Origin of the sequence: Marinomonas rhizomae (genome assembly GCF_003315485.1) — a bacterium.
Lineage (GTDB): Bacteria > Pseudomonadota > Gammaproteobacteria > Pseudomonadales > Marinomonadaceae > Marinomonas > Marinomonas rhizomae.
Window position 1 is genome coordinate 1 of sequence record NZ_QNSE01000013.1, and the last position, 115,343, is coordinate 115,343.

99 protein-coding genes and 2 pseudogenes (1 of these 101 running past the window's edge) are annotated in these 115,343 nt (G+C 41.8%); 48 read left to right on the top strand and 53 right to left on the bottom strand.

Annotation, left to right across the window (positions count from 1 at the left end; all coding sequences use genetic code 11):
• Nucleotides 1-126: 126 nt before the first annotated feature.
• The gene (locus tag DFP80_RS20915) at nucleotides 127-294 is read right to left on the bottom strand and encodes a type II toxin-antitoxin system prevent-host-death family antitoxin (RefSeq protein WP_241560295.1); all 168 of its coding nucleotides are present in this window, start codon (nucleotides 292-294) and stop codon (nucleotides 127-129) included.
• Nucleotides 295-468: 174 nt separating this feature from the next.
• Between DFP80_RS20915 and DFP80_RS16380 the strand changes: the two genes are divergently transcribed.
• Nucleotides 469-1,332, top strand: a complete 864-nt coding sequence (locus tag DFP80_RS16380) for a hypothetical protein (protein WP_113917892.1) — start codon at nucleotides 469-471, stop codon at nucleotides 1,330-1,332.
• 51 nt (nucleotides 1,333-1,383) lie between these two features.
• Nucleotides 1,384-1,986: a LysE family translocator gene (locus DFP80_RS16385; RefSeq protein ID WP_113917893.1), complete on the top strand. Its 603-nt coding sequence runs from the start codon at nucleotides 1,384-1,386 to the stop codon at nucleotides 1,984-1,986.
• 73 nt (nucleotides 1,987-2,059) lie between these two features.
• Here DFP80_RS16385 and DFP80_RS16390 read toward each other — a convergent pair whose 3' ends face one another.
• From DFP80_RS16390 to DFP80_RS16415, 6 genes are all read right to left on the bottom strand, one after another.
• Nucleotides 2,060-3,769, bottom strand: coding sequence for an L-rhamnose mutarotase (locus DFP80_RS16390; protein WP_113917894.1), 1,710 nt, complete (start codon nucleotides 3,767-3,769; stop codon nucleotides 2,060-2,062).
• A complete protein-coding gene (locus DFP80_RS16395; protein WP_113917895.1) occupies nucleotides 3,766-4,785 on the bottom strand; it encodes an ABC transporter permease in 1,020 nt (339 codons plus the stop codon). Before DFP80_RS16395 ends, DFP80_RS16390 begins: the two co-directional genes overlap by 4 nt.
• 8 nt (nucleotides 4,786-4,793) lie before the next feature.
• Nucleotides 4,794-5,792: an ABC transporter permease gene (locus DFP80_RS16400; protein WP_113917896.1), complete on the bottom strand. Its 999-nt coding sequence runs from the start codon at nucleotides 5,790-5,792 to the stop codon at nucleotides 4,794-4,796.
• Nucleotides 5,786-7,300 carry a sugar ABC transporter ATP-binding protein gene (locus DFP80_RS16405; RefSeq protein ID WP_113917897.1) on the bottom strand — a complete coding sequence of 505 codons (1,515 nt, stop codon included), beginning with the start codon at nucleotides 7,298-7,300 and terminating at the stop codon, nucleotides 5,786-5,788. Before DFP80_RS16405 ends, DFP80_RS16400 begins: the two co-directional genes overlap by 7 nt.
• Nucleotides 7,301-7,442: 142 nt before the next feature.
• Complete coding sequence (rhaS, locus tag DFP80_RS16410) at nucleotides 7,443-8,438, bottom strand: rhamnose ABC transporter substrate-binding protein (protein ID WP_113917898.1); 996 nt, start codon at nucleotides 8,436-8,438, stop codon at nucleotides 7,443-7,445.
• Nucleotides 8,439-8,500: 62 nt separating this feature from the next.
• Nucleotides 8,501-9,259, bottom strand: coding sequence for a DeoR/GlpR family DNA-binding transcription regulator (locus tag DFP80_RS16415; protein WP_241560296.1), 759 nt, complete (start codon nucleotides 9,257-9,259; stop codon nucleotides 8,501-8,503).
• A 259-nt stretch (nucleotides 9,260-9,518) separates the two neighbouring features.
• Between DFP80_RS16415 and DFP80_RS16420 the strand changes: the two genes are divergently transcribed.
• Both DFP80_RS16420 and rhaI read left to right on the top strand, forming a co-directional pair.
• Complete coding sequence (locus DFP80_RS16420; protein ID WP_113917900.1) at nucleotides 9,519-11,609, top strand: bifunctional rhamnulose-1-phosphate aldolase/short-chain dehydrogenase; 2,091 nt, start codon at nucleotides 9,519-9,521, stop codon at nucleotides 11,607-11,609.
• 35 nt (nucleotides 11,610-11,644) lie between these two features.
• Nucleotides 11,645-12,937: an L-rhamnose catabolism isomerase gene (gene rhaI / locus DFP80_RS16425; RefSeq protein WP_113917901.1), complete on the top strand. Its 1,293-nt coding sequence runs from the start codon at nucleotides 11,645-11,647 to the stop codon at nucleotides 12,935-12,937.
• Nucleotides 12,938-13,184: 247 nt separating this feature from the next.
• Here rhaI and DFP80_RS16430 read toward each other — a convergent pair whose 3' ends face one another.
• The 6 genes from DFP80_RS16430 to DFP80_RS16450 all read right to left on the bottom strand — a co-directional run bounded on the left by DFP80_RS16430 (nucleotide 13,185) and on the right by DFP80_RS16450 (nucleotide 19,798).
• Nucleotides 13,185-14,540 carry a dihydroorotase gene (locus tag DFP80_RS16430; protein WP_113917902.1) on the bottom strand — a complete coding sequence of 452 codons (1,356 nt, stop codon included), beginning with the start codon at nucleotides 14,538-14,540 and terminating at the stop codon, nucleotides 13,185-13,187.
• The gene (gene thrS / locus DFP80_RS16435; protein ID WP_113917903.1) at nucleotides 14,537-16,564 is read right to left on the bottom strand and encodes a threonine--tRNA ligase; all 2,028 of its coding nucleotides are present in this window, start codon (nucleotides 16,562-16,564) and stop codon (nucleotides 14,537-14,539) included. The genes DFP80_RS16430 and thrS overlap by 4 nt, the downstream gene beginning before the upstream one ends.
• A complete protein-coding gene (locus DFP80_RS16440; RefSeq protein ID WP_113917904.1) occupies nucleotides 16,561-17,292 on the bottom strand; it encodes a PIG-L deacetylase family protein in 732 nt (243 codons plus the stop codon). Before DFP80_RS16440 ends, thrS begins: the two co-directional genes overlap by 4 nt.
• A gap of 206 nt (nucleotides 17,293-17,498) precedes the next feature.
• Nucleotides 17,499-18,473 (bottom strand): GTP cyclohydrolase FolE2, encoded by a 975-nt coding sequence (folE2, locus tag DFP80_RS16445; protein WP_113917905.1) that lies wholly within the window; start codon nucleotides 18,471-18,473, stop codon nucleotides 17,499-17,501.
• 27 nt (nucleotides 18,474-18,500) lie between these two features.
• Nucleotides 18,501-18,644, bottom strand: a complete 144-nt coding sequence (locus DFP80_RS20710; RefSeq protein WP_158601372.1) for a hypothetical protein — start codon at nucleotides 18,642-18,644, stop codon at nucleotides 18,501-18,503.
• 494 nt (nucleotides 18,645-19,138) lie between these two features.
• Nucleotides 19,139-19,798 carry an FMN-dependent NADH-azoreductase gene (locus tag DFP80_RS16450; RefSeq protein WP_113917906.1) on the bottom strand — a complete coding sequence of 220 codons (660 nt, stop codon included), beginning with the start codon at nucleotides 19,796-19,798 and terminating at the stop codon, nucleotides 19,139-19,141.
• 115 nt (nucleotides 19,799-19,913) lie between these two features.
• On the opposite strand from DFP80_RS16450, the gene DFP80_RS16455 reads away from it, so the two are divergent.
• Nucleotides 19,914-20,819 carry a LysR substrate-binding domain-containing protein gene (locus DFP80_RS16455; protein ID WP_113917907.1) on the top strand — a complete coding sequence of 302 codons (906 nt, stop codon included), beginning with the start codon at nucleotides 19,914-19,916 and terminating at the stop codon, nucleotides 20,817-20,819.
• A gap of 8 nt (nucleotides 20,820-20,827) precedes the next feature.
• Here DFP80_RS16455 and DFP80_RS16460 read toward each other — a convergent pair whose 3' ends face one another.
• Entirely contained in the window at nucleotides 20,828-21,805 is a 978-nt protein-coding gene (locus DFP80_RS16460; protein WP_113918008.1) for a hypothetical protein, read from the bottom strand.
• A 147-nt stretch (nucleotides 21,806-21,952) separates the two neighbouring features.
• Here DFP80_RS16460 and DFP80_RS16465 point away from each other — a divergent pair, with 147 nt between their 5' ends.
• The gene (locus tag DFP80_RS16465) at nucleotides 21,953-22,417 is read left to right on the top strand and encodes an Lrp/AsnC family transcriptional regulator (RefSeq protein WP_113917908.1); all 465 of its coding nucleotides are present in this window, start codon (nucleotides 21,953-21,955) and stop codon (nucleotides 22,415-22,417) included.
• Here DFP80_RS16465 and DFP80_RS16470 read toward each other — a convergent pair.
• From DFP80_RS16470 to DFP80_RS16510, 9 genes are all read right to left on the bottom strand, one after another.
• Complete coding sequence (locus tag DFP80_RS16470) at nucleotides 22,391-23,626, bottom strand: winged helix-turn-helix domain-containing protein (RefSeq protein WP_113917909.1); 1,236 nt, start codon at nucleotides 23,624-23,626, stop codon at nucleotides 22,391-22,393. The genes DFP80_RS16465 and DFP80_RS16470 overlap by 27 nt on opposite strands.
• A 28-nt stretch (nucleotides 23,627-23,654) precedes the next feature.
• Complete coding sequence (locus DFP80_RS16475; RefSeq protein ID WP_113917910.1) at nucleotides 23,655-24,653, bottom strand: asparaginase; 999 nt, start codon at nucleotides 24,651-24,653, stop codon at nucleotides 23,655-23,657.
• 160 nt (nucleotides 24,654-24,813) lie between these two features.
• Nucleotides 24,814-26,583 (bottom strand): ABC transporter permease subunit, encoded by a 1,770-nt coding sequence (locus DFP80_RS16480; protein ID WP_113917911.1) that lies wholly within the window; start codon nucleotides 26,581-26,583, stop codon nucleotides 24,814-24,816.
• Nucleotides 26,584-26,598: 15 nt separating this feature from the next.
• On the bottom strand, nucleotides 26,599-28,131 hold the full coding sequence (locus DFP80_RS16485) for an ABC transporter substrate-binding protein (protein WP_206610611.1): 1,533 nt from the start codon (nucleotides 28,129-28,131) through the stop codon (nucleotides 26,599-26,601).
• 29 nt (nucleotides 28,132-28,160) lie between these two features.
• On the bottom strand, nucleotides 28,161-28,943 hold the full coding sequence (locus tag DFP80_RS16490; protein WP_113917912.1) for an ABC transporter ATP-binding protein: 783 nt from the start codon (nucleotides 28,941-28,943) through the stop codon (nucleotides 28,161-28,163).
• A complete protein-coding gene (locus DFP80_RS16495) occupies nucleotides 28,940-29,779 on the bottom strand; it encodes an ATP-binding cassette domain-containing protein (protein ID WP_113917913.1) in 840 nt (279 codons plus the stop codon). The genes DFP80_RS16490 and DFP80_RS16495 overlap by 4 nt, the downstream gene beginning before the upstream one ends.
• Before the next feature lie 283 nt (nucleotides 29,780-30,062).
• Nucleotides 30,063-31,421: a GGDEF domain-containing protein gene (locus DFP80_RS16500; RefSeq protein WP_113917914.1), complete on the bottom strand. Its 1,359-nt coding sequence runs from the start codon at nucleotides 31,419-31,421 to the stop codon at nucleotides 30,063-30,065.
• A 146-nt stretch (nucleotides 31,422-31,567) separates the two neighbouring features.
• Nucleotides 31,568-32,926 carry a GGDEF domain-containing protein gene (locus DFP80_RS16505; RefSeq protein ID WP_113917915.1) on the bottom strand — a complete coding sequence of 453 codons (1,359 nt, stop codon included), beginning with the start codon at nucleotides 32,924-32,926 and terminating at the stop codon, nucleotides 31,568-31,570.
• 142 nt (nucleotides 32,927-33,068) lie between these two features.
• Nucleotides 33,069-34,262 carry a sugar transporter gene (locus DFP80_RS16510; RefSeq protein WP_113917916.1) on the bottom strand — a complete coding sequence of 398 codons (1,194 nt, stop codon included), beginning with the start codon at nucleotides 34,260-34,262 and terminating at the stop codon, nucleotides 33,069-33,071.
• A 258-nt stretch (nucleotides 34,263-34,520) separates the two neighbouring features.
• Between DFP80_RS16510 and DFP80_RS16515 the strand changes: the two genes are divergently transcribed.
• The 4 genes from DFP80_RS16515 (at nucleotide 34,521) to DFP80_RS16530 (ending at nucleotide 40,216) form a co-directional block, all read left to right on the top strand.
• Complete coding sequence (locus tag DFP80_RS16515) at nucleotides 34,521-36,134, top strand: methyl-accepting chemotaxis protein (RefSeq protein WP_113917917.1); 1,614 nt, start codon at nucleotides 34,521-34,523, stop codon at nucleotides 36,132-36,134.
• Nucleotides 36,135-36,334: 200 nt separating this feature from the next.
• Nucleotides 36,335-37,558 (top strand): GGDEF domain-containing protein, encoded by a 1,224-nt coding sequence (locus DFP80_RS16520; RefSeq protein ID WP_113917918.1) that lies wholly within the window; start codon nucleotides 36,335-36,337, stop codon nucleotides 37,556-37,558.
• A 114-nt stretch (nucleotides 37,559-37,672) separates the two neighbouring features.
• Nucleotides 37,673-38,719: a Fe(3+) ABC transporter substrate-binding protein gene (locus DFP80_RS16525; RefSeq protein WP_113917919.1), complete on the top strand. Its 1,047-nt coding sequence runs from the start codon at nucleotides 37,673-37,675 to the stop codon at nucleotides 38,717-38,719.
• A gap of 381 nt (nucleotides 38,720-39,100) precedes the next feature.
• Nucleotides 39,101-40,216 (top strand): hypothetical protein, encoded by a 1,116-nt coding sequence (locus DFP80_RS16530; RefSeq protein WP_113917920.1) that lies wholly within the window; start codon nucleotides 39,101-39,103, stop codon nucleotides 40,214-40,216.
• A 94-nt stretch (nucleotides 40,217-40,310) separates the two neighbouring features.
• Here the strand turns inward: DFP80_RS16530 and ilvY are convergent, their stop codons facing one another.
• Entirely contained in the window at nucleotides 40,311-41,189 is an 879-nt protein-coding gene (ilvY, locus tag DFP80_RS16535) for an HTH-type transcriptional activator IlvY (RefSeq protein WP_113917921.1), read from the bottom strand.
• Nucleotides 41,190-41,414: 225 nt separating this feature from the next.
• On the opposite strand from ilvY, the gene ilvC reads away from it, so the two are divergent.
• The gene (ilvC, locus tag DFP80_RS16540) at nucleotides 41,415-42,887 is read left to right on the top strand and encodes a ketol-acid reductoisomerase (RefSeq protein ID WP_113917922.1); all 1,473 of its coding nucleotides are present in this window, start codon (nucleotides 41,415-41,417) and stop codon (nucleotides 42,885-42,887) included.
• A gap of 155 nt (nucleotides 42,888-43,042) precedes the next feature.
• On the top strand, nucleotides 43,043-44,527 hold the full coding sequence (gene modF, locus DFP80_RS16545) for a molybdate ABC transporter ATP-binding protein ModF (RefSeq protein WP_113917923.1): 1,485 nt from the start codon (nucleotides 43,043-43,045) through the stop codon (nucleotides 44,525-44,527).
• Nucleotides 44,528-44,631: 104 nt separating this feature from the next.
• Here modF and DFP80_RS16550 read toward each other — a convergent pair whose 3' ends face one another.
• Nucleotides 44,632-45,492, bottom strand: coding sequence for a DUF7946 domain-containing protein (locus tag DFP80_RS16550; RefSeq protein ID WP_113917924.1), 861 nt, complete (start codon nucleotides 45,490-45,492; stop codon nucleotides 44,632-44,634).
• 292 nt (nucleotides 45,493-45,784) lie between these two features.
• On the opposite strand from DFP80_RS16550, the gene aphA reads away from it, so the two are divergent.
• Nucleotides 45,785-46,495, top strand: coding sequence for an acid phosphatase AphA (aphA, locus tag DFP80_RS16555; RefSeq protein ID WP_113917925.1), 711 nt, complete (start codon nucleotides 45,785-45,787; stop codon nucleotides 46,493-46,495).
• A gap of 85 nt (nucleotides 46,496-46,580) precedes the next feature.
• Here the strand turns inward: aphA and DFP80_RS16560 are convergent, their stop codons facing one another.
• The 3 genes and pseudogenes from DFP80_RS16560 to DFP80_RS16570 all read right to left on the bottom strand — a co-directional run.
• Nucleotides 46,581-47,636, bottom strand: coding sequence for a stealth family protein (locus DFP80_RS16560; protein ID WP_113917926.1), 1,056 nt, complete (start codon nucleotides 47,634-47,636; stop codon nucleotides 46,581-46,583).
• 454 nt (nucleotides 47,637-48,090) lie between these two features.
• A complete protein-coding gene (locus DFP80_RS16565) occupies nucleotides 48,091-48,870 on the bottom strand; it encodes an SHOCT domain-containing protein (RefSeq protein ID WP_113917927.1) in 780 nt (259 codons plus the stop codon).
• A gap of 300 nt (nucleotides 48,871-49,170) precedes the next feature.
• Nucleotides 49,171-49,533, bottom strand: a pseudogene (locus DFP80_RS16570) (glutathione binding-like protein); the annotation flags it as partial.
• Nucleotides 49,534-49,583: 50 nt separating this feature from the next.
• Here DFP80_RS16570 and DFP80_RS16575 point away from each other — a divergent pair.
• The gene (locus tag DFP80_RS16575) at nucleotides 49,584-51,437 is read left to right on the top strand and encodes a recombinase family protein (protein ID WP_113917928.1); all 1,854 of its coding nucleotides are present in this window, start codon (nucleotides 49,584-49,586) and stop codon (nucleotides 51,435-51,437) included.
• A gap of 654 nt (nucleotides 51,438-52,091) precedes the next feature.
• Nucleotides 52,092-52,724 (top strand): hypothetical protein, encoded by a 633-nt coding sequence (locus tag DFP80_RS16580; RefSeq protein ID WP_113917929.1) that lies wholly within the window; start codon nucleotides 52,092-52,094, stop codon nucleotides 52,722-52,724.
• Here DFP80_RS16580 and DFP80_RS16585 read toward each other — a convergent pair.
• Complete coding sequence (locus DFP80_RS16585) at nucleotides 52,721-54,715, bottom strand: hypothetical protein (RefSeq protein ID WP_113917930.1); 1,995 nt, start codon at nucleotides 54,713-54,715, stop codon at nucleotides 52,721-52,723. The genes DFP80_RS16580 and DFP80_RS16585 overlap by 4 nt on opposite strands.
• Nucleotides 54,715-55,083 carry a plasmid mobilization relaxosome protein MobC gene (gene mobC / locus DFP80_RS16590; RefSeq protein WP_113917931.1) on the bottom strand — a complete coding sequence of 123 codons (369 nt, stop codon included), beginning with the start codon at nucleotides 55,081-55,083 and terminating at the stop codon, nucleotides 54,715-54,717. Before mobC ends, DFP80_RS16585 begins: the two co-directional genes overlap by 1 nt.
• Before the next feature lie 239 nt (nucleotides 55,084-55,322).
• Here mobC and DFP80_RS16595 point away from each other — a divergent pair, with 239 nt between their 5' ends.
• Nucleotides 55,323-56,276, top strand: a complete 954-nt coding sequence (locus tag DFP80_RS16595) for a bacteriophage abortive infection AbiH family protein (RefSeq protein ID WP_113917932.1) — start codon at nucleotides 55,323-55,325, stop codon at nucleotides 56,274-56,276.
• 11 nt (nucleotides 56,277-56,287) lie between these two features.
• Nucleotides 56,288-57,586 (top strand): hypothetical protein, encoded by a 1,299-nt coding sequence (locus DFP80_RS16600; RefSeq protein ID WP_113917933.1) that lies wholly within the window; start codon nucleotides 56,288-56,290, stop codon nucleotides 57,584-57,586.
• 122 nt (nucleotides 57,587-57,708) lie between these two features.
• Here the strand turns inward: DFP80_RS16600 and yghU are convergent, their stop codons facing one another.
• From yghU to DFP80_RS16615, 3 genes and pseudogenes are all read right to left on the bottom strand, one after another.
• Nucleotides 57,709-58,566 (bottom strand): glutathione-dependent disulfide-bond oxidoreductase, encoded by an 858-nt coding sequence (gene yghU / locus DFP80_RS16605; RefSeq protein WP_113917934.1) that lies wholly within the window; start codon nucleotides 58,564-58,566, stop codon nucleotides 57,709-57,711.
• Nucleotides 58,567-58,737: 171 nt separating this feature from the next.
• Nucleotides 58,738-59,241 (bottom strand): annotated as a pseudogene (locus DFP80_RS16610) (glutathione S-transferase N-terminal domain-containing protein); the annotation flags it as partial.
• A 45-nt stretch (nucleotides 59,242-59,286) separates the two neighbouring features.
• A complete protein-coding gene (locus DFP80_RS16615; RefSeq protein WP_113917935.1) occupies nucleotides 59,287-60,063 on the bottom strand; it encodes a ferredoxin--NADP reductase in 777 nt (258 codons plus the stop codon).
• Between the two features lie 436 nt (nucleotides 60,064-60,499).
• Here DFP80_RS16615 and DFP80_RS16620 point away from each other — a divergent pair, with 436 nt between their 5' ends.
• From DFP80_RS16620 to DFP80_RS16640, 5 genes are all read left to right on the top strand, one after another.
• On the top strand, nucleotides 60,500-61,711 hold the full coding sequence (locus DFP80_RS16620; RefSeq protein WP_113917936.1) for a sensor domain-containing phosphodiesterase: 1,212 nt from the start codon (nucleotides 60,500-60,502) through the stop codon (nucleotides 61,709-61,711).
• Nucleotides 61,712-61,940: 229 nt separating this feature from the next.
• The gene (msrA, locus tag DFP80_RS16625) at nucleotides 61,941-62,567 is read left to right on the top strand and encodes a peptide-methionine (S)-S-oxide reductase MsrA (protein ID WP_113917937.1); all 627 of its coding nucleotides are present in this window, start codon (nucleotides 61,941-61,943) and stop codon (nucleotides 62,565-62,567) included.
• Between the two features lie 292 nt (nucleotides 62,568-62,859).
• The gene (locus tag DFP80_RS16630; protein ID WP_113917938.1) at nucleotides 62,860-63,429 is read left to right on the top strand and encodes a porin family protein; all 570 of its coding nucleotides are present in this window, start codon (nucleotides 62,860-62,862) and stop codon (nucleotides 63,427-63,429) included.
• A 145-nt stretch (nucleotides 63,430-63,574) separates the two neighbouring features.
• On the top strand, nucleotides 63,575-64,312 hold the full coding sequence (nfsA, locus tag DFP80_RS16635) for an oxygen-insensitive NADPH nitroreductase (protein ID WP_175020627.1): 738 nt from the start codon (nucleotides 63,575-63,577) through the stop codon (nucleotides 64,310-64,312).
• Between the two features lie 44 nt (nucleotides 64,313-64,356).
• Complete coding sequence (locus DFP80_RS16640) at nucleotides 64,357-64,881, top strand: peroxiredoxin (RefSeq protein ID WP_113917940.1); 525 nt, start codon at nucleotides 64,357-64,359, stop codon at nucleotides 64,879-64,881.
• A gap of 90 nt (nucleotides 64,882-64,971) precedes the next feature.
• Here the strand turns inward: DFP80_RS16640 and DFP80_RS16645 are convergent, their stop codons facing one another.
• The 3 genes from DFP80_RS16645 to DFP80_RS16655 all read right to left on the bottom strand — a co-directional run bounded on the left by DFP80_RS16645 (nucleotide 64,972) and on the right by DFP80_RS16655 (nucleotide 67,972).
• Nucleotides 64,972-66,204, bottom strand: a complete 1,233-nt coding sequence (locus DFP80_RS16645) for an NAD(P)/FAD-dependent oxidoreductase (protein WP_113917941.1) — start codon at nucleotides 66,202-66,204, stop codon at nucleotides 64,972-64,974.
• Nucleotides 66,205-66,360: 156 nt separating this feature from the next.
• Nucleotides 66,361-66,843, bottom strand: coding sequence for an Hsp20 family protein (locus DFP80_RS16650; RefSeq protein ID WP_113917942.1), 483 nt, complete (start codon nucleotides 66,841-66,843; stop codon nucleotides 66,361-66,363).
• A gap of 190 nt (nucleotides 66,844-67,033) precedes the next feature.
• Nucleotides 67,034-67,972, bottom strand: a complete 939-nt coding sequence (locus DFP80_RS16655; RefSeq protein ID WP_113917943.1) for a LysR family transcriptional regulator — start codon at nucleotides 67,970-67,972, stop codon at nucleotides 67,034-67,036.
• A gap of 168 nt (nucleotides 67,973-68,140) precedes the next feature.
• Between DFP80_RS16655 and DFP80_RS16660 the strand changes: the two genes are divergently transcribed.
• The gene (locus DFP80_RS16660; protein ID WP_113917944.1) at nucleotides 68,141-68,794 is read left to right on the top strand and encodes a nitroreductase family protein; all 654 of its coding nucleotides are present in this window, start codon (nucleotides 68,141-68,143) and stop codon (nucleotides 68,792-68,794) included.
• 98 nt (nucleotides 68,795-68,892) lie between these two features.
• On the opposite strand, the gene DFP80_RS16665 is transcribed toward DFP80_RS16660, so the two are convergent.
• Nucleotides 68,893-69,900, bottom strand: a complete 1,008-nt coding sequence (locus DFP80_RS16665; RefSeq protein WP_113917945.1) for a LacI family DNA-binding transcriptional regulator — start codon at nucleotides 69,898-69,900, stop codon at nucleotides 68,893-68,895.
• 221 nt (nucleotides 69,901-70,121) lie between these two features.
• Here DFP80_RS16665 and DFP80_RS16670 point away from each other — a divergent pair, with 221 nt between their 5' ends.
• From DFP80_RS16670 to DFP80_RS16680, 3 genes are all read left to right on the top strand, one after another.
• Nucleotides 70,122-71,075 (top strand): sugar ABC transporter substrate-binding protein, encoded by a 954-nt coding sequence (locus tag DFP80_RS16670; protein ID WP_113917946.1) that lies wholly within the window; start codon nucleotides 70,122-70,124, stop codon nucleotides 71,073-71,075.
• Nucleotides 71,076-71,268: 193 nt separating this feature from the next.
• On the top strand, nucleotides 71,269-72,048 hold the full coding sequence (locus tag DFP80_RS16675) for a TIM barrel protein (RefSeq protein ID WP_175020628.1): 780 nt from the start codon (nucleotides 71,269-71,271) through the stop codon (nucleotides 72,046-72,048).
• A gap of 16 nt (nucleotides 72,049-72,064) precedes the next feature.
• Nucleotides 72,065-73,081 (top strand): Gfo/Idh/MocA family oxidoreductase, encoded by a 1,017-nt coding sequence (locus DFP80_RS16680; protein ID WP_206610612.1) that lies wholly within the window; start codon nucleotides 72,065-72,067, stop codon nucleotides 73,079-73,081.
• A gap of 69 nt (nucleotides 73,082-73,150) precedes the next feature.
• On the opposite strand, the gene DFP80_RS16685 is transcribed toward DFP80_RS16680, so the two are convergent.
• The gene (locus DFP80_RS16685; RefSeq protein WP_309472367.1) at nucleotides 73,151-73,672 is read right to left on the bottom strand and encodes a cysteine hydrolase family protein; all 522 of its coding nucleotides are present in this window, start codon (nucleotides 73,670-73,672) and stop codon (nucleotides 73,151-73,153) included.
• Nucleotides 73,673-73,761: 89 nt separating this feature from the next.
• Entirely contained in the window at nucleotides 73,762-74,298 is a 537-nt protein-coding gene (locus DFP80_RS16690; RefSeq protein ID WP_113917948.1) for a DUF924 family protein, read from the bottom strand.
• A gap of 199 nt (nucleotides 74,299-74,497) precedes the next feature.
• Here DFP80_RS16690 and DFP80_RS16695 point away from each other — a divergent pair, with 199 nt between their 5' ends.
• Nucleotides 74,498-78,217, top strand: a complete 3,720-nt coding sequence (locus tag DFP80_RS16695) for a YobI family P-loop NTPase (RefSeq protein WP_113917949.1) — start codon at nucleotides 74,498-74,500, stop codon at nucleotides 78,215-78,217.
• A 22-nt stretch (nucleotides 78,218-78,239) separates the two neighbouring features.
• Here DFP80_RS16695 and nadS read toward each other — a convergent pair whose 3' ends face one another.
• From nadS to hutU, 5 genes are all read right to left on the bottom strand, one after another.
• Complete coding sequence (gene nadS / locus DFP80_RS16700) at nucleotides 78,240-78,539, bottom strand: NadS family protein (RefSeq protein ID WP_309472365.1); 300 nt, start codon at nucleotides 78,537-78,539, stop codon at nucleotides 78,240-78,242.
• 199 nt (nucleotides 78,540-78,738) lie between these two features.
• Entirely contained in the window at nucleotides 78,739-79,554 is an 816-nt protein-coding gene (gene hutG / locus DFP80_RS16705) for an N-formylglutamate deformylase (RefSeq protein ID WP_113917950.1), read from the bottom strand.
• Nucleotides 79,554-80,804, bottom strand: coding sequence for an imidazolonepropionase (hutI, locus tag DFP80_RS16710; RefSeq protein WP_113917951.1), 1,251 nt, complete (start codon nucleotides 80,802-80,804; stop codon nucleotides 79,554-79,556). The genes hutG and hutI overlap by 1 nt, the downstream gene beginning before the upstream one ends.
• 56 nt (nucleotides 80,805-80,860) lie before the next feature.
• The gene (hutH, locus tag DFP80_RS16715) at nucleotides 80,861-82,396 is read right to left on the bottom strand and encodes a histidine ammonia-lyase (protein WP_113917952.1); all 1,536 of its coding nucleotides are present in this window, start codon (nucleotides 82,394-82,396) and stop codon (nucleotides 80,861-80,863) included.
• Nucleotides 82,397-82,487: 91 nt separating this feature from the next.
• Entirely contained in the window at nucleotides 82,488-84,185 is a 1,698-nt protein-coding gene (gene hutU / locus DFP80_RS16720; protein ID WP_113917953.1) for a urocanate hydratase, read from the bottom strand.
• Between the two features lie 301 nt (nucleotides 84,186-84,486).
• Here hutU and DFP80_RS16725 point away from each other — a divergent pair, with 301 nt between their 5' ends.
• Both DFP80_RS16725 and DFP80_RS16730 read left to right on the top strand, forming a co-directional pair.
• Nucleotides 84,487-85,887 carry a formimidoylglutamate deiminase gene (locus tag DFP80_RS16725; RefSeq protein WP_113917954.1) on the top strand — a complete coding sequence of 467 codons (1,401 nt, stop codon included), beginning with the start codon at nucleotides 84,487-84,489 and terminating at the stop codon, nucleotides 85,885-85,887.
• Nucleotides 85,880-86,485: a HutD/Ves family protein gene (locus tag DFP80_RS16730; RefSeq protein WP_113917955.1), complete on the top strand. Its 606-nt coding sequence runs from the start codon at nucleotides 85,880-85,882 to the stop codon at nucleotides 86,483-86,485. Before DFP80_RS16725 ends, DFP80_RS16730 begins: the two co-directional genes overlap by 8 nt.
• A 15-nt stretch (nucleotides 86,486-86,500) precedes the next feature.
• Here DFP80_RS16730 and DFP80_RS16735 read toward each other — a convergent pair whose 3' ends face one another.
• Nucleotides 86,501-87,151, bottom strand: a complete 651-nt coding sequence (locus DFP80_RS16735; protein ID WP_113917956.1) for a bifunctional 4-hydroxy-2-oxoglutarate aldolase/2-dehydro-3-deoxy-phosphogluconate aldolase — start codon at nucleotides 87,149-87,151, stop codon at nucleotides 86,501-86,503.
• Nucleotides 87,152-87,186: 35 nt separating this feature from the next.
• Nucleotides 87,187-87,975: an IclR family transcriptional regulator gene (locus DFP80_RS16740; protein WP_113917957.1), complete on the bottom strand. Its 789-nt coding sequence runs from the start codon at nucleotides 87,973-87,975 to the stop codon at nucleotides 87,187-87,189.
• A 217-nt stretch (nucleotides 87,976-88,192) separates the two neighbouring features.
• Here DFP80_RS16740 and DFP80_RS16745 point away from each other — a divergent pair, with 217 nt between their 5' ends.
• Genes DFP80_RS16745 through DFP80_RS16760 form a run of 4 tightly spaced genes read left to right on the top strand, consistent with a single transcriptional unit; the run spans nucleotide 88,193 to nucleotide 91,619 of the window.
• Entirely contained in the window at nucleotides 88,193-88,768 is a 576-nt protein-coding gene (locus DFP80_RS16745; protein WP_113917958.1) for a P-loop nucleotide/nucleoside kinase family protein, read from the top strand.
• 35 nt (nucleotides 88,769-88,803) lie between these two features.
• Complete coding sequence (locus tag DFP80_RS16750; protein ID WP_113917959.1) at nucleotides 88,804-89,817, top strand: sialic acid TRAP transporter substrate-binding protein SiaP; 1,014 nt, start codon at nucleotides 88,804-88,806, stop codon at nucleotides 89,815-89,817.
• A 6-nt stretch (nucleotides 89,818-89,823) separates the two neighbouring features.
• Nucleotides 89,824-90,327 (top strand): TRAP transporter small permease, encoded by a 504-nt coding sequence (locus DFP80_RS16755; protein WP_113917960.1) that lies wholly within the window; start codon nucleotides 89,824-89,826, stop codon nucleotides 90,325-90,327.
• Nucleotides 90,324-91,619: a TRAP transporter large permease gene (locus DFP80_RS16760; protein WP_113917961.1), complete on the top strand. Its 1,296-nt coding sequence runs from the start codon at nucleotides 90,324-90,326 to the stop codon at nucleotides 91,617-91,619. Before DFP80_RS16755 ends, DFP80_RS16760 begins: the two co-directional genes overlap by 4 nt.
• Nucleotides 91,620-91,715: 96 nt before the next feature.
• Here the strand turns inward: DFP80_RS16760 and hutC are convergent, their stop codons facing one another.
• Both hutC and DFP80_RS16770 read right to left on the bottom strand, forming a co-directional pair.
• On the bottom strand, nucleotides 91,716-92,471 hold the full coding sequence (hutC, locus tag DFP80_RS16765) for a histidine utilization transcriptional repressor HutC (protein WP_241560297.1): 756 nt from the start codon (nucleotides 92,469-92,471) through the stop codon (nucleotides 91,716-91,718).
• Nucleotides 92,472-92,564: 93 nt separating this feature from the next.
• Entirely contained in the window at nucleotides 92,565-93,224 is a 660-nt protein-coding gene (locus DFP80_RS16770; protein WP_113917963.1) for a cytochrome b/b6 domain-containing protein, read from the bottom strand.
• A 176-nt stretch (nucleotides 93,225-93,400) separates the two neighbouring features.
• Here DFP80_RS16770 and DFP80_RS16775 point away from each other — a divergent pair, with 176 nt between their 5' ends.
• Complete coding sequence (locus DFP80_RS16775) at nucleotides 93,401-94,432, top strand: AraC family transcriptional regulator (protein ID WP_113917964.1); 1,032 nt, start codon at nucleotides 93,401-93,403, stop codon at nucleotides 94,430-94,432.
• Nucleotides 94,433-94,821: 389 nt separating this feature from the next.
• On the top strand, nucleotides 94,822-96,105 hold the full coding sequence (gene pepQ / locus DFP80_RS16785) for a Xaa-Pro dipeptidase (RefSeq protein ID WP_241560298.1): 1,284 nt from the start codon (nucleotides 94,822-94,824) through the stop codon (nucleotides 96,103-96,105).
• A 132-nt stretch (nucleotides 96,106-96,237) separates the two neighbouring features.
• On the opposite strand, the gene DFP80_RS16790 is transcribed toward pepQ, so the two are convergent.
• Entirely contained in the window at nucleotides 96,238-97,293 is a 1,056-nt protein-coding gene (locus DFP80_RS16790) for a LacI family DNA-binding transcriptional regulator (protein WP_113917966.1), read from the bottom strand.
• A 384-nt stretch (nucleotides 97,294-97,677) separates the two neighbouring features.
• On the opposite strand from DFP80_RS16790, the gene DFP80_RS16795 reads away from it, so the two are divergent.
• From DFP80_RS16795 to arsC, 11 genes are all read left to right on the top strand, one after another.
• On the top strand, nucleotides 97,678-98,685 hold the full coding sequence (locus tag DFP80_RS16795; protein ID WP_113917967.1) for a Gfo/Idh/MocA family oxidoreductase: 1,008 nt from the start codon (nucleotides 97,678-97,680) through the stop codon (nucleotides 98,683-98,685).
• Between the two features lie 56 nt (nucleotides 98,686-98,741).
• Nucleotides 98,742-99,683: a sugar phosphate isomerase/epimerase family protein gene (locus DFP80_RS16800; RefSeq protein ID WP_113917968.1), complete on the top strand. Its 942-nt coding sequence runs from the start codon at nucleotides 98,742-98,744 to the stop codon at nucleotides 99,681-99,683.
• Nucleotides 99,684-99,757: 74 nt separating this feature from the next.
• Nucleotides 99,758-100,693, top strand: a complete 936-nt coding sequence (locus DFP80_RS16805; RefSeq protein WP_113917969.1) for a sugar ABC transporter substrate-binding protein — start codon at nucleotides 99,758-99,760, stop codon at nucleotides 100,691-100,693.
• Between the two features lie 304 nt (nucleotides 100,694-100,997).
• Nucleotides 100,998-101,990 carry a tripartite tricarboxylate transporter substrate binding protein gene (locus DFP80_RS16810; protein ID WP_113917970.1) on the top strand — a complete coding sequence of 331 codons (993 nt, stop codon included), beginning with the start codon at nucleotides 100,998-101,000 and terminating at the stop codon, nucleotides 101,988-101,990.
• Between the two features lie 83 nt (nucleotides 101,991-102,073).
• The gene (locus DFP80_RS16815) at nucleotides 102,074-102,589 is read left to right on the top strand and encodes a tripartite tricarboxylate transporter TctB family protein (RefSeq protein ID WP_113917971.1); all 516 of its coding nucleotides are present in this window, start codon (nucleotides 102,074-102,076) and stop codon (nucleotides 102,587-102,589) included.
• Nucleotides 102,590-102,596: 7 nt separating this feature from the next.
• Nucleotides 102,597-104,105 carry a tripartite tricarboxylate transporter permease gene (locus DFP80_RS16820; protein WP_113917972.1) on the top strand — a complete coding sequence of 503 codons (1,509 nt, stop codon included), beginning with the start codon at nucleotides 102,597-102,599 and terminating at the stop codon, nucleotides 104,103-104,105.
• Between the two features lie 409 nt (nucleotides 104,106-104,514).
• Nucleotides 104,515-106,659: a methyl-accepting chemotaxis protein gene (locus DFP80_RS16825; protein ID WP_113917973.1), complete on the top strand. Its 2,145-nt coding sequence runs from the start codon at nucleotides 104,515-104,517 to the stop codon at nucleotides 106,657-106,659.
• Nucleotides 106,660-106,831: 172 nt separating this feature from the next.
• The gene (locus DFP80_RS16830) at nucleotides 106,832-107,167 is read left to right on the top strand and encodes a metalloregulator ArsR/SmtB family transcription factor (protein WP_113917974.1); all 336 of its coding nucleotides are present in this window, start codon (nucleotides 106,832-106,834) and stop codon (nucleotides 107,165-107,167) included.
• Between the two features lie 84 nt (nucleotides 107,168-107,251).
• Nucleotides 107,252-107,971, top strand: coding sequence for an arsenical resistance protein ArsH (arsH, locus tag DFP80_RS16835; protein ID WP_113917975.1), 720 nt, complete (start codon nucleotides 107,252-107,254; stop codon nucleotides 107,969-107,971).
• Between the two features lie 24 nt (nucleotides 107,972-107,995).
• Nucleotides 107,996-109,012: an ACR3 family arsenite efflux transporter gene (gene arsB / locus DFP80_RS16840; protein WP_113917976.1), complete on the top strand. Its 1,017-nt coding sequence runs from the start codon at nucleotides 107,996-107,998 to the stop codon at nucleotides 109,010-109,012.
• A 23-nt stretch (nucleotides 109,013-109,035) separates the two neighbouring features.
• Nucleotides 109,036-109,455, top strand: a complete 420-nt coding sequence (gene arsC, locus DFP80_RS16845) for an arsenate reductase (glutaredoxin) (RefSeq protein ID WP_113917977.1) — start codon at nucleotides 109,036-109,038, stop codon at nucleotides 109,453-109,455.
• 93 nt (nucleotides 109,456-109,548) lie between these two features.
• Here the strand turns inward: arsC and DFP80_RS16850 are convergent, their stop codons facing one another.
• Complete coding sequence (locus DFP80_RS16850) at nucleotides 109,549-111,402, bottom strand: bifunctional sugar phosphate isomerase/epimerase/4-hydroxyphenylpyruvate dioxygenase family protein (RefSeq protein ID WP_113917978.1); 1,854 nt, start codon at nucleotides 111,400-111,402, stop codon at nucleotides 109,549-109,551.
• Nucleotides 111,403-111,733: 331 nt separating this feature from the next.
• Here DFP80_RS16850 and pcaQ point away from each other — a divergent pair, with 331 nt between their 5' ends.
• Nucleotides 111,734-112,696, top strand: a complete 963-nt coding sequence (pcaQ, locus tag DFP80_RS16855) for a pca operon transcription factor PcaQ (RefSeq protein WP_113917979.1) — start codon at nucleotides 111,734-111,736, stop codon at nucleotides 112,694-112,696.
• A gap of 34 nt (nucleotides 112,697-112,730) precedes the next feature.
• A complete protein-coding gene (locus DFP80_RS16860) occupies nucleotides 112,731-113,672 on the top strand; it encodes an AEC family transporter (RefSeq protein WP_113917980.1) in 942 nt (313 codons plus the stop codon).
• A gap of 23 nt (nucleotides 113,673-113,695) precedes the next feature.
• Here the strand turns inward: DFP80_RS16860 and aroQ are convergent, their stop codons facing one another.
• The 3 genes from aroQ to DFP80_RS16875 all read right to left on the bottom strand — a co-directional run.
• Complete coding sequence (aroQ, locus tag DFP80_RS16865; RefSeq protein ID WP_113918013.1) at nucleotides 113,696-114,148, bottom strand: type II 3-dehydroquinate dehydratase; 453 nt, start codon at nucleotides 114,146-114,148, stop codon at nucleotides 113,696-113,698.
• Between the two features lie 57 nt (nucleotides 114,149-114,205).
• Nucleotides 114,206-115,138: an AEC family transporter gene (locus DFP80_RS16870; RefSeq protein ID WP_113917981.1), complete on the bottom strand. Its 933-nt coding sequence runs from the start codon at nucleotides 115,136-115,138 to the stop codon at nucleotides 114,206-114,208.
• A 138-nt stretch (nucleotides 115,139-115,276) separates the two neighbouring features.
• On the bottom strand, nucleotides 115,277-115,343 hold the 3' end of the coding sequence (locus DFP80_RS16875; RefSeq protein ID WP_113917982.1) for a shikimate dehydrogenase family protein. It continues 806 nt past the right edge of the window; the window shows 67 of its 873 coding nt (coding positions 807-873); the start codon falls outside the window, past its right edge; the stop codon is at nucleotides 115,277-115,279.

Genomic DNA, 115,343 nt, shown 5'->3' on the forward strand with positions numbered 1-115,343 from the left:
TCTCCCCTACAGCATCAAAGTGCTTGGGCTAGGAACATACTTACCAGACTAGAGTGAATTACTAGCTAAGCAATTCACTTAGAAAGATACAAGGGTTAGGGAGGGGTCAATTTGTACTGATAACACCTAAATCCCTAAGCTTTTCTTCGCTTCCTCAAGTGAAACCGTATTACCGTCACGAGCTTCTTCCAAACCCTGATAAACAACACGAAGAAAACCAAGTTCTTCTGCGGCTTTTTCATACTCTTCTAGGCTCTGAACAACGGCAACGCCACGACCTCGGCTTGTTAACAAGATAGACCTGTGTGTGTTTCTTGCGTCCTGCTAACTACTTTCCCAGGATTTATCTTGAGATCAGAAAGAAGGACCACATCTTCGGAAAATTTCATTTGCATCGACACGCTTGAACATTGAAACTTATGGTAACGGAAGAAAGTACAAAATAAAGAATCCGCTAAAGGAATTTATATGTTGAGAAGACTTGCATCGTGGTGGAGAGAAGACACAGATAACAATAATCCAAACCTTAGCCAGCTGAAACTCTTTAAACTTGCTTACCTACTGCCTACTATTACATTCGCTATTTTTTCTGTACTGATTTTTCATGCTGAACAGCTCTGGACTTATGATATTTGCTTTAGATCAGCATGTATATTTAACACATATGAAATCTTTAAAATTCCCGTATGGCTACTTGCTTTGTCATTGCCTCTTACGGGGCTAGTAGCAGCTCATCATAGGTCTGTTCAGACATCAAAACAAATTGACCTAACGATGGAAAACAATACGTTTTCAAACTATTACAAACATATAGAGCATTTTGAAAATCGTTACAAAAATTTTGAAGTTGACCTCGACCTTTATAATCACAATATTGTTAAATTTGAGTTTTCTAGCATTGCTAATTTATATGTTGGAGTATTTCCCTTTAATTTTCCCCATGATTTCAAGTCAAATTACAGAGGAGACCATTTATCAGGTCTAGAAAATGCTCTAGCTAGATTGCAAATAATCTTTGAAAAACCTATAGATTTCAAAAATATCGAAAAAAACCAGCTAGATCCTATCAATTCACAAAACCTTTTCAGCTCACTTTACATTAGAGAAGCAATAGTAAACGGAGAAACTTACAATTTAAGACCAACGGACTTATTCAGCATAGAGTGGGATAGACCATCAATACACATAACTCTAATTATGGCTTGCTTAAAGCTGGTGATTTCTTTGAATAAATTTTCAAGTAGCAAAATACCAATGTCATACACTATATCCACAAGCTCTGGACTCGCTACTGTCGACTTTAAAGGAAAAGATTTTTCTAAGTCACTGTAAAAAAACTAGACATTCGTTTGATATAAGCCAAAACACCGGAAACTTAATTTAATGGATATACAAGGATTCGTAATAGCTATTTTGCCAATAGCTTTATCACCTGGAGCCAGTTTTACTCTTGCGCTGTCAAACGTTGCCATAAATGGCATGAAAGGTGCGTTTAAAGTCCTGATAGGAACTGGACTTGGAATTATTCTACATGGCTTACTTGTAGGCCTCGGCATTTCTAACGTTCTAAACAAAAGCCAAGTTGTCATGAATAGCTTGCAGATTATTGGTATTGCCTTCTTGCTTTGGCTAGGTCTAAAACTTGTTACTTCTGGCATGAAATTATTGCACCATAAAATGGAATTCACTGCTTCAGACGTCAGCGTAAAACAGGCTTTTCTATTAAATATTTTCAATGCCAAAGCGATTGTCTTGTATCTAACCGTTGTGCCTATTTTCGCTGGCTCCAGCTTATCAAGCTACCTTTTGCTCGCTACAACCCACGTTATAATTATGGCTCTTTGGATTTTAATTTTTAGCTTAATGTTTTGTTTTGCTAAAGAAAAACTAAAAGTAAATATCATTAGCGCGATCATAAATATTGTCGGCGGGGGATGCTTGCTCACTATGTCCTGTCATTCTGCTTTGAATTATTACTACCAATAACAACGCCTCATGAAGTGTTCGCGCCAGTGTCAAAGTGAGACATTGTTTGCAGACTTTTATCACACAGCTAAAACTACAACTCCCCCACCAGATCCCGCCATTGCTGACGGTACAGGTTAAGCAGTGGTTTTATTTGTGAATCACACAAGGCAAGGCTGAGGCGGCCTTTTAGCTTTAAGCTTTTGTTCGAAAGCAATGCCGCGCCGCCGGAGGTGCCGGTAACATCCCGAGAGGCGTAGATTTCGTTTTGACTGCGCATACAAGCCAATAAGGTGAGGAAGTTAATGTTATTACTGAAAGCGCCTTCAACAATCACGGTATCGCTACTGTCCATCAGATCAAGACAATAATCCGTCATCAAAGCCACATACACATCCGCCAAAGCAGACTGCTGAGCAGGCGTTAATTCCATGCCACGGTCGATAATACGCCCTTCGCAGTGGGCAAAGGGGCCACCACCTTTGGCAAAGGCAGGAACCGCCAAAATACCGTGTTCTAGGATGAAGCTAACGTCACCCAAGGTGGCTTTGCTGTCGCTACGCAGTTGCTCCCATTCACGTCCACCCATGAAGCGAACCGTCGGTGTCGCTCGGCCAAGAGCGTCCACATTGGCCAGCATGTCTTTGTCTTCTTGCAATGCATCCAGCTTGCCATTAATCGTGGCGATAACCGTCCAAGTGCCACTAGACACCACGGTGAGTTTCTCCATCGGTTGCCCGATATATGGTACCAGCGAGGCATTAGAATCGTGTATTCCATTGAAAATAACACAGCTCGACGGCAAGCCAGTTTCTTTGGCTAAGTCTGGTAAAATAGTGCCAAGCTTAGCGCCGGTTTCCATCACTTCAGGAAAGCGCGCCGCCCACTTTTGTTGTTCACAAAAATCAGAAAACTGACAACTGGTCGGATTCCACAAATCTGTGTGGCAACCTAACGAAGTAACTTCTGCCGCTTTGTTACCACTGAGCTTATAACCCCAGAATTGTGGATACAAAAGTAACGAATCGACTGTTGCGAACTGATCTGCAAAGTTTTTTTGCTGCCAAAATAATTGCGCTCCAAGATTCAAACCTTGAGGTAATCTCGGGCTAAAAGACTCACCAAAATCAGGTCGTGCAGCATCGTACTCTGCTTTTAGCTCGGACACGCCATCGTATTCATAATCCAATATCGGCAAGGCGAGTTCATCGCCTTTCATGCAAGCAATGGTTGCGCCATGAGTGGTGATAGCAATGCTGGAAATAAAATAGCGCTGAGCTAAATCAGCAAGGGCGTCTTTAATCCATTGCCAAATAGAATCCACATCCACATGAGGATATGGCGACGCGTCAACGACACCATTAACGCGTTTTTCAATATGCAATAACGCGCCAGTTTGCCCGTCCATCAGGCAGATCTTAATGTTGGTTTTACCAATGTCTAACACCGCTACCACGCGTATTTTATCAGGTTGCAACACATTAAAGCGAAATACTTCTTGCAGCGCATCAGCGACAGGTTCAAACGATGGGGTTTTGGTTTCCATGATGTCCGCCATGTATTCCCACCAACGTTGCATAACGGAATGATCGGCTAGCGCTTCAGAGTTTAGATCATCCGCATCAAAGGTGGCATACAATCGGTTTGTGTCTCGATCACTCTCATTAATATCCAAGTGAATATAATAATTGCGGATGCCATGTTGCTTTAAGTGCTCAGCAAGCTCTGGCCAGAGTTCATCATGACGTTTCTTGTATTCTTCTTCACAGCCTTTGTGTAAATACATCACGGAGGCATATCTCATAACGCTTTTGCCTCTTTTCGCTTAAGGGAAGTTTTATACATAGTAATCAGTACCGGTAAACTCACGACAGTGATTAACATCACGCCAACGATAATCGTCATGACGATGCCTGGAATATTCAACAGCCCCATACCAAAGGTAACCAAGCCCATTAGGATCACCGCCAACACCACTCCAGCAATGGTTCCGCTGCCGCCAAGAATACTCACGCCCCCTAGAACCACCATGGTGATAATGCTGAGTTCCCACCCCATGGCGATACTTGGACGCGTGCTACCCAAACGCGAAGTCAGTAGAATAGAAGCAACCCCAGACATCACACCGACCAAGGTAAACAGGATCAAGCGATGCTTATCCACCTTGATACCAGAGTAATAAGACGCCGTCGGATTATTACCAATCGCATAAGTGTAACGGCCAAAGGTAGTGCGATGCAGCAACCAATAAAACACCAAAGCAAAGAAGGCAAACAACACCAATTCAAACGAGAATACCCAATAAACATAACCTTGCCCAAAAAACTCAAAGCCATCAGGGTAATCTCGTACCACTTGGTCTCCCAACAAGATATAGCTGATACCACGAAATAAACTCATGGTACCGATTGTCACCACAATGGATGGAATCTTAAAACGCGTCACCAAGACGCCATTAAATAGACCACAAGCCGCACCCGCTAAAACACCAACAAACGCCACCGCATAAACGGGTGCGCCCATTTGGGCAACTAACCCCATCAAGGTACTAGAAAGCGAGATAATAGCCGCCACAGAAATATCAATTTCTTTGGCGATAATCAGCATTGCCATCGGCAAAGCGATTAAGGCTTTTTCGGTGAAGTTAAAAGTTGCATCCGATAAATTCCAAGGGTCTAAAAAGTAAGGGGATAAATAAGAATTCATCACGCAGACTAAAAAGACGATCAAAACCAAAAAGCTTTCCCAGCGCAACAAACCCTGTAGTTTGCTGGTAAACATTGAATCCGGCGTTGCTGATTTTTTTATTGTTGTATCCATATTCGCCTCTAATTAGCTCGTATTTCGTCATTTGCATTGGGGTTACGTAAGATGATCCGCGCCTTATCTTTGCCAGATGAAGCATTAGCAATGACGGCGATAATAATGACCAAACCTGAAATCGCCATTTGCCAAAACGGTGAGACACCAATAATGGGCAAGGCGTTATTCACCACGCCGATAAACAAGGCGCCAATCACACAGCCCACCACAGTGCCCAAACCGCCGACGATACTAACGCCGCCGATTACACAGGCTGCAATAACTTGCAGTTCAAAACCATTTGCCACATCCACATAGGCAACCGCAAATCGTGACACCCACAAATAACCGCATAACCCAGACAAGGTACCCGACACTAAAAAGGCATAAAACTGCACCTTACCGACGTTCACACCGGAGTAAAATGCGGCCATAGGATTACCGCCAGCCGAATAAAAGTTACGCCCCCACACGCTGAACTTCATTGCCCAGAAAAATAAAACAATGGTGACGACAGCCATCCAACCGAGCACGGGCATGGATAAAATTTCATAGCGGGGTAAGCCTATAAAAGACTCACTCATTTGATGCGAATTCACCCATGCGCCGTCCGATAATAAAAACGTTGCGCCACGGTAAATACTCATGGTGCCAAGAGTAATAACAATAGAAGGCACTTTTAATAGCCAAACAAACAAGCCATTAATCGCCCCTAACAAGGCACCAATAAACAGAGACAAAAATATCAATAATGCCATATGAAGCTCTGGGAAATATTGATTCACCATAGCGACAAACATGCCAGTAAACGCCACATTGGCCGCCACAGACAAATCAATACAACGCGTTAGAATGACTAGCATCTGACCCAGCGCCAGCATGATCAGAATCGAGGTGTCGTTAAAAATACTGACACTGTTCGATAAGCTAATAAAATCAGGGCTGATCACTCCAACACCAAAAAACATAGTCAATACAATGATACTCAGCACGCCTTCACGGGAGTAAATTAAACGTTTTAACATGTAACACTTCCTCCCGTCGCAAGAGAAACTACCTTCTCTGGCGTCGCGTCAGTACGTGATAGTTCACCGACAATGAGCCCTTCGTTCATCACCAAAATACGATCTGACATACCAAGTATTTCTGGCAACTCTGACGACACCATGATCACAGCTAAACCGGAATCCACCAGCTCAGACATAAACTCATGTACCGCCGCTTTCGACCCTATATCGATGCCTTTGGTTGGCTCGTCCAGAATGATCACTTTCGGATTGGTAGCGAGCCATTTGGCGATAACCACTTTTTGCTGGTTGCCGCCTGAGAGGTTCATTACCTTCTCGTCCCAGCAAGAGGCTTTCACTTGCAAGCGTTCGCAATATTGACGAGCCAGTGCCATTTCGCCTTCTTGGTCGATTTGTCCATGCTTCGCCAAACGCTCCATCTGCGGCAAGCTAACGTTTTGATAAATAGGCAATTCAAGCACTATGCCTTGTTTCTGACGTTCTTCTGGCACATACACAATGCCGTTGTCGATAGCCTCTTTGGGTGAGTGAATAATCACTTCTTTGCCATTCATTTTGACAGAGCCAGTCACATGATCCGTGGTGCCAAACAAAGCCTGCATCACTTCCGTTCTGCCAGAACCTACCAGACCATAAACGCCAAGGATCTCGCCTTTTTTAAGGCTAAAACTAATATCAGCAAATTCCGTTGTGTGACATAAGCTACTAACTTCTAAAAGTGTTTCGCCAATTTCTACGTCTTTTTTGGGGTACGTTGCTTCGATGCTACGCGCCACCATCATTTCCACCAACAGCGCTTCGTTGGTGTCTTTGATAAAACCTTCCCCCACATAACAACCATCACGAAACACGGTATAACGATCTGCCAAGGTGAAAATTTCATCAAACTTGTGAGTTATAAAAAGAATCGCTTTGCCTTGATCTCTTAACGTATTTACCAGTTCATAAAGCTCGTGAATTTCATGATGAGACAAGGCCGCCGTCGGCTCATCCAAAATCACAACTTTGGCATCGACTGACAAAGCACGAGCAATACCAACCATGTGTTTTTGGCCAATGCTTAATTCTCGTAGGATTTGATTTGGACTCATGTGGGCATTAATTGACGATAAAATTTCTTGTGACTTCGCCTCCATCGCAGACCAATCTATGGAGAAACGTTTGGTCATAAGGCCCTTTTTCATTGGATAGTTGCCCAAAAAGATATTTTCGGCCACCGTCAGATCATCAAACAACACGGTTTCCTGATGGATCGCCGTAATGCCTAAAGCATGGGAATCATGAGGGGAATGAAACTGCACGGGCTTGCCATTAAAAATGATTTCCCCACCATCGGGCTGATAAATGCCAGTCATGGTTTTTACTAGAGTCGATTTTCCGGCACCATTCTCGCCGATGAGAGCGGTCACTTGGCCCGGATAAAGGTGAAGATCGACACCATCCAGTGCTTTCACACCGGGGAACACCTTACTCACCTTTTTTAGACTAAAAATTGCACTGTTCATAACGGCTGCTCTTATTGTTATTCATTATGAAATTATTGAACGAGTAAAACCCCACCCTAGCCTTCCCCTTGAAGTAAGGGGAAGGAACAAAAATACTTAGCGCCTCCCCCTGCTAAGGGGGATGCTGGGGGGTTAGTAGCGACTAGAAAATTGAAGAGAATTCATCAACGTTAGACGCATCATAAACAAAAGGTTTCGCCATGGCGCCATCACCGTTTTTGTCTACTTTAAGCGTGCCCATACGCCCCATCGGAATCTCAGTTTTTGTGCCTTGGCCTTTTACAAGGTTGTAAGCCAGCATAGTCGCTGAATAACCAAGGTCAATTGGGTTCCAGATAGCAAAACTATGAATCGCACCACTGTGCACATGGCCAGCTAATTCAGAAGGAAGCCCCAAACCTGTCACATACACTTTGCCCGTTAAACCTAAGTCACTGACAGCTTGCGCGGCGGCCAAAATACCCACTGTAGTTGGTGCCACGATAACATCTAGATCTGGGTGATTTTTAATAAGCGCAGTCGCTTCACGGAAACTCTTATCCGCTAAGTCATCACCGTAAACAGTATCGACAAGTTTTAGGTTAGGGAATTTGCTAAGGGATTTTTTCATTTCGCCAATCCAAATATTTTGGTTGGTCGAAGTAGGAGTTGCACTCAGAATGGCAAAAGTACCAGAGCTTTTACCTTTGGCTTTAATAGCATCAGCCGCAAGCTGCACATTCATTTCGCCAATTAGACTGTTGCTAGAAGGGTTCAAATGGATTTGGCGGCCTTCTTTGCCAACACCAGAATCCCAAGAAATCACTTTGATGCCGCGCTGTTGCGCTTTTTTCAAAGCTGGAACCAAGGCATCTGCATCGTTTGCGGATACGGCAATGGCATCGACACGCTGCGCGATCAATGAGTTGATGATTTCAATCTGGCCTTCTGCTGTGGTTGACGTTGGACCTGTATAAATGATCTCTACATCGCCTAGCTCTTTTCTTGCTTCTTCGGCACCGCGATACGCGGCTTCGAAAAAGCCAATACCTAACGCCTTCACCAGTAACGCTACTCGAACTTGATCCGCTGCATATACACCAGATGCAAACAAAGTAGCAGAAGCCAACACACATGCCGTGATGAGTTTACTTTTCATAATTATCTCCAAGAGCGCGCTCATCATCACACAACAGGAAATTGTCGGATCAGAGACGCGGTTTATTGTTTTTGTTTTTCTACTATGATCAATCGACACCCTGCCGATTCGATCACTTCTTTACTCTTGTTATCTATTCCATCGTCCGTGATGACGATATCTATCTGTGATAAAGGACAAATGATCATACTTGATCGGTTTTGAAATTTTGTACTATCAACCAAAAGCACCCGCTGATTTGCTCGATTTATCAGTTTCATTACCGCTTGTACGATTTGTGGATCTGTCTCCATCACACCATGAGAATTTACGCCATATGCACCGATAAAAAGAATGTCAGCGTATGTGTGATTAGAAATATCATTCGGGAACGGACTTAAAATAATGTTCTGTTCCCGATGGATTTTTCCACTCGGCACGGTCACGCTGCACTTACTCTTTTTAATCAACTGATCGGCAATAGAAAACGAATTGGTCAGCACTTGCAACTTTAAACCGCGCATATACTCAGACATAGCCGATGTGGTTGTGCCACCGCTGATCATAATCGACATATTGTCTGATAATAAATCCACAGCGGCTTTAGCAATACACCGTTTTACGTCAGTGTTAATCGTTTGACTAACCGAGTAAGGCCGTCCCAACAAACTGACATCAGAAGGAGGATTAATGGCTTCCGCCCCTCCTCGTACCCGACGCAGTTTTCCTTCTTTATCCAGAAAGCCGATGTCTCTTCTTACTGTTGCTTCGGAAGCACCTAACACATCCGTTAGATGCGCCACCGTCACAATAGGTCGAGCTTCTACTTCCGACAGGATCACTCTGTGCCTTTCAATCTCATGCATTGATCATCCTCGATATTCAATATAATTTATTTTCAATCATTATCAAGCACTTTTGATCAATATTTAATTAAAAAGACAAAAAATGCTTGAAAATGATTATTTTTGTTCTAGTATGAAGGCTATCAATCATTCTAACCCGCTGATTGTGCATAACAAAAATAAATTTTAAGTCTTTGATTAATCGCCATAAAGCGACACTTTATGCCATTAAAAAGACGGAACTTGAGGTTAAACGATGTCTACTAACTTACTACCCAATCTTTGGAATGATGCTGACGCATCCCTTCTGACTGAACCCGAATTATTGCAATATCGATCAAACTTGCTTGGTTCTGACATGCGCGTTACCAATTATGGTGGCGGTAATACCTCAGCAAAACTGCAAATGGACGACACGCTTACAGGAGAAAAAACCACTGTATTGTGGGTAAAAGGCTCTGGTGGCGATATTGGCTCCATGGGCTTGGATGGTTTTTCCACTCTTTATATGGACAAACTGAATCAACTCTTACCACTATATCGTGGGCTTGAGTTTGAAGATGAGATGGTCGCCTACCTTCCGCATTGTACTTACAACCTAAATTCACGCGCCGCCAGTATCGATACGCCGCTTCATGCGTATTTGCCTTACCTTCACGTCGATCACCTTCACCCAGATGCCGTGATCGCGATCGCGGCAAGCAAAAACAGCAAACAACTGACAGAAGACATTTTCAACGGTGAAATTGGCTGGCTTCCTTGGCGTCGTCCAGGTTTTCAGCTAGGCATGGACTTGCATAAAATCGCCACTGAGAACCCTCACCTTAAAGGTGTTGTATTAGAAAGCCATGGTCTTTTTACCTGGTCGAATGGCAACAAAGATTGCTACCTCAACTCGCTGAACATTATTAACAAAGCACAAACTTGGTTGGAACAACAAAGCGCTGGCAAAGCCGCTTTTGGTGGTGAGTTATTTACCACCTTGCCCAACGACAAACGCCAACAAGTGGTTTCTAGTTTAATGCCACTCATTCGAGGAAAAACCAGTGAGAAGCAACGCCAGATTGGCCACTTTAACGCTTCAGACGAAGTGCTACAGTTCGTCAACTCTAAAGACCTAGATCGTCTTGCTAAACTTGGCACCTCTTGCCCAGACCACTTTTTGCGCACCAAAATTCGTCCTTTTGTGGTGGCGTATGATCCACAGAAAGACAACCTTGACGAAGTGATTGAATCATTAGATCAAAGCCTTGCTGACTACCGTGAAGAATACGCGGGTTACTACAACCGTTGTAAACGCGATAACAGCCCAGCTATGCGCGATCCAAACCCGGTGATTTACTTGATTCCAGGCGTTGGCATGTTGTCGTTTGCCAAAGACAAAGCAACGGCACGAATTGCAGGTGAATTCTATGTGAATGCGATCAATGTAATGCGTGGCGCAGACAGCGTGAGCGAATACGTTGGCTTGCCAGAACAAGAAGCCTTCGACATTGAATACTGGTTATTGGAAGAAGCCAAACTGCAGCGTATGCCAAAACCAAAATCCTTAGCAGGCCATATCGCTTTGGTGACGGGTGCGGCTGGCGGCATTGGTCTGGCGACGGCAAAACGTCTAGCCAAAGAAGGTGCCAACATAGTATTGATGGACATAGACGAAGACGCTCTGACGACGGCGCAAGCAGATATCACTGGCGAGTTTGGGAAAGATTCCGCGTCTAGCATCAAGATGGATGTGACCAACGAAGACGATGTTATCCGTGCCGTGAAACATTGCGCCGTGGCTTTTGGAGGTTTGGACATTGTTGTCTCCAATGCTGGCATCGCCTCTTCCGCACCATTAGAAGAAACCACGCTTGCTCTATGGAATAAAAACCAAAGCATCTTATCGACAGGGTATTTCCTTGTTGCTCGTGAAGCCTTTAGTCTGCTAAAACAACAGAATATGGGCGGCAACATGGTGTTTATCGCCAGTAAAAATGGCTTGGTTGCCAGTGCCAATGCCAGTGCTTATTGTGTTGCTAAAGCAGCTGAGATTCAGCTTGCGCGCTGCGTTGCTCTGGAAGGTGCACCACTTGGTATTCGTGCAAACGTGGTTAACCCAGATGCAGTGTTACGTGGCTCAAAAATTTGGACTGGCAAATGGAAAGAAGAAAGAGCCAGTGCTTACAAATTATCGACCGATGATTTAGAAGAGCATTATCGCCAACGCAGTATGCTGAAGCTGAATGTTTTCCCTGAAGACATCGCCGAGGCCATTTACTTTTTTGCGTCTGACGCGTCGTCTAAATCGACAGGCAATATTCTGAATGTCGATGCCGGTCATGCACCGTCATTTACTCGCTAGCGCCTAGATAAAAAAGAACAATAAAAGGAATCACCATGAAACAATTAATTGATCAAAACTTGCTGCAAGAGCACAACGCCAAGCAAGAAGCTGCGGTTACTAGCGATTACAATGCGCTAGCGGAGAAACTAGATCGTTCAGGCGTAAGAATCGATACAATCTTGGAACAGGCTAAGCAGTTCACCGTTGCCGTTCCTTCTTGGGGAGTTGGCACAGGTGGCACGCGTTTCGCGCGCTTTCCGGGCAAAGGCGAGCCACGTAATATCTTCGAAAAACTCGACGATTGCTCAGTTATTCAACTGCTATCACAAGCTACTCCTGCCGTTTCCCTACATATTCCTTGGGACAGACCAAAAGATCCAAACGAACTACGACAATACGCTGAGCAATACGGTTTGCATTTTGATGCGATGAATTCCAACACCTTCCAAGATCAAATTGGTCAGGAAGAGTCGTACAAATTCGGCAGTTTGACACACACCAACAAAGCCGTGCGCGAACAAGCCATTGCCCATAATATTGATGTGGTGGAATTAGGTCAAAAGCTCGGTTCAAAGGCACTCACGGTTTGGGTAGGCGATGGCTCTAACTTTCCTGGTCAACAACACTTTAAAAACAGCTTTAGCCATTATTTAGACAGCATCAAGACGGTGTATAACAGTCTGCCTGATGATTGGAACATGCTACTGGAACACAAAATCTTCGAACCAGCCTTTTACTCAACCGTAATTCAAGACTGGGGCAGCAGTTACCTTGCCGCAAAAGAAACTGGCGAGCGGTGTTTGTCTCTAGTGGATTTGGGGCATCATGCGCCCAACGTCAATATTGAAATGATCGTCAGCCGTCTTGCTCAATTCGGCAAACTGGGCGGGTTCCATTTCAACGACAGTAAATACGGTGATGATGATTTAGACAGCGGTTCAATTAACCCCTATCAACTCTTCCTGATCTTCAACGAATTGACCGACATTCGCGCGCAAGACCCGTCTTACCGCCCTTTTTATATGCTAGATCAATCACACAACGTGACCGATCCAATCGAAAGTCTGATGTACAGCGCGGCAGAAGTCCAACGCGCTTTTGTGAAAAGCTTGCTTGTCGATCGCCAAGCATTGACTCAATACCAAGAAACAAACGATCCAATGATGGCACAAGCTAGCTTGAAACAAGCTTACAATTTGGATGTCGAACCAATCTTGCAAATGGCGAGATTACACACTGGCGGTGCCATCGACCCTGTTAGCTGTTACCGTGCCAGCGGCTACCGTGCTGCCGTCGCCAAGGCTCGCCCAGCAGACCCAAACAAAACTGGTTCTGGGATCGTGTAGTAAAGCGGATAAAAAGAGTGAGCGATTAAAAGTATAGCCTTTTAAAAATATAGCCTTTAAGTGAGGCTATATTTTTTGCTTAGATTAGTTTTGGAGACTGTACTTTATTAAGAACAGCCCCAAAATAAAATGAAATAATTGATTGGCTTTTAATTAAATTTAGTATCAAAAAAACAGTATTAGCGCGCTAAACGTTCGTGCTGCTTTTTTGACAATTCTCACTGAGCATACGCCAAAATAAGGCTATTTAGACATCTAGAAATTGAATCGTTTTCCCATTGGGTTTGCCAACCAAAACTTCGTTTTCGACGATAAGCTGTCCATTCACTATGGTATGAATCGGCCAGCCAGTTATGACTTTACCCTGATAAGGTGTCCAGCCGCTAATGCTGGCGATCCAATCATTATGAATGTCTCGTTTTGCGTTAAGGTCAACGAGAGTTAAGTCCGCATCGTAACCAAGGGCAATCCGCCCTTTTCCTTCTATACCAAAAATTCTTGCGGGCCCTGAGCTGGTGAGATCCACTAAGCGTAATAGGCTTAAGCGACCAGCATTGACGTGATCCAACATCAGTGGAAGTAGGGTCTGAACGCCTGTCATGCCACTTGGCGATTGCGGATAAGGTTGTGCTTTTTCTTCTAGGGTGTGCGGAGCATGATCACTGCCAATTACATCCACTACTCCCTCTTGAATGGCTTGCCAAAGCGCATCTTGATGGACTTGTTCGCGAACAGGCGGATTCATTTGGGCTAGGCTTCCTAAACGGTCGTAACACTCCGGTGCGCTCATGGTTAAGTGGTGTGGCGTGACTTCGACGGTGACTCTGTGTTTGTGCTGGGCCAAAAATGCCATTTCCTCTTTAGTAGAAACATGCAGTACATGTAAACGACGATTTGCTTCGCTGGCTATTTTGACGATGCGCTTGGTGGCCATCAGTGCGCTTTCTGGGTCTCGCCACACTGGGTGATCGGTGACTTTTTTACTAGTCTCAACAATGCTTTTACGCACTTTCAATCGCGCTTCATCTTCGGCATGAACCGCCATACGGCGAGAGCCATGAGCAACAATACGTCGCAGAATATCATCATCGTCGGCTAATAAATCGCCAAAAGAACTGCCCATGAAGACTTTAACACCAGAGCAACCTGGCAGTTTTTCTAGCTTATCCAGTTGCTCGGCATTAGCTCCTGAACCACCCATGTAGAAAGCAAAGTTACACCATGCTTGTTGCTTAGCAATGGCAAGCTTGGCGTTTAAGTCACTCTCATTAAGAGTAAGTGGATTGGTATTGGGCATTTCAAACACACTGGTCACACCGCCTAATACCGCGCCTCGGGTACCCGCTTCGATGGTTTCTTTATGTATTAAGCCAGGTTCACGAAAATGCACTTGGCTGTCTATCACCCCAGGTAAGATATGCAAGCCGCCTGCATCAAGATATTTGTCAGCTTGCCAAGCGTCTTTTAGATTGCCAAGGGCAACAATACAGCCCTCACTGCAGGCGATATCAATACGTTCTTCGCCATTCGGGGTGATGACGGTGCCGCCATGGACAAGTAAATCAGCATAGTATTGGTTAGATTGAATAATAGAGGAACTCATTCGACTCCTTTGATGTGGTCTGTTTGCTGCTCGCCACCTAATAGCCTGCTTTTTAGCGCTTGTTGAGTTACCAAACGTGTCGATAGATCTGGCGCTTGGGCAGCTTGTTGTAATAAGGTAATAGCGTCACTTAAAGGCAAGACGCCAAGATCTTCACCGCTTTGACTGCGAATCGCAACACAGCCAGAGGTTTGTTCTTTCGCGCCAACTACAAGCAAGTAAGGAATACGTTGCAAGGTGTGCTTGCGAATTTTGTAGCCTATTTTCTCATTACTGATGTCAACTTCGGTGCGTATATGTTCGCCTTCTAGTAGTGCCGCGACATCTTGCGCGTAGACGTTATTGTCTTCACTTATAGCCAATACAATAGCTTGTGTAGGCGCCAGCCAAGTAGGGAGTGTGCCCGCGTGATGCTCAATCAAAATACCAATAAAGCGTTCCAGTGAACCAAATAGTGCGCGGTGCAGCATGACAGGCTGTTTTTTCTGGCCATCCATGTCGACGTATTCTATGCCAAAGCGCTCAGGCAAATTCATGTCTACTTGCAGAGTGCCACACTGCCAATCTCGGCCAATGGCGTCTCTTAAAACAAATTCCAGTTTCGGACCATAGAAAGCGCCTTCTCCAGGGTTGATTTGGTAATCGAGAGACATCTGCGCCAAGACATCGGTTAGGGTGTTTTCTAGTACATCCCATGTGGCATCGTCGCCCATACGATTTTCTGGACGAGTGGATAGCTTAATACGCACCTCGTCGAAACCAAATTGGCGGTAAATATCCAATACCAAGGACACCACATCACGGCATTCGGACTCCATTTGAGCAGGCGTACAGTAAATGTGAGCATCGTCTTGAGTGAAATGACGAACGCGCATCAAGCCGTGCAAAGAGCCAGATGGTTCGTAACGATGAACCTTGCCAAACTCTCCCATACGAATAGGCAAATCGCGGAAGCTTTTCAAACCATGACGATACAGTAAGACGCTACCGGGGCAGTTCATTGGTTTGAGAGCAAGAGAACGACTGTCTTCCGTTTGTGTAGTAAACATGTGGTCATGATAGTTCTGCCAATGCCCTGATATTTCCCAGAGTTTGCGGTCCATCATGTCGGGAGAGTTCACTTCTTCATAGCCTGCCTCTTTTTGGCGACGACGCATGTAGGCGATCAGTTCTTGAAATACCGTCCAACCTTTGTTGTGCCAGAAAACAGCCCCAGGGGCTTCTTCTTGGAAGTGAAATAAATCCAGTTCACGCCCCAGCTTTCGATGATCGCGTTTTTCAGCTTCTTCTAAGCGAGTTAAGTAAGCTGACAGCTGTTTTTTGTCTGCCCATGCAGTGCCATAAATACGCTGTAATTGTTCATTTTGCGCGTCACCACGCCAGTAAGCACCCGCTAGTTTGGTTAGTTTAAAGGCTTTAAGAAAGCGCGTATTCGGTACGTGTGGGCCGCGACACATGTCGATGTATTCTTCATGATGATACAAACCCATTTCCGTGACATTGTCTCCCATGTCTTCGATCAAGCGAAGTTTATACGCCTCCCCACGGGCTTCAAACGTACGGATGACCTCGTCACGAGGAATGACCCTTTTTACGACGTCGTAGCCTTTTTTGATCAACTCTGCCATGCGATTTTCAATGGCAGCCATGTCGTCTGGCGTAAATGGTCGCTCGAAAGCAACGTCATAGTAAAAGCCATCTTCCACCACAGGACCAATCACCATGTTGGCCGTTGGGTAAAGCTGCTTAACTGCGTGACCAATTAAATGCGCACAAGAGTGGCGAATGATCTCAAGTCCTTCGTCATCCTTTGGCGTGACAATGCTTAAACTGGCATCCTGGGAAATTAGATCACATGCATCGACGAGTTGGCCATTGACCTTGCCGGCCAAGGTATTTTTAGCAAGGCCTGCACCAATCGATTGAGCAACTTGTGTGACGCTGATTGGCGCAGAGTATTCACGCACGCTGCCATCAGGCAGCGTGATATTGATGAGTGCTACTTTGGATATAACCGAGTTCATAGCGTGTCCACGACAGTTGGAGTAAGTTTCATGTAGCCTTCGGCGTATTCAATGTTGCGCTTCGTGGTAATACCAATGTTGCGTTTTGCTTGAACACCACGCTGCTGTGCAACGCGAGTGTAATACGCCCACAAATGTTCTTGCCCTGCCATGCATTCAATCGCTTGACGCTTAAGATCCCAAACATCGGTAATGTCTAGAAAGGTATTAGGTGTCCATTCGCATTGTTCTGTTTGATGAGGTTCGAAGGCATAAACCGGCGGTGCTCCCAGTACTTTTTGCTCTAGGTTATGCCCCGCTGCTTGAGCTGTTACACGGGCTTCTTGGGCTAGATGCATGGCAAGGGGATGATCGAAGTTATAAGGATCCTTAACGGAGTGACTCAAAACAAACTCTGGTTGCAATGTTTGGTACAAATCCACCATGCGAAACAAGGTATCATCGCTGACACGCATGGGATAATCACCAATGTCCCAGAACTCTACGTCTGCCCCTAAAATATCGGCTGCTCTTTGCGCTTCATCGCGTCGAGCTGCTTTTACTTTTTCTAGGGTCATATCGGGGAGCTTCCATAATTTGGCGGATTCACCTCGCTCACCAAATGACAAACAGACGACTTTAACGTGCCAACCTTGTTTAACGTGGCTGGCAATAGCGCCACCACAGCGCCAAACAAAATCCGCTGAATGAGCACTAACAACAAGCGCTGTTTTATTTGTATTAGACATGGTATTTCCTCTTTTTTCTTGGCGATGGTTTAAGAGCAAGCGCTTAGTCAATCAATGGCTGACTCGCATCACTTAAAACTCATTTTGAATACGTTTATAGCCATTAATCCATTGTCTGTTGATGCGCAATGACAGTTGGATTAACAAACACTCTAGGAAGAGCCGTGGGCAAATCACCGCGAGTTTTTTGCGTATCATGATCATGATCATGATGACATTTTCATCAATATAGATGAGCTGGGATGTGTTAGGTCCGCTGTAGTTTGCTGTTCTGGCGCGTTAGACCAAGCAACGGCATCGTGTGGATGCAAACTTTCTAAATGTCGGACGTGAACCTTAGGCGAGGAAAATTTGCCATTTAATGCCGCTTGAATTCGACGCGCCGCATCTTCTACAAACATCAAATTTTGTCCATTCAATGCTGCAAATGCTTGTTCATCAGCACGCTTGACGGCCGTTTGTAATGGTGTGCCTAATGCCACTTCGATTTGATCAATCAAGGAGAGTAGACCAAATTCCTGCTGATTCGTTGGTACATCGACTTGAACACTAGCCTCACTGCGCTGACTATGCGGCGTTGCTAAGCTGGCATTGTCTCGTAGCCATGCGGCAACAGTATCAGGAGCTAATGCAGGTTGATTGACGAAATCGCTTAAAAAACGCTGCTCAATTAATTGACGAGATAGCGCCGCCGAGCAAGGGCAAGTAGACGAGTATTGAACAATAACCTGAGCATTAATTTGAAAAGATTTATCACTAAGATAGACATCCAAACACACGGGGTAAGATTTCCAACCAGAAGCACCTTCTGTCATTAAGGCGGGACGGCGGGTTAGAAGATCAAACTTCAGACGTAAACGAGCACTGTCCGTATAGCAATCTTGATGAGTTTCTATCATAGCTTTAAGCAAGCTTTCTAAGCGATAAGGTGACAGGGCGTCTCCATCGCTGAGTGTGTCTAATAGCCGATAAAGTCTAGACATATGAATGCCTTTAACATGACCTGCTGGCAGATTAACTTGTACGTCAGCGTGGGCGTGTAACTCTCTGTAATAATGAGCCTCACAATTAGTTTCACTGACAGTAATGGGTAAATCTATCCCCTTCATTCCCACCCACTCTAAAGGGGATTCATTGACCACTGTTTCACTGATAGAAACATCAGGTAGTAAATTCGTCATTACATTGATTCCTTAGAAAAACACACCTTATGACCATAAGAAATGATCAGAATTAAGCCCATTCAGAGAAAAGGTTCGCCATGTTTTCCAGGTGTTCATGCCTAGACGCATTTCTTCATCGTTCAATAAGCAATTACCCAACTCAGCTCCCAACAACGCTTCCCCTTTCATTGCTCATCTCCACCATTTTTTCGTCTGTTCAAAACACTCTTTTCGCGATTATTCAGAATATGATTTCGTAAGCTGGACTTACCTACACCTAGAAAAACCAGACAATACTGCGACAGAAAGCTTTTTGCTTAATGTGCTATTCACAAAATATTCATCCATAGAGCGCCCTACTTGATAGGAAGAAATGGAAAGGGCTTAAGTACTTAAAAATTAACAACATATATAAAATGTTATAACATAACAAATTTGTTTTAAACTACTATAACTAAAATGAATACAAAGGTCACTAGCTAGAGAGTCGATCATAATTACTATTTCCCTCTCCCTTAATGCTTTTCAGCTTACTTGCACTCATCTCCTACGTGCCAGTGATCACCTTGTACTTGCCTACGCTGTTTGGCTTTGAATGAATCGTTTGAGCTTTTAGCCAAATTCGACATCAAAAAAAACAGCATGAAAGTGATAAACTTCCACGCTGTTTTTATAGCCGTTAATCAGTTCAATAGGTTTACTAAAGCGACAATATCTTGCTTTGCTTTTTCGACCGATAAAACGTGACGATCATCCGCAAATTCTTGGTATTCCGAACCGATTTCATAAAACTTATCCACGCCCAAATACTTGGCTAACTCTTTAATATGTGGACTTAAATGATTCATTTGTTCACGTACACCACCAATACCAAAACCAAACTCACCAGCTGAAGTCAGTAAAACTAAGGTCTTGCCTGACAAGATAGGTTCAATCGGAAAGTCGCCTCGCGCTAGGTCAAAGGTGAAGGTTTTATTCACTCTCAGCATTTGGTCGAACCACGCCTTCAATACCGCTGGCATGCCGTAGTTATACATGGGGGCGGTAATGAGGATGATATCCGCTTGAGCCACTTCATCAAAATACCTATCAGACTCAGCTAATACTCGCTGCTGTGACTCGCTTCTGTTTTGCTCTGGGGTAAATGCCGCAGCAATCCAATCTTGGCAAATAAAGGTTGGCGGATTAAGACCAAGGTCGCGACAAACCACTTTGTCTTGATGATTTTTATTCAGCCATGTATCGATAAAATAACGTCCAAATGACTTCGAAATCGAATTATAGCTTGGCGTCGAATTATCAGTACGACGTACACTGGAGTCGATATGTAGAATAGTTTTCATGCTTTATGTCTCTTTCATTGATAGTGAGTCGACATAGTGTGTTCGGCAATCGTTTTAGTGACAAATGGTCTTATTTTTCCTATAAAGTAGTTATTCTCATCCATAGAGTGCCTTTATGTTTCAACAACTCCCTTCTTTAAATGCCATCAAAGCCTTTGAATCTGCGGCTCGGTTAAACAGTTTTAAAGACGCTGCCAATGAATTGAATGTGACACCGACAGCTATTTCACATCAAATAAGAGCACTTGAAGATAGCTTAAAAGTAAGACTATTTGAGCGAAAAACACGAGCTGTGACCTTAACGACAGAAGGCAAATTATTAGCGGCATCGGCCAATCAGTCCCTGCAAGATCTACTCTCAACAGTAAGTCAATTAAAAGGCTCTTCTAGTACGTTAACTATCAGCACGACCAGCTCGTTTGCGGCAATGTGGTTAGTTCCAAACCTTGCCGATTTTCAACAACAATACCCTGGCATAGACATTCAGATAAGGGCAGAAGAAACCCTTATAGATATGGAACATGATAGACGTGTGGATATGGCAATTCGCTACGGAGAGCCACCTAAACAACGAGAAATTAAGGCTCTTACTCATCAACCACTAGTTCAAGAATCTCTTGGCTTTTTTGCGACCCCAGAATATTGGGAAAAACATCGTAAAAATCTGTCTGATGTCGTATTTTTCTGTACGCAATGGAAGAATCCAAACCTCCCGAATTTAGGACTAGAAGAAACGATCAAAAGCATCGTTGTCGACTCTCGACCAAATATTCGCTATTTTGATGACGAAAACCTAACCGCTCAGGCTGCACTTTCTGGGCAAGGTATCGCTATCATCAGCCAGCTTGCCGTCGAAAACTCGATTAAAAACGGCTGGTTAACCCAAGGCACAGACAAGATGTCAAAATCTATCACTGGCCTACACTACTACTTAGTTATCCCCAAGCGGGTGCAAACCAGCCAAGCGGCAATTCATTTTAAAGAATGGTTACAATTGACTTTGGCCAAAGTCAGCCCATGATTTAGAGTCTAATCGCTTATCTTCTTGTAAAAATATTTACGGCAAGTGCTTTCATCTATTCGCCTAAGAGCAAAGACTAAAACCCCCACAATAACCACAGAAAAAACAATTCGTCCCCAAAAAATAGTCATAAAGTCTGCGCCAATCAACAGAATAAGTAAGGTGTCTTCAATCAAACTGTGAAGTAGATTGAGCAACATCATGGCGACAAAAATATCTCGTGGTGAAATATGGCCTCGTTTTGCTTCGTTAATAAGTAAACCACCACCGAAAGAAACCCCTAGCGTAATACCAACAATCGTCAAATTGGTTGCTTCTCGGCTGATACCAAGCACTGACAAAATTGGCTTAAGCAGTATTGCCATCAGCTTTTCTACCCCCAGCAATTTTAACAACCGTAAAAACGTCATCAGTGCAGCAATTACCAAAAAAATCATCGCAAGACTTTGAAGTTGATCAAACGCCCATGCAATATAGCTAGGGTCACTGGTTGGTGAATGTTTCCACACAGTCTGCGCTGGTGTATTTAATAAATTTCCACCTTGATAAATGTGATGGAGTATCCAACCCATTAATAAACCACCACCAAGTCTTATCACCAGTGTCGCAACAATGCCTACTCCGGCCTTTTTAGCCACCGCCACTTCCACTGGCAATGAATGTGCGAGCAACAATAACGTTCCTAAAATAGAGACTTGGGCGACGGTTAAGTCAGCGTCCATACTCATAAAGACCACAAGCCCAGCGTACATATTGGTAACCAGGGTTGTTGCCCATACTAAGCCCATCTCACTGGGCAAGCCAACTAAAGACATAACAGGACTCAACCAGTGACTTAGCAGCTCTATACCACCAAATTCTTCAACAACCTTGATCACGATAATCATCGGAATCATTATTTTATAAAGCGTCCAGGTGACATCAATAATCTCTTTCCAGAGACCGCTCCATAAAAGACCAACCCAACGACATATGCGTTTATTCACTTCTCTTACTCCAAACAATTTATAAATAAATTCTATTGAGATAAGAAGAAATATGTCGATCAATTTAACCATTGATATCGCTAAATATTTTTAATATAAAATATAAGAAGAAATTTTTATTCGTATTATTATAATTTTGAGAAATATATGGAATTAGACAAAATAGATCGAAACATCCTAGTCATCTTGCAGCGTAATAATCGCATCGCCAATGTTGAACTAGCCGAAGAAGTAGGGCTATCGCCACCAGCTTGCCACAAAAGAGTAAAACGTCTGAGAGATGACAACATCATCGTCGGTGACGTCGCTCTTGTGAATCCAGAATTGAGCGGCAATAAGCTGACCTTGCTGGTGTCGGTAGAAATGGAGCGGGATAGGAAAGATGTGTATGACGCCTTTAAACACGTTATTAGCAAAGCAAATGAAGTGAGGCACTGCTACCAAATAACAGGCGGCTATGATTTTATGATGGTCGTTACTGTGCCAGATATTCAAGCTTATGAAAGCTTTGTTGACCGAGTGCTTCACACTGAAGCCAACATCCGAAAGTTCCAAACCTCGGTATCGCTGCGAACTGTAAAGTCCTCAACCGAGATTCATTTGAAAGAATAAATTACGCAGAGGTTGAGCAAGGTACTTAGGCTCAACAGCTGTCAAGGATATGGAGTCACATTGCTGAAATTGACTAAACTCCTTGATAGCTTCAACAAAGGCACCAATTACCAAGTCGTCATCAAAGTACTGTGTTTCATTTCGCAACTCCAGATACAGAGATTTTATTTCTAACCGTCGCTCTTTACGATGGGCTTTACAATCCATACGACCAATAAACTCCCCCTGAAATAATAGCGGTAGGCAAAAGTAACCATATTGGCGTTTGGGTTCCGGCACATAACACTCAATCTGATAATCGTATTGATACAGGCTTTTTAGTCGATCACGCTGAATCACGCTATTATCAAAGGGCGACAGTATTAATAAGCGATTATTCAAACGAGGCAAACGGCGCTCTAATGCGTCCGCTGCCATTACATAAACATCGCCATTAGGGATGGTTACTTGCGCTAACAAGCCTTGTGCCAAGCGTTCATCAACTAGATTCTTCATCGCTTTACGCACCCCAGTATTACGACGTAAATAAGTCAGTCCTTTTAACGAAACCAGACCATGACAGCGTAATTGCTGCTCAAGTAGATGGTTCGAAAACTCGTCCATACTTGGCACTGTTGTATCAATGTGAGAAGGCAAAACTCGCTCGGTTAAATCATAGAATTTCTGAAAACCTTCACGATTACATACCATGAGATCGCCTTGCATATAGAGTTGCTCAAGAGCTTTTTTAGCGGGTTTCCAATTCCACCAGCCAGCGCCATTATTGCTGGATTTGGTATCGATATTTCGGGAACAAAGTGGCCCATCAGCAGCAATGCGAGCCAATAGCTCGGCCATTAGTTTTTCATCTGGTTCTTTGTACCAATGGGTTTGACCGCTTTTAATGGCATTTTTGTAAGGCAAGGAAAAACGAAAGTCGCCTATTGGAAGAAAAGCTGCCGCGTGAGACCAATATTCGAAGACATCGCCATCCAACAACAGTTGATTCGTCATCACCGGCTTAAACTTAGGCACTCTAGAATGCAACACATGATGATGCGCTCGCTCCACCACAGAAATGGTATCGATCTGCACATAACCTAAATGACTCACGGCTTTACGCGCACCAACTAAGCCACTACCAAACGGACTCTTCTGCAACAACCCCTGAGAGGCCAAAGCAAGACGACGTAGTCGAGCTAGATCTTTCACAGATTTGAATTCGGTCATGCCAGAAACCTTAGTAACCTTTAACCTATTAGAGCTCACAAACAATTGCGCCTGTTTTACGCTTTTCCCAATTTTTCAACGTAACAGAGCGGTATTTTTGCATGATGTTATCCGCAACGAAGGTGGTAATACCCACATGATCCAATAATGCGGTCATGACGGACTCTGCGGCTCGAACGGCGCCATCAGCACACTTTAGTGCTATGGCAAGCTTCAATTCTGGAATAGCAGCAATATAAACACCTTCTGCTCCCACTTTTAGAAAGACGCGCTTCTGTAAGATGCTCATCATATCCGTACAATAACGCGCCGTCCCAGCCACCATGAAAGGATTCTCAACTACTGCATCATATAAGGTTTTACAAGCTTTCTGACGCTCTTTTGATAAGCTATCAGGACTAGCAAACTTAGCAAATGCCAAAGCAAGATTCGTTAGCGGCATCGCCCATGTAGGTGCGGAGCAACCGTCTGGGGACCAAGGTGCCGTGTTGTAATCATACTCGCACATATCCGCCATGGTATCGGCAATTTTCTGCTGCACAGGATGATCAATACCGATGTAGCCCTCTGATGAAACCCCAAGCAAGTTCGCTAACCCCAGCATTCCCGCATGCTTTCCAGAACAGTTATTATGTAGCTGATTTGGCTCTTTTCCTTCTCCTGCTAGTACATACCCCGCTTCTGCACACATTGGCCAGTGACAACCACATTCAAAATCAGTCTCAGACGACGCAAGTTTATCCAACATACTCTGCACAGTTGCCACATGTTCTGGTTCGCCATTATGAGACGCACAACAAATGGAAATTTCATCACTACTGAACCCAAAACGTTCTGCTCCTCCCATCTCGATAAAAGCCAATGCCTGCATTGCTTTAATCGCACTGCGAGGATAAACCAAAGCATCTACATCGCCCCAAGATTCAACGATCTTACCTGTGCTAGAAACAATAACCGCTTTAATATTGTGCTCACTTTCAACTATACCGCCACGTGTTACTTGTACGGAAAGAGGTGCATGCTGCATAGGACTATTCCTTTACCTAAATAATGGGAGAGCGGATAATGTATTTAAAACAGAATAAGTTGAACCTAGGAATAAAACAACCAGCGGTCCGCGCCTTTAGATTAGAAAGGAAAAATAGCTCACATCTAGCAAGTATGTTCGGCGAACATCCCTATGATTATCACCTTTTCCCCAGTCCACTTGCCGCCGTTACAGCAAAGACAGACAACAATGCCAAGGCGCTAACAGGGGCTAAAACGACCCAGTAACTGCGTTCAATATACGGTAACCCCTCGGCTAAGACACGACCCCACTCAGGGCTTGGGGGCATAGCACCTAAACCTAAGAAGCCCAATGATGCCAACGTCAGAGCGATACCCGGAACACGTAGCATGGCATGGCGTAATAAAGGCTTTATCACCGCGGGAAACACGTAGAAGGCATTACGACGCACAGCCCCAACGCCAATCAAAGGTAGCATTTGGATATACGGTCGCGCTTTGACTTCGGCAGTGAGCGCCGCCGCATGGGCAGCGAGCGGAGCCCAGCTGACCAGTATCACTGCAAGTGACGCACCTACTAAACCCGGCCCATACACCGCTGCGATAAGTAAGCCACTCAAAATGGGCGGTAACGCATTAGCGACTTCAATCGGCCCCGCCATCAAACGAGGAAATTGACCAATCAAGAAGCCAATCATCAAACACGCCAACGCCACCAAGATCGCCAGCACGCAGGTATACAAACTGCCGTGAGCTAAGCGAGCCAATAGGTCGCGGCCCATGGCATCGGCGCCAAATGGCAACCCCATCGACGGCGCTTGCAAACGCATAAACTCGACTGAGTAAGGATCGCGAGGCAATCCTGCCAGCATCATAACGGCCAATATAAGCAAACACACAATCGGCACTAAACGCTTACTTTTAGACATAATTACGTCAGCTTCTTTAGGTATCGGCATAGCCCCTTGGCGTAATGCTCGTCCAAGGATCATGGTTTTCAAAATATTGACCACAATGCCGATAAAGAAGGCGAATAACAGCATTAAGAGGATACCCAGCTGTAACGCAGGCACATCTTTGGATATCGCCGCCCCTAATGTCGAACGGCCAATACCCGGAATAGCAAAGATCTTCTCAATCGCTACCGCACTGCCCGTCAAGGACACAATGGTTAAACCAATCATGGGCAACACAGTTGCAAGAGCACGGCGCACCACAGCAACGACTATGTGCCAACGACTCACCCCCGCGACGCTCCATGTTGCCACCCACGCTTCCGTGAATACTTGAGCGATATTATCGGACAGCAAACGTCCTAAATAGCCCCCGGCAGGGATGGCCAAGGCCAACGCTGGTAAGACCACATACGAGACACCCTTCCATCCATAGGTCGGAAACCACCCTAGCCAGACAGCACCCAGTAACAACAGCATTGACGCCAGCACAAACTCAGGCAACGCCGTGAACGTCACCGCCAATATACCGCTGCTGCGATACGCTTGACCTCGTAACCCTCGACGTATGGTTTGAACACACAGCAACAGCGCAATCACGAACGCCGTACCGAGCGCGAACCCCATCAGAGTCAATGACACACTCGCCGCTTGCAACATATCCGCTAGCAAAGGCTTACCTGATACCCAAGAAACGCCCGCATCCCCATGCAGCAAGCCTTTTAACCAATCAAACATCAGCGCAATCGGCCCTTGATCTAGCCCTAAGGATTCTCGAATGGCGTTTAGGGTTTCTTCGGTCGGGTTTTGTTCTGAGAAGCGCGCACGCAACAGAGCCAGCGCCGGATCTTGCCCTGATAACCAAGGTAACATGGCGACCACAACCACCACGCCTGCTAATGACAGCAAACGTGAACACAGGGTAAACACCGCAGAGCGGTCAAGGTCAAAGACCCAGCCCGCCGCGCTTAAGGTATGTCGTAAACGGTTTTTCATAGAAATGCTAAACGCTTATTCCATCATCTCAGGTGAAGCTAAGTGGGTGCGAGTAGAGATAATCAAGCGCTCACGCGGGTCTGCAATAGCATCACGCACACGCTTAGATTGCCCTTGAATCACACGTTCATGCAACATCGGAATCGCCGCATCGGTCGCTAAGATCAAATTTTCTGCCTTCATTATAGCTTTTTGACGTGCTTCTCCTGCGGGTAAAGCCGATGCTGTTTGTAACGCTTGGTCAATAGCAGGATCACACAACTGAGCCAAGTTATAAGAGCCATTACAAGTAAAGTCACTCGACATGTACGCCACCGGATCACCTAGATCCAGCATGGTCGCGCGTGACAATATAAAGGCATCAAATTTGCCTGCTAAGGCATCGGACTCGATTTGAGAATACTCACGCACATCTTGCTTTACGGTAAAGCCTGCATCCGTCAGTTGTTGCGCTAAGTAAACGGCCACTTCCGGTAATTCCGTGCGGTCTGTATAAGTACCTAAGGTAATAGTCACGCCATTTGGTTCTGCGGGCATCACCGGATCAGCTACTGGCTGGCGTAGTTTCGCAGCCCAAGGCAATGCTGGCCCAAGCAAACCTTCACCGATGTCCGCACGAGATTCGTACACGTTATCCACCAACTGCTTGCGATTGATCGCATCACGCACCGCGGCACGCATGCCAGGATTGGTCATGACGCCGTTTTGCGTATTCAAGTACAGCGTATTAGTACGTGGCATAGGCACTTCGCGAATCATATCGGGATCTAACAAGGGCGCTTGTGATACAGGAATGGCTTCCACTATATCGGCTTCACCTGAGCGCAACGCCGATGCGCGGGCGATGCCATCCGGCACAAAGCTTACGTCAATGCCTGGTGCTTGGGCTTTTTCCCCCCAGTAACCATCGAATCGATCGATGGTAGCCGTGCTCGAACCATTCAGCTTAACCAAGCGGAACGGCCCTGTTCCTGTGTTTTCAGGATCAATCGTACCGTTTTCAGCGTAAGCACTGGGTGCCAAAATGGTCAGCTGTGGGCTGGTTAAACGCTGCGCCAACAATGGATCAGGCTCAGTACTGCTAACGATCACTGCGTTGTCGCCGTCTGTTTTCACTGTCCATGACACACCATCTAGAATACGCGGTTTAGGCGAGGCATTTGCAGCCGTACGAAGGGCATTTGCCACAGCGTTGGGCGTTAGTTGAGTGCCATCGTGAAACATAACCCCATCACGCAAGGTAAAACGCCAGTCGTTCGGAGTCAGCTGCTCCCACTCAGTGGCAAGGCTAGGCTGAAGGTTGCCTGCTTTATCCAAAAACACTAAGGTCTCACCAACACTCCAACGGGAGAATTTGAATGCGTCATCACTCAATGGCGATAAGCCTGTTCGTGGCGTCAACAGCATTGCTAATTTGATCCGGTCGCCTTGCGTTGCACTGCTGGTACTCGTCTGCTCATTGGCATCCTCCGTACCATCAAAGCATCCTGTTAGTGCCGTCACAGACAGAGCAAGAGCCATCCAAGGCCATTTTTTCACGTATTTCATGGGAATTTCCTTTACATAGATTAGCGAAATTAAGAAAGAGAATGCCAAGCGCTGGCATGAATTGTAGGAACCGCCTCTAACAGGCGTTGAGTATAAATATTGTTCGGGGCACGCAGCGCATCCTCGGTCAGCTGATCTTCGATAATATGACCTTGCTGCATCACTAACATACGATCACACAACCCTGACACCATGGAGATGTCATGGGTGACTACCAATAAGCCCATTTGATTGTCTTTGCACACTTGAGCTAACAGTTCTTTAATCTGCTCACGCAAAGGTAAATCCAGGCCACTGGTTGGCTCATCTGCAAGTAAAAATTTTGGCTTAATAATTAACGCTCTTGCCAATGCCACTCGCTGGGCTTGCCCACCCGATAACTCACTCGCCTTTTGCTTTAATACCGAATGAGGCAACTCAACTTGTTCAACAGCTCGCAGTAATGTCTCAGTATTTAGCACACCAATTTTGAGCCGTTTCACCGGTTCTGACAGTAACTTCGCCACCGTTTGCTGGGGCGGTAATGCTGTATGTGGATCTTGCGGAATGTACTGCACTAATTTGCGATAGTGATTCATCGGTCGCCATGGCTTAATTCGAATCGACTCGCCTTCGCAGTAAATCTGGCCTGACTGTGCGCTAATAACGCCAAGTATCAATTTGAGTAAGGTGGATTTGCCACAGCCGGATTCACCGACTAAACCTATGCGTTCTTGCTGTTCGACGCTCAAACTTAATTGGGGAATAATCTCAGACTCTCGGCCACGACCATAACGCAGATTTTTCAGCTGTAAAAAGGGCGTGTGGGTCATGCGTTAACAGCCTGTTTTTGCGGTAATTTCGTATCAGAGAAGACTTGATGAGCGGCCTTTACTAAGCGCTGGGTATAAGGGTGTTGTGGATGGCTCAGTAAATCTTGCAACGCCCCTTGCTCCACGATTTTTCCGTCTTGCATGACAATAGCGCGATCGCATAATTGCGCCGCGACACTTATATCGTGAGTGATAAATAACAGTGATAATGGGCTAGCATGTAAATACTCAGAATGAGAGCATGCATGATCATCACAGCACTGGCGTAATACCTTGATCACTTGCTGCTGGCTCAATACATCTAACGCTGTCGTCGGCTCATCTGCCACCAGCAAATTCGCTCCGCTTAACAGGCCAAATGCGATACATAGACGCTGACGCTGTCCACCCGACAATTCAGACGGCAAGCGTGATAAAAGCGACTCGGCATCTTTTAACTGCATTTGCTTAAGCAGCGCTAACAACTCATCACGAGAGTGTACATTGGTACTTAGAGATAACTGCTTACCCACACTCATAAGCGGATTCAAGGCGCTGAATGTATCTTGAAAAACCGTTGCCACACGCGCTTCGGCACGACGTGCTAATACAGGCTGCTGAGCTACCGAGACACCATTCACGATCACATCACCTGCAACATCAATGTATGGTGCAAGCGTGCCATTTATCGCCCGCGCGGTGAGCGACTTTCCTGATCCAGATGCACCAATCAGGCATACTTTCTCCCCTTCATGTACATCAAAGCTGATGTTATCTACTAGAACTTTTTCATCTAGAAACAAGGTCAGGTTCTGTACACTTAAGGTACAGCGAGGGGGTGGAAAATTTACAGCCATGGTAAGTGCTTATCTACAGACATCAATGATGTTATAACATATCACAAATATGAATGTGAGGGGAATAGCAAACACTCTCCTTAAAAGAGCGGCTGTAGCCAATTTTCTAACTTATATACTATGACAGGAAAGGAATTAAGCGCTCTGACCGCAACAAAAAATGACCAACGTTATCGCTTTTTACGATCACAATAATGTAAAGCTCCTAAAACACATAGCAGAACGAATTTTTTAGAAAGGTTTCATGCCATTTCAACGAAGAATGTTTTTATATACAAAAATCTCAGCCAATCACCACTGTATTACGCCCTGCTCCTTTGGCTTCATAAAGCAAAACATCAGCACGTTTTACAATGCGGCTTTGATCATCAGAATCTTGATAATCCGTCACGCCCAAGCTAATAGTGAATGGTGGCATACCGTTTTCATTGAGTGCCTCGACCTTCTTACGAAGCTGCTCGGCCAACATACCGGCACCCTCCAGATTGGTATCTTTTACCAATACGGCAAACTCTTCACCACCCACTCGAAATAAGACGTCAATCTCACGTAGACGTTTTCGCAATGTATTAACCAATAATTTAAGTACGTTATCGCCGACATCGTGCCCATAGGTGTCGTTGATTTTTTTAAAATGATCAACATCTAACAAAATCAAACTAAAGTGATGCCCACGATTAGCAAGCGCCAGTTCATCTTTAATCAATTCATCCCATTTATGGCGATTGAAAGCGCCAGTCAGTTTGTCTCGCGTGGCCAGCTCAATAAGTTGTGCTTCGACTTTATGTCGATTACTCATTTCTTTCGAAAACTGCCTAACTAATACTTTTAAATCTGTCTCTAATTCGTCCAGTTCATCTAAGCCTTTATGATTAACCGAAGCCTTGTCATGCTCAACCACAATAGAGCGGTGCAGGGACTCTATCTGCCCTCGCAAGGACCAAATTCGTTTACGAAAAGTGATGATGATATATAAGGTTAGATAAGTACCAATGCCAAAAGCAGATATCCCCAAAACGGCATTCATAACCACAAAATGGCGCTCTTGACTTTCAACTGCTGCCGAGACATTAATGGTTAGTTGATCAATTTTTCTAAGCAGTTCATCCGTTTGAGTATCTAAACCTTTATCCTGTAGCTCTAGCATTGGCCAAGATGTTGAAAAACCTTGCTTGCCTTGCTTAAGGAAGTCATCAACAAGATGATCAAATTTTATTCGATGTTGATGTAATAAGTTAATATGTTGAATCAATGAGCGATGATCAAGCAGCTTAATTCTGATACTACCAAAACCAAGCCCTGTACGAAGTATTTCTGTAGACTTATCTAGCTGAGCAGCAAGCTGTGCACTGAATCTATCAAAACCCTCTATGCTTTTTTCTTGTAGAGATTGGTCAGAAAAAAACACATCGCCTTGCTGACGAATGCTTTCCATCAATAAATGCTGCTTCAGCTGCAGCATTTCAATATCTGCCATCACCTCGGAAAGCGGCACATCAATTTCTGCTACTTCATGCATTTCTTTATAGATCCGCTGAGATTGATACGCAGAATAAACAATTACGACAAATAGGAATGACAAAAGAACAAAAGACAAGCCGCTAATTTTTCGTGTCATAGAGACATTTAACCAATTAAACATAAAGAGTCTGATACCCGTTGTTAGGCTAACGCAAGAAGTATAGAAACAACTCAATTCAAAAGCTTACTCCTACAATGCACACAAATATTAGCACATATAAAAACGATAAAATTTAGGATATGCAATAAGAAAAAGAAACGAAAGCGTTAGCCAGCCATGACCCTATTTCGCCCTGCGCCTTTGGCCTCGTACAACAAAATGTCGGCTCGTTTTACGAGAGTCCCCTGATCGTCAAAGTCTTGATAGTCTGTGACGCCCAAACTAATAGTAAACGCTGGAACATCATTTTCATCCAGGACTTCCACATTTTTACGTAGCTGTTCTGCCAGGACTTCAGCATCACCAAGATTAGTATCTCGTAGTAATACAACAAATTCCTCACCACCAATCCGGAATAACATATCGGTTTCACGTAGGCGTTTGCGTAGGGAATTCACTAACAGCTTAAGGACATAGTCCCCCATATCATGACCGTATGAATCATTGATTTTCTTAAAATGATCAATGTCTAGCAAGACTAAACTAAAGTGGTGCCCGCGATTGGCTAGCGCGATTTCATCCTTGATCTGTTCATCCCACTTATGTCGATTAAACACTCCTGTCAGTTTGTCTTTTGTCGCTAACTCCATCAGCTGGGTTTCAACTTCGTCGCGGTTATCTTGTTCTAATGAGAAGCGCGCCATCAGGACTTTTAAATCTTTTTCTAACTGATCCAATTCATCAGTACCGTTATTACGTATCATGTCACCACTCTCTTCAGAAGAAATAGAGCGATGCAAGGACTCAATCTGACCTCGCAAGGAGCCTACCTTTCTACGAAAAGATAGGATAGTGTAAAGAGTTAAATAGCCACCAATAGCAAAGGCAGAAACGCCCAAAATGGCATTCATCACCATAAAGTCGCGTTCTTGCTTTTCCACTGTCGCGGCTACTTTCATCGTGAGTCGCTCAATATTCGCAAGCAATTCTTCTGCTTGAGAATCTAATAAGTTATCTTTTTTTTCCAGCTCCTCCCAAGATACCGAATGCTGGTCTTTATTTGTTTTCAAAAAACGAGAAAACAAACTTTCAAAGCCGATTCTGTGCTTATGTAATACACTAATTTGTTGAATCAAGGACTGATGCTCTTCCACATCAATGCGAATACTACCGAATGACATACCAGCGTGAAGTATGCTGACACTTTTATCTAACTGCGAAGATAGCCGCTGGCTAAACTCATCAAAACCTTTAACACTTTTGGCCTGTAATACTTCATCAGCAAAAAATGCATCGCCTTGTAAGCGAATACCTTCCATCAATAAATGTTGTTTAAGCTGCAGTATTTCGATATCAGCAATAACCTCTGACAGAGGAATATCAATCTCAGCCACCTCTTGCATTTCTTTATAAATTTTTTGTGTCTGATAAGTAGAATAAAGAATAACGACAAATAAAAACGACAAGAGAACAAAAGATAGGCTACTTATTTTCCGTGTCATAGAGACATTTAACCAATTAAACATAGAGGGCTCTTATAAAGTCACATAAAGACATACAGAATACAGGCACAATATGTCTATTGCACCTTAACAGTTGTAAACTTAATACCTTTAAAAGATGGGGGAAAACGGTACCTTCACTCTAAACGACAATTAAAAGGGGCATTTATTCTACAGCGATTTTAATACGCTTTAATAAACTCCAAATCACCACCAGAGCACAAATACCTAAAATAGCTCCGGTGAAACCAACACTCGCCAGACCGATCAACTGAATAACCTGACTGCCAATTAGAGCGCCTGCACCGATACCCAAATTTATAATACCAGAGTATAAAGACATAATAATATCAGCCGCGGTATCATCTACTTTCAGTACTCGTATCTGCATACTCAAGCCGATAATCATCAGTGACGCCCCCCAAAGAAGAACGCAGGCAATCAATAAAGAACCACTTGGCGCGACAAAGTACAAAACACTCATCGAAAAGGATGCGATAACAACACTAGAAACCAACATCAGAGTATTCGCTCTTTCGCCAAAATAACTAAACAAAATACTGCCGACAATCCCTGCCAATCCAAACAGTAATAATACTAATGTGGTGAACTGGCCACTTGCTGAACCTATCTCTTTCAAAAAAGGCTCTATGTAGCTATAAGCCGTGTAATGAGCAGAGAAAATCACGAAAATAAACAAATACATACCTAGCAATACTTTATTGCGAAGTACTTCTGGCACCTTACTAAGAGAACCCGAAAATAAACTGGGCAAATTAGGCAGTAAGCGATACATGGCCAGCATGATGATTAATGCGATGATCGCAATAACGGCAAAGGTAGTTCGCCACCCCAAAAGCTGGCCAATAATACGCCCCGCCGGAACACCAAGTACCATCGCCAATCCCGTTCCCGTTGCCAATACACTCAGCGCAAAAGTATGTTTTCCTTGCGGAGCAACCCGAATAGCAATGGAAGCAGTAATTGACCAAAACACAGCATGAGAAAAGGCAATACCGATACGGCTCACCAACAAGGTAGTAAAACTCCACGCCACTACCGTCAAAATATGACTCGCGATAAATAAGGCAAACAAACCAATCAATAACGTCTTACGCTCTAGCTTGCGAGTTAATAACATCATTGGCAGCGACATAAGCGCCACAATCCAAGCATAGACAGTCAACATCCAGCCAACTTGAGCTGGCGGAATCGAAAAGCTTTGCGCAATATCCGACAACAAGCCCACTGGAACAAATTCCGTAGTGTTAAAAATAAAAGCACTGAAGCCCAGCACAAAAACGCGCAAGTATTGAACACGACGAGAAGCCGTATCCTCAGTAGAAGGAGTTGATATCATGATGTCCTGCAGGAATATGAACGACAAGAAAGACCGCTATTGTCCACTTTTTTAAACATAACGGAATAGTGAAATATGAATCTTTATTGATAGTTGTCTTATGGCTGACTCTAATCCATTTAGAAAATCTAAACATACTGACTCCCACACCAAATAATCTTTCTTTAATGAGAATTATTTTGATTTTTCATGAGAAATGCCATATTAATAACGCACCAAAACAATGCAATAAAACCGCTATACGTTGAAGGACCCAACATGAACAATCTATCCGTCAAGGCAAAATTTATTACTCTTATTTTCTCCATCATCATTATATTTTTGGTGGCACTAAGTTTAATAAAAGCAAAAAGTACAGAATTAGCAAATCGCTTTGATCGATTCTATGAAGAAAACCACAATGTCTCACTTAATTTGGAACGAGTAAAAGAAGCACAAATAAATATCGTGCTCAATGCACGAGGTTTACAGATTGCTTATCTCCTATCACTAGAGAAGCAGATTCCAGGTTACTTACAGGCTATTTCAGAGAGTTACAGCACAACACCCGCGTTGATCAATAACCTCAATAAAGGCCTTCCAAACCAATCTGCCGAGTCTAGAAAGCTTCAAACACTCGTCAACGACTTCCAAAGCAAAACAAAGACATTTGTCAGCGCCATGGAAAACTCAGCCGACAACAAAGCCCCCTTTACGGTATTTTCAGCTTTTATCAACTCCTACAATGACTTAATGGCATACTTTGCGACACTGACAGACAAAACAAACAAGGAAGTTATACAAGCCAAGCAACAAACAGAAAGCCTAGTTACAAATATTGAAATCGGCTTTTGGGTCTCTATTTTAATCGCCCTCGTCATTTCCATCACCCTCAGCTATTTGATATCCAACAACATAGTGCGAGGTATTTTTGCGGTTCGTAACGCAGCACAAAACATGGCGCAAGGCCATCTCAACAAACCCGTGAAAGTATCTGGAAGCGATGAGATTGCAGACCTTGGTCGCGCTATTAATACATCCGCTAAAAACCTACGTTCTGTCATTACTGACGTGCTCAATTCAGTAGACAAGGTGAATGAAAACAGCCAAGAAGTATTAAAAGTAAACCAGGAAGTCGGCGAATATTCTGTCCACATTATGGACAATACCACTCAAGTGGTTGTGGCACTGGATCAAATGTCTGCAAATAACCGCACCATTGCTGACAATACCCAACAATCTGCCGATGCTGCCAGTGACATTCGTACTGTGGCGCAAACGAGTTTAACCACGGCCAATAGCACTCTAGATGCCATCAATCAACTGGTTACATCTTTAAAGGACACGGGTACCGTTGTCACGCAGCTACGCCAAGAGACGACCAATATAGAAACCATCTTAGATGTTATTCGCAGTATCGCAGAGCAAACTAACCTACTGGCTCTTAACGCTGCGATAGAGGCCGCTCGCGCAGGTGAACAAGGCCGAGGGTTTGCGGTTGTTGCTGACGAAGTTCGGACGCTAGCACAACGTTCACAAGCTAGCGTGAATGAAATTGAAACCCTCTTAGCCCAGCTTAGTACTGCAAGCGGACAAGCAGTCAACTGTATGAAAGTCAGCTTAACACTAGTCGAATCATCAAAAAGCCAAGTGGAGAAAACCAACGAACTAACCGGGAATATTCTGACGGGCATTGAACGAGTATCAGAACAGGCTCTACAAATAGCCCAATCCATAGAAGAACAAACCGAGGTATCCGAAGACATCACCAAGAAAATGCACTCTGTGCAAAGCTTAACAAGACAAAGTGCTGAAATGGCTAAACATTCAGGGCTTAGCATGGCTCAAAGTAGTGTTGATGTGCAGCAGCAATTAAGTTTCTTTAAACTCTAATACTAGCTAGTAGAGCCCCGTCGCACCTATCCATTTTACAAGTGGTTAGGTGCCTTCACGGTGATCACACTTCTCCTATTTCATTACGATAAAACGACAGGACATGAACATAGATCATTAAACCACCTACACTTTTTTACACAATGGTCTTTAAAGCTATGAGACGATATCGCTTAGTAAACAAACGATCATGGATGCCAATGATTCCTTCTATTTTATATTTTTCACCCTTACTAGCATCATGGAAGACGCAATTCCATACAGCCTTATGTATGTATGGACAAACCGTCGAATGGAAGGCGATACAAAGTATCGATCAGTCACCTACTTTTGCCATAGTATTACTTGCAGAAAAGGACATAAAGGCGTCGGATTGGCCTCTTTTAGCATCTAGAAGAACCATCGTTATAGTTGATGAGTGGAGTTTAGATAATAGTGTTAAATGGATACAAAAAGGTGCAATAAACTGCTTCGCCCGTGACGACGAGCACCTTACCGCCTGGCTGATATCTGAGATTTCAGGCTTAACAGTAAACCGTTCCCATCAAGCTGAAGATGATATGTTACAAATCATCATAGATGCGATTCCCGCCCCCCTATTTTTCAAAGATCACCTACACATATACCGAGGCTGTAATACCGCATTTTGTCAATTTCTAGAACTTTCTCGAGAAGAAATTATCGGACACTCTGTCTATGATATCGCTCCAAAGCCCCTTGCAGACACATATTATAAAGCCGATTGCCAATTATTAGCCGAAGGTGGTACGCAACGCTATGAAGCAGAAGTACAGCTTGGCGATGGGTCTATTCATGAAATAGAATTCAATAAAGCCGTTTTCACCAATTCAAACGGGCAAGCCATAGGGCAAGTTGGGGTCATGTTAGACGTTACCGAACGTAACCAACTTATTAGTCAATTAGATAAAGCCACCCGCACGGATCCGTTAACTGGCACGTCAAATCGTCGAGAATTCAATCTCATTATTCAAGATGAGTTCGAGAAGCGAAAACATTCAGAGCAAAGGCTCAGTTTAATGACTCTAGATGTGGATTTTTTTAAAAAAATCAACGACAAGTTTGGCCACGGTGGAGGCGATCAAGCACTGCAACTCATTGCTAAATGGCTTCAAAGCCAACTACGATCTAGTGACAGCCTGTTCCGTGTTGGCGGTGAAGAATTCTATATATTGATGCGAGATACAAACATACAAAATGCCTTCGAGATGGCTGAGCGCCTATGTAAAGGCATGGCGACTCATATCTTTTCTATCGACCAGAAACCTGTACATATCACGCTGTCAGCAGGCGTGATTGAACTGGATCCAACAACAGAACTAGAAAGCATCCTCGATATGGTAGATAAAGCATTATACGAGGCAAAATCAGATGGGCGAAATTGTGTTCGCCCAGTGTACCTGTAATTGAAAAATATGCACAAATAAAAACCTGAACAGGAACGATTTCCATTAACGTCTGTCTATAACAGAAGTAATTCATGAATACATCGAACTTTTCACTATAGATAGGAACCTGAAATGAAACGTCCAACAATAAAAACGTCACTCTTCACCTTGGCTGGTGCAACCTCAATTCTCGCTTTTAGCAGTGCATCTGTTCACGCTAGCGGTGAGGTTAATGTCTACTCCGCTCGCAGCGAAGCACTTATTGCCCCCTTGCTAGAAATCTATTCAAAAGAAAACAACGTCAAAGTAAACCTAATTACTGGCAGCGCCGATGCCCTATTAAGCCGCTTACAATCTGAAGGTGACGCCAGCCCAGCCGATGTGTTCATTACTGTGGATGCAGGTCGTTTGTACCGAGCAAAAGAAGCTGGCGTGCTGCAGCCGTTTACAACTAACAACCTAAATAAGGTTGTACCTGAACACCTAAAAGACCGCGACGGTTACTGGTACGGTTTATCTCAACGTGCTCGTGTGTTTTTTTATAATCCAGAAACGGTGTCCGCTGCCGACTTATCCACTTACGAAGATCTAGCGGATCCTAAATGGAAGGGTAAAGTCTGCATTCGTTCATCCAGTAATATTTACAACCAATCTTTGGTTGCTTCCATGATAGATGCGGACGGAGAGAAACAAACGTTAGAGTGGATTAAAGGCTTGGTTGCCAATTTTGCCCGTCCACCAGCGGGCGGCGACACAGATCAGATCAAAGCAGCAGCTGCAGGCGTTTGTGATATCGCGGTAGCAAACACCTATTACTTTGGCCGTTTAGGCTTAAGCAACAAAAAAGAAGATCGTGCTGTTTTTGACAAGCTAAAAATGTTCTGGCCTAACCAATCGACGAACGAACGTGGTGCTCACGTCAATGTCAGTGGCATTGGCATCACGGCATCATCTAAAAACCTAGGCAATGCCAAACAATTAATCGATTTCTTAACGAATAAGCAAAGTCAAAAATGGTACGCGAATGTTAACAACGAATACCCTGTAATCGAAGGTGTTGCGCCACCTAAAAGCTTAGCGACATTCGGTGAGTTTAAAGGCGATCAGGTGTCTTTAAGTGTATTGGGTGAAAACAATCGTCAAGCAGTTAAATTAATGGACCAAGGTGGTTGGAAATAAGTCCTTTTTAATTAAAAAGTCCAAATCGTTTTTATAAATGCAAGAGCCTTTCAAATAGATGTTTGAAAGGCTCTTTTCTTTCTATAAAAACAACGAGATCTGCTCCAGATCACAAATACATGACCACTATTTCGTTCGCCATCAATGCTATCCCCTCTTATCACCTGAGTTAAAACCGGATGGGCATTTTAATTCCTTTAAAGCCAAGCCTCGATATCATAAAGAAAACGAAAACAATTGAAGGCAAGCAATACGAAAATGGCGTCTCACGCCAGGCTTAATACTGCAATATCTCTGGTCGCTTTTACTTCACACTGGATTTATGACGATTATTTGCTTTATTTAAAGTAGCCCTATTACTTTTTGCCAAGGAGAGATTCAATGAAACACTCCATTCTACTGCCTGCTGCACTGCTATTATCGGCTTGCTCAACTAACTCTCAATTAAATGTTGTTGATGGTTTAACGCTTGTTGCAGCCAACGATGGCATAGGAATGAACCCTTCTCGTTGGATGGTTTCGGGGCACCCAGTACAAACGACTTATGTATCACTGAATGGACAGCTTGCACTGAGAGCTGGACAAGTGTGTATTGCCAGCCGTTTCCGTTCGCCTTTTACCAATAACTGTCAAAGTTTGGATTTGAACGAGGAGAATAAAGAAGATAGGGAAATTGCGTTTTACAGCGAATATTACCAACCCGAAGGAAAGAACAGCGAAAAGACTCTTAAAAATTTGCTAGATACAGTTTACGAAGCACGCGAAGCCCAAATTGACTACGTGAACAAAAGCGCTACTTATTACGCTTGTGTTACACAAAAAGAAGTAGAGATATCGAAAAATAAAGAGTTTGAAGAAGCAGATACCGCCTTAGCCGAAATAAAGAAACAACTACCGGACATATGTACTGATGAACGAAGTAACCGAGAACAAGCCTTAAGCAAGCTAAAAATTAAGCAATTGGCCGAGCGAAAACAGATTATGGAACCGAATCGTCTTGTTTATAACTGGGCAGAATCACTGAAGTTTGAGGGCGGTGCGGTGGTTCTAGAGCAATCTAAAAATGCAGCTTCAGGCCGTTATAGTAAAGAAGCCAGTGGTTACACAGTCGTTGATGGCATTCGTATTGAGCGTGTTCAGATCAGTTGTGATGGCATAAAAGCACTCATCACAAAGCATAATGATTATGATCGCCTTAAAATAGTCACCATGACTCTAAGCGCGGATGAACTTTACTATGATGCTCGAGAAGATAAAACAACCGCCTTTAATGCTAATCTAACCTTCTCGCCTAGCGAGTTAAAAACACTTAAAAATATCTTTGAATCCGATGTTGAAGCAAACATCAATGCGGCACTTGCCAGCTCTTCAAATATTGCCTCAAGCGGATACTTAAAGTTAGCAAACCAGATGGACCAGACGGACCAATCTTCCAATACAGGACTGACTTACTATGCCGTACTGACTGACCTTAAGTCATTTCAGTGTCCCGAATAGTGGCCGTTATACAAAATACAATATTGTTATCATTCTGCACCGACTTATCTGCACCGACTTAGAGGATGCTACTGGTTGCTCTTCATTCCTTTGGTTACATCAGCGACCAAAATGCTTCCACCAGCGGATTCTTCAAGCTTTTCTTTAGAGCAAACAAGCCAATATCGTAAGGCTCCAATTCAGGTTGTACATCTAGCACCTTAATTCGATCCACCAATGGGCTGTTATCCAAGACGATTTTCGGCACCACCCCGATACCAAACCCTAAACTCACCATGCTCACGATCGCTTCGTTACCTGTTACTTGTGCATAAATCAGCGGCGCAATGTCGTGCTGACGAAACCATTCATCGACACGCGTTCGAGACACACCACTTTCCGAAAGAATCATAGGGATATTCGCCCATTCTTCTGGTGTCGTTGGCGTATTTGTTGGCACATTGGGTACTTGCTGCTCAAGGGGAGCAATAAATAACAAAGGTGAAATAGCAATTGGTTTAAAAGCTAAGCCACGAGGTAAATTAGTTGGACGTGCAGCAATGGTAATGTCTTCCTTGCCATCTAAAATATGCGCAATGGCGTGCTCTGGGTCGCCTGTCCGCAGCTTAATTTCAATGGCTGGATAAGCGATACGAAAACGGCGCAGCAATTCATACAAAAAACTGTAGCTTGCTGTCACCGAACCATAAAGACTAATCTCACCGCTAAGCTGATCCGAGTTGTCCGTTAATTCATGACGAATCAAGTTCCATTGCCGGCTGGTATCACGAGCATACTTGAGAAACTTTTGTCCTTCTTGGGTCAATACCACAGTACGATTATCTCGGTTGAATAGCGCCACTCCTAGCTCATCTTCTAAATGACGAATATTACGCGACATTGCTGAAATGCTGATATGACACTCGTCGCTAGCGCGTCCGAAATTCAGTGTTTCAGCCAAGGCAAGGAACTGCTTAATCGATTTAATATTCATAAAACAACTTCATCCGACGATTATTCGTTCATCATAAATCATGTTTGCAAAAAATGGGACACTGTATTGCGAATATATCAATTTACGAAAAGGTTTCATTACGATAGATTAGCCTTACTCGCAGAACGTCATGAAAAATATTGCTTGGCGACTGTGTAACCCATTTTTAATATCGGCGTGTTTTTATCGCTGAGACATTAATCAAATCTATAGGATGTGTATAACATGGCTAACTACTTCAATACTTTGCCGCTACGCGAGCAACTAGCTCAATTAGCAAAATGTCGCTTCATGGACAGCTCTGAATTTGCAGACGGCGTAGAAGCGCTTAAAGGCAAAAAAATGGTTGTAATTGGTTGTGGTGCACAAGGTCTTAACCAAGGCTTAAACCTACGCGATTCTGGTCTAGATGTTTCTTACGCTTTGCGTCCAGAAGCGATTGCACAAAAACGTCAGTCTTGGAAAAACGCCACTGAAAACGGTTTTGTTGTTGGCACTTACGAAGATTTGATCCCGACAGCTGATGTTGTATTAAACCTAACCCCTGATAAGCAACACACTCCAGTTGTTAAAGCAGTTATGCCTCTTATGAAGCAAGGCGCTTGCCTATCTTACTCTCACGGTTTCAACATCGTAGAAGAAGGCATGCAAATCCGTGAAGACTTAACAGTAATCATGGTTGCACCTAAGTGCCCAGGTTCTGAAGTTCGCGCTGAATACGTTCGTGGTTTTGGTGTTCCAACACTGATCGCAGTTCACGAAGACAACGATCCTCAAGGCGAAGGTCTTGCACTAGCGAAAGCTTACGCAGTTGGTACTGGCGGTCACAAAGCAGGCGTTTTGATGTCTTCTTTCATCGCAGAAGTAAAATCTGACCTTATGGGTGAGCAAACTATCCTTTGTGGTATGCTGCAAACTGGTTCAATCCTTTGCTTCGACAAAATGGTTGAAGAAGGTATCGACGCTGGCTACGCATCTCGTTTGATCCAGTTCGGTTGGGAAACCATCACGGAAGCATTGAAATACGGCGGCGTGACCAACATGCTAGATCGTCTTTCTAACCCAGCTAAGATCAAAGCATTTGATCTTTCTGAAGAGCTTAAAGTTATCATGCGTCCTTTGTACAACAAGCACCAAGATGACATCATCAACGGCACTTTCTCTCGCGTAATGATGGAAGACTGGGCGAACGATGATAAAAACCTTCTTCAATGGCGTGCAGACACAGCGGAAACTAACTTCGAGAAAACACCAGCTGGCGATGTAGAAATTTCTGAACAAGAATTCTTCGACAACGGCATCTTGATGGTTGCTATGGTAAAAGCCGGTGTTGAGCTTGCTTTCGAAACAATGACAGCCGCTGGCATCATTGCTGAGTCTGCTTACTACGAGTCTCTACACGAAACGCCACTAATCGCGAACACTATAGCTCGTAAGAAATTGTACGAAATGAACGCGACTATCTCTGATACAGCAGAGTACGGTTGTTACCTATACAACCACGCTTGCCTACCATTGCTAGGCGACTTCATGAAAGACATCAAAACTGACGTGATCGGTAAAGGTCTTGCTACTGACGATAACGGCGTAGACAACGCTCGCCTAATCGAAGTAAACGCAGCGCTTCGCTCTCACCCAGTTGAAGCAATCGGTACAGTATTACGTGGCCACATGGCGGACATGAAAAAAATCGTTTAATACGATTATTGCGCTCGCCAATACTGTGTTAAACAGAGATTGGCATCGCTCATAACCTCGTAATTTACCTATAAAAAAGCCGAGCTTTTCATCACTGAAGACTCGGTTTTTTTGTCGCTTCATTTTGTATTTTTGGTTTAGAAAAGGAATCTCTCATGGGTATTGCCATCCACTTAGACGACCTCAGCGTTAACTTCGACGATCGTTTTCAGCTAAACAACCTCAACTGGTCGATTGAAGCAAATCAGCATTGGGTCGTTACTGGCACCAATGGCTCAGGTAAATCCGCCTTAGCGGCTGTGTTGGCTGGAGTGGGTAAGATAGAACAAGGCAGTTTATCAGGCTTACCAAGTAACGTTGGCCTGGTGTCCTTTGAGGCTCAAGCCGAGTTGATCGCCAAAGAGCTGAAAAAAGACGACGCCGATATTATGGACGTTATCTCCCTTGGCACACCCGTCCATGAAATGATTTTTGACCAATGCCTAGATCCTGAACTGGCACAAGAATTGGTCGAAAAATTTGGTTTAACGCCCCTATTAGATCGTGCTTTTCGTAAATTATCGACCGGCGAAACCCGCAAAGTCATGCTCGTTCGTGCCCTATCTAGCAGGCCGGACTTACTCATCCTAGATGAACCTTTTGATGGCTTAGACGCTGCCACATTGACCATGTTGCAAGAACATCTTGAGAAGATCGCCAATACGGTTCCTATGGTAATAGTGCTCAATCGTTTTGATGAAATGCCTGATTTTATTACCCATGTCGCCTACATGGATAAGGTCGCACTCGAGTCAAAAGAAGCACACCAAAAACGCTCAGAAAAGAAAGTGAGCGGGTCAGGAAAACTAGCACTGACAGTAGATAAAAACAACGAACAAGCCTTTCATGAGCTTTATCAACTGCTGCACCTGAAAACCACCGATCTTAGTGTGCCAGAGGCAGACCCAAGCACTAAACTACCTGACCTAGACCCTAGCCAACCATTGGTGAAATTAAAACAAGCTAGCATCAAATACGGCGACACTGTCATTGTCGACAAGCTCGATTGGACCATTGAACAAGGTCAACACTGGCAACTCAGCGGCCCCAACGGCAGCGGTAAAACCTGTGTATTGTCCTTGATTACCGGCGATCACCCACAATGCTACACCAACGACATTTTTGTCTTTGGGTTCCAACGCGGAAATGGCGAAAGCATCTGGCAAATCAAACAATTTATCGGCTATGTCTCCACCGCATTGCAATGGGAGTATCGTGTTAGCACCAGCTGTAAAAATGTGATCATTTCCGGCTTCTACGACAGCATCGGCATGTACAACAAATCCACCGATAACCAGAAGCAAATCGCCGATCAATGGCTTGAATTACTTGGCATGAAAGACCGCGCCGACCAGCCATTCAACAAGCTGTCCTACGGCGACCAACGTTTATTACTCATCGCCCGCGCCATGGTCAAACACCCACCACTCTTGATCCTAGACGAGCCTTGCCTCGGCCTAGACGACATGAACCGCCAGCTAGTTTTGGCCTTGATAGAAAAAATCTGCGAAGGCAAAGAAACAACGGTACTCTACGTCAACCACCACATGGAAGACCAGATCAAAGGGATAGAGAACTACTTGGGATTGAAGAAGAGCTAAAATTTAGCTGGCTCCCTGCCTTAGAAAGAAAACCGTGTGACGCTTCATACTCGAAACTGCCGCCTACCTCACATGAAGCGTCACACTTGTTTTCAATACAAAGTTTATTCTTGATAATGTGGGAGCGCATTAGAGATGTAGAGTTTTTTAATTTGATCTAATTGTAAATGAGGTTTAGCGGTAATTATTATTTTCGTATGCATGTCTAACGCAGTTGAATATACGTTATGAGGGAGTTCTAATACAGGATCACTGATTTTCCCATTCACAATACCTTCAATATCCTTAATTTTTAATTTGCAAAGGCCTGTAGATACATCTAAACCTGTAATTTGCTCGCAAACATAGTCTTGAATATCACCTACTGTTAGCTCTTTTTTCGAACGAATTGCATCGGCATCAGCCTCTGTGGTTATGAGCCCACCTTCAAATTGCTGGAGTGATTTACAATCTGGTCCGACAGGAGCTACAAGCGACTTCAAAGGTCCACGGTTATCAAGTGCCACTCTAGCCAGAATATCAATAAGAGCCTTTTGATTATCAATAGCTCCCTGAGCTAATATTTGATTAACTTCTGGATTTTCTTTTGATGCCTTCATTATTTCATCCGCTACTTTTTTAGCATCACCTCTACCAGTTGCATCATCATGAATAAAACCAACCATCTTAGAGATAAGCCACTTATAAACGTCCATATTCTGGGATAAAAATAAATCTGAATGAGCACCTACAGTGCTTAAAAGAACTCCTATTTCATAACACCCAGAGCCACTCTCAGATGCTTCAACTCTCACTACTGGCTGAGCCCTAGGTTGCAAAAGTTCCCCAGTAAATAAAAGATGTGCAACTGATGAATATAACTTCCCTACACCTTTGAGCGACTCCCCAAAGCGAATAGCGTCAATGACATGTCGATCTGTCTGTCCTCCTTCGTATTTAAGAATCAACTTGTCATCACTTTTCATATGATGCTCCTATTTAGGCCATGAATGAGTATATTAATTTTTAATCTATCAGCTTAACAATATCACTCTTTTATGAAATCAGAATTAGTTTGACCATCTAATCATGGGTGTTAGTTAAGATTGCTTATTCAATAAAGCGCCCCGCGCTACCTAATATATCGACTACTTTTTCTCAAAGCACACATTTATTAAATTTGAAGATCCAGTTTAAGCCAAAACAAGATGATAGAAAGTCGTATTTATTAGCGATAAGATACGCAAGTTATTAACTATGAAACCTATAGGGAACACTGTGAACCATACTCTACGCTCAATCACTATTGCTCTAGCTTGTGTCGCTAGTCTATCTGCTAACGCGGATCCAAAAACACCAGGCACGCATAAAGGCTATTCCACCATTGATATGACCACGGCGGGCATGCCAGCTGATGTGAAAATGATTTCTGTTGCGGATATCAAGAAGGAACTGCAAGGCAAAGCGCCTTTTGCCGTTGGTTTAGATATTGATGACACTAGCTTGTTCAGTACGCCAGTTTTTTATCGCGGTCAGCAAGAATTTTCACCAAACGGTTACTCTTACCTATCAAATCAAGACTTTTGGGATAAGGCGAACTGTGGCTGGGACGCATTTAGCATGCCTAAAAACATTGCTAGAGAGTTGATTGCGATGCACCAAGAACGTGGCGATAGTATTTATTTCATTACAGGTCGTACGGGATCTGATTGTAGCTTCACCACAAATTACTTGAAAAAGGCGTTTGATATCAAAGATATGCATGATGTTATTTTTGCTGGCTCGAGCCGTACCGAATACACGAAAGCCAAGTATATAAAACAACACGATATCAAAATGTACTATGGAGACGCGGATGGCGACATTATTTCAGCTCGTAATGCTGGCGCAGAAGGCATTCGTGTAATGCGCGCAGCGAACTCTAGCTACAAACCGATTCCTAAGAATGGCATCTATGGTGAGCGAGTATTGAAAGACTCTCAGTACTAATAATCTTCCTATCGATTAGTTCTGTGTCTATCTTAAAATAGCAAATAGCCAACTCATGATGTTGGCTATTTTTTCTTCTATTACACTAATTCAAGACTGCAATTTCTTTCAGTGTATCCTCTGGTTGCAGGCACAACCCTTCAACGGTGGTATTTTGAACGTACACAGAAAACCCACCAATAGCCTGAGCAATTAATTCATCTGCGTTTGGGATAATTTCGATCAGTTGGGGAAGATCGTTAACACATAAAAATTTGATATTTGGCTCGGCCGCTCTAGTCAGCAGAGCTAGGGTGTCGGCAGAAGGCTGCCCTTTACCCTGTCCACTTGAAATATGCAGGTGATCATCTTCTGCGCTGATTTTAGCCTCTTTTCCTATAATACAAGCGTGATTATGTAACCCCTGCGGAAGAAATTGATCCAAGTTCCGAAACCTATATTTAATGTTATTAAGAAACTTATCAGGATACTGAGCAAACAATTCTGCCATCTTTGAACGTCGAAAAGGATGTACAACATGAGCGGCAGAAAACAGTTCTGTAGCTGTGAAACCAATAATTTTGGCCGCATTGATCTGCATGAAATAATGAAACTTCGCAGGGTCATTACGTGCTTCGGTGCAGCCAAGTAACTCGCTATAGTCAGTCCATTTGCCTCGCAAAATAGGAGCAAGCCCGTCAAAAACGTCTGTTGGTTCTAAAGGTGCGGCCAAGAACACATCATCATTGAAGTATATAAACCGCTCGCTCAGCCCGTCAATACGCCACAGCATGCTCTCAATCGCCAAAGAGTTGAATGTGGGTAACACATGTGTGAAGCCATCAAATATTTCCGCATGATAAGCAAAATGAACTTTAGCTCTAACACTTTCTGAGAGACTTGATAAATCAGGACCTTCCTCATCAATAACTATCCAAATTTTGCCTATCCAAGGTGCATGATTCTCAATCGATTGGATGCAATATAAAATTTCATCATTACACATCCATCTGTGGGGATTCGAGGCATTTTCATGCAGTGGCAAAGACTCTTTTGCCATATATTCTTGTCGCTTCTGGCGGTGCTTCGCAGCGTTGCCATCGACCCAAGTGATGACAGCATCAATCGATTCAAGTTGGTGCTCTGTTGTATTGCTTAACATTTATATATCCGTCTTTCTTGATGGCGCGTTGTTGCAGTTAAGGGGGACCTGCACTTTTTCATTTCTCGTCGCCAAATGGCTATCGTTCCAAATACGCATCAAGTGTTGCCTTTTCTCAATGGCACTTTTTAAAAGAGTAAACATTTTAGACTTCTTATTAGACTTAAAATTCCGTCACGCCGAACCTTCTCTTTAGTCTAGTCATGTTTGTCTTATTAATCATTTATATACTTTTTATTAATTAAGTAGGAAAAAGTTGCTAGAAAAAATTTTATTTGACCTGAAAATAGCAAAATATAGAACAACGAAGCTCAAAGAGAAGAAAGCCAACTTTTTGAACAGGTCTAAAAACTACCAACCAATTTTAGAACGACACAGGTAAATAAAACCTAAAAAAAGAGGCCCATCATGAGCCCCTTACTTAGATTAATATTTCACTAATCCCATCATTCAATCAAATGCGATTCAGTAGATCTGTCTTTTTCGAATTGTATTCATTATCCGAAATAGCGCCCATGTCGCGCAGCTTTGCCAGCTTTTCAATCAACTGAATCACTTCATCGACTGATGCCGTATTACTCAAGTTCTGAGGTGTTTGCACCTCAGGAGTTGGCGTATAGGCCATTTGCGCAGGCGGAGCGACAAAGTTGTTCTGTGATGCTTGATTGTTTGTATTTGAATTAGCGGAACCCACGCCAGAAACAATTGGCAATGTATTCACCGCAATCGTGCCGTACTGGCTGGAAAAAGTCAGTGAAGAATTACCGCCCTGCTGTTGGCTTATGCCACCGATGTTGTTGTCTAACGTATCGTATACTGTCACATTACCATTTACTTCCACCGCAAGACGATTTGGAAAAATAGCGTAACGCGTGCTGTTTTGCGCTCCACTACTAAAAGGCTGACCGAGATCGCCAGGCCACCATTGGTTACTGGATGTTGAGCCTTGAGGTAACGGCATAAAAACCTGCATATTAGCAAGACCGTTAGCCAATTCATTACACAAATTGTCCACTGTCGATTTCAAACCATAGTTGAACATATCACCCACCATGGTCATTCCACCACGCATCCACTGGCCTCCACCACCCAACTCAGGGCAGTTAAACTGTGCCATTGAACCACTTCCATTATTCACCGCAATCAGCATGTGCACCACAGCATCGAAGCTTAGATTGTAACGACGGGAAAGGGAATTAACTAGGTTTTGTCCATCTTGCGTTAAATTTTGCATAATAAAGCTCTCTAAATGAGACGTAGAGCTGTTCTCTTTTATCTAGCCCGCTGCAAAAAAGGCAAACATCACCTAAAACATGGACACAAATAAAGAGTAGGTTGCAGCATCATGCTGGCCAACAGGTTTCGTAGAACACCACTCTAACACATGCATGCCTTACAAAATGGTGACAAGCCACCGAATAGGTGCAAATAACTGTTTATTTTTCAAACAACCATTTTTTATCACTAATAAAAAAGGAATAAGCCAGTAAATGGCTTATTCCTTCATAAAAACGCACGATTCCCACGCTATAGTTTACTCAATCAGACCATCGAAATCCGCAGCATCATGGCGCTCTTTCAGTTGCGCGCCATCACCAAAAGCTTTATTAACAATTCGTCCGCGTTGAACAGCTGGACGTTGTTCGATCTCTTTTGCCCAACGTAAAACATTCTTATAACTAGCAACATCTAAAAACTCAGCGGCATTGTACAAATTACCCAGTACTAAATTGCCATACCAAGGCCAAATCGCAATGTCTGCAATAGAGTACTCTTCGCCAGCCATATAAGTGTTGTTCGCTAACTGTTTATCTAGCACATCTAACTGACGTTTGGTTTCCATAGTGAAGCGATCAATCGGATATTGCATTTTAGTAGGTGCATAAGCGTAAAAGTATGTGTGTTATAATCACCACATAATCATCATGTGTTTAAAAGGTTAGGGAAATGTCTAAAAAAGCATATTCGTACATTCGCTATTCGTCACCACAGCAAGCAAAAGGTGATAGTTATAGACGACAATTTTCAAAAACTGTTGAGTATTGCAAAGAAAACGGCTACGAGCTGGATACTGACTTGATTTACAAAGAGCTGGGTAAGTCAGCAAGTAAACCTAACGAACAAAAAAGATTAAAAAAATTTATTGAAGATTGTGAAACTGGCAGAGTTGAAAAGGGAAGCTTACTTGTAGTTGAAAATTTAGATAGACTTTCTCGACAAAAAATAAATATTGCAATGAGCCAATTTTTAAACATATTAGAATATGTTGATATATACACACTTCAAGATAAAAAATTATATTCAAATTCTGATGGAAATGATAAAAATCAACTCATAGACATTATTACAAGTCTAGTAGTTATGTCTCGTGCATACGAAGAAAGCGAAACTAAAAAATTACGACTTAAAGAGGTTTGGCAGGAAAAAAGAGATAAAATACAAGTTAAAAAAATCAACTCATCTTATCCCCACTGGTTAACTGTTTCAGAAGATTGTAAAAGTTTTATTATAAAAGAAAAAGCTGCTGATGCTATCAGAAAAATATTCGAGTTATGCAATAATGGATATGGGTTCTCTCAGATATTAAGATATTTAAATAATAATATCGAAAAATATCCAACTCCAAGTAGCAGATCAAAAACAGGTTTATGGGTCAGATCAACAATACAGCTATTATTATCAGATAGGAGAATAATTGGAGAAATTCAACTATATAAAGGTGCATATAAAGAAAAAGTAGCACAAGGTGAAGCTGTTAAAGATTATTATCCTAAAATAGTTGATGAAGAAACATTTTTAAAAGCTCAAATTTCTTTAAAGAGTAGAAGCATACAAAAGGGAAAAATTGGAAAATACAGTTTTTCAAATTTATTTAGGGGTATTGCTGTCTGCTACAATTGTTCGAACGTTTTGGAGTTTGTAGACAAAGGTAAAAACAATAAAAGAACCCGAAGGTATTTAACTTGTACAGATGCTAAAAGAGGCGGATCGTGCAATGTATCAACTCATTACAAATATGATGAATTAGAGTTAATGTTGTTACATCTAATTTCAGAAAACGGTTTTTTGCCCGTGAAAGTTGATCCATCTGAAATAGAGATAAAGATTCAAAAAAACAAAGAACTTAAAAAATCGGCAGAAAATAAATTAAACATTTTGATTGAACAAGATTTCACTGCAACTGCAATTATAAATAAAATAAAAGATCTAAACAATGAAATTGATTTTTTAAAAAAAGAAATAAAAGAACTAGAAGATAATTTAGAAAAAGTTGAAATTAAATATACATTTGAAGATCTTATTAATGAAATGAAAAATGAACAAGATGAAGACCTTAAGTTTAATAACAGAATAAGATTGAATAGTTATTTAAAAAACAAAATAAAAACAATCAAAATAGCAAAACTGCATAATATTTATATGAACTTTACCATGATTGACAATAGTGTGTATGATGCAATTATAGATATTAAATACAATTTGGGCGGTTGTGAGAAAAAAGGAGATAAAGATTTTAAAATAAAAAAACTTAATGGCACCGAAAACTACTCAATAGATATAAGATCGTGGTCATTAATTAAATCATTCAACCTTATAATATTAAAATATAGTGATTTGATGCTAGGATTAGAAAATAAAAATAAAAATGAAGAGGATTTAAATGATATTGATAAATTAAACAAAGAAATAAACAGAGTAAATCTATTAATAAGTAATTTTATTAAAAAAGATAATGACAATAGCAATGATTTTGAAAAAATATTGACTGAAATTATGGCTCTATATAATTTATTTAAATAACATCAACTCGCTTTAAAGCCGCTTGCGGCATATCTCTTTAATATCTTAACCAATTACATCAATGAATTACAAAACACGCTTAAAACATCATTTAAACGCTTTTTATGGTCATCGCTTCGCTCTTCCGCTCTTCCAGAAAAGCCCGAAGGGCATATCTCTTACGCACTTAATAAGTCTTTATTTTGTTTTTTTGCGTCTTTTTGCGAAAAATAAAAGAAAGAAAATCTAAGTACTTTTTATCTATATTAAAGATTCTAAATTAGTTAATAATTTACATTAGTTAGTAATCTATATTATTAGCACACCACTATTTTACATCTTCATCCACCATTATTTTACTTCTTCATCCACCACTATTTTACTTTGCACACACCACAATTAAGCTTTTACTTTCAATCACACACACCACAATTAAGCTTTTTGACCCAACACTTCAATACATAATTTGACAATTTAAAAAAATATGATTAATTGAAATTATAAACAAAAAAAATCGCATTCAAATTAATGAATGCGACTTTTAAAAATTAAACTTCCTGCAAAGAAGATATAAATTAATATACATTTAATTATTGAAAAGTCAATTGTTAAATTTCAAAAATTGTATTTCTTCACTGTTTAATTTTTAAAATTATATAACGAGGAATATAAAAAATGATAGAATACTTTACAATAGCGAGAGAATTAATGAACAGAGAAAACAAACTACATTATGAATTATTTGATTTTAAACAAAATCACGACATTAAACTATTTGTTGCGATTTTATCAAACGCAACTATGATTTATAAAAATAACAAAACAGATGAAAACTATTTGACTTTTTCATTAAAAAACTTTTTTTCAGCCGATAGTTATTTATGTAGGGCTACATTAAGTTTTATTTATATAGAAAAGTTTTTAAGAACCAATGAAATAATAATGTCAAAATTCTTTGATTTAATTGATTATGATTTAGAAAACAAAACTATAAGTTTTACTTTTACTGAAAATTATATAAAAACTATGAAAAAAAGCGGTTTTAATAAATTAGAATTAAAAACATTGAAAAGCATAAAAGACATTAGAACAACTAAATTAGCTATGATTTTAGCGATGAAGCCTAGTGGTTATTTAGACGTAAATTATTTATTTAAAGTTTTAGATTTGTATAAAATTGAGCGAAGAGATAGAAGAATATTCAAAATCAAACAAGCTTTTAAAAGCTTAAATGTAAAATGTGAATATAAATATCCTAAAAATAAAAATTCACCAGTGTTACAAGAGCACTATAAGTTTTACTATTAAAACTTATAACGTTTTTTATTTGAATTTTCAATTCTCACATTATTATTTAAATCATTCTTATGATCTATTTTTAACCTAAACAATCCATCTTTATCATCTAATATACTTTTTAGTGATCTATCTTTATTTAATTCATTTAAGACATAATCAGCATCATATTTTTTATCTAAATTTGATAATACAAATTGTCTTTGCTCATTAATACTATTGTTTGTTAATTTATTATCATACAGATTGATCAAGTTTGAATTACTCATTTTTTCGTTTAAAACAACACTTTTGACATCATCAAGAGAGATTAAAGAATTTTCTAATTGAAAGAAAAATAAATCATCTTTGTTGTTTTTAAATGCTATTCTCATAGAATTTAAAGTAAGTTCTTTATTACTTGAACTTGCACCCTTCCAGCCATTTTCTTTTGCTATTTTATAAGTAAGCTCTAAATCGAAAGAATTAGAATTAGGACTTAATGATATTGTTTTTTTATCTTCGCTTATCTTCAAATTGAAGTTGTTTGGTCTTTTTTCTTCATCTTTTTTGTTGTAAAAAATCGATAAAGAACCATCTTTATTTTTAATCTGTTTATAGTTGTAGTTTAAATTTTTAACATCAAAATCATCTCTAATGCTTAATTTTTCATCATTTTTAAAGCTTCTATTAGTTAAGTATTCGAATAAATCAGCATCATTTTTTTTAATTTTCCCATAGGTTAAATATGAATTTATCTTTCCAGCAGCAAGAGAAATATCATCATCTAGTGATGTGAATGTTATTCCGCCTGTTCCGTTTTCTCTTTTATTTACATAAATTTCTATATTATTATCATTTAGTATATCAATAAATTCTTTTGTATTTTTAGAATTCCTATAAGCATTATTAACTGTGTTTTTTAAGTTTGAAAAAATGTCATTATTATTTAAAAGATCATCTTTTTTATCTAAAATATGTCTTTCTTTATTATTAACGATATTAATTTTTTTCTCATTTATTATTTTTTTACCATTAAGTTTTCGATGGTGATTATTTTTTTTATTCCAGTCGTTTGTTTTTATATCTTGTAATTTTGTAATTTTATTTTTATTCTCTTTTATTAAACTTTCTTTATATTCGTTATCAACTTTGACTTGATCAGTAAACCAATTTTTAAATTTCTTAAAGACACTGTATTTAATAGGTTTTTCTAATTCTGTAATTTTCTCATATATTACATTTATTTTATTATTAACTTTTTTTCTATTATTTGAATGAATATCTTTGTTCTTATTTATATCTGAAATTATTTTATTTTCTTTTGTTTTCAAAGAATATTTAATATTGCCCAATTCGTCAATTTTCAAATCATAATCAATTGATTTATTTTTAGCTATTTTTTTATGATCATCACTTAAATTTGCAACATATATTTTCTTTTTTTTATTGTTAGCGTCTATTTTCCATACATAATTTTTAGGGTCATTTTTACCTGTCAGTGTTAATTTATGCACTTTCTCTATGTGCTGCACTGCTGACTGTCTTTTTAAGCCTGAATTGCTTTGTCTATAGTAGTTGCCCACCTCGTCGTGATAACCCCTTACAAGATGAAAATGGAGCTTCCCGCTGTCGATCTGCGGCCAGATCATGTAGGGCGTTTTTTCAAAATTAGGATCGTATTTTTTAGCTGTTTTTATAGCTAATTTTAAAGCGTTAGTCATACCTAACTTTTCATCATCTTCATTAGAAAAAGATATTATAGAATGTTCGTATAGGTATTTTTGACGCGAATTTTTAGATAATTGTGAATTAGCATCAACTGACAATATAAAGTTATCAACGAGCTGGTTATATTCGTTATTATCGTTGATATTAGAGCAATAACCGCAATTAGAAGATACTGAAATTAACCTAGGATTATTAGAATTGTTTAATCCTGCTTTATTATTGCTATTGTATTTTACAACTTTTTTTAATTGCTTAATCGTTGTAGCTTCGTGTTTTAGTGAGAAAATAGCCATTATTTCCCCCTATTCGCTTGCTTAACGTGTTTTGTGAAATAATTTTTAGCTTTAATTCCCTGACTTAAAAAATCTTTGATCTTTTTAATATCATCATCATTTAATGATTTTCTTTCATTTGCTACTCTTGCAAGTTGATTTAAATTATTTCCGTATTTTATCAAGTAGTTTAATACTTTTAAAGAATGCCCCCCTTTATCTACATAAACAGATTTAAAGCCTTTTCCATTGTTAATATAATGAATTATTAAAGCCTCCCAACTTTTAAAACCTGAGATTATTTTTTGCTCGTTTAGTAGTTCATAAGTCGAATCATCAACTCGTATATGAATACTTTTCCTTCTATTATTTTTATTTTTGTTTTCCATTTTCTATTCCTTTTTTTATAATTTGTCCAAGTGCCAACGCGGAAAATTATGCTGTTTATTTTATATCTATCTCTCAAATTTAATTTATTAAATTTCATATTTTCGGAGAAAATCAAGTTAAGTTGGGGAACCCAACTTTCTACTTGCAATATAATACATTTAGCATATTAGATTGAACTGTCAAATTATAAAAAAATATGATTTACTGTAATATATTAATTGAACAGGAATCAAAATAAATGAAAAAACTGTATGTCATAGGGAATGGTTTTGATTTACATCATGGTCTTAATACTAGCTTTTTGAACTTTAAAGAATATCTCAGAGTTTATAATGTAGAGTTATTAAATCTGTTTGATATGTTTTACTACTCAAATAGGTATGAAGATTTATGGTCAAATTTTGAATATAACCTGGCAAATTTAGATAAAGATAATTTGCTTGATCATTTATCAGAGTTCCTTCCAGTAATTTCAAGTGATGACTTCAGTGATAGAGATTGGCACGCTTCGGATATTGAATGTGATAAAATATTGGGACTTTTAACAAAAGGGTTACGTATAAATTTCAAAGATTTCATTATAAAGGCTTCTATTAAAAAAATTGATGACAATAAGAAAATAAAAATAGATTCAAAAGCCAGTTATATTAGCTTCAATTATACTAAAACTCTGGAAAAAGAATACTGTGTTGATAATGAAAATATTTTTTACATCCATGGAATTGCATATGGAGATGAAGAAATTATCTTAGGTCATGCAACAGATCCTAATATTTTCAAAGATAGTAAAGACACTATAAAGATACCAGAAGACGTTTCTGACGAGTATTTAGATTGGTGGTATAGTGAAATGTCGAGTAATAATGATACAATGTATGAAGAGTTAGTCAGTAATGTAAATGATTATTTTTTATCTTCGTACAAAAACACACAAAAAATAATTGAAGATAACTCTGATTATTTTAAAAAGCTATCAAATGTTGAAAAAATATTTATTTTAGGACACTCAATGTCTGATGTTGATATTTCATATTTTGAAAAAATAGCTATTTCATTAAATGAAGATTGTATATGGTATGTTTCTTACTATGATAAAAATGACTATGAATATAAAAATAAAGTTCTTGGCATGTTAGATATAGACGCAAGTAAATATCAACTTATTGACTTTAAAGATTTACCATTTATTTAAAGAGACAAATAATGAAAATACTAGGAGATTTTTTTTCTTCAATTATAGGAAATACAAAAACAAGAATAAGAGACCCTTTTATTGGGACATTTTTTATATCTTGGATTATTTGCAACTGGAATTATTTGGCAATACTTCTTTGGGGAGAAGAAAGTCTCACCCAGAGAGTTAAAGATTTTCATCGTTACATAACAAGCTCTGATTTTTTCGAATTGAATTCAATATTTTTCTTACCCTTAATTATAAGTACGGTATACCTTTTCTTATTCCCTTGGCTTTCATTTATCATAAAACACTTACAAATAGTCGCTAATAATAAGCTACACAAACAAGCTGTGGACATTGATCTTAGTCAAATAATTCAACAAGAAAAACTTAATAAAGCTAAGTTAAGAGCTGATCCTGATAAGACTTTTTTAGCTCAAAGTGTACAGATTGATTTAGATAGGAAAAAGCATATATCTGAACAATGCGAATTAAGAACTTCACGATTTAAAGCGAAAAATAAAGAAGCTATCGCAAGAGCTGAAGAAGCGGAAAGTAAAAAAAATATTGCAGCTCTAGACGAGTCAAAGAAAAAAAATCAAGCTGATTTAGAGCGCCAGAAATTTAACGTTAGCAGTGCTGAACTTCGATCCACCTTATCTTCTCACCGTTTTCCGTCTGCATTTCTATTCATATCATCACTTTCAGAAAGTTTTGAAGAAGATGGGATTACTCTTTCTCTAAATACTTTGTGTAATGTAGTTACAGCAATATTCGGTTACGATAGTTTTCAATTACTTTTAGAAGATAAGAAATTTGATAATGAAAGTTTATCAAACGTGAAATATATTTTTTATGATGAGAGTATTTTAGCAAATAAGCTTGATGAAATTTCTTCCTATGAGAACAAAAATATTACTTCAGAGATGTTATTTAGTAATATACAAATAATATTCGAAGACTTGCCTTATAAATTTGTCAATATTGAAGAACTAACTCAACTTAGTATTGAACTATGTGAAAATAACTCATTTGATTTATTAGAAAGTGATGAGGTTTGTGGAACAATGGCAGAGTCAGATACTATTTATGATGAAGTTTATATAGAAGGAGCAGAATCTCCAGATTTTAATGATGGATTCACAGTTTCAGTTAAAGCATCAGCAAGTGGCTCTCATCGTAAAGAAGATGGTATTCCAGGTAGAGATATGAATATAGTAGCAGAAGTTTATAGTAAAGCACGAGTTGGAAAGTTTGGTTTAGGAGAACTTGAGATAGGAGATATTAGTAGCAATTTAATCGATTATTGGGAAGAAGAAGTTTAGTTTATAAATTTTCTAAAAAAGTAATTTACAAGCAATAAACTTTAACATCTATTTCGGTTAAATTATATTATAAGTAATAATAAGCGCACTAATTTATAGTGCGCTTATTTCTAACCTGCGGTTTATGGCTTTAATTTCAAAACGTTATCAATGTCATCAGCAGAATGACGCTCTTTCACTTGCTCCCACTCTTCACCAAATGAGCGGTTAACTATACGCCCACGTTGCACACCTTCACGAAGCTCTATCATTTTCGCCCAACGTACAACATTCTCATACGTATGAACTTGTAAGAACTCAGCTGCATCGTACAACTTGCCAAGTACAAGGTTTCCATACCAAGGCCAAATAGCCATATCTGCAATTGTGTATTCTTCACCAGATACATAGGTGTTTTTTGACAATTGCTTGTCCAACACGTCCAGCTGACGCTTAGCTTCCATCGCAAAGCGATTTATTGGGTATTCTTGTTTTACACCTGCGTATGCATAAAAATGACCAAACCCACCGCCTAAGAATGGAGCTGAGCCTTGTGCCCAAAAAAGCCAATTAAAGGTCTGTGTTCGTGCTGAACCAGCTTGAGGAAGGAACTTACCAAACTTCTCGGCAAGATGAACAAGTATAGACGCTGACTCAAATACATTTACACCTTCATCGCCAGATTTATCTAATAGTGCTGGAATTTTCGAGTTTGGATTAACGCTAACAAAACCCGAAGAAAACTGTTCTGATTCACCTATGTTAATAAGATAAGCATCGTACTCCGCTTCCTTTATTCCAAGGGCTAATAACTCTTCTAGTAGAATGGTTACTTTTTGGCCGTTTGGCGTACCCAGTGAATAAAGCTGAAGAGAGTGCTCACCTACTGGTAATTTTTTATCAAATCTTGCGCCCGATTCAGGGCTATTGATATTTGCCCATTGGTTATCACCTTCTGCATCATTTACCCAAATTTTTGGTGGTACGTATTGATTACTCATAGTGTCCCCTTGGATTAGAACTGACGGATTATTAAGAATGCTGTATTGTGAACTTTCAAACCATATGACACTCTTTACATGTGGTTTAAACCTTGATTTTACAAGTAAACTATTGAATATTAAGGATTTTATTATTATCTTTATTTTAGGGTGATTACAACATACTCATAAATGACCAAAGCCACCGCCTAAATAAGGCGCAGAACCCATCTGCCAGAATAACCAGTTACGGCATTCTGTTTTTGCTGCTAGCTCTTTTGGTATAAAGGCATCAAACTTTTCTGCCAAGTATTGCAGAATAGAACCAGATTCAAAAACACGAGTCGGTGGTGTAGTACTGTGATCCATCAAAGCAGGGATTTTTGAGTTTGGGTTGATGTCAACAAAATCCGAGCCAAACTGATCGCCCTCACCAATGTTAATCAAGTAAGCATCGTATTCTGCTGCGCTGATTCCCAATGCTAAAAGCTCTTCCAGCATAATAGTGACTTTTTGACCATTGGGCGTCGCCAAAGAATGAAGTTGTAACGAGTGCTGGCCAACTGGCAATACTTTGTCATGCGTTGCACCTGCTATCGGACGATTAGTACTGGCAAATTTACCACCGTTTTCTGTATTCCATTGCCATACCTTTGGTGGGACATACTCTTCATTTTTAATAGAGTCAGAACTCATAACATCTCCTAAAATTATTTTTCAGCAAGAGCATAACTCTTACTATTAATGTTCGACAAAAGCTCGTTCGATAACATAATCCCCTGGTACACCTATTTTTGGCGATTCTTTAAAACCAAGTTCATTAAGTAACGCTGATGTGTCTTTAAGCATATTTGGACTACCACAAATCATGGCTCTATCATGAGCAGGATTCAACTGAGGTAAGCCAATATCTTCCACCAATTTACCACTGCGAATCAAATCAGTTAGGCGGCCTTGATTACGAAACGGCTCACGCGTCACAGTTGGGTAATAGATTAGCTTGTCTCTTACCTGCTCGCCAAAGAATTCATTTTCTGGCAATTCTTTTTCGATAAAATCAGCATAAGCTAATTCGCTAACGTGGCGAACACCGTGGATCAATACTATTTTTTCGTATTGTTCATAAGCGTCAAAATCTTGAATAACACTTAGGAAAGGCGCTAAACCTGTGCCAGTAGATAACAAATACAAGTTTTTACCTGGGTGTAAATCACGAGTCACCAAGGTACCCGTTGGTTTTCGGCTTACCAAAACATCATCACCCACTTGTAAATGCTGCAAACGTGAAGTGAGTGGCCCATTGGGCACTTTAATGCTAAAAAATTCTAGATGCTCTTCATAGTTAGGACTGGCAATACTGTAAGCTCGCATCAATGGACGAGTATCTGTTTCTAGGCCAATCATAACAAACTGGCCGTTATCAAAGCGTAAGCTTGGATTACGAGTGGTTTTGAAGCTAAATAAATTTTCATCCCAGTGGTGAACGCTTAACACACGCTCAGTAACAAATGCACTCATAACTACCTCTGTTAAATATGTAGACGCCTCTAATAACATGCGTTTTTAGAGGGAAGACCCATTAATTGATACGTATACTATAAGACTTTTCTATATTTGTTTAATTGATTATTCAGATAGTTTTAATATGCTCAGCATATATAGTTTTATCCTTAACACCAGATATTGATTCTCATTATGCCATTCGAATAACCAAATAATGCGTCACTAAATAGGAAATTAAAGCGTAATTAGAGAGCCACAGAAAATAAGCATTTAGCGATTTATTGTATCTATGATTTATCAGAGCAGGTCGTCTTACATTTCTCAAACATAACGACACAATAGATCACAAATTCCAGCACAACATCCACTGTGATACTCTAGAAAGCATCTAGACTAGGTTTACTATTTAACAAATAAAAGCGGTAAATAAGTCACTTATAGTGAGGCAGATATGACTACCAACACGCGGCAGAATTTCGTTTTCCCTGAGAAAATAATTCCAATGGCTGCGACAATTGACGAACTAGACACCATTATTTCCGCTGTTCGCGTTTATCTAAAAATGGACATCGCCATCATCTCGGAAGTCAAAAATGAAAATTTGTACTTTCGCCATGTTGATGTAAACCCTACTAGTACCTTTCCTCAAGGCAAAGAAGCAAAACCTTATCAGGGTTCTTATTGCCAAGCATTAGTAAACGCCAACATCCCTGGGTTGATTCAGAACACACACATAAATGCCGTCACCAGTAAGTTAATTGCCACACAAGCATCCAATATTGGATCTTTTATTGGCGCGCTGATCTATTTAGCGGATGGCTCTCTTTATGGCTCAGTATACTGTTTCCAGAATCAACCAGATTACACGTTGAATGAGCGTGATCTTTCCGTCATCGAGTATTTTGCCAACTTGATAGGGAAAACTCTCGATTCTCACACAGAGAAATCACAACAGCGCCATGAAATAGAAAGCCGTATAAATAATGTCATTGAAAATGACTTAATCACGATGCATTACCAGCCAATCCTAGATCTTAATACAAATAACATCACAGGGTATGAATCTCTTGCTCGCTTTCACAGCGATCCTTATGTCGCACCCGATATCTGGTTTAAAGATGCATACCTAATAGGCATGGATGAGAAACTGGAAATGTTAGCCGTAAAATCAGCATTACAAGTTGAGAAATATTTTCGTAATAATAATCACTATTTATCAATCAATGTATCCCCCGCTCACATCCTCAGCGGAGCGTTAGAAAGAGTCATAGAACATATCTCTTGTGAAGTGCTAGTGGAGATAACCGAGCATCAACCTATCGCAGACTATGTCGCCTTTCAGCGCGCTTTTAATTCTTTACGATGTAAAAGAGTCAAGCTCGCGATTGACGATGTAGGTACAGGCTATTCTAATCTCAGCAATATCCTAGAATTAGAACCAGATATCATCAAATTAGACTTAAGCCTCACCCGAGACATCCACAAAGACAGAAAACGCATTGCACTAGCTTCTGCTATGTGTACATTTGCTAAAGAAATGAACTGTGAAATTATTGCTGAAGGTATAGAGAACAGGCATGAACTTAACAAGTTAAAAGAGTTAGGTGTGAATAAAGGGCAAGGATATTTTATTGGTCGACCGTCTCCCTTTGTTTTGAACTAAATGGTTTAAATACCATTCAACCCAGCTAACTTCTTAACTTCAAACCTGTAAGCATTACCAACACCACACATAATGGATTGTAATACAGCATTAAACGCCACCTTCTACCCCATCAGATTATTAAATCTCTGCTGTACTGTAAGAAGAACGCACATAAGAACGTCAAACAACTAGATGACATCAAACCTTTTTAGCAACACTTCTTTCTTATGACTAAAGGACAGACCAAATGATCACCCGAAACGTACTAAGCCACACCATAACCTCGTTACTTATTTCTGGAGTAGCCGCTTTTAGTAGCACTTCCCAAGCCGCACCACAGAGTATGATAGTTGCTGGCGGTTGTTTTTGGTGTGTGGAGTCTGATTTCGAATTAGTTCAAGGCGTCAGCGATGTTGTCTCAGGCTATACTGGTGGCCACACAGAAAGCCCAACGTACAGTCAGGTATCTTCCAAAAACACAGGCCACTTTGAAGCCGTTGTGATTCACTTTGATGATGACGTCGTCTCTCTAAAAATATTGGCAGACTATTACTGGAAAACCATCGACCCAACCGATGCAACAGGCCAATTCTGTGACAAAGGCTCTCCGTATAAAACCGCCATGTTTTACCAAGACGACCAACAAAAGGCCGTTTTTGAAGCCTCTCTAGCTAAGGTGAACAATACAAAACCTTTCAAAGACAAAGTGGTGACAGAAATCCTACCAGCTAAAAAGTTTTACCTTGCTGAGGACTACCATCAAAGCTACTACACCAAGAACCCTATACGTTATGCTTTTTACCGAGCCAGCTGTGGCCGAGACAATCGTATTGAAAGCTTATGGGGAGAAGTAGCGAGTCACCAATACCATTAAAGACTAGCGATACCATACAATTTAATGACCTTTAAAACCGTATTCTTTTGAAAGGCTCAGTCATGCCAGCACTACAGTTTATTGCTGGCATTTTTTACATTTAAAACCCACCCTCCCTTCACAATTTGGTTACCCAGAAGTATCAGTAAAGCGTTTCTTCCCTAGGTTTAACGCATAGAAAATGAAGCAAATTGGCAATTCCTATCCAGATACTAGCCATTCAACCAGTCATACGCCACATTGATAACGCAACTCACGAAGTTCTCAAAAAGTAACTAAAAGGAGTTATAAAATGAAAAAATTTATTCCAGTAATCGCAGGTAGCATCGCTTTAGCTTCTCTAAGTGGCGTAGTAAAAGCAGAAAATATGGCTGACAATGATAGCGGTATTTATGTTGGTGCTAACTATGGTTATCTTAAAGTTGAAAGTGAAGATGACTTCGACGATAACAAAGACGTGGTACAGGGTATTGTCGGTTATCGCTTTAATTCCTTCCTAGCTTTAGAAGGTAGCTACATTGATTTTGGTAAATATGGCGGTAGTGCCGCTAACGCATCAACAACCGGTTATACTGCCGCTTTAAAAGGAACCCTGCCTATTACTCAAACGACAGAATTGTTTGTCAAAGCAGGTCAATTATGGCACGAAACGGATTACAACGTTGCCTCAATCAAAGGTAGCTCAGACGATAGAAGTTTATTCGCTGGTGCCGGTATCAACTTTAACGTAACAGAAAACTTATTGTTAAATGCCCAATATACTTGGTATGACGTAGATTTGAATGCTGACAACGTATCTTCTGACTCAGAATTCAAAACCGATTTAAATCAAGCCAGTGTCGGTGCAGAATACCGCTTCTAAGCTATGCACCTTCCTTAAGCGAAAGACTTAGCCTGCTTGGCTAAGTCTTTCCTTTGTTTATGTTTATTTATTAACAAGAAGCACTTTGACCCACCATCACTAAATCTCTAGTATCTACGCATCTCATTTGAAAAAGATGTTAACTATGAACCCAATTCTTCAAGCTCAGTCTAATCACAAATCTATTCGTCAATACACTGATAAAGCCATTGATGAAGTTTTACTCAAGCAACTTATCCAGTCAGCACAAGGTGCAGCCTCTTCAAGTTTCATCCAGGCTTACTCTCTTGTTCAAGTGTCTAATAAAGACAATCGCCAAAAAATAGCGACGCTAGCAGGTGGTCAAAAATGGGTAGAATCGGCGCCAGAATTTTTTATCATTTGTGCGGATCTGACTCGCGTTGAATATTGCAGCTTAGAGCAAGGCTTAGGGGAATTAGAAGGCAACACGGAACACTTCATCGCGGCGACAACCGATGCAACGTTTTTTGCCCAAAACCTAATGCTTGCTGCAGAATCTGTTGGTCTTGGTGCCGTGTTCATCGGTGGCATACGTAACGATCCAGAGCAAGTTGCTGAATTACTAAATCTTCCAGATCAAGTCTACCCAGTCTTTGGTCTTTGTCTTGGCTATCCAGACGCAGAACCTGATTTAAAACCACGTCTACCAGTCGATGTTATTCTTCACAAAGACAGTTACGATAACAACCGTTGCGCAGACGATGTAAAAGCTTACGACGCTCAGATGCAAGCTTACTATCAAGGCCGTGGCGACAATCAAAAAAGCAGTAATTGGTCAGAACAAACTGCTGCGGCAGTACAGAAAAAGAAACGCGAACATATGTTAAGCTTCTTACAAAAGCGCGGTTTCTTAAATCGCTAATCTATCAAGCCTGAATTATTAATAACCTAAAAGAAGGAAAACACATGACCACTAATGTACCTAATGTTGTCTTTAAAACCCGTGTTCGTAATGACGCGTTAGAAGGATCAAACCCATTTGAATGGAAGGATGTCTCCACTGCTGACTTGTTTAACAACAAAAAGGTCGTTGTCTTTTCTTTACCAGGCGCATTCACTCCGACTTGTTCAACATCTCACCTACCACGCTATGAAGCACTTTATGAAGAATTCAAAGCGCAAGGCGTTGATGCTGTAATTTGTGTCTCTGTAAACGATGCCTTTGTTATGTTTCAGTGGGGCAAAAGCCAAAATGCGAAAAACGTTTTCCTTCTACCTGACGGCAACGGTGACTTCACTCGCCAAATGGGCATGCTAGTCAAAAAAGACAACCTAGGTTTTGGTATGCGTAGCTGGCGCTATTCTATGCTAGTTGAAAACGGTGAAATCAAGAAAATGTTCTCTGAAGCGGGCTACCAAGACGATGCTCCAAGCGATCCGTTCGAAGTATCTGATGCTGACACTATGCTGAACTACTTGAAAAACAACTAATCCAAGGTGTTAATAAGTTGATTCATAAAAAGCAGACATTTGAAAAACGTCTGCTTTTTTGTTTTAACTGTGTTCTTTTCTTTAGATTGATTACAAACGATTCACAGGTGCAAGTGCATCTAACAACTCACTCCTCTCCCCTTCAATCACCTGAGCTAATAACTCAGACGTTGTTGGACCAAGGGTAAATCCTTGATGCCCATGACCAAAGTGAAACCATAAGCCTTTATGATTTGGCGCTTCGCCGACAAGTGGTAACATATCTGGCATGCAAGGGCGAGTTCCCATCCATTGCGGCTCTTCTACTTGCTCACCTAAATCGATAATTTCATTCAATGCAACAGCTCCGCGTTTAAGCTGGCTTGTGTCCATTGGCGCATTAAGCGGAACTAAAGCCGCGCCAGTTGTCACCCTCAAACCTTTCACCATAGGTGCGGCCAGCACACCATTTGCTACATCTAAAAATGGTCGTTGAAGCGTTTTTGGGGCGTTAAAATGTCCATGATAACCACGCTTGTAAACCATAGGAATCTGATAACCAAAACGCTTTAATAGCTCTGGCGACCAAGGCCCAAGCGCTATCACTACTTGTTCAGCTTTCAGTTCGCCATTACTGGTTAAAACCTGCCAGCCTGAAACAGTATGCTGCAAGGTATTGGCATCTCCAGTGACAAAACGCCCGCCTCGTTTGACGAACAAATCACAGTAAGCCTTGGTTAAGTCTCCCGGAGAAGAACAACTCCAACTTTGGGTGTAATGCACAGCGCCTGCTGGCATTTTTTTCAAGACGGATTCTTTTTGTTGATAGCTTTTGCCATCGAAAATATCTGAGGTAACGCCATATTCAGTCAGGAGATAACCGGCTTTTTTCACTGCTTTCTCAAACTCTCTTTCGTCACGGTACAGCATGACCAGACCACAATGGCTAATCAAATGTTCGGACTCCGAATCGCGAATCAAAGGTTCATGATCAGCGGTAGATCGGAAGGTTAATTGCGAGTAAAGTTGAGAGATCTTGGCATGGTTTTCAGGTGACGAATGACGAAAATACGACCACAACGCTGGCGCCATTTGTAATGCACCGCTCATCTTCCAGGTCACATCATTGCTAATCTCAAACGCGAACTTAAATAGCGTCGCCATGTCTCTTGGCAAAGCGTAAGGCTCCGCCGCCTCAACTTGAATCATGCCGGCGTTACCATAGCTAGTCTCTAGCCCCGCATCGGCACGGTCCACAATGGTCACCTGATGGCCACGAGCCTGCAGCGCCAATGCACTACTCACACCAACCATACCTGCGCCTAAAACAAGAAACTCCGCCATATCCCTACCTCAATAACATTCCAACAATACGTTTAGTCTCATCACTATAGCAATATCAAGTATAGATGAGCCAAGTAACAATAGAGAGAACAATGAAGACAAAAACAAAAAGGGCTGTGATTTTTCACAGCCCTTGAGTCTAACAAGTTGAGCAACTTAAGCGACTTTGGTGTTAACTTCTTTTGAGCCACCTTGTTGATGCTCAAGCACACCACTGCCTGCCTGGTTAATGGCAATATTTCTTGGTTTCATTGCTTCGGGAATTTCTTTAACCAAGCTGATGGTAAGTAGCCCATTTTTTAGCACAGCATCGGTTATCTCAACATAATCGGCAAGGTTAAATTTACGCTCAAACGAGCGGTTTGCAATGCCTTGGTGGAGATATCTGTGCTCACTAGAATCCGCTTTTTCACCACGAACGGTTAGCACATTCTTTTCCACCTTAATGTCTAGATCGCTTTCTTCAAACCCTGCTAAAGCAAGGGAAATGGAATAGCGATTATCATCGACTACTTCGATATTATAAGGTGGATAACCCGCAGACACATTGTCTGTGGTTAACGCATTGTCGAGTAAAGACGCTAAACGGTCAAAACCAATGCTACTGCGATAAAGTGGCGTAAAATCAATTGAGTTCATAATAAGTCCTCCTAAATTGAAGCAAAATACTAATCATCAAAAGGCGTAACAAAAGCTCTCTTTATACTAAGACGAACCCGTTACACTGATAAAAATAGGATCATCAAGACAATTTTCAAGTACCCTTTTTAGAAAAAAATCTCTTATTTAAATAAGCATTTTTCATAAAACATGCCGTAGAGCAAAGCATTCAATCCTCCAGTACACTTTTCTCTAAAAACCCTTTATCTACTAATTGGGTTAAAAGCGCCCTAGTTCGCTCTCGAAACATATCTCGTAAAAGTCGAACCGTTGGTGTAATAGATTGGCGACTTGGGCAAACCAACCAAAGCTCACCTTGATCGACTTTATAGTCAGGCATTAAAGACACAATTCGACCAGCTAATAAGTCACTAGCAATATCCAGTGACGATTTTATTGCCACGCCTTTTCCTGCTACGCACCAACGACGCACCAAGTCTCCATCGTTAGCAGCACAATAGGCTTTCGGCTTAACCTTATAAGCGTTATCAGTGTCATAAAGCCGCCAGGTATCATTCAAAATATCCTGTAACTGGTAAAAAAGACCTTGGTGATGCTGTAAATCCATCGGGTGAAAAGGCGAGCCATATTTTTTAATATAGTCAGGGCTGGCACAAAGAAGCCGCGGCACATTGCAAATTTTAAACCCGTATAAGTTGGAATCAGAGGGCGGTCCGTAACGCAGCGCCATGTCCAATGCGTCTCGATAAAAGTCGATATTACTGTCACTTATATGTGCTCTTAATGTCACTTTTGGGTTAAGTTCCATGAATTCATCAATCCAAGGTATCGCCATGTTTCGTCCTAAATCCGACGATACCGCAATGCGTATTTCACCACTCACTGTATCTAAGTCAGTATGAATGGTTTGCTTGGCTTGATCCAACATAGCAAGAGCAGCAATACATTGCGGTAAATAACGCTCTCCCGCACTAGAAAGCCGAAGCTGACGCGTGGTTCTCACAAACAATTCCACCCCAAGCGCAGATTCCACACGCTTCACCGCTGCGCTTGCCGTTGCAGTCTGCATGTCTAAATGTGTCGCCGCTGCCGTAATGCTACGAAATTCCGCTACTTTTAATACCACTTGAAGGTCATCTGTTTGCATTACCATTTCCTAGATAAGTGAATCATTGAATTATTATCAAATATTTTTTGATAATAATTCAATAAAAACCCTATTTTTCCGGTCATAAAGAGTCGCTACTATAACGCCATAAACGTCAGCAGATTGATTTCAGTCACGCTGCACACTTACCCTTTTATGGAGAGAACCATGTCACATCAGATCATTACTGAACTAGAAAAACGCCATACCGTAAAACATTACGATGCTTCTAAACATATCTCGGCAGCTGACCTAGCCATAATTTACGAAGCGATGCGTTTGTCACCTTCATCTATTAATTCTCAGCCGTGGAAGTTTATCGTCATTGAAAGCGACGAAGCAAAACAGCGCTTCCACGATACCTTTGCCAATAAATTCCAGTTCAACCAAAAACATGCGAAAGCCGCATCGCATACTATTTTGTTCGCACACAAAACCCATTACGCTCGCGCCGATTATGAAAACGTTATCAATGTCGATATCCAAACAGGCCGTACAAAGCCTGAAAACAAAGATCAATCATTCGGCGCGTTTGCTTTTGTTGATATGAATACCGATGAGCAAGGCAACAACGCCGCGTGGACAAAATCGCAAACTTATATCGCTCTTGGCAATACGATGAACGTACTGGCTCGCTTGGGTATTGATTCCACGCCAATGGAAGGTGTCGATCACGAGCTGATCAGTGAACTATTCCCAGAACTTGAGGGTTACCAATGTGATGTTGCACTGGCAATGGGTTACAACGATGCGGATCAAGACTACAACGCTGCGCTGCCAAAATCTCGCTTAGCAATCAAAGATATAGTAACCGCGCTTTAACCAATCACTAACAGGATCAGATAAACCTTATCTGGTCCTGTTAGTTTTTATTGCCGCTCTAGACTAAATAGAATTAGTATGAATGGTCTATAAATTTTTCATTTCCGCTTATGTGATTCTCGTACAACTAACTTGCCTTTCATGACGGTACTCTGCACATCGTCTTTCAACATAGCTTGTACAGTCAATTCAATCAGCTCAGTCACAGGTGGTGCGTAGGTTGTTAAATTGTATGAAGGACTTTTAGCAAAAGAAATATCATCAAAGCCAACGACGGCAATAGATCCTAAGCAGTTATGAGCTCTCAATGCATCAATCACACCGAAAGCAATGGTGTCATTTTCACAGAAAATAGCATCAACTCTATCTTTTTTAGTTGTTTTTTCTAAATAATCACAGAAGACTTCGTAAGCAATAAATTGATCATAATTTGTCGCACTTAAGACAAGATCAAGCGTAAAGCCATTTTCTTTTAAATGATCTTCGTAGCCCTCACGACGATTCACACGCGTAGAAATACCAGAAGGCCCTACAATATAGCCAAAACTTAACGCCCCTCCATTAATCAATAGTTCAGATATGTCCCGGCCAGCCGTATAATCATCTGTATTTAGCACTAGCGGCTCAGACAAATTACAGTCACGAAAGCTAATGACAAGAGGAATTCTTTTAATTTTACTGGCTAAAGAGACAAAGTCTCCCGTTAGTGTAGCACCCAGAAAAATCACTCCATCTGTTTGTAGCTGATCAGCATGCTCAACGAGATCTGCAACACTGTCTTCATCTATGACATTGATCAGTAATGCTCTCAACCCATGTTTTTGTAACGCGGCCGTTAACTGGTCGAGTAACTTCATCACATTATAGTTTTGGAAGGTATCAACCACGACAGCGATGACGCCTGTTTTATGAGTAGAAAGGCTTCGAGCTAATAAATTAGGCTTATACCCAAGTTGCTGAGCTGCAAGAAGAACCCGCTGGCGTGCCTCTTCAGAAATAGGTTTACCTGAAGTAAAAGCACGAGACACAGTCCAACGTGAAACGCCTGCCAACTCTGCGACTTCTACCGAAGTGACTTTTGAAGAATTAATTTTATTACTTTTCATGCGGTTACGACTTAATGAATATTCATTCTATTTTGTCATTGAATCCCTAGGACTACCATCCAAATTACACATGAAAATTTTTATTCTTTTTTTATTATGATTTGAAAAAAACATTCCAAATATTGTTGATGCTTCTCTGCACTCGGGTGCATACTCATCAACACTGAGTTTGCACACGCGAGCAAACTCAGCAAAAAAAAATACACTAGGAGAATAAAAATATGAAAAAGCTAGTAACTATCGCCTTATCGTCCAGCATCACCTTAGGTGCTACTTTCTTAAGCTCTGGAGCCTTTGCAGAAAACCTGCGCATTGGCGTCTCTATGGCAACTTACGACGACAACTTCCTCACACTACTACGTACAGCGATTGAAGCTCGTGGAAAATCACTCAAAGATGTGGACTTACAAGTCGAAGACGCAAAAAACCAAGTAGGCACTCAACTCAATCAGGTTCAAAACTTTATCGCTTCAGGTGTTGATAGCATCATCATCAGCCCTGTTGATACCGACGCTACCGTATCAATCAGTGACGATGCTAAAGCAGCCAACATTCCTCTTGTTTACGTTAACCGCCAGCCAATAAATGTAGACCTTCTCCCTGATAATCAAGCATTTATCGCATCAAATGAAGTCGATTCAGGCACATTACAAACGAAAGAAGTGTGTCGCCTACTTGGCGGAAAAGGCGAAATAGCCGTTTTAATGGGCGCTTTAACCGATCAAACAGGTATCCAACGCACTCAAGACATTTACGATGTGATAAATACACCTGAGTGCAAAAATATGAAAGTCGTTATCAAAGATACAGGTCTATGGCAGCGCTCTATTGCAAACAACATCATGACAAACTGGCTTTCTGCAGGTTCTAAATTTGATGCTGTTATTGCTAACAACGACGAAATGGCAATCGGGGCTATTCAAGCTATGAAAGCAATCGGTATGGACATGGATAAAGTCGTAGTGGCAGGTGTGGATGCAACTCAAGATGCACTTCAAGCCATGCGTGAAGGCGATTTAGATGTCACAGTTTTCCAAGATGCAAAAGCACAAGGTGCAGGTTCTGTCGACGTCGCTATCAAACTTGCTAGAGGTGAGGTCGTGCCCCAAAAAGTCTGGGTTCCATTTAAATTAGTAACCCCTTCAAATATGGAAGAGTTCGCTAATCGAAATTAGCTTTAAAGAATCCATCAAACGTGTGATTTTTTATCGAGATTGATCACTTTTTTGATTGATAAGTCAGAAAAATATTCTCTGACGGTATTTTCTAGAAATTTTTGCAGCGGTAATTTCAAGCCGCTGCATTTTTCAAACACCTTAATTCAAATAGAAATCCCATACTTTTTCCAGCCTTAAAGAGGTAATAGTCATGTCTACATTTTCACTGTCCTGCTGCGCAGAAACATTATTTACCGAACTGCCAATCGCTGAACGCGTACAAAAAATTGCCAGCCTAGGATTCCTACCAGAGCTTTGGGATTGGACACAACATGATATCAATGCGTTAGTAGCAACAGGTGTCGAATTTTCTTCTATGACAGGCTACATAGAGGGCGACTTTATAGAAAATAAAGATAAGCTCATCGCCACTATCCATGAGTCCGTTGCGGTTGCAAAACGTCTTGGTGTGCCGCGCCTAAACTTACATGGAACCGGCCTGGATAATAAGGGTTTACCTGTAAATCCTCGCCCGATTGTATCTGGGCGCGATTGGCTTCAAGCCTACAAAACATTGTCTGAAATAGCACAAATAGGTGCAGACAATAACATAATGTTTGTTCTTGAAAACCTTAATCGTAAAGTGGATCACCCTGGAGTTCCATTTGCCACTGCAGAAGACGTTTACTCTCTAATTTCTGAAGTGGACCACCCAAATCTAAAAATGATGCTGGATCTTTATCACCAGCAAGTTGATGAAGGCAACTTGATCGAATCGCTGACTCGCTACCTTCCCCATATTGGTGAAATCCAAGTCGCTGATGTTCCTGGTCGACAAGAACCAGGAACAGGTGAAATGAACTATCCAGCCATCGCCGCTCATCTAGAAAAAATAGGCTACCAAGGCGTCATTGGCTTTGAAGGCTTCCCTGAAAGCGACTCTGAGCTTGCTCTTGCTCGTTTTCGCAACGCATTTTCTCAAAAAAAATAATAAAGGACTCAACATCATGACAACAAAACCTGTCAACCTAGTACTAGTAGGCGCTGGACGCATGGGTTCTCACCATGCAGAGAACATCGCATTTAATATCAGTAATGCTAATTTATTCGGTATTTTCGATCAGAACCTAGAGGGCGCAAAAGCCTTAGGAGAAAAATTAGGTTGTGAATTCATTACTGATAACATCGATGAAATTGTTAACCACCCAAATATAGATGGTGTCGTTATTGCCGCACCAGCGCGATTTCACGCCAATCTTTCAAAATATTTTTTGGAGCATGGTAAAGCCGTATTTTGCGAAAAACCAGCGGGTCTTACCCTTGCTGAAATTGAGGAAACATCTGCTGCTGCAGAAGCCGCTGGCCTTCCTTATCAGATTGGTTTTAACCGTCGTTGGGATAGAGCGTTTGCCGATGCTAAAGCAAAAATTCAAGAAGGCGCTATCGGATCACCTCAGCAACTACGTTCATTAACTCGTGACCCAGGTCCTTGGGGCGGCGATCCATTCAAAATTCCTACATGGACGATTTTTTACGAGACACTAATTCACGACTTCGATACCTTACTTTGGTTAAATGAAGACGCTAACGTTACCGAAGTTCGTGCCATCGCAGATGCACTAGTGCGTCCAGATGCAAAATCTCATGGTCATCTAGACGTAGCAACAGTGACGCTACGGTTTGACAATGGCGCTATCGCTGTTGCAGAAGCAAACTTCTGTGCAATGTATGGTTATGACGTGCGAGCGGAAGTTCTAGGTTCTTTAGGCATGCTTCAAATGGGTGATGTTCGTAAAACAAACATGACCTGTTACGACAAAGATGGCGCCAAAGATGACACCTGGCGCGCGGACTCTCATATTTTCGCTAGTGGCTACACAGCCCAAATTCGAGCTTTTGCAGATGCCATCCAAAGCGGCAAGCAAACTGGCCCAAATGGCCGCGATGCTCATCGTGCACTGGCTATTTCTCTTGCTTGTATCGAATCAATCGAATCCGGAAAAGAAGTTCAAACCAACATCTAACCCTTAGCTTTCTGATCAACCCTACATTAGCCTTTCACAGTGTCTAATGTAGGTTTTTCTTTAAGATCTCTACCTGACCAATTCATTAGATGTAATAGCTGTGATCTTGACACCAAAGCTGGATATATTCGGCAAAGTGGCATTATGATGAGATCTTATCTGCTCAGCACTTGCATGAGTTTTATCATGCGTTGTATGTGCATCCGAGACCAGTTCAACTGAATAGCCCAAGCCTGCAGCGCGTCTAATTGTAGTATCGACACAAAACTCAGAGGCATACCCACAAACAATCACATGCTCAACACCATGTTGCTTTAACAAGGTTTCTAAATCCGTTCGTGAAAAAGAATCCGGCGTAGTCTTACGTATAAACTCATCACCCTCTTCTAGCTTCAAACCCACCTGCAACTGCCAACCAGCAGAGCCAAATTCGATCACAGAACCTACTTGTTCATGCTGCACATGTATCACCAAAACATCACTCGCTCGCGCCCAAGACGTGACACGGTTTATCCGCTCAACAACAAGATCCGCCTCAAAAGGACGAGGGACTGGATCGAACAAAATGCTTTGTACATCAATGATTAAAATGGCAGATTACATCATTATCCTCAAACGTAAACCTAAGAATATAGACATTCATCGATTCAACAGCGGCTATTGGGGCTAATAAAGCACACTTAAAAACTAGAATTCGGTTCATCCAAAAATGCCAACTCATCAGAAGAGGATTTTCGCCCTAAGGTGGCATTTCTATGTGGATAACGACCAAAACGATCCACAATTTCTTTGTGTTTAAACTCAAAATCCAAATTATTAGCAATACCCAAATCCCTAAATAACTTTACCGCTTCTTCGTGGATAACCGCGGATTCACTGTGCATAAAGGGCATATATAAAAAGCTTCTTTCGGTGGGAGACAGTTCGACGTCAAAACCATTAGCAATTGCCACTTGAGCCAGCGCCAAAGCCATCGGGTCAGCTGCAAAAGCGTCTGGGTGGTCGCGGTAAATATTACGGGAAAATTGGTCTAATAGGATTATTTCAGCCAAGGCGCCTTTTGAAGAATGGCGCCAAGCGGACAATTCACCTTGAACCGCTTGGCGATGTAATTTGCCAAATCGCGATATGATTTCGTTGTCAAAATTGGTGTCTTTTTTAAACCATGATTCAGGTTCAATCTCGTCAAACCAAAATTCCAAAACATTTTGATACATAACGTCAGCTCCAAATTGACCAAGCAAGTAGAAATATAGTGCTTAACATCACGAGATGCCAAACCTAAAAGTGGCTTTTTAGTTAACATAAAGCAGTTGGTCTTTTGTCGTTAAAACGATAAAGTCTAAACAAGATATAATATTTTTAAATAGCCAAAAATCTAGATCTTGATTAAGTCCTCATACAAGGAAGCAGGGAATGGAAGAAAAAGCACAACAGCCAGTACAGGAAGACTTTACTCTTACGCCCTTAACTCCAGAATTTAATGAAGGTAATCATAGATCCTATGTCAAACGAATCAATTCTGCTCTAGAAGAGCCAAAAATCAGAAATATTGCGTTATCTGGTACCTATGGCGTCGGTAAAAGCAGTATTCTGCAAAAAATAGCGGAGGAGCATGAAAAAGACGTTGTGGAGATATCTTTATCCACCTTAGCGCCAGCAGCTCCTGAGGAAGTAGATGAAAGCATCCCTAAGCAAGCATCTACAACTACAAACAGAATCCAACATGAAATCGTTAAGCAATTACTTTACCGTGTCGAGTCACACAATGCGCCACGCTCTCGCTTTAACAGAATAGAAAGGTTCAACTGCAAACGTGAACATAGTATCGCAGCGCTTTCAGGTATTGTTTTAACACTCCTCTTTCTTTTAATGGAATGGACTGCGAAAATTATTTCAATTCATGAAAGTATTGCTGCATTAGGAGCTTGGATACATGTAATTGTATTCTTTTTATTAGCATCCTGTACTTTCATGGCACGCTACCTTTTTCAAGGTCGAGTCAATATTAGCCAGCTATCGACTGGCAATACAGCTATTTCGTTAGATGAAAAATCAGTATCGTACTTTGATCAATACCTTGATGAGATTGTGTATTTTTTCGAAGTATCAGAGAAAAGTATCGTTATTTTTGAAGACATCGATAGGTTTGAAGATTCATATATATTTGAGACTCTTCGCTCCCTAAACACACTTCTCAATAACGCCCCACAATTCGAAAGCAAACCCATTCGTTTCATCTATGCCATCAAAGACAGCATATTCGACCCAAGCGCACAGAACTCACTAAACAAAAAAACAAAAGAAGAAGTGACCATTCCCCCTGAAGAAACAGAAATTCAACGAGCCAACCGTACCAAGTTCTTTGATCTTATTATTCCAGTGGTTCCCTTTATTACTCACAGAAGTGCTCGAGATCTTGTGACAAAACTTTTGAGTGAAATTTCTCACGATATTGATAAAGAGTTAATTAGCATCGCAGCTCGCTATGTGCCAGACATGCGCTTACTGAGAAATGTACTTAACGAATTCATTGTTTTTCGCGAAAAAATATTCACAGATAACGACAAAAAACTCAATTTAAATGAAAGCGAACTCTTTTCCATGATGCTTTATAAAAGTACTCATCTATCTGATTTTGAATTAATTCGATTAGGAAAAAGTAAGCTAGATAAAATTTATTATTTAAGTAGGGAATTTGTTAACGAAAATACAGACACAATTAACAAGGAAATAAGAACAAGTACGCTAAACCTCACAAATCTCAGTGAACATAGCATAAAGAAACGATGTTTAGATTTTGGCGAACGACTCATTGCTCACATAGAACGTACTGCTAGAGCAACTAGCTTTCACATTGACAATGGTGTTTTTTCATTTGCCAGCAAACAATATAAATTAACAGAGCTCACAGGCATAAATTTCTGGAACGAGTTTATCTCGAATCAAGATGTACAAGAACTATCATGGAATCAGTACCACTATAATAACACTCTTACATTCTACCGATCAGATTTAAAAGATGTTTTAAATAATAATCTTGATCCATGTGATTGGAAGGAAGTAGATAGTAAGAAACTTAAAACTGATATTAGTCAGAAAAAAGCTAAATTAGAGTTTCTTCGAAGCGCAACGATTAGAAACCTGATAAACGAACCACAGCTAAATCTTGATAATAATTTTCTGCGCAGTGCAGCAATTCAAGATCTAATACGCGAGTCAAAACTAACTCTTGATGATAATAAACCAAACCAGACATTCGATTCTATAACACGCCAAATAGTATCTGATGGGCTTGCCTACCAGCTCATAATATCAGGTTATCTAAACCGTAACTTTACCTTGTATACCTCAACATTTCATGGAAAGGCTATCAGCGCTAACGCTCAGAATTTTATCATCCATAATGTTGAGCCCAACATAATGGATGAACAGCTAGTTTTTGAAGAAAGAGATATAAAATCTATTATCAGTGAATGTGGTGAACAAGCTCTTAGCGAGCCGTGCCTTTATAACATTTCTATTCTGAATTATCTGTTAAATTTTGACTCTGTTAAATCAGACATTATGATTCAATCACTTATACAGTTTGGAGATGAAGAACTGCTTTTTTTACAAGCGTATCTAAACGGTGAAAACCAACACACTAATCTGATCAAAAAATTCACATTGAAAACAGTTGAAATTCTTGAGTTCCTAGTCAATCAAGTGGAGCTAAATGATGAACTACGACTTTCCCTCGTTAATACTGCACTAGAACACTTAAATTCTGAACTAGAATACAACCTAGACGACACGGTATCCGAATACCTACAAGCGAATTATGCTGAACTGCCAACCTTAATAAACACAACAAACAAAGATCAGGCTGAAAACATTACTAAACTATACGGTAATGCAGTTATTCGTGTGTCTAAATTGCAATCTCTATCAGAAAAAATCCGTAACGCCTTCATTGCAAAAGATCTGTATGAAATCAATGTAGACAACCTAAAAACAGCGTTAGGAAGTGAAACAAATTTAGCACTAGATGTAGCATTAGAAAAAGACGAAGAGATCTATCACTATTTATTACGTAATTTAGGGAAATACTTGCAGGCCGTTATTAACACCTCCAAAACGATTTCCTCTAACGAATACTTTATAAGAGTAGTCGAAGATGTTTTAGCATTAAAAAATACACGTGACTTAGACAACGTAGTTATGCATGCCTCTGGTGACTGTATCATTGAAGACTTACACCAAGTTGAAAAAGATACTTGGCAATGCTTGGCTGAATTCAATCGCTTCACTCCAACATTTGATAATATTAGCCATTACAGATCTACTGTTGGAGAAATCGACGAATATATTGAAAAGGTTCTTATAGAGAGCGATGTGATAACGGAATACGAATTAGCAACTGAAGACGAGAAAGAAAAGCTGGCAGTTTATATTTTACATGCTAACGGAGATTTCCTCACCAGTGGACACATCGTCCAACTGGTCGACAGCTTGAATTTAACAAACTACATTGATGCCAGACGCCTTCCAGTAGAAAAAGGAGAACTGTTCCCTCTACTGTTAAAAAGCAACCTTATCGAAGACAGTGCTGATACCTATGAGCACCTTCTAGCAACAGGCTGGCCAACACGTGAACGCTATATTGAAGCCTCAAACAAATTTCATGGATATATCACGCCAGAGCTTTTACAGGGCAACTTAGCCGCTGTTCTAGCCAGCGGAAAGATCGGATTGGATACAAAGGTATCTATTATAGAGCGAGCCGAAGAGTTTACGGTAGATTGTAGTAAAAATGACCTTATCGAATTGGCTCAATTTGCGATTAACCAAGATAAAAAACTGCCGATTGATGTCATCGAGAAAATGGCTATCGATGAAGTTGAAACAAAAAATGTTATTCTATTACTAAGCCCTCACCTCACGCCCTCCATTAATGCAGAGCAGTTATTTAGAATTCTAGAACGACTAAAGGGAGATTATCCTAAGTTAATTTCAAAGGGTACAGATAGGCCAGAGATACCTAATACACTTGAAGATCATAAGCTAGTTAAAGTCTTAGAAACGCTTCAAATAATCAGTTCTTTTAAAGAAGTAGCTGACGGTTTCATAAAGATATTTAAAAAACATAAGTAACCATACAGCAAAGGGCTGATACCTACCCATGCAACGCTTTTAGCGCATACTCTGGATCAGTCTCGACGATTTTAAGCAAGGCGCGAGCTGGCCCTGTTGGATGGCGGCGACCTTGTTCCCAGTTTTCTAATGTACGCTTACTGACACCCAGCAGGTTGGCAAAACGACTTTGGCTCAAACCTGTTTTGGTGCGAATCGCCTTCACTTCTGGGTCTGGAAATTCCGTGATTCGTGCTGCTGAGCTTTGGCCTTTTATAATGCTGTCGGCTTGTTCTACGCTTTCCAGTAGCTCATTAAATATATCGTCGTTTATTGTGACCACCTTTCAATAACTACCATAACATCACCAAATTATACGCCAATGGCGTGACCTGTCGATTAATAATTAAACAGTAATAGATAACCGCAGAAGACGCTCCATTACACTATCGTCAAGAAAAAAGAGGATAGATATCGTATCGAAAAAAATCCCCATGCCGTTTCCACGACATGGGGATTCTTAAACTATAAAGCAGCTGAGGTTATAAACTAAGGTGCTGACAGGCTTCGATCACATCCTTAAGTTGCTGTGTGATCAACGGCTGTTTCTGCTTATCAAGCTGATACTCAGATTGCTTGGCTAACTCATCGTTAATGTAAGTCGCTTGGGAAAGTTCCAGTTGAATGGCATGAATGCCATCGCTTGGTTGGCCGAAATGACGAGTAATATAACCGCCTTTGAAACGGCCATTGAGCACTTGTGTGTAGTTTGGTCGCAATATTTGCGTGACGGCATTGGCGATTACGGCATCGCACGCTTTGCCTTCATTAGTGCCCCAGTTAAAGTCCGGCAGCGTGCCTTCAAACAACATAGGCACTTCAGCGGCAATGCTGTGGGCGTCGAACAAGATGGCATAGCCGAATTTGGCTTTTAGTCGCGCGAGTTCTTGCTCAATGGTGCCGTGATAGGGTGTCCAAATATATTCTTTGCAAAAGGCTTTGTGTTCGTCAGATGGTGCTTTACCTTCGTCAAATACTGGGCTGTCTTCAAATAAGATATCAGGGAACAGGCCTGTGGTTTTAGTTGCATAAAGCGGCTTGTCGTCATAAGGGCGATTTAAATCGATAACATAACGCGAATAATTCGCTTTAATAAAACTCACCCCCAAAGATTCCAAAAAGCCATACAGCTCAGGAATGAACCAATCGGTATCTGGCAATTTTTTGGCTTGGTCTGTTAATCCGGCTTGCACTGCTTCTGTCAAATTCAAACCTGAATGGGGCATGCTGACCAACAAGGGCGAATCGCCCTGCACAAAATCAAAGGCCGGTACGGTTAATACGTTACGCGTTGTCATTATGCAGGCTCCCCTTGGTTCTTGCTGCCTTCACTTCTTTTCCCTTCATGGACTCTTGTTTTCATCAGGCTGCCCCCTAACCAATAGCTTAACTCACCTGGGCTTTCTACATCCCAGCACACGAAGTCAGCGACTTTACCTACTTCTAAGCTACCATGAGTATCAGTCATACCCAATGCTTTTGCTGCATGAATGGTCGCGCCAGCAAGGGACTCTTCTGGTGTTAGGGCGAACAAGGTACACGCCATGTTCATCATCAGTCGAAGCGATAAAGCCGGCGAGGTTCCTGGGTTCGCATCTGTAGCAATCGCCATGGGAATACCATATTGACGCAGCAAGGCAATTGGCGGACGTTGGGTTTCTTTCAGTGTAAAAAACGCCCCCGGCAATAACACCGCCACAGTGCCGGACTCTGCCATGACCTTTACGTCTGATTCTTCAATAAATTCAATGTGATCCGCCGACAATGCCTTAAATGAAGACGCCATACGAGTACCTCCTTGTGAGGTAAGCTGTTCTGCATGGATTTTTACTGGCAAACCTAACGACTCCGCGGTTTTAAAGTAACGCTCAACTTGCTCGGTGCTAAAGGCAATACCTTCACAAAAAGCATCCACAGCGTCGGCCACCCTCAATTCAGCGACTTTAGGTAACACCGTCTCGCAAAGGTAATCGATGTACGCGTCTTTATCGTCAAATTCAGGCGGCATGGCGTGTGCCGCCAAACAAGTGCGCTTCACTGTCACTGGAAATTGCTTTCCTAGTTGCGTCGCCACGTTCAGCATTTTTAGTTCTGAATCAAGAGACAAACCATAACCAGATTTGATCTCAACCGTGGTCACACCATCGGCCATCAAGCTTTTGAGACGACGGGACGCACTGGTGATTAGCTCTGCTTCACTGGCGTCACGGGTCGCCTTCACAGAGGAAGCAATACCGCCGCCCTGCTTGGCAATCTCTTGATAACTCACACCATTTAAGCGCTGCTCGAATTCACCCGCACGATTACCACCAAATACTAAATGTGTATGACAATCGATCAAACCAGGCGTGACCCAACCACCGCCCAAATCATGTTCAGTTTGAGCATCGTAGTCTGGCAAATCTCGCGCTTTGCCAATCCAAACGATACGCCCGCTGACGACGCCAATTGCGGCGTTCTCGATCACGCTATATTGGCCACTTTTCATAGTCGCTACATTGGCACCGCGCCATAAGCTATCTAATTTCATCGGAGTATCGTTTGTCATAGCTGTCCTTTCAAATATTTACTTACGCTTAATAAACTTAGCTCTTTAACACTAGGCTATTTAATACTAGGCAATAGCCCTTCAGGCATGGTGTCGTTATGAACCGCTTCTAGCAGCAACTCGTTGGCTTTTTCAATGTCTGGCGCGAAGTAACGATCTTTATCGTAAAAAGGCACGCGAGCACGCAAAGTGGCACGAGCATTTTCTAGACGCTTGCTGGATTTCAAAGGTGCACGAAAGTCTAAGCCTTGCACCGCAGACAAAATTTCAACCGCCAAAATACCACGGGTATTTTCCGCCATGTCTTTTAAGCGACGCGCTGCGAAGGTTGCCATAGAAACATGATCCTCTTGGTTTGCCGAGGTTGGCAAGCTATCAACCGATGCTGGGTGTGCGTAGGTTTTGTTTTCGCTCGCCAGCGCCGCTGCGGTAACTTGCGCAATCATGAAACCAGAGTTTACGCCGCCATTGTCTACTAGAAATGGTGGCAACTTACTTAGATTACTATCGATCAACAACGCCATACGTCGTTCAGACAAACTGCCAATTTCAGCAATCGCCAAGGCAAGATTATCCGCGGCCATAGCAACCGGTTCCGCGTGGAAGTTACCACCGGAAATGATGTCCCCTTCCGCAGCAAATACTAATGGGTTGTCAGATACTGAGTTCGCTTCCACACACAAGACGCTAGATGTACTACGAATTTGCTCAAGACACGCACCCATTACTTGCGGCTGACAACGCAATGAGTAAGGATCTTGGACTTTTTCACAACCTTGGTGAGACTCGCCAAGCTCGGACGTTTCGCCTAATAGGTGACGATACGCTGCTGCTGCGTCCATTTGTGTTTGATGTCCACGCACTTCATGGATTCGCGCGTCGAATGGGCTACGGCTACCTAACGCGGCCTCAACGGATAAAGAACCACACACAATGGCAGACGCAAACAAGTCTTCTGCTTCAAATAAACCTTCTAATGCAAAGGCCGTCGAGGCTTGTGTACCGTTTAGCAACGCCAAACCCTCTTTTGGCGCTAAAGCAATTGGCTCAAGTCCGGCGATAGACAAAGCCGCTTGACCAGAAATAACTTCTCCACGATAGCGGGCTTTACCTTCACCTAATAAAATCGTACTCATGTGAGCCAATGGCGCTAAATCGCCCGATGCGCCTACCGAGCCTTTTTTCGGAATGCATGGATACACTTCTTTGTTAATCAACGTCAGCAAAGCTTGAATCACTTCCAGACGAATACCAGAGAAACCACGCGCAAGGCTGTTTACCTTCAGCGCCATAATCAACTTAACAGTTTTATCTTCCATTAATTGACCAATGCCTGCGGCGTGAGACAAAACAATGCTGCGTTGTAACTCGTCTAAATCTTCTGGCGCGATACGCGTGTTCGCCAACAAACCAAAACCTGTGTTAATACCGTATACCGTGCGGTTTTCCGCAATCACATCGTTAACCACTTGTGTGCTGGCGTGAATCGCAGGGAAAGCGTTTTCGTCTAGAGTCAATTTCACATGACGGCGACTGATCTGACGCAATTCATTAAGCGTCAACTGACCTGGTTTTATGGTTAATTCAAACATGGTGTTCCTCAATTTTTTATTCTCAAATAAAAACGCCGGATAACGGTCGCTCCTCCCTCATCCGGCCTACAATTTTTTCATCAACAGCGTATTATTTCGCTTGAGTACCAGTGATCATAGGTAAATTTAATCCCTGCTCTTTCGCACAATCAATCGCAATATCATAGCCTGCGTCTGCATGGCGCATCACGCCCGTTGCTGGATCGTTATGAAGAACACGTGCAATACGCTCAGCAGCGTCATCGCTGCCATCACACACAATTACCATGCCGGAATGCTGAGAGAAGCCCATACCAACGCCGCCGCCGTGGTGCAAAGACACCCAAGTTGCGCCAGATGCGGTGTTTAGTAAAGCATTCAATAGTGGCCAATCCGAAACAGCGTCAGAGCCATCTTGCATGCCTTCTGTCTCACGGTTCGGACTGGATACAGAACCTGAATCCAAATGGTCACGACCAATCACAATTGGCGCAGACAGTTCACCACTGCGCACCATTTCGTTAAAGGCTAGACCAAGCTTCGCGCGTTGACCAAGACCAACCCAACAAATACGCGCTGGTAATCCCTGGAACTGAATACGCTCGCGTGCCATGTCTAACCAATGATGTAAATGCTCGTCGTCCGCGATTACTTCTTTTACTTTGGCATCGGTTTTATAAATATCTTCTGGATCACCAGACAAAGCTGCCCAACGGAAAGGGCCAATACCACGGCAGAACAAAGGACGAATGTAAGCCGGAACAAACCCTGGGAAATCAAAGGCATTTTCGATACCTTCTTCCATCGCCATTTGACGAATGTTGTTGCCATAATCAAAGGTAGGCACGCCCATTTTTTGGAAATCCAACATGGCTTGAACGTGTTTCGCCATAGATTGTTTCGCGGCTTTTACAATGGCCTGAGGCTCCGTCTGAGACTTCTCGCGGTACTCTTCCCAGCTCATGCCCAATGGCAAATAGCCGTTTAATGGATCATGAGCCGATGTTTGATCTGTCACCATGTCTGGACGAATGCCACGTTTTACCATTTCAGGTAGTATTTCTGCGGCGTTACCGCAAAGCGCGATAGACACTGCTTTGCCTTCTGCAGTGTATTTTTTAATACGCGCCATGGCATCGTCTAGGTCAGTCGCTTGCTCGTCCACATAGCGCGTGCGAAGACGGAAATCGATACGACTTTGCTGGCATTCGATGTTCAATGAACAGGCACCAGCCAGTGTTGCCGCTAGAGGCTGAGCACCTCCCATGCCGCCAAGGCCTGCCGTTAATACCCAACGCCCTGTCAATTTACCATCGTAGTGCTGACGACCGGCTTCTACGAAGGTTTCATAGGTGCCTTGCACTATGCCTTGGCTGCCAATGTAAATCCAAGAACCCGCTGTCATCTGGCCATACATTGCCAAACCTTTGGCATCTAGCTCGTTAAAATGCTCCCAATTCGCCCAGTGTGGTACTAGGTTTGAGTTAGCAATCAATACACGAGGTGCATTACTATGGGTTTTGAACACACCCACTGGTTTACCTGATTGCACCAATAAAGTTTCGTCTTCTTCTAGCTCTTTCAGGGATTCAACAATCTTGTCATAACTTTCCCAATCGCGCGCCGCACGACCAATACCACCATAAACCACTAACTCTTCTGGGTTTTCTGCTACATCAGGATCAAGGTTGTTCATCAACATACGCATTGGCGCTTCTGTGAACCAAGATTTAGCCGTTAGTGTCGTTCCCGTTGCCGCTTTTACGACACCAGCGCGGTAACGTTTTTGAGCAAGTGTTTGCTTAGTCATTTTTCAATCCCCTAAAACTTAAATAGAAAGTCTTCAAATCAACAATAAAAATAAACATGTATATACAATTAATCTAAAGATAAAATCTAATTTTTCTGGATGCAAGCCATTTTTTAAAATTTATCGAGTAAATATCAGTATTAAGAAAGAATTTATCGAGTTATTAATTGAAAAAACCTTAGAAAACAATCATAAAGTACAAGACTAAATTAATAGACTATAAACACATTGAAAACCAGCTTGTATATACATTATATTTTCTATTACACTCAAAAGATCAATATTCATTAGGAAATGACTTGTGACTAACCAACACCCAACGCATTGCAATAGTACTCAACACTATTTTTCTGAACGCGCTTTGCTCTCTTCTGGCTGGGCGAAAGATGTACTTTTCTCTGTTAAGAATGGTCAGTTTCACTCTTTTTCAGCAGACAGTACGCCAACAACAGACTGCCATGTTTTATCTGGCCCTGTCTTGCCCACGCTTGCCAATGTGCACTCTCATGCCTTCCAAAGAGTGATGGCGGGTGCAGCAGAAGTCAGCTTAAACCCAAACGATAGTTTTTGGAGTTGGCGCGATTTAATGTATAAAATCGTACAAAAACTCACCCCAGACGATGCACACATCATCGCCAAACAGCTTTATATTGACATGTTAAAAGCGGGTTACACGCAAGTTGGGGAGTTCCACTATCTGCATCACGATGTTAACGGCCAGCATTATAGCCAGCTTGGTGAAATGTCGAACCAGATCATCGCCGCCGCAGACGAATCAGGAATGGGGCTGACACTATTACCCGTGCTGTATTCTCACTCGGGCTTTGGTGGACAAGCTCCCAATACGGGGCAAGCCCGTTTTATCAACTCCACAGATTCTTATTTGGCATTGCATCAAGCCTGCGATAAAGCGTTAGCAAATCATGCCCGTCATACATTGGGAATTTGCTTTCACTCATTGCGAGCTGTGACCAAATCGCAAATAGAAGCGGTGTTGTCCACTTTAAAGCAAGACACTCCAATACATATTCATATCGCTGAGCAGCAAAAAGAAGTACAAGACAGCCTAACCTTCAGCGGACAACGTCCGGTGGAATGGCTACACAATGAAATCGGGCTGAATGATCGCTGGTGTTTGGTTCACGCCACCCACCTAACAGCAGCAGAACGCCAAACCATTGCCACCAGCCAAGCGGTAGCAGGGCTTTGTCCTACTACCGAAGCGAATTTAGGCGATGGTATTTTTCCAGGCGTCGCGTTCGAACAAGAAAATGGCCGTTGGGGCATTGGCTCAGACAGCCACGTAAGCTTGTCGATTGTCGAAGAGTTGCGCACTTATGAATATGGACAACGCCTACGCGACCAACAGCGCAATCGCTTGTATCGAGCAGATCAAACCAGCGTTGGTGACAACCTTTACCAACAAGCCCTGTTGGGCGGCAATCAAGCTTGCAACGTATCATTGGGATTAAGCCAAGGTAACCGAGCTGACTTTATGGTACTGGATGAGTCTCATCCTTTTATCGCCGCCAGTGAAGCCAAAGACCTTCTCAATCGCTGGCTCTTCGCCACCAATGAAAACCTTGTTAAAGACGTTTTTGTCGCGGGCCAACACACCATAAAAGACTTTCACCACCACCAAGAAGAAAGCAGCCGCTCAGCTTTTACTCAAGTCATCAAAAAGGCCATGTACCATGCTTAACACACTAAACTTTCGCCTTATCAAACAAGATGAATACCTTCGTATGCCTTGGAAAAACGGCCTTGGAGAAACCTTAGAAATTCAACGTTATGAAGATAAAGACGGCCTACGATTTCGTATCAGCCAAGCGTCGGTGAAAGAGAATGGTGTTTTTTCGAATTTCGCAGGGTTGCATCGTACCTTGGTATTGTTATCAGGTAAGGGAATGACTCTCGAGCATGCAGGCCAAAATAATAGCCATACTACTCTACTAACTAATCCGTTAGACATGGCACGCTTTTCAGGTGGCGACCAGACTTACGCCATATTGAGCCATGGCAGTATTGAAGATTTAAACATCATGGTGAGAGAAGGCGACACAAAAGCCGACGTCACTCCCCATTACGCGCCACAAAAATTTGACGTGAAAAAACAAAAAAACACCCTATTTACCGCTTTTTATGCCAACCAGCCCTGTCAAATAACAGTGGGGGAAAATGAAACACTGACGTTAGAAACAAACCATTGTTTGATCGTTAAACAGAGCGAAACACTCTGTTTAACGAAAGGTAATGGTGTTTTTATCAACATAACAGACAAATCCACCACAGCAACCTAGCACATCAGGAGTTCATTATTGATGGCGAGCATTTGCTACAGCAGTAAGAAACACTTTTGCAGCTTCAGTCACTTTTGAATAATCACCTGTGCCTTGTGCTGCTTTAGAAATAAAACTACCAACTCCCACCGAAACACAACCCGCTGCCAACCATTCCCCGACATTCTCAGGGGTAACGCCACCAGTAGGAGCAATAGGCGCTTGCTCCAGTGGCGCTTTGATGGTTTTCACATATTGAGGCCCTAGCATATCAGCCGGAAATAGTTTAACAATATCTGCTCCAGCTTCCATTGCCGCAACAACTTCTGTCGGTGTATAAGCACCACAAACACTTACCACTTGATAGCGATTAGCCACTTGAATCATTCCGCCAGTAACATGAGGACTTACCAATAATTCAGCCCCCGCCAAGATAGCAGCACGCGCTGTTTCTGCATCAAGTACAGTGCCCGCTCCTATCAGAATGCCTTGTTGTTTGTACTTTTTAGACAGTGTGGAAATAATACCCAATGCATTCGGTACACTCAGAGTTATTTCTAGCGCCTTAATGCCACCTGCAATTGCCGCTTCTGCCACGGCCAACGCTTCTTGTTCATCATCAAGACGAATAATCAATAGAATGCCAGTGTCAGCAATGGCCTTTAGGTTCTCAAACTTTTTCCACATTGTTTTATCCTTAGAAGTATTAAGTATCCATCACATTAGTTTGCATACAGTTTATTTCCTCCATAGCCTAATTGCTGTGAAAGCTTCAACGCTGTTTCTTTTACTAATGCAATGATGGTTTTCTCTCGTTCTGAATTCATAGTGGAATACATGCTAGCAACGCTAATAGCAGCAATAGGTTGAGACCATTGGTCATAAATAGCCGAACCGATGCAATAGGATTCAATGTTGTCTTCTCGGTTATCAATTGAATAACCCCGAGCACGAATTTCTTGGATATCTTTTAATACGTCCTGTACAGCGACATTGGAGTACACCGTTTTTGGAAGCAGCTCATCTAAGCCTAAGATATAGTGAACTTTTTCATCATCCAATGCGGCCAATAAAGCCTTGCCAAGCCCCGTCGTATGCATGAATCGACGAGAGCCTAGTTTTGCTGTAGGGCGCATTACGGAAAAGTTTTCTGCTTTATCTAAATAGACAATTTTCCCTTTATCCTCAACACCAAGAAAAACAGTGCTGCCTGTTTGCCGGTTCAGCTCTTGTAACAGTGGACGAGCCAACTGAGAGACACTCATTTTGGATAAATAAGCAATTCCGGTTTCAAATGCCCCAATACCTAATTTATAGGTTTTTAAACGGGCATCTTCAATTTCCAAAAAACCTTTATAAACCAAGGTCTGTAACAACTCGAACGCACTGCTTTTAGGCAAACTTAACGCCTTACAAATTTCATTAAGTGTTAATGCCTGCTCAGTCTTCGACAACAAGAACAAAACATCCACAACCCGCTCAGCCGATTTATTTAGCTTGATAGTTTCCATGTAATTCACCACTTCTTAGTTCGCATATGTGAATATGGTTCCCATATATGAATGTAAGTATTATTAATTTACTCAAATTCCATTCAATTAACAAACGCAATTTACTTTTTTAGTGTTTTATATATACTAATTCGCAGATTTCATAAAAATAAACAACCACATAACATTCACATATGCGAACAAAGTTTATATATGCGAATTTGGAGGTAACTGAACAGTGGGCCATTCCGTCATTTTGACAGTAGGGTTTCCGGGCTCCGGAAAATCCACCGTCGCCAAAGCCATAGCAAGCAATCTCAATGCAACGTATCTGGACAAAGATACTATTTGCAATGGATTCACAGGGCTTTTACTTGAACTTAATGGCGAACCTGCTAATGCTCGCGATGATTCAGCCTTATACAAAGAAAAAATTATGCCCGTGGAGTACCGAACGTTATTCCAAGCCGCTAATGATACCTTATCATCCAGCCAATGCATTGTGATCGATGCACCTTTTGTTAGTTTCTTTAATGATCGCTCCTACATAAAAAACCAATGCGAAATACTTAACTGGATAGACGTAACAATAATAGTTGTTGAAGTGAGTGCCAGCCTAGATGTTACGAAAGAACGACTGATACAAAGAGGCGAAGAACGAGACCTCTGGAAACTCGACAACTGGAACACCTTTTCTCAGCGCATTAGTAGTCAAAGGTGCCACTGGGAAGGCGTCACTCGTTTCTCTTTTGATAATAGCTCTCTCACACCAAACGTTATTGACCTTGTTCAAATGATAAAAAGTACCCTCTAGATCAGACAGTAGATAATAAAAAACGGAGACCCAAAATGAAAAAAAACACCATGCAAATGAATTCCGCTAAACGCTGGATTGCAGGAACGACTTTACTTGCGTCGATTCTATTTACACAATCCACACTAGCCGCGCCAGAGAAGTTGCGCCTTTCTGCAGCAACATCACCAACAGACCAACGTGCCATAGCAATGACAGAAATATTTGGTAAGGAAATCCAAGACATTACTACTTTTGAGCCCCATTGGAATGCCGCTTTATTCAAGCAAGGCACAGAATTAGAAGCCATGGCGCGCGGAAATCTAGATATGACGATTTCCTCCGCTCAACAAATTTCAGAGTTTTTTCCTGAGTTTTCAATCTTCACCGCAGGCTACGTAATGCAAGATGCAGGGCATCAGCAACGCGTATTCAATGCTGATTTTATGACACCGCTTAAAGAAAAAGTCGAAGACGAATTGGGCGTTAAACTTTTATCTGTTATGTATTTAGGACGCCGTCAAGTAAACCTACGCACTGACGAAGAAATACAAACACCGGAAGACTTAAAGGGCATTAAATTACGCATGCCTGGTACAGAGTCTTGGCAGTTCTTGGGTAACTCATTGGGAGCAAATGCAACACCAATGCCTTTCAGTGAAGTTTATACTGGGCTACAAACTGGTGCGATAGATGGCCAAGACAACCCACTCCCTACTGACAGAGACGCGAAGTTCTATGAAGTAACGAAGCAAATTGTGCTGACTAGCCACCTTGTGGACTTTAACTATATTGCAATTTCAAAATCTACTTGGGATAAGTTTTCTTCTGAAGAACAAGTTCGCATTCAAAAAGCAGCTGATGATGCCGCAGAAAGCGCCCGTCAAAAACAACTTGCTCTTGAAGACAGTTTAGTACAATTCTTCAAAGATAAAGGGCTGAAAGTATATGAGCCTAATCTAGACGCCTTCCGTACACACGTACAGAACGAATACTTACAGTCTGATTTATCAAAAAGCTGGCCAAAAGGCATGCTTGAGAAAATCAACGCGCTTGGAACCACTAACTAGAGGCCAATGATTGTGAAACGAGTCTTACGCGTTTTACAGAGTACGGCAGATAACATAGCAGCAGCCACCCTTGCTGCTATGTTTATCATTTTCATCGTGCAGATTATCAGCCGTTACTTTTTTAATATGCCACTAGCATGGACCGAAGAAGTCTGTATCACCCTTTGGCTATGGTTAGTATTCTGGGCAAGTGCATTTTGCTTAAAAGAAAATGATCACATACGTTTTGATGTTTTGTATACGATATCGCCCCGTAAAATCCAAAGAGCATTCGCGCTCATAGCTGCTTTGGGTATTGCTGGGACTATGGCTTATGCATTTCTTCCAACTTGGGATTACATCTCGTTTTATAAAATTAAGAAAAGCGCAAACTTACGCATTCCTTTGAATTATGTGTTCAGTATTTATGGCTTATTTATGATCGTGATCGTACTCCGTTATAGCTGGTCCGCCTTAACCCAAGTTTTTCCTCGGTTAAACTCTTTATTTTCTGACGAGAATCCGTCATGAGCTTTGAATTTTCTCTTTGTCTATTAGTTGTATTTACTCTAGCGGCATTTGGTGCACCAATCGCACTGTCTATGATAGTGGGTGCTATCGCTTACTTAGCTGCAAGCGGACAGGATATTGCGTTAGCAGGCGAACAAATTATCCAAGGGATTTACGGCAGCTTCATTTTGCTTGCTGTTCCTTTGTTTATCGTTGCTGCAAATATCATGAATGCAGGCACCATATCAGAGCGTTTATTAAATTTTTGTGTTGCCATGGTTGGTCACCTCCGTGGTGGCCTTGGTCATGTCAATGTCGTCTCAAGTCTTATATTTTCTGGCATGTCTGGCTCCGCTGTAGCGGATGCTGCAGGCGTTGGTAAGGTTGTCATTGAAATGATGACCAAGGGTAATCGCTATCCACCAGGTTACGCTGCAGCCATTACCGCCGCATCAGCGACCATTGGTCCGATTATTCCCCCTTCTATTCCCATGGTTATCTATGCGTTAGTGTCTGGCGTATCGATTGGCTATCTTTTCATCGCTGGATTGGTGCCTGGACTGTTCATGGGGGTGGTTTTGATGGCGTTTAATGCCTATCAAGCACGTAAACTCAATATCAAGAAAGAACCCCGTATCCCGGCCAAAGAAATACCCAAAGTTGCTTGGCAAGCCTTTCCAGCACTTATGATGCCTGCCATTCTGCTATATGGTATTTATGGTGGCGTCACCACACCAACAGAAGCTGCCGCTGTGGCGGCAGGCTATGCACTTTTATTGGCCGCTACCGTGTATCGCTCCATCAGTTTCAAAGAGTTGGTGAGTGTCTTTAAGCAAAGCGCCTTATCTTCTGCTTCTGTTGGCTTAGTAATTAGTGCCGCGCTAATTTTCAATTACATAGTGTCCACAGAAAACATTCCAACCGTTGTGGCGAATACTTTAGTTGCTTGGGATTTATCACCCTTACAATTCATGATTGCAGTCAACGTACTATTTTTACTATTGGGTTGTTTGCTTGATACGGCAACCGTTGTCTTAGTCATAGTGCCACTGTTAATACCAGCTTGTCGTGAATTAGGCATTGATCTCATTCACTTTGGCGTTATTACGCTTGTGAATTTGATGATAGGCATGATTACTCCGCCTTACGGCATATTGCTGTTTGTTATCAATGGTACGACACGCATTCCGCTTGCGGATATCATAAAAGGTGTTTTACCTTTCACTGTCGTACTTCTATTTGCTCTAGTCATAATGACTGTATTTCCAGATTTAGTCTTATTTGTTCCAAGGCTTTTTGGTTATGCGGGGTAATGGTGACATGGCATAAGACCCAACATATACGACCGTATTTATGTGTTGGGGCTTATGTGGAACTGTGTTGAAATGATTCAATATTGTATTAAAAACTTAACGACCAAAATGTCCGAATAATTGAAAACGCGATCCAGGGTGAAGTAACCGGGCTGCGGTGACAATATCATCGCCAGCCCAAGTACGACGTTTGATTTGTAAGCAAGGCTCTGATGTTTGAACTTGTAAACGCTCGCACTCGATGTCATTAGGTAAAACAGCTTCTACAAGATGTTCTCCCTCTGTCATAGGTGCAACACTCATCAAGTATTCGTAAGGCGTATACTTAGCAAAATCTTGCTTGTCATAATCTGGCGCTAACGTCGCGTTAACAATGCGCTCTTCTATTTGAATCGGTAAATCGTTTTCGAAGTGCAATACCACTGAGCGGAAAATTCCATGATTAGTTCGCACACCTAGCGTCATCGCCTCTTCCATTGTCGCTTTGGCGGATTCCAGAACTAATAATTCAGAGCGATGCTTATGACCGCGGGCAGCGACTTCTTCTGCGATATTATGAACCTCAAAAAGTGCCGAATGTGCTTTTTTCTCGGCAACAAAGGTTCCCAGTCCCTGATGACGAACAAGATAGCCTTCTGCCGTCAATTCTCGCAATGCACGATTCACTGTCATACGACTCACACCCAACGCTTTCACCACTTCGGCTTCAGAGGGAACACGTTGATTTGTTTGCCACTCACCAGAAGAAATCTTCATCGTAATTGCTTGCTTCAATTTGGCGTATATCGGCAAAGGAGCATCCGGTAAATCATCAAACAAATTAATCAAATTAGAAGTTGTTACGTCAGACACTAAGGTTTCCATATAGTCATATGTTTATAAAAATTTCGATTATAGGTAATAATAGCAAATAACCAGCCTGTCTATACAATTAAATCCGCAGCATTAAATTGGTATCATCCACAATGCTGCCAACCAAGAAAGCCCCATCAAGAGAGAGAAAATAACTCCCCAGCGCGGGGTTTTGACTTCGGTCGATATCATTATGAAATGCTTCTTACGACCGCGAACCATGGCATCAATAAGTCGCTCTTTAAGACATAATTCATGATAAAGAACAGCCAACACATGCACGACGACTAAACCCAGTAAAACATTAGGCAAAAAGTGGTGGATAGACGCTAGTTTAGCGGCTAATTCTTCTGAAATGAGGCCATTGAACGGCCCAAACCAAAACACTTCATCGCTTGTAAACAACCCAGTTCCCCACTGTATAGAAAGTACAAGTAACAAAACCACCACCATTAATGCACCAACAGGGTTATGTCCTAGGTACTTTTGGGGACGACCAGATAACAAGGATATAGCAAAGCGTAAGACGATTTTGGGGCTTCTCACAAACTGACTAAAACGTGCGTAGTAAGATCCATAAAAACCATACAGTACTCGTGCAATAATTACCGCAGACAAGCTATAACCCATGTAAAAATGGTACTGCACATAATCACCGTCTGACTTTCCAGTAATAATCAAACCCGTGAACAATAGTACAATCAACCAATGGCTAACACGAATTGGCCAGTCCCACACTAATGTCGATTTCATTTTTACGTTCCTCTGTCTGGATACACTAGCACCACGTTTCATTATTGCTCAAAAATCCCTCCTTGCTAAAAAGTGACATTAAACACTATGCTGTGAAAAGCAAGATTATGATTATCTAATTTACGTAATTAGTAGATAGACTCCTCTTTAAATGTACCATTAAGGTTGAGGTATGTATGCTTGTCATTCTATTCCTGATCACGTTTTTTATCGTCGTTTTTGTAGCGTATTTTTGTTTATTCAGAGACCACTTTTTTAGCCGACAAAATGCGATTATCAATGCACCTATAGAGGCAATCACTGAAGACCTCAGTGACCTTACCAATTGGCAAAACTGGCTACCTTGGCTCATATTTGAGCCTGATGCGGACATTGATTACCAATACTCAAACTCAGGCATTCATTCAGTTCTTCCTTCCAGCTTAGTATGGCAAGGCAAGCTAATTAAAAATGGGCATATCACATTAGAGCCAGCGCGCTCGGGCGTACATTATTTCCATACCTTATTAGAGGCGCCAGCATTCTATCCAAAAGATGTGCATTTCAATATCGACCTAACCAAGCAAAAAAGTCGCACTTTAATCACCCTCCAAATAACCAGTAAATTGCCTTTTTACAGCCGTTGGAAGCAAAAGAATTACCGCTTTCGTGCAGAAAAAGACGCCGAGCTCACCTTACTTAAACTATTAGCTCATCTAAACAAATATAACGCTACACCAGACCATGAATACAAAGCACCAATTTTTAAATGGTTAAAACAAACCAAACTAGACAATATTGATGCAGTGACTCGACCATTCGTGGTGAATAACCAACCCATGTCACAAAAGATGGATCAGGGCTTCCGCGATTTAATTACCGAGCTTGGTCCAGAAAATCCACCTGCGGGCCCCAGTTTCGCGTTATACAAAAAAGCGGACATTGCTTACCATTACTTTTCTGGTCGATTAGGCATTCCCGTACAGAACCTTGTACCATGTGAACTCTGTCCTGAACGCATTGTCTTACCGGGCAACTATTTACACCTACGCTATGTTGGTGGCTATCAAAACTTATCTTTAGCATGGCATGTGCTTTACAATTTTATGAGATTACACAATTTAAAGCCCCATCGACGACATTACGGTGTAGAAGTTTTTGAAGCTGGGCCCATACAAAAAAATAGCTCAAAGGATTATGTGACTTCGGTGTACTTACCCATCAAATAATTGGCTTCGAGACTGTTTTATGGGAAGGTCTTTTTTCGAATACTCTCTTTTTAATAAAACGTAAGGAAATACAAACGTGACAAAGCTTTACCCTCTTATAGACAGTTTAATTCGCATTATGCTAACCATCGCATTTTTCTATATTTTTAAACATTTTTTGAATGTGGAAAATGATTTGTTATTAGCCTTCATTTCTGTGCTTTGCGGATTCGTAACTTTTCGTATTTTGATCTTTGCTTTCAATAAAATGATTACTAAAAAAAGCCCTGAGTGACGACGAGTTGAGCGTATTCTAATCGCTTATTTCCCCCTGAAAACACCATAATGCAGACTTAACGGATATAAGCCCTGTGTTCCTGATCACACTTGTAAAAAATATGAGTTTCTCTATGACAACACTCTATCAAGAACACCTTAACGCCCTCATCAATCGCTATGAAAACGCCATGGCGCATTTTGGCCTAGACGCCATTGTTTTAGCCTCAGGGGAAAAAAGCTATTACTTTCAGGATGATCACGCTCATCCTTACCATGCCTATTCAGGAGCGCAACAATGGCTTCCTTTTAGCCTTGGAGCAGAAACTTACATTGTGCTAAAGGCGAGTGAAAAACCAACCTTAATATGGCCTATCCGTGATGATTTTTGGCATGCTCCAAACCCTGTCCCTAATGGCGATTGGCAGCAAGGTTGGAACATTATAACCGCGAAAAAAACCGACAAATGGTTTATCGATTTACCTAAAAGAACCGCTTGGCTTGGCCCACAAGCAATGCCATTCGCTGTCGCTTGTGACGGCTTAAAAGCCTATGTAGATTTTGCTAAAGCGGTCAAAACTGACTTCGAAATTAAAGCTATGCGCCAAGCAAGCGTACGTGGCGCAGCTGGCCATACAGCAGCAAAAGAAGCTTTCTTAGCGGGCATGAGCGAACTAGAAATCCATCTCGCCTTTTTAACAGCCAGCCAACAAAGCGCTTTCCAAGAACCTTATCCAGGTATTGTTGGTTTGGACGAACACGCCGCAGTACTGCATTATGAACATAAATCCATAGAACAAGTTACCAACTCTCGCACTTTATTGATTGATGCGGGCGCTAACGAGCACGGTTATGCCAGCGATATTACTCGTACCTTTACTCGCCACAATGATGACTTTAACGCCTTGATCAAGGATCTAGATACGATGGAGCAACAGCTTTGCCGTAGCGCAATATCTGGCGTTAATTTCAAAGACTTACATCAAGATACTCTTGCGGGCATTGCAACATTACTTTTTGAACATAAAATTTGTACTTTAAGTGTGGAAGAACAATTAGCTAAACAGATCCCACAGGTTTTCTTTCCCCACGGGTTGGGGCACTTGCTTGGCCTACAAGTTCATGATGTAGGCGGACACCAAATAGACAAATCGGGCACATTAAGCAAACCAGACGACAGTGCTCCCTTCTTACGTTTAACTCGAACACTAGAAAAAAACATGGTGATCACTATTGAGCCAGGGTTGTACTTCATTCCAATGTTAATAGAAAAAATGCAGGCAGAAGTATCGAACCACGGCTGTGATATGGCTCGCATTCAGCACTTTCTACCTTACGGAGGTATTCGAATTGAAGACAATGTGGTGGTAAAAAATGACTTACCAGTGAACTTAACACGTGAAACTGGGCTTACCTGATAAAAGCAATAAATCTCGATTTACTATCTAAACTGTCTGACTTTCGTAATATTAGGTCTTAATGCAATGACCTTAATTCCAACAAGTGGCTGCAAACAATAGGGAGAGAACTTGTTTACAGCCACTTCCTTACTAGACATTTTCTGAAATACATATATCAAACTGTAATGTCGTTGCCTCAGGGCGACCTTTTAATGGGCGTTCAGGGTCAACCATTTCATCAATCAAACGAGTTGATAGTCGTTGCCTAGGATGAGAGATGACCATATTAAGTAAACCATCTAATAACGCCGTACGTGTTTTGTCTGTAAGTTCATTACATACCACTATTAAATCCTGCGCTTGCTTCACGCTTTTCAGTACATTCAACATACCTTCTACACCACCACCAGCGCAGTACAGCCCGACTAGATCAGGGTTGTGCTTTAATAACTCCAGTGTCGCCTCTTCAGCTAGTGACGCATCTTCTAAGCTCACAACCGCTTCTACAATTTGAAACTGCGGTGCATTTTCACGACAATAGGAACGAAAACTAACTTCGCACAATTCTTGGCATAAATAACGATGGCTTCCCATAATAATGCCAATTTTTCCTTCTTTGGGGCCTAATTGGGTAATCGCCCATGCAGCGGCACGTCCTGCTGAGCGGTTATCTATACCTATAGAACCAGCTCTATCTATGGCCGTCACATCACTTAATAAGGTGAAAACAGGAACGCCCATTGCCTGAGTTTCTTCAATAGATTGATTAACTCGCGGATGATCCGCGGTGACAACAGCAATCGCATCCACTTGATGACGAAGCTGCTCAATGGCTTGCATTACAGCCCGCGGAGTTAATTCTTCTAAAAAGTGTATTACCGGTATAATTTCTGCTTGTTCATTTTCGGCACATGCAACTCGGAGAGATTCTGCTAATTCCCGATAAAATAAACTCGCATAGCGCTGTAAAATAAAACCTAATTTTTTCTCTCGCCCTTGCCTATCTAAACGCATGCGTATCAAGTTGGCGCCATGAAAGCCTAAGGTTTGTGCGGCCTCCAGTACGCGCTCGATGGTTTTCACCTTCACTTTGGCTCGACCATTAATCACTCGATCAACTGTCGCGACTCCAACACCTGCTTCTTTTGCCACTTGCGCCAAGGTGACTTTTCGTGATGCTTTTTTATTTTTGATAGTTTCTATCATATTTGCACTCAACTTTTTTGATATTTGTGATAGTAAATCATGTCATTTACTTTTTTTATTTCAATATTTAGAGAATACTCCAAATCAATCTAATTGGCGGACAAAAAATGTACGCTTCAAGATACAGAATAACAATATTATAAAAACAACACTAAAATTGATAAAACTCTTTTTTATCAATTGATTGGAGAATAAAAATGAAAAAAATCATCACCAATAAATTGTCGTTCTTATCCGTATCTATTTTTCCACATCCGACTCATCTCATTTTTGCTCATTCAATTAACAACAAACTTTAGCTCACCTTCAATTAAGCAACATCGTACCTGAACTAATTGTTTACTATCAAAACTATCATTTTTATATCTTTTCAGAGGAAATTTCATGACGTTAAAGTTAGGTGTAATTGGCATTGGCGCTATTGGCAAAGACCACATAAAACGCATTCATCATAAATTAAGCCGTGCCAGTATTGTTGCCGTAAGCGATGTAAACCGCGAGCAAACTGATGCGTTCTTATCGCAAGAGTGCATTAGTGCTATGTATTTTGAAAATGGAATAGACCTTATTCAATCAAAGGATGTTGATGCAATCCTCGTAACATCGTGGGGACCAACACATGAAGAGTTTGTGTTGGCCGCAGTGGAAGCAGGAAAATTCGTTTTTTGTGAAAAACCATTGGCCGTCACCGCAGAAGGTTGTCGTCAAATCGTTGATGCAGAAATAAAAGCTGGAAAACGCTTAGTTCAAGTCGGCTTCATGCGCCGTTTTGATCGAGGGTATCGTCAGTTAAGAAACGTTATCAGCGAGCAAGAGATGGGGCTCCCTCTGATCCTAAACTGCGCACACAGAGCACCAGCTGCACCAGGATTCTTTGGTGACATGGCCATTAGCGATTCATTAGTACATGAATTTGATGTGTTACGTTGGTTACTCCAAGACGATTATGTTTCAGCTCAGGTCATTCAACCTCGTGGCACTCGACTTTGCGATGAAGGACTGCAAGACCCACACGTCATTCTGTTAAGAACCCGTGATGGTATTTTGATCAACATCGAGAGCTTTGTGAATTGCCAGTACGGCTATGACATTCAATGCAACATAATATGCGAATCAGGCACAGTGTCATTACCAGAACCAAGCAGCTTGCAACGCCGCCACAATGCACGCTTATCCACTGAAATCATTGTCGATTGGCAAGAACGCTTCGTTGATGCTTTCGATGTAGAGCTACAAGAATGGATCGACGCGACTTTAGCAGGCGAAATGAACGGCCCAAGCGCATGGGATGGCTATGTTGTCGCAGTTACCGCTGACGTCTGCCTCAAAGCCAAACATTCAGGAGCAATCGAAGCCATTGATATCCCTGAAAAACCAACTTTTTATCAATAACAAAACGCTATCTTACACATTGATGTGTTTTACAAAACAATAACAAGCGAGTGATTATGAAATTATCTTTTTGTACCGACAGTCTTGGCCATTTGTCTTTTGAAGACATGCTAGACACCCTTCAATCCATGAATGTTGAGGGCGTTGAATTAACCACTGGTGGCTGGTCAAGCGCACCTCACTTAAACATGGAAGAATTACTTGCGAGTGAAGACAAACGTAAGCAATACTTGGCCGCCATTGAGTCTCGTGGGCTAGAAATTGCAGCTCTGAATGTATCTGGCAACCCCTTAGACCCAGGCACGCTGGGTAAGCATCATCGAGAAGTAACACACAACACCATGATTTTGGCAGGCCTTCTTGGCGTCAAGAAAATCGTCATGATGAGTGGCTTGCCTGCTGCAAGTCCAAATGATGAAGTGCCAAACTGGATCACATATACCGTTAGCTGGCCTCCTATTTTAAAAGAGCGCTTAGATTACCAATGGAATGACGTAGCAATTCCTTACTGGAAAGACCTCGTTGTCCACGCAAAGAATAATGGTGTAGAAAAAATTGCCCTTGAGAACTTCAGCTCAATGTTGGTTTGGAATCCAGAAACCTTGTTCCGCCTACGAAACGCAGTGGACCCGATGATTGGCCTAAACCTCGACCCTAGCCATTTAATCTGGATGGGGGCAGACCCTATAGCCGCAGCACGCGCTCTTGGGCCAGCAATTCACCATTGTCATGGTAAGGACGTTCGACTTGAACGAGGGCTTGTCGATATCAACGGTTTGCTCGAGACCAAACCAGTTGAAGATACTGCAAATCGTGCTTGGAACTATGTGGCAGTAGGTTGTGGGCAAGATCTACAGTGGTGGAAAGAGTTTTTCTCTGTAGTTCGAATGTCCGGATACAACGATTGGGTATCACTTGAAATGGAAGACTTAACCATGTCCGTTGAAGCGGGCGTAAAAACCTCAATAGATGCGTTACACGCATCATTAAGTCGCTAATATGAATGAAAAAAACTAACAGGTTAACCATTAAGCTATTTTGCTTAACACCGTTAAATTAGAGGATAAAAATAATGAAAAAGTTACTCTTAACAACAACACTCGCAGCAACACTCATTTCTAGCACTGCTATGGCAGACAATTATAAGGTAGGCATCAGTCTTTTCAGCTTTGATGATTTATTCTTATCTGTCCTACGTGGTAGTTTAAGCTCATCCGCTGAAGAGGAAGGTGTTGACGCCCAGATGGAAGACGCCAAAAATGAAATCGGCGTACAACTCAATCAAATCCAAAATTTCATTGCCTCAGGTGTGGACGGCATTATCATAGATACGGTGGATTCTGACGCCACACAAGCGATGACAGAATATGCAGAAGAAGCTGGAATACCGCTTGTTTTTGTTGGTCGTCGCCCAATAAATGTCGACTTTTTACCAGACAACCAAGCGTTTGTGGCATCAAATGAAATTGATTCAGGCACGCTACAAACCAAAGAAGTATGCCGTTTATTAAATGGCAAAGGCGATGTCGCCGTCATGATGGGCACACTAGGTGACAATGCTGCCCAACAACGAACTAAAGATATTCATGATGTCATCGCGACGCCAGAATGTTCGGGGCTCAAAATAGTTGTTGAGCAATCTGCAAACTTTACTCGAACAGAGGGCAACGATCTAATGACCAACTGGCTAACTGCAGGCATCACATTTGATGCAGTAATCGCCAATAATGATGAAATGGCCATTGGCGCCATTCAAGCAATGAAAGCCGCCGACATCGATATGAAAAACGTTGTCATTGCAGGCATTGATGCTACCGCAGACGGCTTAGCAGCAATGAAAGCAGGCGATCTCGATGTGACCGTTTACCAAAATGCGGCGGCTCAAGGCAAAGGCGCAATGCAAACTCTACTTAAGCTGATGAAGGGTGAAGATGTCGATCAAAAAGTATGGATTCCTTTTGAACTCGTCACGCCAAGCAATATGAACGAGTACATCAAGCTTAATTAATTTGTAATTTGTTCACCTCTTCGAACACATTTTGAGCGCACTTTTCAAAAGAAGAGTGCGCTTTTTTTTGTACTGACCACGCATTTTTCCACTTTTTCATTCTATCCCGCCATTTACCTATAACTAAAAGATAATAAAATGAGTAAAATATGGAATACATATAGTCTTTATCATAAATCACTCATCGGCTAAGGTTATAGCGGTTTCGAAATGCTCTCTCAAGGATTGATGAGGTATTTATAGATGATAATAAAAAATTAACTAAGCCAAGACCATCGTATGATGGACGCAACAGAGGCCCCTAATGAAAAAAACAACAATTACGTTACTAGCAGCATTATCCCTTTCATCTTCTCTAAGTTTTGCAGATTACCCAACCAAAGACATACAAGGCATTATCCAATGGGGAGCCGGTGGCTCAACCGATACGGTTATGCGTTCTATTGCTCCTCACGTTGAAAAAGAACTTGGAACCGATCTGATTCTAACGAATAAAACGGGTGGTGTTGGCGCCATTGCAACAAAATATGTCAATGCTAAAAAAGCCGACGGTTATACACTTCTGATGGGGGCTGAAAACCCTCAGATGTATAAAATATTAGGTCTTTCTAACATCGATTACAGCGACATGATCGCAATCAATGTGCTAGCTCGTGGAACGCCAATTATTGTGGCAAACAATGATGCTCCATTTAACACAATGAAAGAACTCATTGAATATACAAAAGCCCATCCGGGAGAAGTGAAGTTTGGCTCTACAGGCCCAGGCGGCTTAACTTCTATTGTGACAGCCATGCTGGATTCTCAAGTCAAACTGGACTACATCAGCATTCCTTATAATGGCGACGGCCCAGCACTAACCGCGCTACAAGGTGGTGCAATTGATGTCATGCCAGCGGTATTAGGCGCGACCATCGAACAAATTAAAGCTGGCCGCATGAAAGCCATCAGTATTGTGGATGTTGAAGCCAATAAGCTTTTACCTGACCTTGCACCTATCACCGACGCATTACCGGGCATGAAAACTTACCTACCTTGGGGCCCTTTCTTTGGTGTCTTCGTGAAAAAAGGCACGCCGGATGAAGCGGTAGAAAAATTGCAGTCGGCTTTCCAAAAAGCCGCTTTCGACAAAGAGTTTGTTGACCTAATGCAAAAGCGCGGTTTCACCATTATGAATATTTCAGGTGAAGAAGCGGATTACTTCCTAGACGCCTATCGCTCAACATCTTCTTGGTTAGTCCATGATGCTGGTTTTAGTAAGTTCTCCCCTGAAAAGTTTGGTATCCGTAAACCATAAGGTTACCGCTCTATTTTGATCTCTAGGCGCGACCGAACTGACAATAAGTCGCGTCTCCTCTTTTTGCTTTATCTGGAGTTACCATGTCCAGTCAATCTCCTACGATAAAAACTCGTAAGCCTGGTGAGCGAATATTCTGCTTTCTCTTGGTTTTAGGAAGTATTTATCTCTTTTGGCAAGCCTATAATATTTCAGGGTTTAGTTCGTTAAGTTCTCCTGGCGCATTTCCCCTTGCCGCTTCTGCCGTCATGGTATTGGCATCTTGTATAACATTTTTGAACACGCTCAAAATACCAGCAGCGGAAAATGTTCGTTTCGTTTATCACTGTTTCCCACCTATTGTTGCCTTTATTATGGCGCTGATTCTTATCTACTCAGTGATATTAGAAAGCTTAGGGTTCATTCTCTCCAGCTTTGCTTTTTTGTTCATTTCGATCCAGTTTTTATATCGACGTAGCGCACTCACAACGCTCGCCATTACACTATTTACACTGATTGTTGTGTACATTATTTTCCGTCTCGTTTTTCAAGTCGTGCTTCCCGAGGGCATAGTACCTGAGCGTGAAATTCTATCCTCAATAAAATCTTTGTGGAGATAGCCATCTTATGGATGCTTTTAATTATTTTGCCATTTCGTGGTTGTCCCCAGAATTATTAGGCTTAACGGCACTAGGCACATTCTTGGGTATTTACGTCGGCGCTATTCCCGGCTTATCGGTTACTATGGCCGTTTCTATCTTGATCTCATTTACTTTTTCATGGGACGTGAATTACGCATTATGCCTTATGGTTGGCGTCTATATGGGCGGGGTTTATGGTGGTTCTCGTACTGCCATATTACTCAATATCCCAGGTGCTCCCTCTGCTATCGCTACGGCTTTAGATGGTTACCCTTTAGCGAAAAAAGGCTTAGCTGGGGAAGCCATTGGCTTGTCCACTGTTATGTCTGTGGTCGGTGGCTTTGTCGGAATTATTGTCTTAGCGATCGCCGCGCCCACTGTAAGTGAGTTTGCTATAACGTTTCAACCACGTGATTATATGATGTTAGGCGTGCTTGGTATTATGCTCGTAGGCTCTTTGTCTGGTAGTAGTCTGGCTCGAGGTATTTTTGCTGGCGCTCTTGGTCTCTTAATCGGCACGGTTGGACTTGACCCAATGACAGCCGAAGAGCGTTTTACCTTTGGCGTTATCGAGCTTTGGGATGGCATTAACCCTGTCGCTGTGATGATTGGTATGTTTGGTATTTCTGAAGCCTTACACCAGTTACACCATATGAACAAAGCAGTAGTAAAACAGAAGATCTCTCGTATCATTCCGAAATGGTCCGACATTAAAAAGTACATGCCACTTAGCCTGCAAACTTCTTTCATTGGCGTCATCGTAGGTGCATTACCAGGTACTGGTGGTGATATTGCTGCGCTGATGGCTTACGACCACGCTAAACGCGTTACCAAAAAGCCCAAAGTCCCATTTGGTGAAGGCGCTAAAGAAGGTTTAATTGCTCCAGAAGCAGCAAATAACGCGGCGGTCGGCGGTGCTTATATCCCTATGCTAACCTTGGGAATTCCTGGGGATGCTGTAACAGCAGTATTTATTGGTGCCCTGTTTATTCATGGCTTAAACCCAGGCCCTTTGTTGCTGGTTGAACAGCCTCACATGTTCTGGTTTACAGTCGGCAACCTCACATTAGCAAACATTTTCGTGCTGATCTTTGGTTTAACGGGGATCAGGCTTTTCTCGAAAATCGTCGAATGCCCGAAAGGCATTTTAATTCCGTTAATTTTCCTTTTATCTATTGTTGGCGCTTATGCTATTAATAATGCCATTACAGATATTTGGTGGATGCTAGCATTTGGGGTATTTGGCTATTTTATGCGCCTATACGGATTTCCGGTTGGTCCCGTTATCTTGGGTGTTATTTTAAGCTCGCTAACTGACGAAAACTGGCGCCGTGCTATTTTATCTGAGCGTGGCAATGTAGGTGATTTGTTTATTAACTTATTCCACAGCCCTCTCTCAACGGTACTATTTAGTGTGATTGTTTTAATACTTTTTACTCAGTCTCCTATTTGGACGAAATGGTTAAAAAGGAAACTTTTCCAAGCATCTGCATAACTTTTTATTGGTATACAACATGCTACAAACACCGGTTTCCTTGTTTAATGAATAAGGCCACCGGTGTTTTTTATATTCCACTCGCTAAAAAACACATTATCAATTGCTAGCTAACACGATACTTCTATCTAAAAGCGGCACATTACTGCTTCTTTTCATCGAAATGACCCAATATGAAGCAATAAAAACAAATAAAGACCAATTAGAGTGCAGAGTAAAAATATCTATTTTAAATAAATCACTGCTTTCTAAAACATATACAGACGAATGATAAGGTATTTTTATAAGTTAGTAGAACATCAAACTAAAGTTTCCATTTGAAAAAACACTGGCAAAAAAATTGCTTTTTAAAAGCTCCCCCTAAGTATCTGCAACGAAGTAGTACTTAACGCCATGGAGCAATATTGATATGAGTTTGAAAAGCAGTCAGATGTTACTTTCACCAAAAGAACGTCGTTGGTTACCTTGGTTTGGCAACACTGGTCGACTCTCTCTCTTTTGGTCATGTTATTTAAATAAAGAAACCTATCCAAATATTGAAAAGACCTTTGAAAGCATTGCCAACACAAGAGTGAAGCTACTCAATACTTGGGTAAATAATCAATGGTCACAATTGGATGTTTTATTAGAAATCATCACCAGCTCATTTCCTCATATCGAACAAGAAGCTCTAGAGGAGCGCCTAAACATAGTGCTTGATGTGTCGGAATACTTCGTGATTGATACGCAAGGCAAAGTACTCAATTCCACCAAGAAAGATCGTATCAATAAAATAGACTTACCAAGCAAAGCGGTAGAAGCGGGCTTAAAGACACCATTCCTTCATGGCCCATATGTTGACCAAAACACACTTAACATCGGCGCTTCTAGTTCAAAGTTTCACGATGCTGTCACACTGATGTTCTACCTACCGATTAAGCAAAACGGTATCAGCGTTGGTGCCATTTGCGCCCGCGTACCCAACGATGTTGTTAGCGATCTCATCCAACGTGAAGCTGGACATATCTATAAGGAATCCGGCGATAACTACTTATTCATGGTGAAACCTGAATTCGATAAATCCATACTACCTGGCACCGCGCTTTCCCGTTCCCGCTTTGAAGATGACACCTTCAGTCATGGTGAAAACTTAAAAAGCGGAATAACGACAAATTGGGGTGTGGTTAAAGTTCAGCAACACACTGAGTTTGAAATTCGCTTTACTGATCCAGCGACAAAAGAATTGCACCCAGGCGTACGAGAAACTATTAAGAATGGCCAAAACCTCTTTGTGACTTACCCTGGTTATTCAGACTATAGACATATCCCCGTTATCGGCAAAGGCATTACCTTCCAGTTAAAGGGCAGCCCAGACACTTGGGGCATGATGTGCGAGGGCGATTTAGAAGAAGTTTACCGCCGCCGTTCTATCAACCTAAAATTAATGAAAAGCTATTTATTCGCTTCCAGCGTTCCACTTATCATCAGTACCTCGCTACAAGCCTACACCAACTTATCTATCGCTCTAACCAGCATAGCAGCGTTCGCTAGCTTAGCCGCTGCGGGACTGCTTTTTAATAAATTCAGCACAAAAAAAATAAGCGGCAGTATGAGCCAAATGACCGAAGTCATTCAAACCATAGCCGAAGGTGAAGGCAACCTTAAACAACGCCTAGATGAAAACCTTGCCAATGACGAAACAGGCGATATGGGCCGCTGGATGAACAGCTTTATCGATAACCTCGATACCACTATGGGGCAAGTTATATCGGCCAGCACCAACGTCAAAAAGTCTAATGACTTTATGGTTCGCACAAATGAAGAAGCAAGCCAAGCTTCGCAATACCTTGAATCCACAGTGGAGAGCATGCTTAATGTATTCCAACAGCAAATAAACGAAGTACAAAGTGCCTCTAAAACCGCTGATGATTTGAAGCAAGCCATGAATCAAGTAGCAGAAGAAACACAATTTCGCTTAGAAGATGCCAAAACAGGCACCCAAGAAATACGTGATGTAGTACGAACCACGGCCGAGTCGGTAAAGTCACTTGATCAGAAAACCAATGAAGTTGCCGGTATCATTAGCACTATTTCGGACATCACCAACCAAACGAATCTATTAGCTTTAAACGCCGCTATTGAAGCTGCAAGAGCGGGTGAACATGGGCGTGGATTCTCTGTGGTAGCAGATGAAGTACGTAGTTTGGCGTCTAAAACAGCCTCCGCCGCTGAAGAAATACAAGCCATGCTAGAAGGCATCCAAGAAGAAACCCGCAGCGCTGTAAGTTTCATGGAAAAAGGCGCAGAAAATGTTGATAAAAACCTCATGGCAAACGAACAAACGAACACGGGCGACAGCGCTTTATACGCTTTAGTCGACACTATGTTTGAGGCTATTTTATTACTCAATGAAAGCAACAAAGAAAATGCAAAAACGGCTCATGAAATGGGAGCAGCGACAGAACAGATGCGACGCTCAATCGCAGCATTACAAAGACGTTCCTCTCGTGTTGGCTTGTCTGCCTTGAAGCTGAACTCCCTAGTTGGTCAGTTTCAAGTAACAGAAAAGGCCTAAATTTCCTTAGAAACAATGCTGAATCCAGCATTGTTTCACTGCTTTCTTCCTAACAAACATACTTCAATAAATCCTTTTACTCACAAAGTCAGCGTTGAATATGGATCAATGTATTTATTGACTTTCACTAAAATATATGCGAAATTTCATATATGTATTTTGGAGTATATATATGAACCCGTGTCGTTTTTACAAATGCTTAGCAGATGATATTCGTCTCAAGTCTCTCATGTTGATATCTCAAGCTGGTGAAGCTTGCGTGTGCGACTTAATGGCAGCTCTTGAATTAGACCAACCCAAGGTATCACGACATCTAGCCGAGCTGAGAAAGTGCGGCATTTTACAAGACGAACGTCGTGGGAAATGGGTCTTTTATCACATACATCCAACATTGCCGAACTGGGCTAAAGAAGTGATTTTAGACACAGCAAAACACAATAAAGACTATTATCAAGCAGCATTAACTCGGCTAAAGTCCTGCCAATCATCAACCAATAATTGTTGCTAAAGACGATCCACCAGCCAGATCTATCAATCGAATCAGAGCGATGATTGTCTTAGAGAATAACCTTACAGCCGTAGGAATGAATCAATGAGTACTGATAACAACAGCTTACCCAACATAAACCAAGAGAAATTTCACACCCCTAATATCGAGCAATTTTCAATTGCCTCAAGCCAGCAAAAACCGCGCATTTTATTACTTTATGGCTCTTTAAGAGAACGCTCTTACAGTCGCTTAGTAATAGAAGAGTCAGCTCGTTTACTGGTAGCTCTTGGCGCAGAGGTGCGCATTTTTAATCCTCAAGGCTTACCACAACCAGATAACGCAGAAGACAATCACCCAAAAGTAAAAGAACTACGCGATTTAATGATGTGGTCAGAGGGACAAGTTTGGTGCTCTCCTGAGCGTCATGGTGCAATGACCAGCATCCTAAAAAGCCAAATTGATTGGGTGCCGTTAAGCATAGGCAGTGTTCGACCAACACAAGGTAAGACGCTCGCAGTAATGCAGGTTAGTGGCGGCTCCCAATCGTTTAACGCTGTTAACCAAATGCGTATCCTAGGTCGCTGGATGCGTATGTTCACCATTCCCAATCAGTCCTCTGTCGCCAAAGCTTTTTTGGAGTTTGAAGAGGATGGCCGCATGAAACCATCAGCATATTACAACCGCATTGTTGATGTGGTGGAAGAGTTAATGAAGTTCACCTTATTGCTACGTGATAACAAAGACGTCCTCGTTGACCGTTATTCTGAGCGAGTTGAACATGCCGAGCAGCTCAGCCAACGAGTAAATCAAAAATCACTCTAACAGCATAAGAAACGGAGGTTATAAATGGGATTATTTGAACGTTATCTCACTATTTGGGTTGGGTTAGCTATTTTAGCAGGCATCATTGCAGGTAGTTCAATACCCGATATTTTTGCTGTCGTTGCGAGTTTAGAATACGCACATGTTAACTTCGTTATGGCGGTATTAATTTGGCTGATGATTTACCCAATGATGGTACAGATTGATTTCTCCTCCATCAAAGATGTAGGTAAAAACCCTAAGGGGCTTGCACTAACACTCGTTATTAATTGGTTAGTTAAACCCTTTACAATGGCATTTTTAGGCTGGTTATTTTTCAAAATACTCTTCGCGCCATGGGTCGACCCACAAACCGCACAAGAATACATAGCAGGAATGATTTTACTGGGTGTAGCGCCTTGTACTGCCATGGTTTTTGTATGGAGCCAACTAACAAAAGGCGACGCTAATTATACCTTAGTACAAGTATCCATTAACGATGTCATTATGATTTTTGCCTTTGCCCCTATTGCAGGCTTATTGCTAGGTGCAACAGATGTTCATGTGCCCTGGGATACATTACTCATCTCTGTTGTCTTATATGTCCTCGTGCCACTTATTGCCGGCGTCATAACACGTAAGTTATTGGATAAAAATGACGACCACACAAAACTCAATAGCTTCTTAAGAAGCATGAAACCTTGGTCTATTATAGGGTTATTGGCTACCGTTGTACTGCTGTTCGGCTTCCAGTCTGAAACCATACTATCAAAGCCACAAGCCATTATACTCATTGCTATTCCGCTATTAATCCAAACCTACGGCATTTTCTTCATCGCCTACTGGCTTGCGAAAAAATTCAAACTACCTCATACAGAGGCCGCCCCCGCCAGCATGATAGCGACATCTAACTTTTTCGAGCTGGCCGTAGCCGTCGCAATTTCATTATTTGGACTGCACTCTGGTGCCGCTTTAGCTACGGTCGTTGGAGTACTCGTAGAAGTCCCTGTCATGTTGTCATTAGTTTGGTTTGTGAATCGAACCCGCCACTGGTTTGCTTAAAAACATTTAAAGGGAAAAATATTATGATTGTTATCCACCATAACCCAGAATGCGGCACATCTCGTAACGTGTTAAAAATAATTCAAGATGCTGGTTATAACCCAACCGTCATCGAATACGTAAAAGAAGGCTGGAGCAAAGCACAGTTATTAGGCTTATTTGCTGCCGCAGATTTGACGCCCAGAATGGCACTACGAACCACAAAGTCGCCGGCAGAAGAGCTTGGATTACTTGATGATACAGTAACAGATGACGTCCTTTTAGACGCAATGCTCAAGCACCCCATCTTAGTGAATCGCCCCATAGTTTGCTCACCAAACGGCGTCAAACTCTGTAGACCAAGTGAACAGGTACTCGATTTACTCGATCAATGGCCAAAAGGTCCCTATTACAAAGAAGACGGTGCATTGGTTATAGATGAACACGGAAATAGAGCTTTATAAATAAAAAAAACCGGAGGAAGATTTCTTCCTCCGGCATAATTTCCTCACAAAAGGATACGCCTAAAATACATCATTCCCCGCAATGACAATGATTTATTTTTTCTCTTGGCGCGCCTGTGAGGCAAGACGGACAAATGCATTCGCTTCACCATATCGACTGTAATCACCCACACGCTGTACCACTTCAAAAAAGACCCCATGCACTTCTTCTGTGTAAAAGTGGAAGAATTCACCTTCATCGTTTTGGTCATACATGATGTTATGTGACTGTAATTTTCTAATTATCTCTGAAGACAAGCCAAAACGTGCTTCAATATCACGATAGTAATTTTGTGGAATTGGCAGCTGCTTCTCACTATCAATGTTTTTAGCAGCAGCAAAAATATCATCACAAGCAAAAGCAATTTGGTGCACACCAGAGCCTTTGGACTTTTGAATAAAGCGCTGTGCCGAGGCATCACGAGCATTGGTCATATTCAACGGAATGCGTACGCGCTTATCTTTGCTTAATGCAGTACGGCTCACCACGAGCCCATGAATGTCCGGCAAGTCTTGGCTGGCATCGATATCGAAACCAAACAAAGATTTATAAAAGAAAGTCGCAGATAAAAAGTCGGTATTGGAAACCGTTTGACCAATATGGTCGAAACGCGTTAAGCCAACCCCCCTTTCACCTTGAATGCCTTGGCTCGGTTTAAAATCCACGTCAAAAAAACGTACCGCTGCATCAGCAGAAACCAAATACACCAGACTATCGCCAATGCCGCGCAATGCAGGGATATTTAATTCACCTGGGCCAGCTTGGTTTTCAAAACGTTCCACTCGATAACGCTCAGCAAGAGACAAAGTCGCCTTGACGTTTTCAGACGCAAACGCCATCGCACAAACGGATACGCCATGCTTTTGGAAATGCTCGTGAGCTTGGCTTTTCGGCTCACGGTTAAGAATCAAATTTATATTTCCCTGGCGCATCAAACTAACGTTTTTAGAACGATGCTTGTGGGTTTCATGAAAACCCAACTGGGCCAAGGTATTAGTTAACCTCTCTCCACTTTCACCTTCAATCGCAAACTCGATAAACTCAACATCACTGACTTGTGGCACGTCAATCGGCACCATTTTTTCTTCGCGCTTACTCACCGTTTGGTCATCAAGCCAAATCAATGACCGCATGCCATCAATGGCTTTTTCTAACGGAGAAGACGAACGGAATTCATCGTTGAAAATTTCATGGGACAAATAGTCATCAAAGCCTTTGTTTTTCAAAACTTGTAAGAAATCGACGACAGGCATATCACCTTGCCCGGGGAAACAGCGAAAGTGTCGACTGTATTGCAACACGTCCATTTGCAGACTGGGCGCATCGGCCACCTGCACTAACGCAATCTTATTCAAAGGAATATCATCACGCAAAACATCTAAGGTGTTGCCTCGGGAAAACATATGAAAAGTATCCAAAATGATCCCCAAATTTGGATGATCAACACGTTTCACCAAGTCCCATGCTTCATGATAATCCGCAATATGCTGACCCCAAGCTAGGGCTTCATACCCCAACATTATGCCTTCTTTTTTTGCCATTTCAGCAAATGTAAATAAGTCCGCCGCGCAAACATCTCTGTCTGCAGAAGAGTAAGGCTGTACGTTACTACAAAACAACAAACGATTCGTTCCCAGCTCATGAGCAACATCCATCTTATGCTGCAACATCTTTGCCTTTTGCGAGCGCATCGGCTCAGGCATGCCCTCCATATCACGAAATGGTTGTAGGGCAATAATCTCCAAACCTAAGTCTTGCGCCATACGACGCACATCTTTTGGCGAACCATCGAACTGAGTTAAATCATTTTCGAAGATTTCTACACCTTGAAAACCGGCTTTAGCGGCCGCTTCAAATTTTTCTCTCAGCGTGCCTGACAAGGTAACGGTTGCGAGTGCTGTTTTCATTCTTGCGTCCTGACTGTCTATATTTCATAACGAAAACGATATATGAGAAACAAACCTGATTTTTGCTTCTATATTTACTAATATTGATGCTAGCACAAGATTTTTACCTTAAGAGCCACTTCAAGAATGAAATAAAGCACTAAAAATATATCGAAAAAGGAATACATAACCTCTTTTAAAAAGCACGTCATAGGAGTGTAATATAGGAAAATCATTCCCTTATTAGCGTTTGTAACAAACCTGATTCCTTAGTGTTTCTTACTTAGTGGCTGATTACCTAATAGCCAATTAGCAGCAACTAAAACCATGCGTGTACGATGGGAGACTTCTTATGTTAGAAAACCGTATTAAATATCGCCACCTTCAATGCTTTTTAGAAGTTACTCGCCAAGGTAGTGTTGTGCGTGCTGCCGATGTACTCGCACTTACTCAGCCCGCCGTATCCAAAAAACTCAAAGAACTCGAAGATATTTTGGGCGTTAGATTATTAGAACGCAGCAAAAAAGGCGTTGAACTCACGCCATTCGGCAATGTCTTTCTGGAGCACGCCAGCACCAGTGTCGCCGCCCTTCGTGAAGGCACAGAACGAGTCTCCCAGGCACAGCAAAAAGGCATCAGTCGTATTAGTATTGGCGTATTGCCTACTGTCGCGACCAGTATTTTGCCAGAATCCGTGAAACGCTTTCGCATGGGGGGGATTGATGTTCGTTTACATTTGGTTTCAGGGCCGAACGCACTTTTAATGAGTCAATTACGCGTTGGGGAATTAGATTTAGTTGTTGGGCGTTTAGGTGTTCCAGAAGCCATGTCAGGGTTGTCTTTCCAACATTTGTATTCTGAACAGGTCGCCTTTACCGTTCGGCCAAATCACCCATTGTTGGCAAAAGACAACTTCCAGATCAGTGACATCACCAATTACACCGTACTCTACCCACCAAAAGGCTCTATTACGGCACCCTATGTTGATCGTTTTTTATTATCCCAAGGCGTAAGCACGCTTACAGACAGAATAGACACAGTGTCTGATTCATTTGGTAAGGAATTTATTCGTAACAACGATGCGGTATGGATCATTTCTCGCGGTGTCGTAGCACGGGAAATTTCAGATGGCGAGCTAGATGAATTACCCATTGATACGAAAGAAACATTGGGCGCAGTGGGCCTGACCACTCGAGCCGACTCTGTTCCTTCTATGGCATTAAAGCTCTTTATGAATGCTATAAGAGAAACAGCTCAAACCTTAGATAGCTACTACAAACCCATAGAACACCATAAAGATGAATTAGCCATTTAAACTGCTCTTTTAGTTACCAAAACAGGAACCCCAGATGCTGACTATTGTTGCGATCACAACCCCGATTTTTATCATGATAATGTTGGGTTACTTTGCAGTTCGCATCAAGCTGGTTCCCGGTGATACCATCGCAGGCATGGCAAAAATTGTCATGTATTTTACCCTTCCAGCCCTTATTTTCAGCACCTTGGCAAGAATGGAATTTGAGGACGTCATTGTCCCAACCTACCTTGCTACTTATGCAATAGGGTCCCTACTCACCCTATTGATTGGTCTATTTATTAGCTTAAAACTTATGAAGCGCTCTCTCATTGAGAGCACACTAAAAGGCGCAGGCATGGCCTGTTCAAATTCGGCATTCTTCGCATATCCAGTCATGTTACTCGCCTTCAGCAATCCTCCCACGGCGGCGTTTGCCATGTCTCTTATTGTTGAAAACATCCTGGTTTTGCCTATCACCTTTGTAATCTTAGAAATCAGTTCGTCGAGAGGACAAGGCCTGAAACCCACCCATATGCTCTACACTGTGATAAAAAGATTGCTCAAGAATCCACTTATTTTGGCCGTCACCGGTGGGGTATTAGCGTCTACATTTCACTTAGAACTGCCCGCTGTGATTGATCGAGTATTGGTCATGTTATCCGGCGCTTCCGCTACACTCGCCCTCATTGTACTGGGTGGCTCCTTAGTTGGAACCAGTCTAACAGGCAACACCAAAGACATTTGCTTTGTCACCACAGGTAAATTGGTACTGCATCCGTTAATGATTGCTGTTGTTGCACTCTTTATGCCAGAAATGGACCGCAATCTTTTGCTTGGGGGCATCTTGATTGCAGCCGTCCCCATGATGAGTATTTACCCGATTATTGGCAGCCAATATGGATTCCGCTCGCTTTGTGCAAGCATATTATTGATTACCACATTAGCGTCATTCGTCACTCTCGCGGTGATTTTGTCTTTGATGGGCTTAAGTTAAGAGCGACAAAAGCAATCGCACCGTTAAGCCTTGAGCTTATGCACCAAGCCCTGAATACCCAACACATATCCATGCACACCCATACCCACGACAATCCCTACTGCAGCCGGTGAAATATAAGAATGATGACGGAAAGCTTCACGAGCATGTACGTTAGAGATGTGAACCTCAATCACGGGCACCTCGGCGCCTTTTATAGCATCGTGAAGCGCAACAGATGTGTGTGTATAAGCACCTGGATTGAATACCACCCCCAAGACTTCGCCCGCTTTTATGCGCCGACCAGCTTCATGAATCAAATCAATTAAGACTCCTTCATGGTTAGATTGATGGCATTCCACCTCATGGCCTAATGATGTAGCGGCTTCGCGACACATTACCTCCACATCAGCCAGAGTTTCATAACCGTAAGTGGCCGGTTCGCGAGTGCCCAGTAAGTTTAAATTTGGGCCGTTTAATACCATAATGGTAGACAAAATCATCTCTCCTATAAATATCAGCGTAAATATTCAACTAATTACATTGCCATTCTTTCACACAAAGAAGCGCAATAAGACACTCAAACTGAAGAATGACAACACAGTAGTAATTAATAAAGTACTAGCACAGAAACTGCGTGCCCCATATTCTCCACAAACAATGGGATAAGAGCTAAACATAGGAACCGAAGCGAAAATAAACACCGCAATTTTGAATTCGTTTGGCATAGTCGGTGTCAGCAGCAAAAGCAGCGTCACAACCAACGGAAATAACACCAATTTCCCCGCAGCCACCAGCAATATGGGGCTTAGTTGACCTTTAATCGATACACCAACCAAAGAGCCGCCAATCACAATTAACGCGACAGACGAAGCCGCAGCAGCCAACAAATCAAATCCTTTACCCATAAAGCGTGGCAAGCTTAACTCAAAGATAGAAAATACCAGCCCTGCGACCAAAGCGATTAATAGAGGATTGGTCGAGATACGCTTTAAAACAACTCCAAATAGGCTTTTCCCATGACTCTCACTCTTTCCCCGCATGGTTTCGATAAAGATTAAACAAACTGGTAATAAAATAATATTTTCGACCATCAATGACATCACAAAGGCCTGCGTCAACGAATCATCAAAAACCTGCAATAGAATAGGGAAGCCAATAAACGCACTATTTGACATGGTTGCCCCCACGCCTCTCACGCCCGCATCCACCAAACCACTTTTCAGTAAGCGCCAGCTAATTACCACCGTAATAAAAAAGGCGGCTAAACCACTCGCGGCATACACAGCAAGATAATCAAAATACAAGACCTCCTTTAGCTCCATACTAGAGAGCTTCATAAAAATCAAAGCAGGTAAAGCAAGATACAATACAAAGCGACTTAATCCGGGGATGGCAGCTTGCGGCAGAAATGAGTATCGAACACTGAGAAAGCCTATCAATATCAAAAAAAATATTGGGGCTGTGATGTTAATTACGGCTTCCATGTCACCATGTCCTCGTAGTTGCACTGTTCAGGTTTGTTTATGCGATCTATCTGTTTTTATTAGGATCAAAACTAAAAGACGCCATCAGGCGTCTTTCGTATTACTCATTCTATGAATTTATTCGCTTAGCAACAATCTCTAGATCAACGAACTTACTACCTCGTATTTTTCACAAAACTGATCCCAAACTGGCTTTACATCCGTG

Bases quoted from the DNA above. Each gene is read 5' to 3' on its own strand.
- DFP80_RS16630 (WP_113917938.1), top strand. From the start codon at position 62,860: ATGAAAAAATTTATTCCAGTAATCGCAGGTAGCATCGCTTTAGCTTCT.
- DFP80_RS16580 (WP_113917929.1), top strand. From the start codon at position 52,092: ATGATAGAATACTTTACAATAGCGAGAGAATTAATGAACAGAGAAAAC.
- DFP80_RS16530 (WP_113917920.1), top strand. From the start codon at position 39,101: ATGAAACACTCCATTCTACTGCCTGCTGCACTGCTATTATCGGCTTGC.
- DFP80_RS16830 (WP_113917974.1), top strand. From the start codon at position 106,832: ATGAACCCGTGTCGTTTTTACAAATGCTTAGCAGATGATATTCGTCTC.
- DFP80_RS16480 (WP_113917911.1), bottom strand. From the start codon at position 26,583: ATGAAAAACCGTTTACGACATACCTTAAGCGCGGCGGGCTGGGTCTTT.
- DFP80_RS16805 (WP_113917969.1), top strand. From the start codon at position 99,758: ATGAAAAAGTTACTCTTAACAACAACACTCGCAGCAACACTCATTTCT.
- DFP80_RS16820 (WP_113917972.1), top strand. From the start codon at position 102,597: ATGGATGCTTTTAATTATTTTGCCATTTCGTGGTTGTCCCCAGAATTA.
- DFP80_RS16695 (WP_113917949.1), top strand. From the start codon at position 74,498: ATGGAAGAAAAAGCACAACAGCCAGTACAGGAAGACTTTACTCTTACG.
- folE2 (WP_113917905.1), bottom strand. From the start codon at position 18,473: ATGACGAATTTACTACCTGATGTTTCTATCAGTGAAACAGTGGTCAAT.
- ilvC (WP_113917922.1), top strand. From the start codon at position 41,415: ATGGCTAACTACTTCAATACTTTGCCGCTACGCGAGCAACTAGCTCAA.
- DFP80_RS16495 (WP_113917913.1), bottom strand. From the start codon at position 29,779: ATGGCTGTAAATTTTCCACCCCCTCGCTGTACCTTAAGTGTACAGAAC.
- DFP80_RS16825 (WP_113917973.1), top strand. From the start codon at position 104,515: ATGAGTTTGAAAAGCAGTCAGATGTTACTTTCACCAAAAGAACGTCGT.
- DFP80_RS16440 (WP_113917904.1), bottom strand. From the start codon at position 17,292: ATGTCTAATACAAATAAAACAGCGCTTGTTGTTAGTGCTCATTCAGCG.
- DFP80_RS16735 (WP_113917956.1), bottom strand. From the start codon at position 87,151: ATGTGGAAAAAGTTTGAGAACCTAAAGGCCATTGCTGACACTGGCATT.
- DFP80_RS16395 (WP_113917895.1), bottom strand. From the start codon at position 4,785: ATGGATACAACAATAAAAAAATCAGCAACGCCGGATTCAATGTTTACC.
- DFP80_RS16770 (WP_113917963.1), bottom strand. From the start codon at position 93,224: ATGAAATCGACATTAGTGTGGGACTGGCCAATTCGTGTTAGCCATTGG.
- DFP80_RS16455 (WP_113917907.1), top strand. From the start codon at position 19,914: ATGTTTCAACAACTCCCTTCTTTAAATGCCATCAAAGCCTTTGAATCT.
- DFP80_RS16520 (WP_113917918.1), top strand. From the start codon at position 36,335: ATGATTCCTTCTATTTTATATTTTTCACCCTTACTAGCATCATGGAAG.
- DFP80_RS16645 (WP_113917941.1), bottom strand. From the start codon at position 66,204: ATGGCGGAGTTTCTTGTTTTAGGCGCAGGTATGGTTGGTGTGAGTAGT.
- DFP80_RS16450 (WP_113917906.1), bottom strand. From the start codon at position 19,798: ATGAAAACTATTCTACATATCGACTCCAGTGTACGTCGTACTGATAAT.
- DFP80_RS16730 (WP_113917955.1), top strand. From the start codon at position 85,880: ATGCTTAACACACTAAACTTTCGCCTTATCAAACAAGATGAATACCTT.
- DFP80_RS16575 (WP_113917928.1), top strand. From the start codon at position 49,584: ATGTCTAAAAAAGCATATTCGTACATTCGCTATTCGTCACCACAGCAA.
- arsC (WP_113917977.1), top strand. From the start codon at position 109,036: ATGATTGTTATCCACCATAACCCAGAATGCGGCACATCTCGTAACGTG.
- DFP80_RS16470 (WP_113917909.1), bottom strand. From the start codon at position 23,626: ATGACCGAATTCAAATCTGTGAAAGATCTAGCTCGACTACGTCGTCTT.
- DFP80_RS16650 (WP_113917942.1), bottom strand. From the start codon at position 66,843: ATGAACTCAATTGATTTTACGCCACTTTATCGCAGTAGCATTGGTTTT.
- modF (WP_113917923.1), top strand. From the start codon at position 43,043: ATGGGTATTGCCATCCACTTAGACGACCTCAGCGTTAACTTCGACGAT.
- DFP80_RS16800 (WP_113917968.1), top strand. From the start codon at position 98,742: ATGAAATTATCTTTTTGTACCGACAGTCTTGGCCATTTGTCTTTTGAA.
- DFP80_RS20710 (WP_158601372.1), bottom strand. From the start codon at position 18,644: ATGAAAGGGGAAGCGTTGTTGGGAGCTGAGTTGGGTAATTGCTTATTG.
- DFP80_RS16760 (WP_113917961.1), top strand. From the start codon at position 90,324: ATGAGCTTTGAATTTTCTCTTTGTCTATTAGTTGTATTTACTCTAGCG.
- DFP80_RS16465 (WP_113917908.1), top strand. From the start codon at position 21,953: ATGGAATTAGACAAAATAGATCGAAACATCCTAGTCATCTTGCAGCGT.
- DFP80_RS16430 (WP_113917902.1), bottom strand. From the start codon at position 14,540: ATGAGTTCCTCTATTATTCAATCTAACCAATACTATGCTGATTTACTT.
- hutG (WP_113917950.1), bottom strand. From the start codon at position 79,554: ATGACAACGCGTAACGTATTAACCGTACCGGCCTTTGATTTTGTGCAG.
- rhaI (WP_113917901.1), top strand. From the start codon at position 11,645: ATGAAACAATTAATTGATCAAAACTTGCTGCAAGAGCACAACGCCAAG.
- DFP80_RS16585 (WP_113917930.1), bottom strand. From the start codon at position 54,715: ATGGCTATTTTCTCACTAAAACACGAAGCTACAACGATTAAGCAATTA.
- DFP80_RS16475 (WP_113917910.1), bottom strand. From the start codon at position 24,653: ATGCAGCATGCACCTCTTTCCGTACAAGTAACACGTGGCGGTATAGTT.
- DFP80_RS16665 (WP_113917945.1), bottom strand. From the start codon at position 69,900: ATGAAAAGTAATAAAATTAATTCTTCAAAAGTCACTTCGGTAGAAGTC.
- DFP80_RS16380 (WP_113917892.1), top strand. From the start codon at position 469: ATGTTGAGAAGACTTGCATCGTGGTGGAGAGAAGACACAGATAACAAT.
- DFP80_RS16485 (WP_206610611.1), bottom strand. From the start codon at position 28,131: ATGAAATACGTGAAAAAATGGCCTTGGATGGCTCTTGCTCTGTCTGTG.
- hutI (WP_113917951.1), bottom strand. From the start codon at position 80,804: ATGACAAACGATACTCCGATGAAATTAGATAGCTTATGGCGCGGTGCC.
- DFP80_RS16860 (WP_113917980.1), top strand. From the start codon at position 112,731: ATGCTGACTATTGTTGCGATCACAACCCCGATTTTTATCATGATAATG.
- DFP80_RS16565 (WP_113917927.1), bottom strand. From the start codon at position 48,870: ATGCAAAATTTAACGCAAGATGGACAAAACCTAGTTAATTCCCTTTCC.
- yghU (WP_113917934.1), bottom strand. From the start codon at position 58,566: ATGAGTAATCAATACGTACCACCAAAAATTTGGGTAAATGATGCAGAA.
- hutH (WP_113917952.1), bottom strand. From the start codon at position 82,396: ATGTTTGAATTAACCATAAAACCAGGTCAGTTGACGCTTAATGAATTG.
- DFP80_RS16675 (WP_175020628.1), top strand. From the start codon at position 71,269: ATGTCTACATTTTCACTGTCCTGCTGCGCAGAAACATTATTTACCGAA.
- DFP80_RS16510 (WP_113917916.1), bottom strand. From the start codon at position 34,262: ATGATATCAACTCCTTCTACTGAGGATACGGCTTCTCGTCGTGTTCAA.
- DFP80_RS16620 (WP_113917936.1), top strand. From the start codon at position 60,500: ATGACTACCAACACGCGGCAGAATTTCGTTTTCCCTGAGAAAATAATT.
- DFP80_RS16655 (WP_113917943.1), bottom strand. From the start codon at position 67,972: ATGCAAACAGATGACCTTCAAGTGGTATTAAAAGTAGCGGAATTTCGT.
- DFP80_RS16560 (WP_113917926.1), bottom strand. From the start codon at position 47,636: ATGTTAAGCAATACAACAGAGCACCAACTTGAATCGATTGATGCTGTC.
- thrS (WP_113917903.1), bottom strand. From the start codon at position 16,564: ATGAACTCGGTTATATCCAAAGTAGCACTCATCAATATCACGCTGCCT.
- msrA (WP_113917937.1), top strand. From the start codon at position 61,941: ATGATCACCCGAAACGTACTAAGCCACACCATAACCTCGTTACTTATT.
- DFP80_RS16690 (WP_113917948.1), bottom strand. From the start codon at position 74,298: ATGTATCAAAATGTTTTGGAATTTTGGTTTGACGAGATTGAACCTGAA.
- DFP80_RS16795 (WP_113917967.1), top strand. From the start codon at position 97,678: ATGACGTTAAAGTTAGGTGTAATTGGCATTGGCGCTATTGGCAAAGAC.
- ilvY (WP_113917921.1), bottom strand. From the start codon at position 41,189: ATGAATATTAAATCGATTAAGCAGTTCCTTGCCTTGGCTGAAACACTG.
- DFP80_RS16595 (WP_113917932.1), top strand. From the start codon at position 55,323: ATGAAAAAACTGTATGTCATAGGGAATGGTTTTGATTTACATCATGGT.
- pepQ (WP_241560298.1), top strand. From the start codon at position 94,822: ATGACAACACTCTATCAAGAACACCTTAACGCCCTCATCAATCGCTAT.
- DFP80_RS16660 (WP_113917944.1), top strand. From the start codon at position 68,141: ATGTCACATCAGATCATTACTGAACTAGAAAAACGCCATACCGTAAAA.
- DFP80_RS16515 (WP_113917917.1), top strand. From the start codon at position 34,521: ATGAACAATCTATCCGTCAAGGCAAAATTTATTACTCTTATTTTCTCC.
- DFP80_RS16775 (WP_113917964.1), top strand. From the start codon at position 93,401: ATGCTTGTCATTCTATTCCTGATCACGTTTTTTATCGTCGTTTTTGTA.
- DFP80_RS16850 (WP_113917978.1), bottom strand. From the start codon at position 111,402: ATGAAAACAGCACTCGCAACCGTTACCTTGTCAGGCACGCTGAGAGAA.
- DFP80_RS16615 (WP_113917935.1), bottom strand. From the start codon at position 60,063: ATGAGTGCATTTGTTACTGAGCGTGTGTTAAGCGTTCACCACTGGGAT.
- DFP80_RS16740 (WP_113917957.1), bottom strand. From the start codon at position 87,975: ATGGAAACTATCAAGCTAAATAAATCGGCTGAGCGGGTTGTGGATGTT.
- DFP80_RS16400 (WP_113917896.1), bottom strand. From the start codon at position 5,792: ATGTTAAAACGTTTAATTTACTCCCGTGAAGGCGTGCTGAGTATCATT.
- nfsA (WP_175020627.1), top strand. From the start codon at position 63,575: ATGAACCCAATTCTTCAAGCTCAGTCTAATCACAAATCTATTCGTCAA.
- mobC (WP_113917931.1), bottom strand. From the start codon at position 55,083: ATGGAAAACAAAAATAAAAATAATAGAAGGAAAAGTATTCATATACGA.
- DFP80_RS16500 (WP_113917914.1), bottom strand. From the start codon at position 31,421: ATGTTTAATTGGTTAAATGTCTCTATGACACGAAAAATTAGCGGCTTG.
- DFP80_RS16680 (WP_206610612.1), top strand. From the start codon at position 72,065: ATGACAACAAAACCTGTCAACCTAGTACTAGTAGGCGCTGGACGCATG.
- arsB (WP_113917976.1), top strand. From the start codon at position 107,996: ATGGGATTATTTGAACGTTATCTCACTATTTGGGTTGGGTTAGCTATT.
- DFP80_RS16405 (WP_113917897.1), bottom strand. From the start codon at position 7,300: ATGAACAGTGCAATTTTTAGTCTAAAAAAGGTGAGTAAGGTGTTCCCC.
- DFP80_RS16490 (WP_113917912.1), bottom strand. From the start codon at position 28,943: ATGACCCACACGCCCTTTTTACAGCTGAAAAATCTGCGTTATGGTCGT.
- DFP80_RS16790 (WP_113917966.1), bottom strand. From the start codon at position 97,293: ATGATAGAAACTATCAAAAATAAAAAAGCATCACGAAAAGTCACCTTG.
- rhaS (WP_113917898.1), bottom strand. From the start codon at position 8,438: ATGAAAAGTAAACTCATCACGGCATGTGTGTTGGCTTCTGCTACTTTG.
- DFP80_RS16550 (WP_113917924.1), bottom strand. From the start codon at position 45,492: ATGAAAAGTGATGACAAGTTGATTCTTAAATACGAAGGAGGACAGACA.
- DFP80_RS16755 (WP_113917960.1), top strand. From the start codon at position 89,824: ATGATTGTGAAACGAGTCTTACGCGTTTTACAGAGTACGGCAGATAAC.
- arsH (WP_113917975.1), top strand. From the start codon at position 107,252: ATGAGTACTGATAACAACAGCTTACCCAACATAAACCAAGAGAAATTT.
- DFP80_RS16385 (WP_113917893.1), top strand. From the start codon at position 1,384: ATGGATATACAAGGATTCGTAATAGCTATTTTGCCAATAGCTTTATCA.
- DFP80_RS16750 (WP_113917959.1), top strand. From the start codon at position 88,804: ATGAAAAAAAACACCATGCAAATGAATTCCGCTAAACGCTGGATTGCA.
- DFP80_RS16505 (WP_113917915.1), bottom strand. From the start codon at position 32,926: ATGTTTAATTGGTTAAATGTCTCTATGACACGGAAAATAAGTAGCCTA.
- pcaQ (WP_113917979.1), top strand. From the start codon at position 111,734: ATGTTAGAAAACCGTATTAAATATCGCCACCTTCAATGCTTTTTAGAA.
- DFP80_RS16390 (WP_113917894.1), bottom strand. From the start codon at position 3,769: ATGAGATATGCCTCCGTGATGTATTTACACAAAGGCTGTGAAGAAGAA.
- DFP80_RS16600 (WP_113917933.1), top strand. From the start codon at position 56,288: ATGAAAATACTAGGAGATTTTTTTTCTTCAATTATAGGAAATACAAAA.
- DFP80_RS16870 (WP_113917981.1), bottom strand. From the start codon at position 115,138: ATGGAAGCCGTAATTAACATCACAGCCCCAATATTTTTTTTGATATTG.
- DFP80_RS16420 (WP_113917900.1), top strand. From the start codon at position 9,519: ATGTCTACTAACTTACTACCCAATCTTTGGAATGATGCTGACGCATCC.
- DFP80_RS16525 (WP_113917919.1), top strand. From the start codon at position 37,673: ATGAAACGTCCAACAATAAAAACGTCACTCTTCACCTTGGCTGGTGCA.
- DFP80_RS16640 (WP_113917940.1), top strand. From the start codon at position 64,357: ATGACCACTAATGTACCTAATGTTGTCTTTAAAACCCGTGTTCGTAAT.
- hutU (WP_113917953.1), bottom strand. From the start codon at position 84,185: ATGACTAAGCAAACACTTGCTCAAAAACGTTACCGCGCTGGTGTCGTA.
- DFP80_RS16810 (WP_113917970.1), top strand. From the start codon at position 100,998: ATGAAAAAAACAACAATTACGTTACTAGCAGCATTATCCCTTTCATCT.
- DFP80_RS16670 (WP_113917946.1), top strand. From the start codon at position 70,122: ATGAAAAAGCTAGTAACTATCGCCTTATCGTCCAGCATCACCTTAGGT.
- DFP80_RS16815 (WP_113917971.1), top strand. From the start codon at position 102,074: ATGTCCAGTCAATCTCCTACGATAAAAACTCGTAAGCCTGGTGAGCGA.